Annotated in this window: 131 protein-coding genes and 2 tRNA genes (2 of these 133 running past the window's edge); 52 read left to right on the top strand and 81 right to left on the bottom strand. The window is 48.4% G+C overall.

From position 1 onward, the window contains the following. Positions 1 to 701, bottom strand: partial view of an alkaline ceramidase gene (locus CVV44_04245; protein PKL40917.1) — the start only. 1330 nt of this gene lie to the left of the window's left edge; only the first 701 of its 2031 coding nucleotides appear in the window; it begins with the start codon at positions 699 to 701; its stop codon lies off the left edge, out of view. Positions 702 to 1173: 472 nt separating this feature from the next. Between CVV44_04245 and CVV44_04240 the strand changes: the two genes are divergently transcribed. The 3 genes from CVV44_04240 to CVV44_04230 all read left to right on the top strand — a co-directional run bounded on the left by CVV44_04240 (position 1174) and on the right by CVV44_04230 (position 3700). Beyond that, entirely contained in the window at positions 1174 to 1950 is a 777-nt protein-coding gene (locus CVV44_04240; GenBank protein ID PKL40824.1) for a hypothetical protein, read from the top strand. A 25-nt stretch (positions 1951 to 1975) separates the two neighbouring features. Beyond that, entirely contained in the window at positions 1976 to 2503 is a 528-nt protein-coding gene (locus CVV44_04235; GenBank protein PKL40823.1) for a hypothetical protein, read from the top strand. 99 nt (positions 2504 to 2602) lie between these two features. Next, positions 2603 to 3700: a hypothetical protein gene (locus tag CVV44_04230; protein PKL40822.1), complete on the top strand. Its 1098-nt coding sequence runs from the start codon at positions 2603 to 2605 to the stop codon at positions 3698 to 3700. On the opposite strand, the gene CVV44_04225 is transcribed toward CVV44_04230, so the two are convergent. From CVV44_04225 to CVV44_04215, 3 genes are all read right to left on the bottom strand, one after another. Next, a complete protein-coding gene (locus CVV44_04225) occupies positions 3690 to 6467 on the bottom strand; it encodes a hypothetical protein (protein ID PKL40821.1) in 2778 nt (925 codons plus the stop codon). The genes CVV44_04230 and CVV44_04225 overlap by 11 nt on opposite strands. A gap of 16 nt (positions 6468 to 6483) precedes the next feature. Further along, entirely contained in the window at positions 6484 to 7563 is a 1080-nt protein-coding gene (locus tag CVV44_04220) for a hypothetical protein (GenBank protein ID PKL40820.1), read from the bottom strand. A 120-nt stretch (positions 7564 to 7683) separates the two neighbouring features. Continuing rightward, positions 7684 to 7992 (bottom strand): hypothetical protein, encoded by a 309-nt coding sequence (locus CVV44_04215; protein PKL40819.1) that lies wholly within the window; start codon positions 7990 to 7992, stop codon positions 7684 to 7686. A 224-nt stretch (positions 7993 to 8216) separates the two neighbouring features. Here CVV44_04215 and CVV44_04210 point away from each other — a divergent pair, with 224 nt between their 5' ends. Further along, positions 8217 to 9896: a chemotaxis protein gene (locus tag CVV44_04210; GenBank protein ID PKL40818.1), complete on the top strand. Its 1680-nt coding sequence runs from the start codon at positions 8217 to 8219 to the stop codon at positions 9894 to 9896. A gap of 15 nt (positions 9897 to 9911) precedes the next feature. Here CVV44_04210 and speB read toward each other — a convergent pair whose 3' ends face one another. The 5 genes from speB to CVV44_04185 form a co-directional block, all read right to left on the bottom strand. Then, the gene (gene speB, locus CVV44_04205; protein ID PKL40817.1) at positions 9912 to 10802 is read right to left on the bottom strand and encodes an agmatinase; all 891 of its coding nucleotides are present in this window, start codon (positions 10800 to 10802) and stop codon (positions 9912 to 9914) included. Beyond that, complete coding sequence (gene nspC, locus CVV44_04200; GenBank protein PKL40816.1) at positions 10799 to 11956, bottom strand: carboxynorspermidine decarboxylase; 1158 nt, start codon at positions 11954 to 11956, stop codon at positions 10799 to 10801. The genes speB and nspC overlap by 4 nt, the downstream gene beginning before the upstream one ends. Then, positions 11935 to 13113, bottom strand: a complete 1179-nt coding sequence (locus CVV44_04195) for a saccharopine dehydrogenase (GenBank protein PKL40815.1) — start codon at positions 13111 to 13113, stop codon at positions 11935 to 11937. Before CVV44_04195 ends, nspC begins: the two co-directional genes overlap by 22 nt. Before the next feature lie 30 nt (positions 13114 to 13143). Beyond that, the gene (locus CVV44_04190) at positions 13144 to 15066 is read right to left on the bottom strand and encodes an arginine decarboxylase (GenBank protein ID PKL40916.1); all 1923 of its coding nucleotides are present in this window, start codon (positions 15064 to 15066) and stop codon (positions 13144 to 13146) included. A 206-nt stretch (positions 15067 to 15272) separates the two neighbouring features. Next, a complete protein-coding gene (locus tag CVV44_04185) occupies positions 15273 to 15866 on the bottom strand; it encodes a hypothetical protein (GenBank protein ID PKL40814.1) in 594 nt (197 codons plus the stop codon). A gap of 277 nt (positions 15867 to 16143) precedes the next feature. Here CVV44_04185 and CVV44_04180 point away from each other — a divergent pair, with 277 nt between their 5' ends. Further along, entirely contained in the window at positions 16144 to 17145 is a 1002-nt protein-coding gene (locus CVV44_04180) for a fatty acid desaturase (protein ID PKL40813.1), read from the top strand. 407 nt (positions 17146 to 17552) lie between these two features. On the opposite strand, the gene CVV44_04175 is transcribed toward CVV44_04180, so the two are convergent. The 26 genes from CVV44_04175 to CVV44_04050 form a co-directional block, all read right to left on the bottom strand. After that, entirely contained in the window at positions 17553 to 18920 is a 1368-nt protein-coding gene (locus tag CVV44_04175; protein PKL40812.1) for a hypothetical protein, read from the bottom strand. After that, the gene (locus CVV44_04170; GenBank protein ID PKL40811.1) at positions 18917 to 19192 is read right to left on the bottom strand and encodes a hypothetical protein; all 276 of its coding nucleotides are present in this window, start codon (positions 19190 to 19192) and stop codon (positions 18917 to 18919) included. The genes CVV44_04175 and CVV44_04170 overlap by 4 nt, the downstream gene beginning before the upstream one ends. Continuing rightward, complete coding sequence (locus CVV44_04165; GenBank protein PKL40810.1) at positions 19189 to 19440, bottom strand: hypothetical protein; 252 nt, start codon at positions 19438 to 19440, stop codon at positions 19189 to 19191. Before CVV44_04165 ends, CVV44_04170 begins: the two co-directional genes overlap by 4 nt. A 158-nt stretch (positions 19441 to 19598) precedes the next feature. Continuing rightward, positions 19599 to 19856 (bottom strand): hypothetical protein, encoded by a 258-nt coding sequence (locus CVV44_04160; protein PKL40809.1) that lies wholly within the window; start codon positions 19854 to 19856, stop codon positions 19599 to 19601. Between the two features lie 16 nt (positions 19857 to 19872). Then, complete coding sequence (locus CVV44_04155) at positions 19873 to 20133, bottom strand: hypothetical protein (GenBank protein ID PKL40808.1); 261 nt, start codon at positions 20131 to 20133, stop codon at positions 19873 to 19875. A gap of 3 nt (positions 20134 to 20136) precedes the next feature. After that, positions 20137 to 20382 (bottom strand): hypothetical protein, encoded by a 246-nt coding sequence (locus CVV44_04150; GenBank protein ID PKL40915.1) that lies wholly within the window; start codon positions 20380 to 20382, stop codon positions 20137 to 20139. 84 nt (positions 20383 to 20466) lie between these two features. Next, entirely contained in the window at positions 20467 to 21747 is a 1281-nt protein-coding gene (locus CVV44_04145) for a hypothetical protein (protein PKL40807.1), read from the bottom strand. Continuing rightward, positions 21748 to 22299, bottom strand: a complete 552-nt coding sequence (locus tag CVV44_04140; protein ID PKL40806.1) for a hypothetical protein — start codon at positions 22297 to 22299, stop codon at positions 21748 to 21750. Between the two features lie 183 nt (positions 22300 to 22482). Continuing rightward, a complete protein-coding gene (locus CVV44_04135) occupies positions 22483 to 23310 on the bottom strand; it encodes a hypothetical protein (protein ID PKL40805.1) in 828 nt (275 codons plus the stop codon). Beyond that, entirely contained in the window at positions 23307 to 23525 is a 219-nt protein-coding gene (locus CVV44_04130) for a hypothetical protein (protein ID PKL40804.1), read from the bottom strand. Before CVV44_04130 ends, CVV44_04135 begins: the two co-directional genes overlap by 4 nt. A gap of 132 nt (positions 23526 to 23657) precedes the next feature. Further along, entirely contained in the window at positions 23658 to 23936 is a 279-nt protein-coding gene (locus CVV44_04125) for a hypothetical protein (protein PKL40803.1), read from the bottom strand. Positions 23937 to 23955: 19 nt separating this feature from the next. Then, a complete protein-coding gene (locus CVV44_04120; protein PKL40802.1) occupies positions 23956 to 24147 on the bottom strand; it encodes a hypothetical protein in 192 nt (63 codons plus the stop codon). Between the two features lie 12 nt (positions 24148 to 24159). Continuing rightward, positions 24160 to 25668, bottom strand: coding sequence for a hypothetical protein (locus CVV44_04115; GenBank protein PKL40801.1), 1509 nt, complete (start codon positions 25666 to 25668; stop codon positions 24160 to 24162). Further along, positions 25629 to 25970 carry a hypothetical protein gene (locus CVV44_04110; GenBank protein ID PKL40800.1) on the bottom strand — a complete coding sequence of 114 codons (342 nt, stop codon included), beginning with the start codon at positions 25968 to 25970 and terminating at the stop codon, positions 25629 to 25631. The genes CVV44_04115 and CVV44_04110 overlap by 40 nt, the downstream gene beginning before the upstream one ends. A 175-nt stretch (positions 25971 to 26145) precedes the next feature. Continuing rightward, positions 26146 to 26529, bottom strand: coding sequence for a hypothetical protein (locus CVV44_04105; GenBank protein ID PKL40799.1), 384 nt, complete (start codon positions 26527 to 26529; stop codon positions 26146 to 26148). 172 nt (positions 26530 to 26701) lie between these two features. Further along, positions 26702 to 27064: a single-stranded DNA-binding protein gene (locus CVV44_04100; GenBank protein PKL40798.1), complete on the bottom strand. Its 363-nt coding sequence runs from the start codon at positions 27062 to 27064 to the stop codon at positions 26702 to 26704. Positions 27065 to 27085: 21 nt separating this feature from the next. Then, entirely contained in the window at positions 27086 to 27283 is a 198-nt protein-coding gene (locus CVV44_04095) for a hypothetical protein (GenBank protein ID PKL40797.1), read from the bottom strand. Positions 27284 to 27384: 101 nt separating this feature from the next. Next, positions 27385 to 27591 (bottom strand): hypothetical protein, encoded by a 207-nt coding sequence (locus CVV44_04090; GenBank protein ID PKL40796.1) that lies wholly within the window; start codon positions 27589 to 27591, stop codon positions 27385 to 27387. Further along, complete coding sequence (locus CVV44_04085) at positions 27588 to 27812, bottom strand: hypothetical protein (GenBank protein ID PKL40795.1); 225 nt, start codon at positions 27810 to 27812, stop codon at positions 27588 to 27590. The genes CVV44_04090 and CVV44_04085 overlap by 4 nt, the downstream gene beginning before the upstream one ends. Before the next feature lie 223 nt (positions 27813 to 28035). After that, a tRNA-Tyr gene (locus tag CVV44_04080) sits at positions 28036 to 28117 on the bottom strand. A gap of 187 nt (positions 28118 to 28304) precedes the next feature. After that, a complete protein-coding gene (locus CVV44_04075) occupies positions 28305 to 29117 on the bottom strand; it encodes a hypothetical protein (GenBank protein PKL40794.1) in 813 nt (270 codons plus the stop codon). A gap of 276 nt (positions 29118 to 29393) precedes the next feature. Next, positions 29394 to 29807 (bottom strand): hypothetical protein, encoded by a 414-nt coding sequence (locus CVV44_04070; GenBank protein PKL40793.1) that lies wholly within the window; start codon positions 29805 to 29807, stop codon positions 29394 to 29396. Between the two features lie 411 nt (positions 29808 to 30218). Then, positions 30219 to 30419, bottom strand: coding sequence for a hypothetical protein (locus CVV44_04065; protein ID PKL40792.1), 201 nt, complete (start codon positions 30417 to 30419; stop codon positions 30219 to 30221). A gap of 23 nt (positions 30420 to 30442) precedes the next feature. Next, a complete protein-coding gene (locus tag CVV44_04060) occupies positions 30443 to 30775 on the bottom strand; it encodes a hypothetical protein (GenBank protein ID PKL40791.1) in 333 nt (110 codons plus the stop codon). 127 nt (positions 30776 to 30902) lie between these two features. After that, positions 30903 to 31640 (bottom strand): toxin-antitoxin system, toxin component, Bro family protein, encoded by a 738-nt coding sequence (locus CVV44_04055; protein ID PKL40790.1) that lies wholly within the window; start codon positions 31638 to 31640, stop codon positions 30903 to 30905. Positions 31641 to 31644: 4 nt separating this feature from the next. Continuing rightward, on the bottom strand, positions 31645 to 31959 hold the full coding sequence (locus CVV44_04050) for a hypothetical protein (protein ID PKL40789.1): 315 nt from the start codon (positions 31957 to 31959) through the stop codon (positions 31645 to 31647). Between the two features lie 355 nt (positions 31960 to 32314). Between CVV44_04050 and CVV44_04045 the strand changes: the two genes are divergently transcribed. Continuing rightward, on the top strand, positions 32315 to 32665 hold the full coding sequence (locus CVV44_04045; protein ID PKL40788.1) for a hypothetical protein: 351 nt from the start codon (positions 32315 to 32317) through the stop codon (positions 32663 to 32665). On the opposite strand, the gene CVV44_04040 is transcribed toward CVV44_04045, so the two are convergent. Together CVV44_04040 and CVV44_04035 are read right to left on the bottom strand one after the other, a co-directional pair. Further along, positions 32656 to 32859: a hypothetical protein gene (locus tag CVV44_04040; GenBank protein PKL40787.1), complete on the bottom strand. Its 204-nt coding sequence runs from the start codon at positions 32857 to 32859 to the stop codon at positions 32656 to 32658. The genes CVV44_04045 and CVV44_04040 overlap by 10 nt on opposite strands. 162 nt (positions 32860 to 33021) lie before the next feature. Continuing rightward, the gene (locus tag CVV44_04035; protein ID PKL40786.1) at positions 33022 to 33693 is read right to left on the bottom strand and encodes a hypothetical protein; all 672 of its coding nucleotides are present in this window, start codon (positions 33691 to 33693) and stop codon (positions 33022 to 33024) included. Between the two features lie 80 nt (positions 33694 to 33773). On the opposite strand from CVV44_04035, the gene CVV44_04030 reads away from it, so the two are divergent. Beyond that, positions 33774 to 34133 carry a hypothetical protein gene (locus tag CVV44_04030; GenBank protein PKL40785.1) on the top strand — a complete coding sequence of 120 codons (360 nt, stop codon included), beginning with the start codon at positions 33774 to 33776 and terminating at the stop codon, positions 34131 to 34133. A 20-nt stretch (positions 34134 to 34153) separates the two neighbouring features. On the opposite strand, the gene CVV44_04025 is transcribed toward CVV44_04030, so the two are convergent. From CVV44_04025 to CVV44_03960, 14 genes are all read right to left on the bottom strand, one after another. Next, positions 34154 to 34540, bottom strand: coding sequence for a hypothetical protein (locus CVV44_04025; protein ID PKL40784.1), 387 nt, complete (start codon positions 34538 to 34540; stop codon positions 34154 to 34156). 65 nt (positions 34541 to 34605) lie between these two features. Then, positions 34606 to 34722 carry a CopG family transcriptional regulator gene (locus tag CVV44_04020; GenBank protein ID PKL40914.1) on the bottom strand — a complete coding sequence of 39 codons (117 nt, stop codon included), beginning with the start codon at positions 34720 to 34722 and terminating at the stop codon, positions 34606 to 34608. A 58-nt stretch (positions 34723 to 34780) separates the two neighbouring features. Next, on the bottom strand, positions 34781 to 35092 hold the full coding sequence (locus tag CVV44_04015) for a hypothetical protein (protein ID PKL40783.1): 312 nt from the start codon (positions 35090 to 35092) through the stop codon (positions 34781 to 34783). A 51-nt stretch (positions 35093 to 35143) separates the two neighbouring features. Next, on the bottom strand, positions 35144 to 35584 hold the full coding sequence (locus CVV44_04010) for a DNA repair protein RadC (protein PKL40782.1): 441 nt from the start codon (positions 35582 to 35584) through the stop codon (positions 35144 to 35146). Between the two features lie 105 nt (positions 35585 to 35689). Then, the gene (locus tag CVV44_04005; protein ID PKL40781.1) at positions 35690 to 36562 is read right to left on the bottom strand and encodes a hypothetical protein; all 873 of its coding nucleotides are present in this window, start codon (positions 36560 to 36562) and stop codon (positions 35690 to 35692) included. Then, complete coding sequence (locus CVV44_04000; GenBank protein PKL40780.1) at positions 36535 to 36756, bottom strand: hypothetical protein; 222 nt, start codon at positions 36754 to 36756, stop codon at positions 36535 to 36537. Before CVV44_04000 ends, CVV44_04005 begins: the two co-directional genes overlap by 28 nt. A 59-nt stretch (positions 36757 to 36815) precedes the next feature. Further along, on the bottom strand, positions 36816 to 37076 hold the full coding sequence (locus tag CVV44_03995; GenBank protein PKL40779.1) for a hypothetical protein: 261 nt from the start codon (positions 37074 to 37076) through the stop codon (positions 36816 to 36818). A 107-nt stretch (positions 37077 to 37183) separates the two neighbouring features. Further along, positions 37184 to 37423: a hypothetical protein gene (locus tag CVV44_03990; protein ID PKL40778.1), complete on the bottom strand. Its 240-nt coding sequence runs from the start codon at positions 37421 to 37423 to the stop codon at positions 37184 to 37186. A 30-nt stretch (positions 37424 to 37453) separates the two neighbouring features. Next, entirely contained in the window at positions 37454 to 39970 is a 2517-nt protein-coding gene (locus CVV44_03985; protein ID PKL40777.1) for a hypothetical protein, read from the bottom strand. Further along, positions 39970 to 41403, bottom strand: a complete 1434-nt coding sequence (locus CVV44_03980; GenBank protein ID PKL40776.1) for a hypothetical protein — start codon at positions 41401 to 41403, stop codon at positions 39970 to 39972. The genes CVV44_03985 and CVV44_03980 overlap by 1 nt, the downstream gene beginning before the upstream one ends. 277 nt (positions 41404 to 41680) lie before the next feature. Continuing rightward, complete coding sequence (locus CVV44_03975) at positions 41681 to 41941, bottom strand: hypothetical protein (protein PKL40775.1); 261 nt, start codon at positions 41939 to 41941, stop codon at positions 41681 to 41683. Between the two features lie 476 nt (positions 41942 to 42417). Continuing rightward, positions 42418 to 42708: a hypothetical protein gene (locus tag CVV44_03970; GenBank protein ID PKL40774.1), complete on the bottom strand. Its 291-nt coding sequence runs from the start codon at positions 42706 to 42708 to the stop codon at positions 42418 to 42420. A gap of 57 nt (positions 42709 to 42765) precedes the next feature. Beyond that, positions 42766 to 43002 (bottom strand): hypothetical protein, encoded by a 237-nt coding sequence (locus tag CVV44_03965; GenBank protein ID PKL40773.1) that lies wholly within the window; start codon positions 43000 to 43002, stop codon positions 42766 to 42768. Positions 43003 to 43048: 46 nt separating this feature from the next. Beyond that, positions 43049 to 43336 carry a hypothetical protein gene (locus CVV44_03960; GenBank protein PKL40772.1) on the bottom strand — a complete coding sequence of 96 codons (288 nt, stop codon included), beginning with the start codon at positions 43334 to 43336 and terminating at the stop codon, positions 43049 to 43051. A 123-nt stretch (positions 43337 to 43459) separates the two neighbouring features. Here CVV44_03960 and CVV44_03955 point away from each other — a divergent pair, with 123 nt between their 5' ends. The 33 genes from CVV44_03955 to CVV44_03795 all read left to right on the top strand — a co-directional run bounded on the left by CVV44_03955 (position 43460) and on the right by CVV44_03795 (position 69509). Then, the gene (locus tag CVV44_03955; protein ID PKL40771.1) at positions 43460 to 43654 is read left to right on the top strand and encodes a hypothetical protein; all 195 of its coding nucleotides are present in this window, start codon (positions 43460 to 43462) and stop codon (positions 43652 to 43654) included. A gap of 910 nt (positions 43655 to 44564) precedes the next feature. Further along, positions 44565 to 44909, top strand: a complete 345-nt coding sequence (locus tag CVV44_03950; GenBank protein ID PKL40770.1) for a hypothetical protein — start codon at positions 44565 to 44567, stop codon at positions 44907 to 44909. Further along, positions 44906 to 45652, top strand: a complete 747-nt coding sequence (locus CVV44_03945) for a hypothetical protein (protein PKL40769.1) — start codon at positions 44906 to 44908, stop codon at positions 45650 to 45652. The genes CVV44_03950 and CVV44_03945 overlap by 4 nt, the downstream gene beginning before the upstream one ends. A 7-nt stretch (positions 45653 to 45659) precedes the next feature. After that, a complete protein-coding gene (locus CVV44_03940; protein PKL40768.1) occupies positions 45660 to 47672 on the top strand; it encodes a hypothetical protein in 2013 nt (670 codons plus the stop codon). 82 nt (positions 47673 to 47754) lie between these two features. Beyond that, a complete protein-coding gene (locus CVV44_03935) occupies positions 47755 to 48018 on the top strand; it encodes a hypothetical protein (protein ID PKL40767.1) in 264 nt (87 codons plus the stop codon). A gap of 3 nt (positions 48019 to 48021) precedes the next feature. Further along, a complete protein-coding gene (locus CVV44_03930; protein ID PKL40766.1) occupies positions 48022 to 49725 on the top strand; it encodes a hypothetical protein in 1704 nt (567 codons plus the stop codon). Beyond that, positions 49722 to 50147, top strand: a complete 426-nt coding sequence (locus CVV44_03925; protein ID PKL40765.1) for a hypothetical protein — start codon at positions 49722 to 49724, stop codon at positions 50145 to 50147. Before CVV44_03930 ends, CVV44_03925 begins: the two co-directional genes overlap by 4 nt. 3 nt (positions 50148 to 50150) lie before the next feature. After that, positions 50151 to 50381, top strand: a complete 231-nt coding sequence (locus tag CVV44_03920) for a hypothetical protein (GenBank protein PKL40764.1) — start codon at positions 50151 to 50153, stop codon at positions 50379 to 50381. A 9-nt stretch (positions 50382 to 50390) separates the two neighbouring features. Next, positions 50391 to 50705 carry a hypothetical protein gene (locus CVV44_03915; protein ID PKL40763.1) on the top strand — a complete coding sequence of 105 codons (315 nt, stop codon included), beginning with the start codon at positions 50391 to 50393 and terminating at the stop codon, positions 50703 to 50705. A 20-nt stretch (positions 50706 to 50725) separates the two neighbouring features. Continuing rightward, positions 50726 to 50962 carry a hypothetical protein gene (locus CVV44_03910; protein ID PKL40762.1) on the top strand — a complete coding sequence of 79 codons (237 nt, stop codon included), beginning with the start codon at positions 50726 to 50728 and terminating at the stop codon, positions 50960 to 50962. 23 nt (positions 50963 to 50985) lie between these two features. Further along, the gene (locus CVV44_03905; protein PKL40761.1) at positions 50986 to 51528 is read left to right on the top strand and encodes a hypothetical protein; all 543 of its coding nucleotides are present in this window, start codon (positions 50986 to 50988) and stop codon (positions 51526 to 51528) included. Between the two features lie 110 nt (positions 51529 to 51638). After that, positions 51639 to 53360, top strand: a complete 1722-nt coding sequence (locus CVV44_03900; protein PKL40760.1) for a hypothetical protein — start codon at positions 51639 to 51641, stop codon at positions 53358 to 53360. 21 nt (positions 53361 to 53381) lie between these two features. Further along, the gene (locus CVV44_03895; protein PKL40759.1) at positions 53382 to 53732 is read left to right on the top strand and encodes a hypothetical protein; all 351 of its coding nucleotides are present in this window, start codon (positions 53382 to 53384) and stop codon (positions 53730 to 53732) included. 1 nt (position 53733) lies between these two features. Continuing rightward, a complete protein-coding gene (locus CVV44_03890) occupies positions 53734 to 54102 on the top strand; it encodes a hypothetical protein (GenBank protein ID PKL40758.1) in 369 nt (122 codons plus the stop codon). A gap of 12 nt (positions 54103 to 54114) precedes the next feature. Continuing rightward, positions 54115 to 55227: a hypothetical protein gene (locus CVV44_03885; protein PKL40757.1), complete on the top strand. Its 1113-nt coding sequence runs from the start codon at positions 54115 to 54117 to the stop codon at positions 55225 to 55227. Then, positions 55227 to 55949, top strand: coding sequence for a hypothetical protein (locus tag CVV44_03880; protein PKL40756.1), 723 nt, complete (start codon positions 55227 to 55229; stop codon positions 55947 to 55949). Before CVV44_03885 ends, CVV44_03880 begins: the two co-directional genes overlap by 1 nt. 15 nt (positions 55950 to 55964) lie before the next feature. Further along, positions 55965 to 57227 (top strand): hypothetical protein, encoded by a 1263-nt coding sequence (locus CVV44_03875; GenBank protein ID PKL40755.1) that lies wholly within the window; start codon positions 55965 to 55967, stop codon positions 57225 to 57227. Between the two features lie 10 nt (positions 57228 to 57237). Next, a complete protein-coding gene (locus tag CVV44_03870; GenBank protein PKL40754.1) occupies positions 57238 to 57651 on the top strand; it encodes a hypothetical protein in 414 nt (137 codons plus the stop codon). A gap of 207 nt (positions 57652 to 57858) precedes the next feature. Beyond that, positions 57859 to 58233, top strand: coding sequence for a hypothetical protein (locus tag CVV44_03865; GenBank protein PKL40753.1), 375 nt, complete (start codon positions 57859 to 57861; stop codon positions 58231 to 58233). Then, the gene (locus tag CVV44_03860) at positions 58230 to 58811 is read left to right on the top strand and encodes a hypothetical protein (GenBank protein ID PKL40752.1); all 582 of its coding nucleotides are present in this window, start codon (positions 58230 to 58232) and stop codon (positions 58809 to 58811) included. Before CVV44_03865 ends, CVV44_03860 begins: the two co-directional genes overlap by 4 nt. 12 nt (positions 58812 to 58823) lie before the next feature. Further along, complete coding sequence (locus tag CVV44_03855) at positions 58824 to 60338, top strand: hypothetical protein (GenBank protein ID PKL40751.1); 1515 nt, start codon at positions 58824 to 58826, stop codon at positions 60336 to 60338. 25 nt (positions 60339 to 60363) lie between these two features. Then, entirely contained in the window at positions 60364 to 60717 is a 354-nt protein-coding gene (locus CVV44_03850; protein PKL40750.1) for a hypothetical protein, read from the top strand. Between the two features lie 39 nt (positions 60718 to 60756). Then, positions 60757 to 61173: a hypothetical protein gene (locus CVV44_03845; GenBank protein ID PKL40749.1), complete on the top strand. Its 417-nt coding sequence runs from the start codon at positions 60757 to 60759 to the stop codon at positions 61171 to 61173. 80 nt (positions 61174 to 61253) lie between these two features. Then, positions 61254 to 61433 (top strand): hypothetical protein, encoded by a 180-nt coding sequence (locus tag CVV44_03840; GenBank protein ID PKL40748.1) that lies wholly within the window; start codon positions 61254 to 61256, stop codon positions 61431 to 61433. Positions 61434 to 61456: 23 nt separating this feature from the next. Beyond that, the gene (locus CVV44_03835; protein PKL40747.1) at positions 61457 to 63301 is read left to right on the top strand and encodes a phage tail tape measure protein; all 1845 of its coding nucleotides are present in this window, start codon (positions 61457 to 61459) and stop codon (positions 63299 to 63301) included. Continuing rightward, entirely contained in the window at positions 63301 to 64566 is a 1266-nt protein-coding gene (locus CVV44_03830) for a hypothetical protein (protein PKL40746.1), read from the top strand. Before CVV44_03835 ends, CVV44_03830 begins: the two co-directional genes overlap by 1 nt. Then, positions 64559 to 65884 (top strand): hypothetical protein, encoded by a 1326-nt coding sequence (locus tag CVV44_03825; protein ID PKL40745.1) that lies wholly within the window; start codon positions 64559 to 64561, stop codon positions 65882 to 65884. Before CVV44_03830 ends, CVV44_03825 begins: the two co-directional genes overlap by 8 nt. Beyond that, positions 65872 to 66354, top strand: coding sequence for a hypothetical protein (locus tag CVV44_03820; protein ID PKL40744.1), 483 nt, complete (start codon positions 65872 to 65874; stop codon positions 66352 to 66354). The genes CVV44_03825 and CVV44_03820 overlap by 13 nt, the downstream gene beginning before the upstream one ends. A 12-nt stretch (positions 66355 to 66366) precedes the next feature. Then, entirely contained in the window at positions 66367 to 66555 is a 189-nt protein-coding gene (locus CVV44_03815) for a hypothetical protein (protein PKL40743.1), read from the top strand. Further along, positions 66552 to 67010, top strand: a complete 459-nt coding sequence (locus tag CVV44_03810) for a hypothetical protein (GenBank protein ID PKL40742.1) — start codon at positions 66552 to 66554, stop codon at positions 67008 to 67010. The genes CVV44_03815 and CVV44_03810 overlap by 4 nt, the downstream gene beginning before the upstream one ends. 12 nt (positions 67011 to 67022) lie before the next feature. Continuing rightward, the gene (locus CVV44_03805) at positions 67023 to 68165 is read left to right on the top strand and encodes a hypothetical protein (GenBank protein PKL40741.1); all 1143 of its coding nucleotides are present in this window, start codon (positions 67023 to 67025) and stop codon (positions 68163 to 68165) included. Between the two features lie 20 nt (positions 68166 to 68185). Then, entirely contained in the window at positions 68186 to 68860 is a 675-nt protein-coding gene (locus CVV44_03800; protein PKL40740.1) for a hypothetical protein, read from the top strand. Between the two features lie 10 nt (positions 68861 to 68870). Then, entirely contained in the window at positions 68871 to 69509 is a 639-nt protein-coding gene (locus CVV44_03795; protein ID PKL40739.1) for a hypothetical protein, read from the top strand. Here CVV44_03795 and CVV44_03790 read toward each other — a convergent pair. The 8 genes from CVV44_03790 to CVV44_03755 all read right to left on the bottom strand — a co-directional run bounded on the left by CVV44_03790 (position 69506) and on the right by CVV44_03755 (position 75265). Then, positions 69506 to 69964, bottom strand: coding sequence for a hypothetical protein (locus tag CVV44_03790; GenBank protein PKL40738.1), 459 nt, complete (start codon positions 69962 to 69964; stop codon positions 69506 to 69508). The genes CVV44_03795 and CVV44_03790 overlap by 4 nt on opposite strands. Positions 69965 to 70024: 60 nt before the next feature. Next, positions 70025 to 71191, bottom strand: coding sequence for a hypothetical protein (locus CVV44_03785; GenBank protein PKL40737.1), 1167 nt, complete (start codon positions 71189 to 71191; stop codon positions 70025 to 70027). Between the two features lie 156 nt (positions 71192 to 71347). After that, positions 71348 to 71421: transfer RNA gene (locus CVV44_03780), tRNA-Arg, on the bottom strand. Between the two features lie 117 nt (positions 71422 to 71538). Beyond that, positions 71539 to 72363, bottom strand: a complete 825-nt coding sequence (locus CVV44_03775) for a hypothetical protein (GenBank protein PKL40736.1) — start codon at positions 72361 to 72363, stop codon at positions 71539 to 71541. A gap of 29 nt (positions 72364 to 72392) precedes the next feature. After that, entirely contained in the window at positions 72393 to 72809 is a 417-nt protein-coding gene (locus CVV44_03770; protein ID PKL40735.1) for a hypothetical protein, read from the bottom strand. Between the two features lie 125 nt (positions 72810 to 72934). Beyond that, positions 72935 to 73846: a 4Fe-4S ferredoxin gene (locus CVV44_03765; GenBank protein ID PKL40734.1), complete on the bottom strand. Its 912-nt coding sequence runs from the start codon at positions 73844 to 73846 to the stop codon at positions 72935 to 72937. Between the two features lie 147 nt (positions 73847 to 73993). Next, positions 73994 to 74584 carry a class I SAM-dependent methyltransferase gene (locus tag CVV44_03760; GenBank protein ID PKL40733.1) on the bottom strand — a complete coding sequence of 197 codons (591 nt, stop codon included), beginning with the start codon at positions 74582 to 74584 and terminating at the stop codon, positions 73994 to 73996. Positions 74585 to 74590: 6 nt separating this feature from the next. Beyond that, complete coding sequence (locus CVV44_03755) at positions 74591 to 75265, bottom strand: hypothetical protein (protein PKL40732.1); 675 nt, start codon at positions 75263 to 75265, stop codon at positions 74591 to 74593. Positions 75266 to 75562: 297 nt separating this feature from the next. On the opposite strand from CVV44_03755, the gene CVV44_03750 reads away from it, so the two are divergent. Continuing rightward, on the top strand, positions 75563 to 76912 hold the full coding sequence (locus CVV44_03750; GenBank protein PKL40731.1) for a hypothetical protein: 1350 nt from the start codon (positions 75563 to 75565) through the stop codon (positions 76910 to 76912). Positions 76913 to 76993: 81 nt separating this feature from the next. Beyond that, positions 76994 to 78553, top strand: a complete 1560-nt coding sequence (locus CVV44_03745) for a hypothetical protein (protein ID PKL40730.1) — start codon at positions 76994 to 76996, stop codon at positions 78551 to 78553. Positions 78554 to 78610: 57 nt separating this feature from the next. On the opposite strand, the gene CVV44_03740 is transcribed toward CVV44_03745, so the two are convergent. The 6 genes from CVV44_03740 to CVV44_03715 all read right to left on the bottom strand — a co-directional run bounded on the left by CVV44_03740 (position 78611) and on the right by CVV44_03715 (position 85947). Continuing rightward, positions 78611 to 79480 carry a hypothetical protein gene (locus tag CVV44_03740; GenBank protein PKL40729.1) on the bottom strand — a complete coding sequence of 290 codons (870 nt, stop codon included), beginning with the start codon at positions 79478 to 79480 and terminating at the stop codon, positions 78611 to 78613. Between the two features lie 24 nt (positions 79481 to 79504). Then, a complete protein-coding gene (locus CVV44_03735) occupies positions 79505 to 80872 on the bottom strand; it encodes an aspartate aminotransferase family protein (protein ID PKL40728.1) in 1368 nt (455 codons plus the stop codon). A gap of 14 nt (positions 80873 to 80886) precedes the next feature. Further along, positions 80887 to 82407: a hypothetical protein gene (locus tag CVV44_03730; GenBank protein PKL40727.1), complete on the bottom strand. Its 1521-nt coding sequence runs from the start codon at positions 82405 to 82407 to the stop codon at positions 80887 to 80889. 102 nt (positions 82408 to 82509) lie between these two features. Further along, positions 82510 to 84342: an aldehyde ferredoxin oxidoreductase gene (locus CVV44_03725; GenBank protein PKL40726.1), complete on the bottom strand. Its 1833-nt coding sequence runs from the start codon at positions 84340 to 84342 to the stop codon at positions 82510 to 82512. A 38-nt stretch (positions 84343 to 84380) separates the two neighbouring features. Further along, positions 84381 to 85061 carry a GntR family transcriptional regulator gene (locus CVV44_03720; GenBank protein ID PKL40725.1) on the bottom strand — a complete coding sequence of 227 codons (681 nt, stop codon included), beginning with the start codon at positions 85059 to 85061 and terminating at the stop codon, positions 84381 to 84383. A 130-nt stretch (positions 85062 to 85191) separates the two neighbouring features. Beyond that, a complete protein-coding gene (locus tag CVV44_03715; protein ID PKL40724.1) occupies positions 85192 to 85947 on the bottom strand; it encodes a serine/threonine-protein phosphatase in 756 nt (251 codons plus the stop codon). On the opposite strand from CVV44_03715, the gene CVV44_03710 reads away from it, so the two are divergent. After that, a complete protein-coding gene (locus tag CVV44_03710; GenBank protein ID PKL40723.1) occupies positions 85925 to 88336 on the top strand; it encodes a hypothetical protein in 2412 nt (803 codons plus the stop codon). The two genes, CVV44_03715 and CVV44_03710, sit on opposite strands and share 23 nt — an antisense overlap. Positions 88337 to 88447: 111 nt before the next feature. Here CVV44_03710 and CVV44_03705 read toward each other — a convergent pair whose 3' ends face one another. From CVV44_03705 to CVV44_03695, 3 genes are all read right to left on the bottom strand, one after another. Further along, complete coding sequence (locus CVV44_03705; protein ID PKL40722.1) at positions 88448 to 88654, bottom strand: ferredoxin; 207 nt, start codon at positions 88652 to 88654, stop codon at positions 88448 to 88450. Between the two features lie 113 nt (positions 88655 to 88767). Then, entirely contained in the window at positions 88768 to 89055 is a 288-nt protein-coding gene (locus CVV44_03700) for a hypothetical protein (protein ID PKL40721.1), read from the bottom strand. Between the two features lie 57 nt (positions 89056 to 89112). After that, the gene (locus CVV44_03695) at positions 89113 to 89571 is read right to left on the bottom strand and encodes a ferric uptake regulation protein (protein ID PKL40720.1); all 459 of its coding nucleotides are present in this window, start codon (positions 89569 to 89571) and stop codon (positions 89113 to 89115) included. A 322-nt stretch (positions 89572 to 89893) separates the two neighbouring features. Here CVV44_03695 and CVV44_03690 point away from each other — a divergent pair, with 322 nt between their 5' ends. Continuing rightward, complete coding sequence (locus tag CVV44_03690; GenBank protein ID PKL40719.1) at positions 89894 to 91594, top strand: pyridine nucleotide-disulfide oxidoreductase; 1701 nt, start codon at positions 89894 to 89896, stop codon at positions 91592 to 91594. A gap of 478 nt (positions 91595 to 92072) precedes the next feature. On the opposite strand, the gene CVV44_03685 is transcribed toward CVV44_03690, so the two are convergent. Together CVV44_03685 and CVV44_03680 are read right to left on the bottom strand one after the other, a co-directional pair. After that, entirely contained in the window at positions 92073 to 92315 is a 243-nt protein-coding gene (locus CVV44_03685) for a GlsB/YeaQ/YmgE family stress response membrane protein (protein ID PKL40718.1), read from the bottom strand. A gap of 112 nt (positions 92316 to 92427) precedes the next feature. Then, a complete protein-coding gene (locus CVV44_03680) occupies positions 92428 to 93273 on the bottom strand; it encodes a hypothetical protein (GenBank protein PKL40717.1) in 846 nt (281 codons plus the stop codon). 57 nt (positions 93274 to 93330) lie between these two features. Between CVV44_03680 and CVV44_03675 the strand changes: the two genes are divergently transcribed. Then, entirely contained in the window at positions 93331 to 94080 is a 750-nt protein-coding gene (locus tag CVV44_03675; GenBank protein ID PKL40716.1) for a hypothetical protein, read from the top strand. Between the two features lie 60 nt (positions 94081 to 94140). On the opposite strand, the gene CVV44_03670 is transcribed toward CVV44_03675, so the two are convergent. After that, positions 94141 to 95862 carry a beta-N-acetylglucosaminidase gene (locus CVV44_03670; GenBank protein ID PKL40715.1) on the bottom strand — a complete coding sequence of 574 codons (1722 nt, stop codon included), beginning with the start codon at positions 95860 to 95862 and terminating at the stop codon, positions 94141 to 94143. Then, positions 95862 to 96524 (bottom strand): hypothetical protein, encoded by a 663-nt coding sequence (locus tag CVV44_03665; GenBank protein PKL40714.1) that lies wholly within the window; start codon positions 96522 to 96524, stop codon positions 95862 to 95864. The genes CVV44_03670 and CVV44_03665 overlap by 1 nt, the downstream gene beginning before the upstream one ends. 241 nt (positions 96525 to 96765) lie before the next feature. Between CVV44_03665 and hypC the strand changes: the two genes are divergently transcribed. Further along, complete coding sequence (hypC, locus tag CVV44_03660; protein PKL40713.1) at positions 96766 to 97017, top strand: HypC/HybG/HupF family hydrogenase formation chaperone; 252 nt, start codon at positions 96766 to 96768, stop codon at positions 97015 to 97017. Between the two features lie 6 nt (positions 97018 to 97023). After that, a complete protein-coding gene (locus CVV44_03655) occupies positions 97024 to 97872 on the top strand; it encodes a hypothetical protein (protein PKL40712.1) in 849 nt (282 codons plus the stop codon). Positions 97873 to 97883: 11 nt separating this feature from the next. On the opposite strand, the gene CVV44_03650 is transcribed toward CVV44_03655, so the two are convergent. After that, positions 97884 to 99431 (bottom strand): hypothetical protein, encoded by a 1548-nt coding sequence (locus CVV44_03650; protein ID PKL40711.1) that lies wholly within the window; start codon positions 99429 to 99431, stop codon positions 97884 to 97886. A 133-nt stretch (positions 99432 to 99564) separates the two neighbouring features. On the opposite strand from CVV44_03650, the gene CVV44_03645 reads away from it, so the two are divergent. From CVV44_03645 to CVV44_03635, 3 genes are read left to right on the top strand one after another with little or no spacing between them, the layout of a single operon-like run. After that, positions 99565 to 101784, top strand: coding sequence for a hypothetical protein (locus CVV44_03645; GenBank protein ID PKL40710.1), 2220 nt, complete (start codon positions 99565 to 99567; stop codon positions 101782 to 101784). Between the two features lie 55 nt (positions 101785 to 101839). After that, positions 101840 to 102424: a hydrolase gene (locus CVV44_03640; GenBank protein ID PKL40709.1), complete on the top strand. Its 585-nt coding sequence runs from the start codon at positions 101840 to 101842 to the stop codon at positions 102422 to 102424. A gap of 34 nt (positions 102425 to 102458) precedes the next feature. Further along, positions 102459 to 104357 carry an acetyl-CoA hydrolase gene (locus tag CVV44_03635; GenBank protein ID PKL40708.1) on the top strand — a complete coding sequence of 633 codons (1899 nt, stop codon included), beginning with the start codon at positions 102459 to 102461 and terminating at the stop codon, positions 104355 to 104357. A 60-nt stretch (positions 104358 to 104417) separates the two neighbouring features. Here the strand turns inward: CVV44_03635 and CVV44_03630 are convergent, their stop codons facing one another. The 7 genes from CVV44_03630 to hypF all read right to left on the bottom strand — a co-directional run bounded on the left by CVV44_03630 (position 104418) and on the right by hypF (position 112523). After that, the gene (locus CVV44_03630; GenBank protein ID PKL40707.1) at positions 104418 to 104789 is read right to left on the bottom strand and encodes a hypothetical protein; all 372 of its coding nucleotides are present in this window, start codon (positions 104787 to 104789) and stop codon (positions 104418 to 104420) included. A 38-nt stretch (positions 104790 to 104827) separates the two neighbouring features. Continuing rightward, the gene (locus CVV44_03625) at positions 104828 to 105295 is read right to left on the bottom strand and encodes a hypothetical protein (protein PKL40706.1); all 468 of its coding nucleotides are present in this window, start codon (positions 105293 to 105295) and stop codon (positions 104828 to 104830) included. Between the two features lie 6 nt (positions 105296 to 105301). Beyond that, positions 105302 to 106756 carry a Ni/Fe hydrogenase subunit alpha gene (locus CVV44_03620; protein PKL40705.1) on the bottom strand — a complete coding sequence of 485 codons (1455 nt, stop codon included), beginning with the start codon at positions 106754 to 106756 and terminating at the stop codon, positions 105302 to 105304. A gap of 12 nt (positions 106757 to 106768) precedes the next feature. Continuing rightward, positions 106769 to 107320: an NADP oxidoreductase gene (locus CVV44_03615; protein ID PKL40704.1), complete on the bottom strand. Its 552-nt coding sequence runs from the start codon at positions 107318 to 107320 to the stop codon at positions 106769 to 106771. Between the two features lie 21 nt (positions 107321 to 107341). Next, positions 107342 to 108037: an NADP oxidoreductase gene (locus CVV44_03610; GenBank protein PKL40703.1), complete on the bottom strand. Its 696-nt coding sequence runs from the start codon at positions 108035 to 108037 to the stop codon at positions 107342 to 107344. A gap of 1 nt (position 108038) precedes the next feature. Then, positions 108039 to 109847, bottom strand: coding sequence for a hypothetical protein (locus CVV44_03605; protein PKL40702.1), 1809 nt, complete (start codon positions 109845 to 109847; stop codon positions 108039 to 108041). 411 nt (positions 109848 to 110258) lie between these two features. Beyond that, positions 110259 to 112523, bottom strand: coding sequence for a carbamoyltransferase HypF (gene hypF / locus CVV44_03600; protein PKL40701.1), 2265 nt, complete (start codon positions 112521 to 112523; stop codon positions 110259 to 110261). Between the two features lie 240 nt (positions 112524 to 112763). Here hypF and CVV44_03595 point away from each other — a divergent pair, with 240 nt between their 5' ends. Both CVV44_03595 and CVV44_03590 read left to right on the top strand, forming a co-directional pair. Further along, complete coding sequence (locus CVV44_03595; protein PKL40700.1) at positions 112764 to 112931, top strand: 4Fe-4S ferredoxin; 168 nt, start codon at positions 112764 to 112766, stop codon at positions 112929 to 112931. 241 nt (positions 112932 to 113172) lie between these two features. After that, a complete protein-coding gene (locus CVV44_03590) occupies positions 113173 to 113562 on the top strand; it encodes a hypothetical protein (GenBank protein PKL40699.1) in 390 nt (129 codons plus the stop codon). Positions 113563 to 113580: 18 nt separating this feature from the next. Here the strand turns inward: CVV44_03590 and CVV44_03585 are convergent, their stop codons facing one another. Beyond that, positions 113581 to 114074, bottom strand: the 3' portion of a protein-coding gene (locus CVV44_03585; protein ID PKL40698.1) for a hypothetical protein. The gene runs 115 nt beyond the window's last position; the window shows 494 of its 609 coding nt (coding positions 116–609); its start codon lies beyond the right edge, outside the window — the gene reads right to left on this strand; the stop codon is at positions 113581 to 113583.

The raw sequence follows: 114074 nt of genomic DNA, 5'->3' as shown, positions 1-114074 counted from the left end.
TTGTTATCACCGCTGATAAGGGTATTTTCCGGTCCTATATTGGTGGGATGCACGGCAAACCAGTTAATCATCCCCACTTCCTCGCCTTCAAGCGTAACCAGTTTCAGGAGAGTGAAACTGGTGTCCGTGTTGCTTTTATACAGGTCTCTTTCATTTTGGGGATTATTTTGATAAGCGAAGTCAGACCGCTGCCATCCGCAGTTGTCCAGTGTGCCTGTGTTGATGAGAATTTTTCCCGGTTGGAGATTATTGTGGGCTCGTTTTATCGATTCATAAATCCCCTCGACTATGACATTGAAATTATCTTCTATGAAGCCAAGTATGGTGACATTATACATGAAGTAATGGGAATACCCTCCGGGGCCGCTGTGAGTATGGATGGCCGAGAGGCATACATTGGATTCATCATAATACTTCCCCAGTTCCGGATCGCTCTGCAATTTCTCCGCTACTTTCATTTTTACGGCCTGGAACATCATGCCCGTATCGGTGCTGACAAAAACCACGCGCTTATTTCCGTCGCCTATGATAAAGGCACGGGACCGCAGCCTCATATGTATGCCCGAGGTCTTCTGCTCCATGACGGCAAATCCCATCATCCCCACTTCCGCAGCCGGACCGGTTATATCATATATGCCGGATCCAACAAGGTAAATACCGTCTTCTCCCGAGACACCGCCATCGGAAGAATTCTGTGTCATCCGTGGTGTCACGTCTTCATTCTCATAACAGGTTGCTGACATTGCCGCGGTAAGAATAATAAGAGCAATGACTAATTTTCTTTTCTTATGCGAGAGGTTCCCCGATGATTTTTTCATTGACGGATATCCTGTAAGAAGGTGATTATCCGTCCTTCCGGACGGTTTGCATTTAAAGTACCATGCAGGTCTTAACAATACAAGTGCAATTCCTGATTAATCAGAGATTGATTTGTTCTTTACAATAAAATTAACTTTGTTCACTATATACATAAACATTGCGTGACATAAGACTCGATTAGAGAGCATAACCGACATTTTTTTATAAATTGTTCAAATAAACCTTGCCGGGCGGTTCAAAATTATTTATATTTTAATGAAAGACACAGAATATTCGTAATATGCAATTCTATTATAACAAACTTAGATTGAAATCAAGTTGCTGCATTATTTAATCGATTATAAAAAACAGGGTATGACTATAAAGAATTTACCTCAGCATTTTCCTGGATTGATAGTTCTTATCTGTCTGATCACTTTGACCACGACGGTATCGGCTTGCTTTGATGATGACATGATTGATACAATTAATGAAGAAAATAATTATGTCGATTATAATGGTTTAGAACAAATACACAAAATATACTTCCCCATTACTGATACCGGGCAAGTTGACAGTAATACCAATCACTTCGGTGAAGATAGTGATTACTTAAATCTTCCAGCCATGTCATATACATCCCAAACTCTAGGAGGGGATGATGTCGTAGTTGATAACATTACAAGTCTCATGTGGACCAAATGTTCAATGGATTCAGGTGGCGTAATTGATTCAAGTGCTGACTGCAGCGGTATTGATCATTCAGGGACTCCCCCGAATGAAGGAGCATATACATGGACTAATGCCAAGAGCTCCTGTGAAAATCTAATTTTCGCAGGTTATGATGATTGGCGGTTACCTACTTCCCATGAATTATTTTCAATTACATATTTTGGGAATACCGAATCAAACGAGGCGGCAATTAACGAAACATTCTTTCCAAACACTATTTACAAGGATATTGGAGGATTTGCAAATTCCTTAACAGAATTGTTTGTGCTTGCTTTCTCAACTGATATAAAAAAATATTGGACATCGTCTTTAATTTTCTCCAGTGATTATGCAAGAACCATTAATTTCTATAATGGCGTCGCAAACTCAAATACCTTTGACTACGAATATGGTTTCGTGCGCTGTGTCAGAAACCAATAAGATAAGATAGAACTAATACAAAAGCATGAAAATAAAAAAAGCAATCTCTGCAGCATTTATGATGCTAACAGTATTGACTCTTAGCTATTGCAATAATGATTATATAACATATACTGATCCAATTACCAATCTTGTATGGACACGGTGTTCATTGACTGCTGATGGTAAAGTTGATACAACATATGAATGTTCAGCATCATCGGGAAAATTTTTATGGGAAGATGCTTTGGACATATGTGAAAATCTTAACTATGATAATAACAAATATGAATGGCGCCTACCTAATATACGAGAGTTACATAGTATATTAGCTGTGTACAGATCAACATACCCTCTAATCGATGAGAATATATTTCCAGGTGTAGATATTAGCCCTGGCTCTCCAATATCAAGTGTGTACTGGTCATCTACGACATACAATGCACGTTCCATCGATGCTGATCCCGCAGATAAAGACAATTATGCTTTAACTGTTGATTTTGTCTATGGAACTGTTTATCCTACAAATAAGATAGAAAATATAAATTTTGTCCGCTGCGTCGCCGGTCCGTGACCCATCTCCAACCAACCTGGACATCTTCAATTAAATTAATTCCCTTGCATTCATACTTTTTGTCTTGAAGAAAGAACTTGTTTTATTTAAAATCTCCTCATGAAAATAAATAAAAACTACTTGCTTCTCTCCATTATATTGCCGCTGTTTTTCATTGCCTGCCAATACCGCGTGGAGAACCTGGGCGTTTTCGGAACGAGCCGGCTGGAGCATGTCCTGGGCCAGGACGGCGTGACGTCCATTCCCTTCTCCGACGAGATAACGCTCTGGACCTTCGGTGATACCATTACCGGCTCATGGAAAAAGGAAGTCTCACCCGACGCTCCCTTTGCAGAACGGGCCGCCATGACGGGCATGATCCATAACACACTTGCCTTCACTGAAAAAGTGACGGAAAATAATATAACTTCTCTCAAGTTTACCTATTACCGCGAAAAGGGGAAGCTGGTATCTTTTCTGAAACATAAACCAGGCGAAAACCCCACACTTGACCGTCTCTGGGCTTTTGACGGCATACGGATTGATAATCGAGTATATGTCTATTATGTGCATGTTTATATTGAAAACCCCGCTAAGGCCCTGTCCTTCAGGGTTAAATCCGTGGGACTGGCCCGGTGGGATATTCCCGCGGGGTGGAAGCCTGGCGATCCCGTATCTTTTGTACGTTTGAAGGATATTTTCACCGGCGCGCCGCCTGCCTTCGGAGCGGCAGTCTTCCGCAAAGACGGATACATCTATACTATTGGTCAGTATTCGACACGGGACTTCAGGGCTCCGGTGAAGATCGCCCGGGTACCAGTTGAGCACATCGAAGACTCCGGTTCATATGAATTTCTTACGGGGAATGGGTCCTGGACCCGCATCATGTTAAAAGGTGATTCCTTTCTCAATGATGTGGCCGGCGAATGTTCACTGAGTTATAATGAATATCTCCGGTCGTATATTATCGTGTACTGCCAGGTATTCTCGGGGAAAGTAATACTCGTAAATTTTGAGGATTTCGCCGGCCTGAATAGAGCGGAGAAGAAGGTCATCTACGAGGCACCGTCGGTGCGGGTTGAAGATAAAGTCCAGGCTCCCTGGTATTATTCAGGAAAAGAGGTCATATCCTTCGGAAAAACCATGTACGCCATTTATATACATCCGACAGAATATCAGCCCTATCTTTTACGTATACGTCTTGGAACTATTCGGTAATATCAACAAGGATCAGGGTTATATCGTCCTCGAATGTTTCGTCGGGCTTTGGCCCGGACCATTTTCCAAGAGCATCTATCAGTCCAGCCTGGAATTCCGGCAACGGCAGATCCCGGTTTTCCATGATGTACCGCTTGAACCTGTCCTCGCCGAACATTTCCCCTTGGGCATTCCGCTCCTCGATGATTCCATCGGTAAAGAAACATATCCTGTCCTCTTTCCGTATATCGAACTCTCTGTTTACATACTGAGAATTTTCCTGATAACCGATAAGCCTCCCTTTGGCCATTACTTCAAACATCTCCCGTGTCTCCTTGCGCCAGATGTACACGGGCCAGTGTGCGGCACCGGAGGTTATAAGTTTTCCCCGGCTGCTGTCGATAAAGGTATAACTGGCAGACACAAACCTTCCGGAAATGTGGTTGAACATGACATCATTGATATTTTTCAGAAGAGCCGCCGGATCCGAGGCCCTGTCCCTGGACATGGAAAAGGCCGCCTTCAGCATGGAACCGATAATGGCGGCCGGCACTCCGTGCCCTGTCACATCGGCGATAAATATACCCATGATACCTTCGTCAACGCGGCAGAAATCGTAAAAATCCCCGCCAACGGCCAGCATGGGTTCGTATAACGCCTCTATTGTCAACCCTTTCATCAAAGGAGTGTCGGCGGGAATGATGGCCTGCTGGATCTTTCGGGCAATGGAAAGCTCCTCCTTGAGGAGGGATAGTTCGTTATAGCTCTTGACACTCCATTTCAGGCTGATGAGGTTTTGCACCCTTGAGAGAAGTTCACTCCTGTCAAAAGGCTTGGTAATATAATCATTGGCTCCGGCCTGAAATCCCGTCATGATATCCTGCGTCCTGTTTTTTGCCGTCAGCATGAGTATGGGGAGCTGATATGAAGGATATTTTTCTCGCAGAATTCTGCACACCTCGTATCCCGACATAACGGGCATCATGACATCAAGCAGAAGCATATCGGGAAGTTCATTCGTTTCCATATAATTCAGGGCCTCAACTCCTCCCGTAGCTATCTCTATGCGGAAGCCCTCGAGGCTGAGATAATTGGTCAGGACCTGCAGGTTGACCTCCTCGTCATCGACGATCAGGATAGTCCCGGCCGATCCCGCCGATTCCATTTTCAGCACCTTAAGCGCATGCACTTCATCGGGCATAAAATGAAGATTGTCATTTTCAGATACCTCCGTGTATTCCTGAATCATTATATCGTTCTGACTTTTAAAAAACCTGTCCGTTAGAGGCAGTGTGAAAATGAATGTGGAACCGTGTCCGTGAACAGATTCGACACGGATAGTACCCCCATGCAATGTCACCAGGTCCCGGGTAATGGCAAGCCCCAGCCCCGTTCCCCCGTATTTTCTTGATATGGATCCGTCACCCTGCTGGAATGAATCAAAAATACCGTGTATTCTGTCGGGTGGGATGCCGATCCCCGTATCCTGGACATGAATTTCCAGCTCTTCGGTGTTGATTCCTCCCATAATGGTCCTGACCGTTATTTCCCCTTCGTCAGTGAACTTGATGGCGTTGCCCACAAGATTAAAAAGTATCTGCTGTATCCTGTTTTCATCACCGTATATATAGGCCTCACCGGGTTCTATCCGGTTTTTAAGGATCAGATATTTGTTCTGGGCCAGGGGTTTCAATATGGAAAATACGACTTCAGTGAGAGAATGCATGTCAACTCTCGATAGTTTCAGATTGATATCGGCGTGCTTCAGCTTCGAATAATCAAGAATATCGTTGACGAGACGGGAAAGCCTGTTGCCGCTTTTAACTATCATCTGGAGATTGTGGCGCACATCGGAGGGAAGATCGCCTGCAACACCCTGGATCAGTGAATCGGCAATGCCTATAATCCCGTGAATGGGCGTCCGCAGTTCATGGGAGGTATTGGCAAGAAATTCATCTTTCAGCTTGTCCATCCGGGACAGTGCCCTGTTGGTATCCTCCAGCTCCATTATCTTATTTTTTATTATGCCTCCCATGTTGTTGAAGGTCTCGGCAAGCCCTCCCAACTCATCCCTGGAATCAATTTTTATTTTATGATCGTAATCCCCCTCCTCTATAGAACGCACCGCTTCCGTAAGTTTCTCTACCGGTTTGGAAATAAACCTGCTGAAAAGGAAGCCTATAAAACTAACTATAAGCATGGCTACGGCCGATGTAAGAAGAACGAAATTGCGAAGTTCCTTCATGGGCGTCAGAACCATCTCACGGGAAATCACTATTCGTCCAATGCAAAGGGGTTCTTTGCCCGACAGCGCACCGAAGGCTGTAAACTCAAGCATTCGCCCTTTTACTCCGGGAAGTATAATGTCCTCATAGTCCTTCCTGATTTTCTTTATTTTATCCAGGGCTTCAGAGGAAAGGGTCTGATCACTATACATAAGCTTTGTATTAAAGCTTTCATCATGGATTGCAGCCAGGACCCTTCCATTGAATTGCTTTTTTGTTGAAAGAAGTATGGCATCGGCATAGACCAGTCCTTCTTTCTGAAACGGCCGCAGAACTGATATCATCTCCTTGGCATCCACACTGGTTGTTTCAATATCTCCTCCATTCATGAGAATGATATTCAGTGTCGACTGGGCAAGAATACGTGCAGTTATTTTATGCTGCTGGGTAATGTTGTTCAGGATTGTTTGCTCCTGCCTGTCAAAAAAAAACAGGGAGAGGGGAAGCACGGCAAAAAGGATTAAAATAATAGTCATTAATATCAGTTTAATTCTAACGCTCATTCGTATCACTTATCAATCAGAAGCTTTCCAGGGCTTTCTTGCGCTTCTGGGCCCGGGGGAGATATATTTTTGCCGTATTGTTCTCGGGATCCACGAGCATGATCTTTTTCATTATGACAATACAGCTGTCATAATCCTTGCTTTCATATGAAGCCACACCTTCCTTTTCCCAGGTCGGAACCATCCGGATCATTTCCGACCGTATGCGTGATAATTCAACCCTGGATTCGGGATAATACACTGCCGATTGTTCCAACAGGGGGATTGCTTCCAGATATCTTTTTTCAATGATGAGCCTGCGTGCTTCCCGTTCCGCTCCTTCCATGCGGTCTATGGTATCAGCCAATTCCCTGGCCTGCTTATTCTCACGGTCTTTTTTAAGGACGGCCGATACCAATTCCCGGGCTTCAGAAATCCGTCCATGTTCAAAAGCCTCCCGGGCCCGGACAACTCCTGATGAAACGGTCTCCGGCTCTTTAATTCCCTTTACAGCAAAGCCCTCCTGGTTATCGTAACAATAGGTAACTCCCATTTTCACTTTTATCTCACTGTAAAGCAGGTTCGATAATGGAAGGGCACAGTATTCCAGAGATATGCGGCTTCCCATACCCCTGTAAAACGACGCAAGGACGCCCACTTCTGCGAACAGACCCGGTTTCAATGTTTTACTGGTAATATCGGTATCATTCGTATTGAGGTAAAAATAACTCGCCTGCATTCCCATGGCGGCGAAGGGGTTGACATATTTGTTGAGGGGGTATTGATACAAGAATCCGCCTTTAAGGGAAAACACATGCATGAAAGAAGAGGAGTTTCCGCTCAGTTCAATAATGGACCAGGCAGTTTCCAGTGTGATGTTGCCGTTTTTTACTAATCCTGTCAGGGGCAGTATGGGATTGAAAGCAAGCTGGAAACCGGGATTAAATTCAGGCTGAAATGGGCCCACAACAAATACCGGGGATGCAATTATCCCCCATGTCACGGACGAAAGATAACTTTTCCCTTTCCCTTCGGAAATGGACGCCACGGACATAATAAAGAACAATGAAATACTGCAAATAAAGAGTTTTTTCACGTTGCCAGCAACCATTTCCATTTAATCTGGCGACATAGTCTCTTATTTTAGTAAAAAAATCAAGTAAAAGAATGGGTTTATTCGATTGTCTTCTTTTATTTATCTGTGCCTATTTCTTCCGTAGTGTGCGCGGCATAATTATCATTTATCAAATATTTTAAATTTTGCGAGCACTCCCGTTACCTTTAGGAGCGTCTTTACATTGGGATTTACATTCATAAGAAAAAAGGCACACCCTCTCTTTTCAACTTCCTGCATAGTCTTTATGAGGACACCCAGGGCAAAACTGTTTACATACACGACATTTTTAATGTTCAGCACGATATTGGTAAATGCCTTATCCAGATTATTGATTATAAAGGAATCCAGTTCCTTTGCATTATCATAGGTAATATCTTCCAGCAGATCAAAAACAAGGTAATCCTCAATTTCTCTTTTTTTTATATTCATAGTCTAGTTGCGCCTTTCCTGCTATTTTTTAATTATTTATTTATAGCTGCATTTACTATAAAAATCAAGAAAAAAAAAATACTGCTCTCAGAACATTATAGGGCAATATATTGATCAGATGAAATTTGTCAATATGCCGGAAAAAAATATTTGTATTTTTCCAACATTAGCATATAATAAAACAACCTGCACTTTATATAAACATATATTTCGAGGAGGCACCAATGTCCATTTCATGGAAAAACTTTTCTCTTACACAGAAGATACTTGTGCCGGGAATCCTGATTATTATTATCTTTATTACACTCATGACAGGCTATTTTATTCCCATGATGAAAAAACAGCTGATAGAAGAAAAACGTACCTCCATCAGGCAGATTGTTGATGTCAGTATAAGCATCATTCAAAAACTCGATAATGATTATAAAATGAACCGGATTTCCCGCTATGCCGCCCAGACGCTGGCAAAAAACCTGGTCAGGGATGTACGTTACGGGACTGAAATGAAAGATTATCTATGGATAAACGATTTCGAACCAAAAATAATCATGCATCCTTTCCGGAAGGACCTGGAAAGAAAAAATGTATCCAACTATAAGGACCCCAACGGTAAAGCCCTCTTTGTTGAAATGGCAAAGGTATGCAAGAATAGCGGACAAGGGTTCGTTGATTACATGTGGCAATGGAAAGACAACAAGGATAAAATTGTACCTAAAATTTCCTATGTCAAATCTTATGAGGCCTGGGGCTGGATAGTTGGAACGGGGATCTATATTAAGGATGTAGAAGATCAGATAGCCTCCCTTTATTTCAAAATTTTCATTATCATGGGTCTTATTGTCGCTCTTTTCTTCTCCTTGATTATTGTCACGACGCGTAAAATTGTCAATCCCATCAAGGAAGGGCTTGAGTTCGCCCAGGGCATTGCCGCCGGAGACCTGACTGCCAGACTGACTGTTCTCAGCAATGACGAGACAGGCAGGCTCACAGGAGCACTGCGCGACATGCAGGTCAAACTTTCCGATGTTATAAAAAAAATTATTGTAAGCTCGCAAAGCCTGGCTCTTTCCTCGGGAGAAATCAACTCCACGTCCATTTCCCTCAGTGAAAGTGCCAATGAACAGGCAGCCAACGTTGAAGAAGTCTCGTCTTCAATGGAGGAAATGGGGGCGACCATAACCCAGAACGCTGAAAATGCCCGCATAACCGACGATATAGCACGGAAAACATCGAAGCAGGCAGAAGAAGGCGGCAAGGCCGTCTATGAAACCGTTGCTGCCATGAATATGATCGCTGACAAGATCACTGTCATAGAGGAGATCGCATACCAGACGAACCTTCTGGCGCTGAATGCTGCCATCGAAGCGGCCCGTGCCGGTGAACACGGCAAGGGCTTCGCCGTTGTGGCCGGAGAAGTGCGCAAGCTTGCGGAACGAAGCCAGGCAGCGGCCAAGGAAATCGGAGATCTTGCAGGAAAAAGCGTGGCCATTGCTGAACGGGCCGGTAAATTTCTCGACGAGATCATCCCCGATATCATCAGGACTTCAGACCTGGTGCAGGATATAACCGAGGCCTCGAAGCAGCAGGATGACGGTGTCTCCCAGATCAACAAGGCCATGGAGCAGCTCAACGAAATAACCCAGAGCACCGCTTCTGCTTCAGAAGAACTCGCCTCCACTTCGGAACTCCTGAAAAGTCATGCATTACAGCTCCAGACCGTAACAGGTTTTTTTAAAATTCAAACAATCGAAGAAACAGAAGAAGGGGACGATACAACAACAAAATTAATCGGTCACGGAACCGATACGGCAGTCGAAATTGAAAAGCTGCATGAGCTGATGATGAAGGGAATTATCACGAAAAAAGAATTCAGGAAGAAGAAGGAGCAGTATCTCACCACCTAGGGGAGAATACTTTATTCAATAATCCCGGCGAGCTATCATGCCCATTATATTATAGATGAGCCTGGCAGCGGTAAAATCCGGGGCGTGGAGTCCCCTGTGCGGCGCCAGTTCAACTACATCGAAGGCCATGACGCGGCGGTCACTTATAATACGGGCAAGAATATCCATGGTCTGGTACCACTCCAGCCCTCCCGGTTCCGGTGTTCCCGTTGAAGGCATTATGGCGGGAGTAAGAGCGTCAATGTCAAAGGTGAGATATAACTTTTCCGGCAAGTCGGGAGGAAGGACGATTGCCCCGTTCCCTGAAGCTGTCAGTTCAGCGGCGTCACAATGAGATATTCCCTTTTCTTTCCTCAGGACCACCTCGCCGGGTGAAAGACTGCGCACGCCGATCTGATAAAAGGGGACTCCCAAATCCAGCACTCTTTTCATGACACAGGCATGACTGAAAGGATCTCCTTCATAGCTCTCCCGCAGATCGGCATGGGCATCAAACTGAACAACTCCCACGGACCCGGCGTGTTCCTTCAAAGCCTCCACCCCTCCCAGTGTCACGGTATGTTCCCCGCCCAGCAAAACGGGGATACTGCCCATGGATAGAGACGCTGAAACGGCATTTTTAATTCGGTCCAGTACCACTCTCACTTTGCCATGGCATGATATTTGCGGAGTCGTATATATTCCTTTTTCCCCGGGCACGCTGAAACCGTCATAGAGCTCCAACTGCTGTGACGCACGCAATATAGCTGCAGGTCCGGCCGCTGTTCCCCCTCCATAGGAAACAGTCCTCTCCAGGGGAGCCGGTATTACATGAAAAAGCGATTTTTCGGCTTTCTGAAAGCCCAGTTCCGATTGAAGGAATCCCTGATGACTTTTTTTACTGTTAATATATTCTAAAATTTTCATGAAAGTCTGCTCCTGAAATCCCCGTAGCCGAATCGTTTAACAATAGTCAGTTCATTGTCGGCTTCACTGAAAATGGCAATGGAAGGCAGTTGTATCCCGTTAAAGGTATTGGTCTTTACCATGGTATAATGGGCCATGTCAAGAAATACAATTTTATCGCCGGGCTTCAGCGGCTCCGGGAATGAGTAATCACCGATGATATCGCCGGCCAGGCAGGATATTCCTCCCAATCGATAGGTATAAGGAAAATCACCGGGCTTTCCCGCTCCTGAAATAGAGGGCCTGTAGGGCATTTCCAGCACGTCGGGCATATGGGCCGCCGCCGATGTATCCAGAATGGCTATGTCCATGTCATTATTGATTATATCCAGTACAGATGCCACCAGGACGCCCGTGTTGAGCGCTACGGCCTCGCCCGGCTCCAGGTATACATCCACATTATATTTCTGCTTGAAATCATGTATTATACGGCAGAGAAGATCTATGTCATAATCCTCCCTGGTAATGTGGTGCCCCCCGCCGAAATTGACCCATTTCATGGATAGTATCAGGTCGCCAAATTTATCCTCGAAGGCCTTCACGGTCCGTTCAAGTGCATCGGCATTCTGCTCACACAGGGTATGAAAATGGAGCCCTGAAATTCCTTCCAGGTCTTCGCTCTTAAAAGCGGAGCGGCGGACACCCAGGCGTGATCGCGGAGCGCAGGGATCATAGAGAGGTACCGGGGCTTCGGAGTGCTCAGGGTTTACCCGGAGACCGAAAGAAACTCTGTCCAGGTTGTCCATCATGAGCGGTTTAAAGTGATGGTACTGGGAAAATGAATTGAAAACGATGTGATCCGAAAGTTCCAGAAATTCATGGAAGTCACTTTCACTGTAGGCCGCGGCAAAGGAATGAACCTCTCGGCGGAATTCCTCCCGGCCCAGGCGGGCCTCATGAGGTGAGCTGGCGCATACGCCGTGAAGATACGCTGCAACCAGGGGAAAAACGCTGAACATGGAAAAACCCTTCAGTGCCAGAAGAATTTTACAGCCCGTCGCCTTCTGCACTCCGTTAATGATTTTCAGATTCTCCTCCAGCGCCTCCCTGGACACTATGAAGCAGGGCGTGGGGACCAGCCCCATTTCGAGCTTTACAGAAAAATCTCTTTCCATGGCAGTCCATGTACATTCAGTTTTTCCATGAATGGGTCAGGATCGAACTGCTCCATGTTAAAAACCCCCTTGCCACGCCATTTTCCCGTGAGCATCATCATGGCACCTATCATGGCCGGTACACCCGTGGTGTAAGAGATGGCCTGGGATTTAACCTCGCGGTAGCACTCTTCATGATCGGATATATTATAAATATAATACTCCCTTTGCTTCCCACCCTTTGTTCCCGTTATGTGATTGCCTATACAGGTTTTCCCCTTTGTCAAAGGTCCCAGCGATGCCGGATCAGGCAGAAGGGCTTTCAGGAACTGCAGCGGCACAATATCAACTCCCTGGTACTTCACCGGTTCGATACCTGTCATACCCACGTTCTGAAGAACCTCCAGGTGTTTCAGGTAATTGTCGGAGAAGGTCATCCAGAACCGTGCTTTCTGTATCTCGGGAAAATGTTTCACCAGGGATTCCAGTTCTTCATGATACAGAAGATATATCTTTTTGTCACCAATTCCCTCGGGAAAATCGTACATTCTGGAAACTGACAGGGGATCGGTTTCAACCCATTTACCTTTTTCATAGAATCTTCCCCTGGCGGTCACCTCGCGGATATTGATTTCAGGATTGAAATTAGTGGCGAAGGGCTGGCCGTGGTCTCCGGCATTGCAGTCGATAATATCGAGTTCGCGCATTTCATCGAAATGATGCTTCTTCGCCCAGGCAGTAAAGACATTGGTGACGCCGGGATCAAAACCGCTTCCCAGGAGAGCCATTATCCCCCTCTCTTTAAACCTCTCCTGGTAGTCCCACTGCCACTGGTAGCAGAATCGGGCCTCATCGACAGGTTCATAATTGGCCGTATCGAGATAATCTACACCGGTTTCCAGGCACGCGTCCATGATGTGAAGATCCTGGTATGGAAGCGCCACATTTATGATCATATCGGGTTTGAACTTTTTAATGAGTTTCACCAGCTCAGGCACGTTGTCGGCATCAACCCCGGCCGTTTCAATTGGTCTCGGCAGCTGCTGCGCGATGCGGTCGCATTTCGACTTTGTCCTGCTGGCCAGCATAATATCCGTGAATACTTCTGGAACCTGGGCACATTTGTACGCCACGACCTGTCCCACTCCACCGGCACCTATGATCATAACTCTGGACATATCTTGCCTCCTTGTTTTTAAAGTCCCTGATTATCTTTCAAAGTAGGTATATCCGCTCAGACCTGACTCATAGGCCTTCATTATTTTTCTTCGCTCCGATACGTCAATTTTCCCTTCACGTACCGCTTTCTCAGCCTTCTCCCTGAACTGTTCAATAAGTATTTTAGGATTGTACTCCACGTAGGAAAGAACATCGGCCACGGAGTCTCCCTCCATCTCGCTGACAAAATCATACTCACCGTTCTCATTTATACGGATACTCACCACGTTGGTGTCGCCGAGAAGGTTGTGCAGGTCGCCAAGGGTCTCCTGGTAAGCACCCACGAGAAAAACTCCCAGGTAGTATTCCTCGTTGTTTTTCAGCTCATGGAGAGGCAGCGTGTCATTCATTTCGTTCATGCTGATGAAGCGGTCTATTTTCCCGTCGCAATCGCAGGTAATGTCGGCCAATATTGTATTTCGTCCCGGGGCTTCGCTGAGGCGGTGCACCGGCATGATGGGAAAAATGTGTCCGATGGCCCAGGAATCGGGGAGAGACTGGAAGACGCTGAAATTGCAGTAGTATATATCGGCAATGGCGCCGTCGATCCCTTCCAGGGCCACGGGCACCTGTTTTACTTTTTCTTTTTCCTTTGCAATGGCATTAATGATGTTCCAAAAAATATTTTCGGCAAAGGACCGTTCACGAAGGCTGATACCGCCGTGCTTGAAAACCTGCCGTATTTCATCACGGTAGTAGAGCGCGTCATTGAAACACTCCTGGATATTTTTAGTCGATACGGTTTTGAGCGAATATAACAGGTTGCTGATAAGTTCGTGGGAGTCTTCTTTTATATCCGCGGGAAGAGGCAGCGCCTCAAACCGGGTCTCATCAAGAACATTGAAAAGCAGCACCGAGTAGTATGCCACGGTTGCCCGGCCCGACTCGGTTATGATGGTGGGATGAGGAACAACCCTATCATCCTCGTCCAGGGTTGTCATGATAACTTCGATAACGTCGGCGCAGTATTCATCGAGAGAGTAATTCATACTGTTCTTGTAATTGGTCTTCGACCCGTCATAATCCACGGCAAGGCCGCCACCCAGGTCCAGGTATCCCATGGGCGCCCCTTCATCGACAAGGCCCACATATATCCTGCAGGCCTCAACAACGGCGGAACGGATATCGCGGATATTGGGGATCTGTGACCCCAGGTGATAATGAAGAAGCTGGAGACATCCCAGCATGTTCTTTTCTTTGAGCTTGTCCACCACATCGATAAGCTGGGTCGTATTAAGACCGAAAATACTCCTGTCTCCTCCCGAATCACTCCAGTGCCCGCCGGCCTTCGATGACAGTTTCAGCCGCACGCCCACGAGCGGACTGACCCCCAGGGCCTCGGATCGCTCCAAAATCAGGGGAAGCTCACTGGGCATCTCCAGCACGAAAAATGTCCTTATCCCCATTTTTGTCGCCCAGAGTCCCAGATCGATGAACTCCTCATCTTTGTAGCCATTACAGATGATAACCGATTCGGAATCCTGTATCATGGAGATAGCGGCAATGAGTTCAGCCTTACTGCCCGCCTCAAGACCGTGATGGTACTTGGAACCGAAACGCGTAATGGCCTCCAGGACCTGGGCCTGCTGGTTAACCTTGATTGGATACACGCCGCGATATTTCCCCTTGTATCCAAAAGTCGCTATGGCCTGATTGAAGCTTGCATGGAGATTGCATATCTGGGCATCGAGAAGATTTTCAATTCGCAGCAGGACAGGCATATCAAGCCCACGATCCAGAATCCCCTGGATTACATTCTTCAGGCTCACTGAGATATGCTTATCTTTGAAGGGAGTGACGACCACATTCCCGGTGTCGGATATATCAAAGTATCCCGCTCCCCAGTTTTTAATACCGTACAGGTCAGCGGAATCCTGGATGGTCCAGCGGTCGAGAAATTCCTTTTTAATCATAATTGCACCTCCCGGGATATTGCCGTGTGACAGGAACATCTCTGCCTTCCTCACGGAAAACCGCCATTACCTGTGCGGCTCTACAGATTTTGACTGGGCCCATGCAACTGGATGGACTGGACATGTATAAAAAAATGAGGAATTAAATCAAGAATAAATATAATACAACGGTCATTCTGGAAAAAAATATCACCGGATACACATGACTATTTCCAGGTAACGATAAAAACGGTCGAATTCGATCCTTTTGTCCTGGTGGGTTTAGATTCGTCATAATCCACCTTAACGAAACCGCCCGGTGCGAACCTTTTTGCCATGGCGAAAATAATGCCCCGGTCAAATTCATCGGGATAGGGATTTTCGCATATCATAATCCCCTTCCCCGGTTCGCTGCCGGGCTGAAAACGGTAATGGCCAATGCCTTCTATAAGTTTCCCCGTCTGGGGATCGAACATGACCTGGCCCGCGGCATTTTTATGATTCATGTGATAGGCAATGTCAATTGAATCAAGGGCTTTTTCAACGGAATCTATCTGGGGAGGAAATTGCGCCGATTCGGGAATTTTAAGACCAATCGCATATAACGTTTTCTGCCCTGTCTTCTCTGAAAGGACCTTGAACGCATCGAGCCAGCTTTGCTGGGGATACCAGGAATCGGGATCATCTTTTACAACCGATAATCCCGCATCCTTGAGAATATCCTGAGCGGATTTCGCAAAGGCTCCCATGCCTTTGATTACAGACATGATCGAAGCACCATTTACATTGATTCCCGGTTGAAAAACCTTGAAAACCGCCATTGCAACCTCCTTTTAATACTCAAGATCACGATGAAATTCTGTATATACGGAATTTCTTTTTTATATATCAATTATAATACACAATATAGATTTTGTCAATTTTTTGAATTTAAATTATCCATTCTCAATTTTCATTCTTTTCGTCTTTAAATTTCTTTTAAAATTGGACAATTGGTGTGATTATTTTTATTACTTTTTTTATAAAATTTCATGGAAAAACGATAGTAGGAATGTTTTCGACTTTATCATGTGATATCTTTATTTATATATAAAAACAATGAGGATGGCATGCATGGAAGAGCGCGAATGGCTCTCTTTGATAAAACATTATGAAGGGGCCGATAACAAAAAATCCAATCTCCAGTTATTAGTTACTTTCACCTTATATTTTGCCATCATTGCTGCAATGTTTGCCCTGGTCATAATGGACTATCCCTATTGGACACTACTGCTGCTTTCACTGCCGGCCGCAGGATTTCAAGTACGGATATTCATATTCCTCCACGACTGCAGCCATAACTCTTATTATAAGAGTTCACGCGCCTGCTCCATTACAGGGACAATCTGCGGTATAATCACCTTCACTCCGTTCTACGACTGGCAGAGGTCCCACGGCATCCATCACGCCTCCGTTTCCAATCTTGACAAAAGGGGAACCGGGGACATATGGACAATGACTGTAGATGAATACCGTAAAGCTTCAACGTGGGTCAAGATTCAATACAGGATTTTCAGGAATCCGATTTTCCTCTTCGGGATAGCACCGGTGTTTCTCTTCCTGATCATATACAGACTTCCTCATAAAGGAATGAGGAAAAAAGATCTCATGAGTATAATCTTCACGAATGCAATGATAGCCCTGATTATAACGGCAGCCTATTTTACCGTGGGTGTTACCGCGTACATAAAGGTATTCCTGCCCGTTATTACCCTGGCAAGCATTTTCGGAATGTGGCTCTTCTTTATTCAGCATCAATTTAAAAAAGTATACTGGTCTCACTCCGGTGACTGGGATCCTGTTAAAGCGGCCATGAAAGGAAGTTCATTTTACAGGCTGCCGGCTGTTCTTCGGTGGTTCTCCGGCAGCATCGGATATCACCACATACATCACCTGAAACCGAGAATACCTAATTACAGGCTGAGACAGTGTTATAATGACATACCGGAGCTGCAGAAAATCATTCCAGTCACTCTGTTCGCAGGCTTCAGATCTCTTTTTCTTTATTTATGGGATGAAAAAACCGGAGAAATGGTTAATTATTCTGTTTTGAAACAATAAAAAAGGGGGTACAACACAGTTGGATACCCCCGTTTCACCACGTCTATGACGTTTTAGAATATAAGGACCTGCCTTTTGTTCCTACCCCTGAGGGGTCTCCACTTCGGACATGTCCCGACTTTCGCGCCCGGAGGGATTCGAACCCCCGACCTGCGGATTCGAAGTTGGACTTTTTTTTGATTTTCTCTCATTAAGCCGTTTTTATGCGTCATGGTTGTTTAATAATAAAGAAGAAAGATTTTATTATTGTCAATATTCAAAACCATTGTCTTTCATTGTTTTGTATTTGTTCTCACAGTTCTTCTTACAGTCTTGAATCGCTATTTTCTCACAATTTGAGTGACCTGCGGACGCGAAATCCGCAGGCTGGCAATAAAGAAGCCCCGACTTCTCAGGGCTTGCATGTATCACCTCCCGTCAAATTTTCCGGGCGATGGCGGCTGTGGAGCCTCTGGTTCCTCGACCTCGAATTCCGCGTCCTTGATACCTTCCTGTTGTTTTAGGGCCGGTTCCCGCGCACTATCGGGCCGCACCTGCTCCTTTGCGCGTCCTATTGCCTGGTCGATCACCGTGTCGGTGGAGTCGTCTGCGAGTTCTTCCTCGGTCCACTCGCCGGCCATTTCCATACTGTTCCGCTGTTTCATCCAGGGGCGAAAGAAGGTTTTTCCAGCAGCTTTCCTCAACATCTCTACCTGGTCGCCTCCCTCGTAAGGATTGTGCATTTCATCGAGATAAAGCCGTTTGATTTCAACACCTGGATTATCAACTTCTTTCCGATAGACTTTTTTGGGCCACGTGCCTCCACCTTTTTTAGGCACCTCTCTGACGCAATATTCCCCTTGTGAGTCGCTTTTCAGTGTTCCGGCTTTTTCGGATTCCCTGAACGCGTCGACATCCTGTTGAAAATATTTATTGTCCTCTTTTTGAGTTGTCTTCTCGGCATACTCCCGCCCGTTTTCAGCCTTAATGGTTCCCTCGCTTCTGGCGTAGTTAACCAACGCCATATCTTGCAGATAATACCGATACGATGAGCTGTGAGCCTCTGCCTTTTCCAAGAGGCGGGCCTTCTCGTACAGTTCCCCTACAATACGTTTGCGTTTTTGCTCGTACCCATAAACGACAATTGCCTCAACCGGGCCCCTGTCGTTCGGTATATATTCGAAGTCAGCGTGGAAATTACCATCTTTTCTAAAAACTTGTCGCTTGTCGTTTTTGTGTACCGGTTCAATGGCGATCCATTCAAATGGTGCATTTTTTCCGGTGGTGAGAGCAAAATCGAAAGCCTCGATTGCCGGAACGAATTCCACGTCGGCGGCCCCGAAGGTAATAAGACTTCCCATGTCCGGCATCGTGGCCCCATAGTAGAATGATTCTTTCAGGGCTTCAATGGCAGAGTTCCGGCCCTCTTCAGATTCCCACACTTTGGCCGGGAGCGTCCGGGCGGCATAGTTTATATTTTTTGCAATCATCCGCTCCGTTGCGGGTTTTTCGATGAAGGCTGCCGATGCTTTGACGAGCTCGCCCATATGGGCAGATGCCCATGCCTGTAGTTGCTGCGGCCCCTGGGGGATCGCTGGGACGATTACGTCGGGTGTTTGTGCCGCCTGCGGCTGTCTGCCGCCCTGTGTACTCTCCCACGCTGCCGCCGCCTCTGCCGGGGTCTTGCCCTGGGCGGATTTGCCGCATTTTTGGCAACGGAACACAAATACGTCGCTCTTCTTTTCACCCTTCGCAGCCTGTCCGCAGCACATCGGGGTCTTGGTTGCTGTTGTCATTGTTCCCTCCTGATTTCTTCTATCCATGGTTCGCCGAGTACAACCTCGACAAAATCCTTCATTTTATGGATTGACTCTCTTGCGCTGTAGAATTTTTCGACTATCTCCGGCAGGGAGTCGTGACTGTATTCATGTCCGCACTTGCAGACAATCCACGATTTTCCCGCGTTCGGGTTCCCGTAGTCATCTTTAATCCATCGCACTTGATTCCATTTTACAGGGACTCCGCAGCGGGGACAGGCGATTGAATAAAGAGTGTATGTTTTCGTCATTGTTCGCCTCTCAATTTTTTAATGATTGATTTTTTGATCTTTATTTCCGGGTTGCTATTGATAAATTCGAGCGTTTGCCGCTTCTCAAAATTTATCCGCCTGTCGATCAATTGTATTTCATCGAGATGCAGTTTTATAATGCCCTCCGCGTGGATTCTTCTTGTCTTTTCGACCTCAATGTTTTTTATCTGTTGTTCGATCCACATCCGGCAGGACTCGTGATAGTGCTGTTTGTCATTCCCGCTCATCGCCCCCTCCTTTCTTTCTTCCATTTCCGCCAATAGTATTTATACATGCTCGTATCTCTCTGCGTCGGCAAAAATCCGTGTATACGCTCGAATGCCGCCCTGACTGCTTTAACTCTTTCTTTTCTCACCTTACTCCCTCCCTTCGTCCTGTTTTATGTCTACACCGGGTCTGTCATATAACTCGGTGGATTCTGCATAATAAATCTTTCTCTCTCAATCACGAACCTTCCTTGTTCGATAAGATGATCGATGCACTTCTCAAACGCCGGGATTACTCCGGGTTCATCGCCGAAGACGGCGAACGCCTGACAAATGTCCTCTACGCACATGCAAAATGCGTCTTTCGGTTCTGGAGGCTCTGGCCACTCCATTTCGCGCAGTAGGGCCGCAGTCCCTTGTTTCTTTTCACCAAACATCTTTTTCCCTCCCTTATTATTTTTTTGCCGTATATCCTTGCTTCCGATTTGCCAGCCACTTATCAATTTCGGACATCCGGAATCGGACCGGCTTTCCGATCTTATAATGTGGTATTTGATTTTTTGACACCAAAGTCCGCAAACATCCCTCCGAAAGTCCGGTATATTTGGCGACATCGGAATATCTGACCAACGGTTCCCCGTTGTATGGTATGCCGTGAATTAAGATTTCTGGCGGATTTGGAGTCGGTTCAGGTCGTTTCTGGTTTTCGTCCATGATTTATTCCCCCCTCGCAGCGAGCATGGCGTCGGCCCATGCTACCGGCCATTGAAGGTGTCTCTGTTTGTCGTATTCATTATCCCAACTATCGAGAGCCATCCTGTTAAGACAGTTACCGGAGCGACTGGAATCAAAGTGAGGTTGTGGCCTTTTAATATCCATGATCGGCGTAAACCACGGTTGCGGTTCTGCCGGTGCATGAGCAATGAAGTAGTCACGCAGTGACATGCCATCATCACCACTCATAGAAAACGTTCCTTCGTTATTTATCTCAGCCTTGTTTATTCCCGGAAACGCCGGTCCGCCGTCGTTCTTTTGGTAACTCATCTCTCAATCCTCCATCTTCAATTTTATATCCGGCTTGTCATTGCTCTCCGCTTTTTTGATCAGCTTTTTCCGCCGCAGATACTTCACCGCTGCCGGGTCCGCCTCCACCATGTCTTTCAGCCCCATAATCCGCTCACCGCCGCCGGTAGATTTCCAGCGTGCAATTGTTTTCAATTCCTGCACACCGTCAGGGCCCGTGATAAGTCCCTTGATTTCCCGTTGATCTTTCATCAGGATGGAAACTGCATCGAGAGCGTCATCTTTTTTCCGCTTCCAGGCTTTCTCCTGGTCATCGGCCTTGCGGTACGCCTTTGACAAGTCCACAGCGCGGGTCAGTTCATCCCCCGTCAACTCGGTGAAATCCTCCTGGATTTCCGGGTATAACTTGCGGATATCTGCCGCGTTCATTGCCAGCTCACGCGGCGGCTGTTTGAGCTTGATAGCCCGGTGCATGAGTGAGGCCAGCTCCAGGAGTTCAGCCTGGTGCTTTTTATTCGCCTTGATTTTCCAATACCGCTTTTCCGATGTGTCGAAAATCAGTGAGAGATAGGCAACGTCTACGTCGTACAGAGCCATTTGATATTGCAGTTGAAAATAGTGTTTCAACGGGATGCCCTGCCACTCTTTGAGATCGAGGTCATACCCGGCGAACCGGTCACGAGAGCGGGCCTTGACGGTCCAGTACCGGGCAGATTTTGCCTCGATGAGGAAGGGCTTTGAGAAATCGACGGTTAAACCGTGGGCCTTATACTGCCACAAACCCTCTTTTTTTTCCATTTCGACTACATGTTGCAAAAAGGGAGAGGCGTCATACACACAGTCCGCGTGGGCCACGCCGAACTCGGTCAAGGCCTCAGTGTGATGTCTGAAAGGCGTCGTGTTAAAAGGCCGGCAGTCGAGAGTCTTTTTCCCCACGCGGTCCAGTTCGCAGAGCATGAAGCCCCGGAAAAATTGGTCAGCAATAGACGAAGAAAATTGAACGCCGTCTTTCTGCACATCCGCACCCACTATACCAAAACCGTCAAACACAGGCCCCCCGAAATCTCTTATGAACTCGCTCAGCGCCTTCGGCTCCAAAAAGTGACCCATCTCAGCCGCGAACCCGGCAGGCTCCCTCTGTCTGAGGCCTACCTTCTCCTCATACAGAGTGATGGCGGTCTGCCCGTATCCAGCGAGAGACTCGTTCGGTCGGTCCGGGTGAGGGATCAGGGCTGGCACGTCCGACGCGCCGATCCTGCCACCGCGTGATTTATAAAAGTCGGTTATGTATTGGAGGTTGATCATTTAATCGTCCTCTCTCAGTTTTAAAGGCATGATAAAAGCCTTGAATAACACTCTGTCGTTGATGACCGAGGTGCTCTCGAATGGAATGGGAGCATACTGGCTCTCTTCAGGCGGTATGAAAACTTTCCAAAAGATGCCGCATACGCATAATTCATGGAGCATTCGATAGCTCAGCCCTATTTGATCGGGGAGTTTTCTTGACAGACGGGCATAACTGGATTCTCTTATACTGGGCATGTATCTATGCGATGTCCATGTCTCATACTTTTCAGGAATAACCGCTTGCCAGTTGGGAAAATTTACTTCCGTCTCCGTCTTGTGTAGGATGATTTCACTTTTTGTTCGTTTTATTAGTTCATAATATCCTTCAGGCATTTCACACGCTGCGATAAAAAGACGCTTCGCATCTGTAGCGACAATATCTTTACCGGTACTGCAAATAAATCTAAAGACCGGTTTTATTTCGGCAAGCGACAGATCAATAACGCTGGCAACAAAACAAACCTGGTCAAAATTAAATTGCTTCTTTTTCAGTCTGATTAGGTCGCTCATGCCCGGCCCTCCTTGCTGACTATTTCTAAATCACAGTTTGCACATTCAGGATTTTTACATTTATAGATTTTATGATCTTCGGTCATTAAGATGTCCCTGCAGTTTGAACAAACGTAACTATTTAAAATTTCCTTCGGTTGCTTTAACCAGTATCAATGACGTCCTGTCGTGTCAGTAGTTTGCTCATGCTCCCACCTCCTCAATATTCCTGCCCCGCATAAGCCTGCCGATCTTTGCCGCCAAACGGAGCACCTTCTCTTTGCCGCGCTCGACTGCATTGCCGACCTTTTCTTTCAGGTCTTTGAGATATTCGAGTTCGGTCTCATATTTCTGCCCTGCGTGCATGTGCTTGAATATCTCATATGATATAGACTCTGCGGGATCAGCGGGTTGTCCGGGCTTCTCAAATCTGAGCTTGTCGAGGGCTGGGCCGCTGATGTCCTTCATCCCGGCGAGCTTCATCATTACATTGTATTGAAATCCCGTCTCTCCGAGTCGTGCCAGTGCGGATATCTTTTTCGCCTCGCCCCTGGGGAGCTTTAAGCAACGTTCACATGCATCGGTGAATTGATTGATATTCTCCGGCCCCATGACTTCCTTGAGATTTTCCATTGACAGAAAAAATTCCATCATAGCGGCATTGAATTTCTCATTCACTTCGAGCAGCAGATCGAATGTGTTTTTAAACTCACCGCGCACAGCGTTTTTATAGACGCCGATCTTTTCCGCCTCGAAGAGCAGCTCGTGAAATATCCGCCAGAATTCCGTGTCGTGGGGATTGCTTTTCATGAAGTACACCGTGTTTTGAACATGGTGGGCGTACTCATGAAGGGCGGTGTAGATCAATTCCGTGTCGTTGCTGAAATTCCGGTTATTGATCACTATTTCCCGCAACTCTGGGCGGTACAGGCCATCGATCTTTTTGTGCTTCTTGCCCGTATAGGTAAGTGAGAAAGGCTCGGTCCGCCATACCTTTTGAAGTAGTTCGGTTAATTCGAGTTCGGTTATCATGATTTCCTCCTCTGAATTTTCCTTGCTTGACGCTGTGCCTTCGTTTTCTTTCTGCGTGATGTCGCTCCGAGAGTTCTGTCTTTGACACGTTTTTTCGGCTCAGTCCACGCAGATAGGTCGATGCCGAGTTCTTTTGCATGTCCTTGTATTTCGTTAATCACCGATTTTCCCTCCTCTAAATATTGATGTGGCGCGGGCAGGATTCGGACCTGCATCCGATAAACCGTGCACTGCATATCGGAACGAAATCCATTTGACCGTCAAACCGGAGTGAACTGTCTTTCGTGCGTCTACCAATTCCGCCACCGCGCCGTTGCCCCCTCGTGGGGGCTGTAAATAGCTACTGACTACACCACCTGAATCGTGCTGACCTTCGGCCAGTACAGAAATCCACCGCAGGACACGAGAAAAGATTTGTGATCCCGTCCGCCCGTCTGCATCATTTTGTTGAAACCGAGCATTTTCAGATCACGCACGCCTTTCGCACGAAGATCGGGCAAATCGTAAGGCTGTACTATCCCGACCACTTCACCCATAAATGGCCCGCCGTTCCTGGTGCGAAACCATACCGCCGATCCCTTCTTGATGCCCTTCGTGTTTGCTGCCTTTACTGCTTTTGTTGCCATAGAACCCTCCTGTTGATAGTTATTCCGGATAGATATCATGTTCCATCGACAATGCTTCCATGGCGTTTACAAGTACTGTCGTTGCAATAGAATCTTCCGGTAAATTATCCATGCACTGAGTATGCAGGATATCGAGCGCGTTAATTAAGTCCTGATGCGATTCGATGTTGATTGTCGGACCTTCTGTCCCATGATAATATTCAATACTCACTTTTTCCCTCCGTTATACGAATTCTTTTAACGTCTCCCGGAACAGGCTCTTTGTGTCCCGCCCGGTCAATCCCTTGCTGAGAATGTTCACTTTCTCGGCCTTGGACAACTCCACCGGCTCCGCTCCACCGGTCCCCGCGACCGTTCCCTGCGCTTCTCCACTTGCCGCCCGTTGTGCTGCCAGTTTCTCTCGGATGTCCTCGGCCCGTCGCTCCTGTGCTTCCTCGTTCAGTACTACAAGTCGGCCGTCTACCATCGCCGGAAAGCCCCGTTTCTTTTTCGCCCGTATAGCGTCGGCAGCATCCCCGTCAAGTTCGATCCCGCACAGATGGCATATTATATTTCCCACACTATTCATCACCCCGCAGGCAGGACACAGACGCATTGTCGGTGCCGTCTCGCTCTCATCCTGTGGCTCGTAACCAGTGGAGAGGGACCACTTCCGATCCATATCAGGCCGTCCGTGGATAAAGGTATTCCCTACGCCGTCGAGAATAATGCCGTATTTTTTACCCGGTAAGGGGCGAAGAATACGACCGATAAATTGCAGATATATCGTCAGACTCATGGTCCGCCGCATCCAGATCAGCCCGTACAGGCCGGGTATATCCATGCCCTCGATGCCGATCCCCACAGTGCATAGGCCGTTTAATTTCCCCGTGCGGATCGCCGAGAGCATCCGGGCGCGATCAACCTCTGAGAGTCCGCTGTGAATGTGCTCGAATTTCCAGCCCGCTGCGTTGAATGCCGCCGTGATCTGTTTCGCGTGCTCATGTGTCGCGCACGCCACAAGGACCGGTAGTCCTCCGAAAATATCACCATATCGGCCTATCATATCGCCGATTACACGCGGTTCCCCCAGGGCGTCGGCCTGCACCTCTGGCGGAATATCCCCGCGATTGATCGGCACGGTAAGACGGTACTCCTCCGGCACGATCACGAGAGGCTCTGCGAGATACCCTGCGTCGATTGCCTGCCGTGGCGTGATCGTCTGCACAATATCTGTGTACCAGTCGCCAAGAGGACGGTTGTCCATCCGGTACGGCGTCGCGGTGAGGCCTACGCGCTGCGCTCGGTCGAAGTGGGTGTATATCGACTCCCAGGAGGATGCCAGCGAGTGATGTGCCTCATCTGTCCATATCTCCGTCGGTCCGGTTTTCTCCGGGGTGTATGGCAGCAGGTTCGCCAGGGACAGCGGCATGCACACATACACATCGCGGTTCCTGCCTCTGATTCCCTTGTCGTTTATATAGCCGGGGTTTAGGCCAGCGCGTGAGAGTTCGACGACCCACTGGCTGAAAATCTCAATCTGAGGAGCGAGTACAAATACCCGCCCGCCGAGCTTGATGCGGTCGGCGATAGTGACCGTGGAGGTCTTCGTCTTCCCGGTACCGGTCCCGGATACGAACAGCGGATTCCGTCCGGCGTTCGCCAGGGTGTTGATCTGGTACCGGGCCTCGGTCTGATATGGGCGGAGGGTGATCAAGAGAGCACCTCCTCGATGGAGAGGCCAGTGGCGCATTCGATGACATCGTCAATATAATCAACGAGAGTTTCGGTGTCTGTTCTCCATATTGTGTCAATAATGGCATTATTTTCTGACAGTAATATTCGTCTTGTTTCGATTAGTGCTTCCAGCATATCCGGCGCGGCAAGAATCAGGCGAATATTAGCTTGCCAATCTCCCATAGACGGAACATTGCCAATTCTTCCAAATACCTCTCCGATAAGTGAATCCGATTCATCGCTATAAGAACCGGAAATAAATTGATTATATGCTCCAGCAATTTCCCACGGCCCCGGCGTATGTTTTAATTTGCTCACGTTCACTCGCTCCTCAATTCACTCTCAAAATAACACGGGTCGAAATTGAATCCTTCCTCCCAGTCCTCGGCACCGTCCAGTCTTACCACATACCGCCGTGCCCTCCTGCTATCCGGTAGATCAATTCCGATGATCGTCCCCGGTCCGGCAGGCGTGACTACTCGGTCGTCGCGCTTCATCCTACAATCCCCCACTCTCTGAGCTGCATTTCCATGTCGTCTAACGTTCGGACCACACACACAGGGCAACCGACCTCCCGTAAACGCTCATGGACAACCGGCTGCGATCCCGTGAGGCGTCCATCCTCGTTTTTTACCTCCAGAAAATACGCCTCTCCCTGGTACACGATACACAGGTCCGGCACTCCAGGAGTCAGTCCCATTTTTTTCAGTACTGCGAGAAGCGCGTAGACAAATTTTCGATGTACGTCAAACCTCCCCACGGTACGGGACTTCATAAACCCCTCATTCGGTATTGAAAAGAAAAAGAATCCATACCGTCGGGCATTGGCGGACAGCCAATTGACAAGTTCGATCTGGATAAGCGCCTCGGTTTTCATGACTTCCCTACCGGCCTGGTAAATCCTTTCGGCAGTGTTAAATTGCACCGGACACAATACAGTCCAGTCGGCGTTGTAGCAGGGTAATTCCCGCACATCTTGCAGACGATAGAATCGTCTACATTGCACATGTCTTTATCGAGTTTCGTGTTCATCGGGTTGCCTCCTCTCCTTAAACCGGAATATTGTTTTCGAAGTCGTCTTTTTTTGGTGTTAAAAATTGCACCGTTTCGGCCGTGATCACAATCCTCGACCAGGTTTTTCCGTCACTATTCTGCCAGCGTTCCTGTTTGAGCTTCGCCTCGATGCTGACCTTTGAGCCCTTTTTGCAGTATTTCGCCACTACCTCACCGACCTTGCCCCATGCAACGATATCAAAATATGAAACGTGCTCCTGTTTTTGATCGCCGGTCCCCCACTCGTCATTGCTGGCAATCGTGAAATTGGTCAGCGGGGAGCCGTTCGGCGTGAAACCGGCCTCCGGGTCTTTCACGAGATTGCCGATGAGAATTGTTCTGTTAAGGTCTCTTGCCATTCTACACTCCTGTTATATTCACTATATTTCAATGATCCGCATGCTGCACTCGAAACACTTTTGCAACCTCCGGGGCTTGCCCTCCCGGATCAGCACCACTCCCCGGCCGCACTCGCAAGGATATGAGGCCGCGAACCCTTCGAAGCCGTCCCCCGGCGGTGTGAGTGACAGCCGGTCCGGGGCCGCTTCGAGTTCAGGGTGTCGGGTGATGGTGGGCATGTGGGTTGCTCCTATTTTTATTTGCGCGTTTTAAGCGCCGCGCTCCGCTCCTTGTTCCTCGCCCGGCCTTGCCACGCCCAGCCTGCCTTGTTTTCTCTCCTCTACACCCTCACAATCGCACCGCTCGCACCTCTCACCGCGTTGCCGCTCCCGGCCTCCTCTCTCCTCGCTGCCGTCACGGCCTCCAATACCGTGTCGATCTCCCGGTGTGCCAGAGATCCCGCCAGAATGGGGTGTCCACTGCCGAGCCGTAAAGATGCCATCCTCAACAGCTCGAACATTGACTTTTCTCGCTCCTCGATGTTCATTGCATCATTACCGGCCTTTGTTCGTCGAAAAAGAGGATACTGAACACCCGCGCCTTTCCGAACGTCTTTCCGATCTCTGCGAGTTCTTGCCGGATATGGTCGGCAATATCATCGTGGCTCAGTTCTCCCTCATGCGTGGTCTCCTTGGAGTATATCGCCACTTTTTCGCTGTCCCCGGCCATGGGTACGGCGAAAGAAATTTTCATCCTTTTGGTTATCATGTAAGCCCTCCCGTTTTGATCTGGTACTGCGTGATCGTGTCCGTTTTATGTTGCCGGGGGATTCGTCGGGTCATCTAAGCCCCTGGACTCCTCCCCCGGACTACCGGTTTAAACAGCGGCGTCCACTCAGCGTTACCCCTCTCCGAGGATTCGAGCCGTGGCGACTCTCTTACGCTGCTTTCCGCGACCCTTTCCGCGTATCCGGCTGCGGTGGGATTTTATGTGGGAAGTGAAGGACTCGAACCTCCAAACTTTACGTTCCTGCCGGGTTACAGCCGGGGGCACTACCATTATGCGAACTTCCCATGGTGCCGGGGAGCGTCCGGACTATCTCAACTCCCCGGCTAATCGCTTTTGCCTCTTTCTCGGGCGTTGCGTTGTGGCCCCGGCAGGATTCGAACCATGCATTCTCAGCCCTATTTCCCGCGCGCTGTATTTCGGGCCTCCCACGTTGTGGGCACGTCTACCAATTCCGCCACGGGGCCATGTTCTCTATTTCTTAATCCTCTTCCTCGCTGCGACTTGAAAATACGCTTCCAACTGCTGCGGCTTCACATCTCTGAGCGACTCCTCAAAATAATGCCGCGCTTTTACCTTAACTGCTCTAGCTTCGAGCGTGCGGATCATATTGATTCTGCCGCCCTTCAGCGCAAATATTCCGAGTCCCTTTTTCATCCCCTGGAAAATGAACGGCTTTTTCATGTCCCAACCGTACCGGCCTACCGCGTGAGTCTGGCCTTTTTTCTGATTACCTTTTCCGCTCCCGCTGCGCCCGGTGTACTTGTACAGTATCGCCCACCGTTGCGCCCCGCCTCGTGCGTTGAATCCGTCGCCCGATGTTCCGAACGGCCGCCCGCCGATCTGCAATGTCTGCGCTCCTGCAACGTTCAGCCTGTACGGCCTCGCTACCGGCCTGCGACTGCTGCCGCCCATCCTCGCAGTGTCCAGGGGGACCGGCACCCGACCTTTCGTTTTCGGGTTGCCGATCTTTGTTTTTCCCTCTTCCTGGGCCTTCAAATAGTGGTCCTTTCCACCTTTCTGCTTGCGGACCACCACGCAGGCATTGATATTATCTATTGATCGAAAATCACCACCGGACCGCTGTGCGTTCGCCTTGTAGACCTTCGTAGCGCCCATCGTGTATTTATTCCGCAGGATGAACCGTTGCAGTCGCCCTTTGTAGTTCCGCTCCATCCTCACGGCTCCCATGTTGAGCGACTCTGCTCCGGCCTCCGCGAGTGCGCCGTGCACCTTGCGCAGCTCTTTGATTAACTGCTTTGAGTTGTCGGTGTATTTCAAATTCATTTGATCACCTTACGATAATATACACGACGGCAAAAATCAGAATCCATAATGCTGCCGATACGATGAGCGAGTTCTTTAATCCGTTGAAAAAATTCATTCGACCCCTCCGCACCTTATTTCTCGTTCTGACACATACCCGGCGAAGTCTCCGCATTCCTGGCATGTCTTCGAATTCACTTTGCAATCCTTCCCTGCCGGGCATGGAGTGAGACACAGGCCGGATGCTTGCCTCTCCACAAAACTGATGACGACCGTATCGCTCATTGTGCCGCCCTATTATCCGGCCTTGCGTCTGCTGCCTCTCGCCGCTACCGGTGCGGCTATAGCGGCCCCGCTTGAGTCACCTTCGTCATCAAGGTCGATAACAGTTTCAGCCATTTCTTTCTCGTCCAAATCTGCTACGGTTCCGGCGGTCTCAACTTCCCCTGTCTCTTCCTCTTCTTCATATTCTTCTTCGGTCTCACCGTTAATCCCGTCGAAATATTCATGAAAATCATCTACCATGTCGTGCTTTTCCAGATACTCGTATGCTGCTGACAGCACCGCCTGGTCACGTTCCCATTCCTCGCTTGAGTCTTTCCAGTTTGCATATTTCGCCAGGTACGACTTTGCGCCCTCAATGGCGCACAACACCATCGCTACGACCAAAGGAATTAAAATTCCCCCGAGAATAAATGATAATACGTTCATAGCCCCCTCCCTTAATAGTTGATTTAATTTTATGCCTTATGGCATTTTGAACAAAATTTGTGCTCTGCCAGTTTGCGGAAATATTGCCGCGTCTCTGACTGCATCCCTGGCAAATATACCAGCTCGACCAGTGTTCCGCAGGATCGGCAGACATACCGGCGCGTCCCGGTGCGATACTGCGTGATCGTCGGCGTGATCGCCTGGCGTTCGGTGTGTGAGTTAATCCTCTGCATATTCAGCGTGTTCATCGATCGCCCTCCAATACTCTTTTAAATCCGCAAGCCTGGCAGACGAACATTGCCAGAAAGCGTTTCTCTTCGCCCTTTGCTTCCATTGTTCCGCCGCATTTCGGACATACTTGTGTCGTGGTGCGTTGCGGTCTTTTCGCTGTCTGTGTTGTTGCTGTCTGTGTCATGATTCAGTCCTCAGTACTAAAATTCTTCCTTCCCGGTCTCTCGTTATCACATAGTCCCTGCCGCCTCTGGAAAAGCAGGACAGCAGAGCGATAATCAGGATCACATAACAGAGAGCGAGAATTATCATTGCTGTCGTTAAGTCGTCACAAAGGGATTCAATTTTTAAAAGCGTCTGAATAAAGTTTTCGCTATTCATCCGGCACCCTCCTGTATGATTATTTATATTTCAGACGGTGGAGTCGCTGCCCATGACACCCCGCTTGATGGCAAATCGCAATACTTCGCTTCTGCTGCCGCCGGCTCTTTCCAATATTCAACCATGGCGTCGAACATTTTCTTTTCGTTCTCAAAAACGAATGTCTGACATCCGACCTCAACGATAAAACCTCGGTTAACTTTTTTTATTTTGATTTCGTGTATGTGCATTGATTTACCTCCCGTAGTCTCTTGCATAATTTGGTTGTAAAGTTTTTCCGCAAAGGAAATCCCAAATCTAGACCTCTCTGCTGCGCGTCGAGCCGCCTGTTCTTTAGCTGACATTTTCTTACTCACCCGCCCCACCTTGCATTTCGTACATCATGACTCGCCGCCTTCCTGACTCTCCGCTGTCCGGCAAGAAGGAGTCCGAGAAGCACACCGGCAATAATGCCGAGAATAAGACCGAGATAGAACATGGACATCATTGACAGGCCTCCTGTTGATTGGATTTTTCTTTCTTGTCGAAGGACAAAAGCGGCTGTTTGACTAATTGCAGGTTGAAACGCCTCATTACATACTCCACGCCGGACGGCCTGAACAGAGTCACAGGCACGTTTTCGATAATGTCGCCCTTGGTGATAGACTTTAACACTGGCTTGAAATGGTGCAGATAATCAACATATGGAGTGTTGTCTTTTTTGAGTATATGAGCGACCCGCAGCATTTTCATGAAGTTATTACGACCGAGACCAAACAACCCGGCAACGGTAGCCATATCCAGGGCATTATCGGCATCCATAAATGTGTCGAACGCCTCGACCTTTGGAGCCTGCTCTTTGATGATTTTGTCAGCCTCGATGAGTGCCAGGGCCATGAGTTTTCGAGTGTCACCGGTAATTGAATAGGAGCCGGTTTTGCGGATGGACGGGAGAACCTCCGATGTGACCCATTTTTTGAACCGGCGGGCTTCGGGCTTATTGGATCGCAGAATGAGAGAATACAACCCGGATTCATTGATGATCCACATCTCACGATTCTGACCTGAGTGGTATATTTTACCAGTCAGCTTATCATCACAATCAATACGCTCAACCGCCTGCCTCACATCATCTATTCCCAGCACGTCGCATACATCCTTCGCCACAAAAAACAACTCGTCGTCGACCATCACCGTACGGACTTCTTTATTCTCGTAGTTAAATATTTGTAGTGCGTTCATTACTTTACCCTCTGATTGAATCCATAATGTCGTTGAATATCTGGATCAGTTTTTTTTGCTTATCCTCGGGGAAAGATTCGAGTTTTTGGGTAAGGGATGCAGGGGACATTTCCGCTTTGCCAGATCGACTTTCGTTGTCCCAAAATTCTCCCAGCGGCTTGTTCAAGTGGGCACACAGTTTACCTACATACTCGGAATCGGGCCATGTTGATTTTTCAGTGGTTGATATTGTTGACTGGCTTACCCCGGTAATTCTCGCACAGTCTTTCTGACTCAAACCTGCATCTTTGCGCAGGTTTTTTATTTTGCCGCCGAACATATTAACTTTCCCTTGTTTCTTTAAATATTTTCAGCATGTTGCGAAAGATGCTCCCGTGATCCTGATTTTTGTCCTTGGCCTTTTCTTCGCGGACGATTTGCTGAAAATCATCCTTGTCGACCGATTCCACATAAAGTCCCAAATGTGTCTTGCTCACCTTGGCCCCTCCCGGTTTATTGTGTTTATTTCGTTACTGATTACGTCACATTGTTGCTATTTTATTGCTTTTGTCAACATTATTTTTAAAAAAAGTTAAAAATATAGTTGTTTCTTTCCGATATATATTACAATATTGATATATTGATATTATTTGTATTTAAATATTACATAATGAATATTTTATTGAGGGGTGATAATGAACTACGGAGATCGAATTGCAGAGGTCATGTCGGAATATGGGGTATCTCGTGGAGAAATGGCCAAACGAATGAAGAGGTCCGAGAGTAATATTTCTCAAATAACAGGACGGCATCATTTAAATACTGAAACTATCGAAATGGCTGCGGAGGCTTTAGGCGTAGAACCGATCCGTCTTTTATTTACAGATGAACAAATTGCAAAATACTTGAAAATGTCTGAAGAGGCTGTAAGGCTGGCTCGTGCATTTGACAAACTCCCCGAAAAACACAATGGCCTGTTTGAATTGCTCATACAGACCATTGAGACGTTTTACGACAAGAATCGAACTCTTGGTATTCAGTTATGATTTAATTTTTCTAATGATTGAGCCAGTTGCAGCATTAGCCCCCGTTTCTTTTTTGAAAGACGCCTCTCTCTCTCGGCGTCTTTTTTTACGGCCTTAACAGCCTTCACGATCTTTGCCGCCTTCTCTGTTCTACTGGCTGCCCCCCTCCCTGGGCGCTGCCTGATTGAATTCTTTTTCTGTTCTGCTCTCAACATGATCCTCCTTTATCCCTTTATTGGATTTTATCGCCCTCCCGACTCATTACACGCTACTGTAACGCATGCACCAATATTGTATAATTGTATTACGTTGTCAAAAAATTAATCCGATCGGGCGGAAAAAAAAGGTCACACGGATTCATGTGAACACACAAATGTTTAGCATGGTTGTTCTGGCGGAATCTCCGCGCGCGTATAGAATAGATGCAGTCTGACGAACTCGATTGTCTGCTCATATCCCTCGGCATCGGTCTTTAATTTCCCCTTGATAATTCCCTTGTAATTCTTCACGGCCAACCGGTCGACGCCCCACTCCTGGGAGATATCCCCGTAGCTCCATTTTCGCGCACGCAGGATCATGAATTCCATCTCGCGCGGCGATAGTTTCACTGCCAGCAACTCAAAGATAAATGCTGCCATCGCTTGAATGTCCGATTTGTCGGTTCCGATTGATAGTATTGCAGGCTCCCCTTGCCAGATTACCGGGTACGACGCCATGTGGATGTATAGCGATTCCCCGGATAATGATATATAGCGAATCGTCGATTCTGGGCCGGATCGTCCAGTCGCCAGGATACGCCCGAGGACCAGGTCCATGAGGCTGTGAAATTCCTCTCCGACATGATCCCGCACGTGCCGCCCAGTTACAGGCCCGCCGAGAATGAGTTCTGCCTGCCTGGACGCCCACAGAAAAACGCCATCTCGATGAATAACAATTGTCGCCATCTCAAAAAACTGGTGATCCTGTGTGAGATTGAATACATCATCGCCCCGTCTGCGCCCTTTATTTTTCCCGCCCGTGCTCATGCCGTCATTCTCTTGCAGCCCCATCGGGCTGTCATATAAATTTTCTTTATATTTTCCCATGTTTATTAAATATGTTTATTTAATTGGTATATTTTTATTTTTATATGGTTGACTGTCCGACGTTATATGCAATTGGTTTTTGCATGGGAGCGAGAAAGAACGGGAAAGATGTTCATTACGGAAAGGCCCTCCAGGAGTTGAGAAAACAGGCCGGATTGAACCAGAAAGATGTCGCTGGTAAAACAGGCGTCACCCAGGCGACAGTGTCGATATGGGAAAGCTCACCTCAACCGCCCTTTGACGGGATAATTCAATACCTTGATGCTCTCGGTCTCGATCTCACCGATCTGTTCGGGCAGGCGCATCTCTCCCAGGAAGAACAGGAGCTACTGCGATTATATAGCAAGGCCCCGGAGGGGGTCCGCCGGGGCGTCATGGAGATTTTGAGAGGGTGGAGGAAATAGGGCTTGATTATTTGACAAATTTAATTCATTAGCTCATCTACTAAAATTTCATCAAAAACATCTTCGTTGACTTCATGTGCCCCCCTTTCCGGGTGTATCCATATACCATCTTTATAAAAAATTGATGTTTGACCGATTCTTATTTCGAAAACTTCTGGAGATGTAATCTGTCTTATCCAGATAGTTTTTCCCAATGCCTTAACGCCAAAATCAATTAAATCGAGATCGTGTTTGCATTTTTCATTCTTGACTGATATACTTATAAGCCCTTGCTGTTCTAATGGTTTCAACCATTCGAGGGCCTTGTTAATAAATCTATTCGCAATGGCTCGTTTTTCACTTTCAATATTTTTGAGCTTTTCGTAGTCTTCTTTATTGTCTTTTATAAATCTGATTAAATTGAGCATTTTAGTTTTCTCCTCTTGATTTATTTATTAAATAAAGAGCATGCACTTTTAAAATGTCAAGATCATTATTTCTTTTTCTTCTCAGCCTCATACCTGACAATCTTGTCTTTCAGCACCGTCTCGATATAGTTCGTCAGGCTCCGGTTTTCGCTGTCGGCGATCTCCTGGAGCCTGGCCTTCATCTCCTCGGAGCACCGCAGATATAATCGGCCTTCTTTTCTGCTGTCGCTTTTATTGGTTTCATTCTTCGTCTTCGCCATGGTCTCCTCCTGGTAATAGTTTCACCTGGTGGATCACCCTGGAAAAATCGAGTGCCGTCTCCCTGGTCATATCGCGCCCGATCGGTTTCCCGTGGGGATCGATCAGCGTGTCCCCGTAGATTGTGAAGCCTGGCAACCGATCCAGCAGCCTATTTGCCACCACGTACCGCGCAACGTTCAGAGCTGCGTCTTTAATTTTCTGTATCGCCTTGCTGTCCTCTGCTCCGATCCGGTCAAGGCGTTTTATGCTGTTGATTATCTCATTGTCTTTGGTATCTCGTATTTTATTCATGGCCTCCTCCTTTTTTGGGTTTAAGCCCCCGCCGGAGCGGGGGCCGGTGTTCTACAGAAAGGCTTCTTGTCTCATCGAGTAAAAGCCCTCGCTGCTGATGATTATATGATCGAGAAGCGGAATTCCAAGAAGCATCCCGGCTTCGTTGATCCTCTTTGTAGCGTTAATATCTTCCATGCTGGGTTTCAGGTGCCCTGATGGGTGATTGTGGACCATGATCACGGCGCTGGCATTAGAGAGAAGGGCACATTTAAAGACTTCTCTCGGATGAACGATTGTTTCAGATATCGTTCCGCGAGATACAAGCGCCCAGCTTTGAAGCTCATTTTTGTTGTTAATATAAAGGGCAACCATGTTTTCTTGAGCTTCGTCGCCAATTTTATCTTTCAGAAAATTGAAGACCGCTTCAGGAGAGCCCATTTTGTATTCACGGACTCTTTCTCCTGTCTTGTATTTGAGAGTAACTTCGCGGATGATTTTGAACTGTTTCATGCTTTTCTCCTGCGTTTTAGAACCGCCGTTCGTTATCTTATGTTTATAATGTACGTACAAATGGCGCACTTGTCAACAACTTTTTTTCTGAAATTTAAAAAAATATCAATTCTGGAAAACTTTTATTTTCATCCCCTCGCCTATACTGGAAGGGTCCGCGCCATAAAGATTTAATTTTTTCCTGGTTGACTCTTTGATCCAGTAGTGAGTGTTTCCATTTTTGCAAATCTTAATTTTAAAATACTTATTCTCGGCCGTCGTGTCCGGCTCGAATCGGTTAAACTGCTGCATGATTGTTTCTTTTGGCAGCGTCTCCCCGTTAAGAATGTAACATAGTTTTTCAAGATCGTCTGTAATGGACGGCCCCCTTCTCCAGTACTCAAATACACGGGAATAATCGTAAGTCGTTATAATGAAATGCTTGTCGATCCCGTTATTATTCCGCTTCTTTTCAGCCCGGCCCCTGAACCCGTTGCCAGTATAATAATGACTGTCGGTGATCCGCTCGAATACTGACCGCATCATTTCGCGGACATTATTGTAAATGATGTCTTTCAGGCTGCCCAGATATCCCTCGGCGTTTTCAACCGTGAACACTGGGAAGTTAAACCGGTCGATATCCTCCATCATTTTCTCGTAGTCCGTACAAAGCATGTATTTTTGCAGCTCGAAAAGTTTGATCAGATACAGCCAGCAGGTCCGGTCAACGTGCTTTTCCTCTCGATTCTTATCATAGTTGTCGAAGCGATTTTCGAGCCTCAACGGGGAATATCCATCCAGCTTTTTATACCCCTCGTCTATGGCGTTATTGAGTTTTTGCAGGTCTCCGATCTGTCGCAGCAGCTCGACTTTGATTTGGAATATATCGCTTACAGTGTGTCGTTTTACAAGTTCCATTATGTTCTCCCGAGATAAGCCCGCCGGATATTCCGGCGGGCGGCTGATGGTGATCAATAATTCATCGCTTCCTCGGCCCATATTGAAATTGACCGCTCGAAACCATTACATATAGTTTTAAATTCAATGTCTCCCTCGCTGGGGTCTTGTAAAAGCTCTTTCGCTTCTTCTTTTTTCATCCCAAAACGCTTTGCAATATTGAGTGCTTGCGAAAGAGTAATTTTTGCTTCCGGAAAACCGTCTGTTTGCGTGTAGTAATCATATTTCATTTTCATAACCCGATCCCCCTTATTATATTTTTTCTGAGTGGGGGGCCTTGCGGCCCCCCTTTTTCTCAGGCAAAGTCCCACCCGATCGGAGGAGCTATTTGATTCAGCTCCCTGGGATCAGTGATTAACTTGATCCCGTTCTCTCTCAGCTCGTCGGCTGAAAAGTAACCGAACTCATCCTCAAAACCATGGACGAACCCGAAATAGATGTTTCCATCTTCTTTCTCGAATCCGTACCATTCCCAGTTGGTACGACCGAAGTCGATGGCCCATGCTACGCATGTGTAAACTTGGCCTTTGGGTGATTTGTATTGAGGGTGTTTCATGTAAGCCTCCTGCGTTTTAAACCCGCCGGTTGTTAATTTGTTATATTATGAATGTACGTCATTTGTACGTACATGTCAAGCATTTTTTTTCAAAAAATTAAATTTTTTTACTCTTTCGCATCTACCCGCACCACGAGCCCCCGATGATCTCTGTCAAAACGTATACATAGCGCCTTATACCCGTAAGCCGCGCCATCAATATATATCCAGTCAATTGATTGAGTGGCTCCTGTGTGCCGCGAAGATATCGACGAGCCTTTTACTGGATACCACTGTCCTGTCTTGCGATCGAATAGTTCATCACCTTCACCGAGTCGCCACGGTCTTTTTCGTACAATCTGTTTCATGTCTTCCTCCTGTTACATTTCCGCTCATTATTAAAACGGTATTTCTTCCTGCAATTTTTCGTCGCTCGGAGTATCGTCAATGTCTGACAATATCTCCACGTACCGGTCCATATTCCCCTTAATCTCCTTGATTCGTCGTGTCCGCCTGGCTTCCTCAAAAAACTTGATTTTCCCCATGGCCTTGCGGCCTTCTTCGTCACACCATGATTTATATTGATCATAAAATTCCTTTCTGCTGATCCGGTCGCTTTTGTAGCTATCGAGGAATTCCTCATAAAACCACTGCGACACGCTCGACGACTCCATGAGCCACTTGTCACGCTCTCGCTTGATCCAGTCCGGCATTACAAATCGATAATTATTTTTCCTGAAAAGTTCCCATCCTCTCAGGGCCATGCCGATAATAGCCGGGCGCTCATCGAAGGTTTGCCCCACCGCGTCGCCGCTCTCAAAGTCTTTCGGCTCTTTCCCGCAAATTTTGTCCAGCAGATACACGTCCGGGTTTTTGATTTCCCGATCAAATGGCACATATACAAATCGCCGGGCAAGTCCTTCAGCACCGCCAGATATTTTAAAATTGTGATTGGATAGAAAAAACATCGCCACGGATATTTTTACTCCATGCACCGGCGTCATGTGCTTGCGCTCGACCGTGATCCCTTTATTCCCTGAGTTGTTTTTTATAAACGCGTCTGGCAGCTTCAGGTTGCTCTCCACGTCATCGTCCACGAACACTTTTGCACCCCACAAATCAGACGTTGCAAAGCGATTGCCGATCATATCCGAGGTCGGTCGCTTCACGAAAAACTGCTGCCCTATGAGCTGTTCGAGGATATCAATAAAAAACGATTTCCCGGCCCTCTGTGCTCCATACAATGCGAAAAAGTACGGCTCTTTTTTTATCGGGTTGATAGCGTAAGCAATTATCTGGCTGAAAAAATCAATGGTGAGTTGCAATTGCTCCTCGTAGTCCGACCGCCTCCGGTCCTCGGGCGGGATGAGTTCCCGCAGATAAAAATGGAATGCCGGTGCCGTTTCCGACAGTGGGGCACCTTCGTAGGCCTCGGGATGAAAATCAAAATCAAGACAATGCACCGGGTATAATCGCCGGAAAAAATCTTCATTGTCCTGGGCACGTTCATGGAATTTCACACCGGTTTTTTTGATCTCAACAGCCCCGTTCATAAAATGGATATATGGCATGATGGCCGATTCCTTGAACGGATTTCTCCCCGAATAACCGGTGGAATAAAATTCGAGGTGAGACGCGGTATTTTTCAGGAATGTATGCACCGCCTTGGCGTTGTTCTGGAGGAATTTCACAATCTTTTTCTGTTCCATCCACCACAGAATATCTGTCTTAATATTAGTCTGCATCACCTCGCGCCAGCAATGCGCGTCCGCCTTGTACTCCCAAAACAGACCGTCTATGTGTTCGAGGTTTCGGTCCTCGTAGCGATCCGCGACGAACTGCCGGAATGCGTCGTATGGCTCCCAGGGCATTTCCTCGAATAGTCGCGGGCAGGTCTCTACATACGCGGCCAACTCCTCCGGCGACATGCTCTCGGCAGCGTCGGCGATGTCCCAGCCGTCCCCCGGGCGGTCCCGCACATCCATAATCTGAGCGTGTGGCAGAGCTTCCCGGATTGAGAGTGCGGCCTTTATTCCTGGCTGCTCTACGTCAGGGAGAGGCAGGCCCGTCTCTTTGTCTATTTGTGTGTCATGATCCGGCCATATCGCTACCGGGTAATCAGCCAGGGGTGAAAAGTCGGATAGATGAACCTTATTCGTGCCGCCGACCCACGAGACGACGATCCAGCCGGGGACCATCACCTGTGCGCATTTCTCGCCCTCGACGATGAGGAAGCGCGCCCCGGTTTTTTTCTTCATCGCCCCGAACTCGTCTATCTTGTACAACGGCAATTTCCCAGGTAGCGGAGGCAGAGCGTTTTTCCATTTTCCCGTTGTTGTGAAATAGAACGGCACCACGTTTTTTTCGATGTATTCCCGGCCTTCTGCATCAACCTGTTTCCGCTCGAAACGCGCCCCCACAAATGCCCAGTCGCCCGCCATAGTCTTGTATGTATATCCGGCGGTGAATTCCCCGTACTTCTCCCTGAAAAAGTCGTTTTCCAGGGTACGGACAAGGCTCTCGCGTTCGGCCTCCGGGATCGGTATTTGTGCCGGTGGCTTTTCTTTTTTGACGCCCTTACGGTCCGCCTGCTGTTCCCGCTCGATCTTTTGCCGCTTCTCCTGGGAGGGTGTAGTGCCGCCGGTATCGCTGATGATCTTTTCAGCCGCCTCTTTTTTTGTGACTCCGTGGATGGCAACCAATAGGTCAATTATGTCTCCTCCGTCTTTAGTAGCGTGGTCGAAATACTGCCCTTCGGCGGATATATGAAACGACCCGACTTTCTTGTCGCGGCGTGTGGGATTTAGCGTCCAATACTCGGACCCGTCCCAGTGCGCACCAGGCGCGGCGAAATACTGCTCAATGAGTGAGCGGGATACGCGGCGGCGCGCTTCGTTAAAAATGTCGGGTGTCATTAAATGTTTGCTACCATGGGAAACTTTATATTTTCGAGAATAATTGCCATTGGTTCAATTACTGCCGCAGCAAGATTTACTGGTACCGCATTGCCTATCATTTTGACCTGGTATTTTTTGGATATATTCAGACCAGCATGATCAAAATATCCCTCCGGAAACCCGGTAATCTTTGCCAATTCATCAGGCGTGAGAAATCTCATTTTTATATCAAAATCAAAGCCGGATACCAGTGCGTATTTATTCGCTGTCATGATTGTATTGAGTGGTTTATCCAGACTCTGATTCTGTGTCTCAGGCCGCCCCGAGCTGTTAAAATATGCAGAGATAAACTGGAATTTCTCACATGTAATGAGCTGTTTAGTTTGTCTGGTCATCTGCGTTTTGAGTGGTTCACAGGTTCCCTGAGTCCTTCCACCCCAGATATGATCTGTTATAAATTGTTTCTTCTCCACAGAGATTAAAGCATGATGATCTATAGTGGTTATAGTATGCAATGGTCCATTAACTTCAAAAACATGATCCCCTCCGCTATAATACTTCATCATAAAATGTTTCTTCTCAATATTCACCAAGGCAAACCGGTCTTTTGTTGTCACCGAATGGCAGGGCTCATTGACGCTTTGATTCTGAGATTCAGGGTTGCATGATGAATTATAGTATTTCATCAAAAAGCACATATCGGGATAAAACCTTTTTATTCCCCCGGCTATCCGTCGCAGTGTATTTTCTGACAAGGGCTTCTTTCTCCCGAATATAGATCGGCCATGGTTATCCAGATCGATGCACTCTTTCACCGGCCGCCATTTCTGAAGACCGAAAAGATTATTCCCCTCTGGATGATGAGTCGCCTCTTTCCAGTTGATCGGTACATCCCGCGTGAATATAATAAATAACCGTTCCCGCCTGGTATGACACCCGAAGTCTGCAGCATTCAATATTCTCCAGTCCACATTTATATATCCCAACTCCTTGACAGCCTTTATCCATCGGGAAAAATCCTCGCCCTTTTGTCTGCTCACCGGTTTTCCTTTTTCATTGAGTGGGCCCCAGGCGAGGAACTCCCGCACATTTTCAATGATGATGACCGACGGGCGGCAATGCTTGATATAGCGGGGCAATTCCCAGGCCAGCGTGCGACTGTCGGCATCTCTGGGTTGTCCACCCTTGGCATTGGAATAATTTGTGCATTCCAGACTCGCCCATAAAATATCTACCGGGTCCAGTTCTTTCTCATTCTGCTGTCTGATATCAGCCTGATAATGTATTGTCTCTGGATGATTCTTTTCGTGTGTCTTGATTGATATCTCATCATGGTTCAACGCCCATAATACGCGGATACCTGGAACAGATAATGCTCCTGTGGTGACGCCTCCACCTCCAGCGAACAGATCGCCGAATGTCACATAGTTATTATTAAATTGATGATTCACTTCTTGCTTCTCCTCTTCTCAGCTACCGGGCAGGCTGTAGAGGCACATAAATCTGTGCACTCCTGACAATATTCTTTTGTGTATTCCCCTTCCCTGAAAACCAACCCGCCGGCACACTCATATCTCCTGGAATACGACTTGCATGTATCCGGACCGCGATCATCTCTATCGTATCCAGCGTTACACAAATATACTTTCTCGCCACGGATATTCCGCTCAATCACCCAACTACAGAAGCACTCTGACATGATGCAATCAAGATTCAAGGCCCCCTCCCTCACTTCTCTATCTTCCTCAAACTCTCGTCACTCACCGGCCCCGCCTCTCCATAGAGAAAATCAATGTATTTATTCAACGCGATATCCGTAAAAGTCTGCTCATCCATATCGAAATCAATACATGCCTTTTTCAGTAGCTTTTTCGTTGTCTGGCTGATTCGCGTATTGTGTTGCACCTTGCCGGTGTTCTCCGTGTTATTCGATTCGTCTAACGTTGTCGGCACGGACGATTCCGTCTGTTTGTTCTTCTCGTTCGGCATGATCTACTCCGTTTTTTCCGCCCCTATGCTCCAGCCACATTCCTCGTTTCCCGGTCCAAGATATCCAGGCAGGCAATCACCACAGAACCCCTGACACGGCATGAGATCGCCCACGCGGCACGCACATTCCCCAGGGACATATAGGCCGTCGAATTTGTTATCAGTGAGATATTTTTCGATGACGGAAAGGACATTAAGGTCGCTCATATTATCCTGCCCTCCTGGTTATTTTATGAGTTAATACGCAATGCGGATGCGTACTGTTGGGCGAAATGCCCTATCTTTATAGTGTGCAATCACTACATCCATAATTTATATATTTACAATCGTGATTCGGTAGTGATCTCGCGCAGTAACCATCCTCGGCATCAAATAGTTTGCATGCAGTTTCTTTTGATTTACACATCCATCTGTTTTTACAAAGATTGCATGTTTTTTTAATGGTTATGATTTTATTTGTCTTTGGTGTTCTAAATTTAAAAGTTTCCACAATTTCCCCCTGCTAATATTGAGCAAATCGCCCAACACATTTTAACCGGCGCTGCGCTCAATCGGAAATACCGACTGCGGTTAAAATTGACTGTTAAGCGGTCATTGGCCCCACTTGATTCCCATTCTCTTTGCACAATCGGGACAATACCACTTATCACCACCGGTACGCACCCATCCTTTTCTTTTGAAATATTGAGTTGGGCTTTTAATATCTGCAAAATCTTCAAACCCTTGAGGACATATTCCTGGTCCCCAATTCTCACAAAATATAGCATATTGTATGCTTTTATTCATTCCCATAACGTCCCCCAATAAGGCCAACGCCGCTTAACCTAACCTCTAGGGCCACCTTTAATAATGTCTTTTCCCCACTGTATCCAAAGGTCGCAAAATGGCATTCCTATACACAAAGAATGCCACTCTCGTGTAAACCCTATTAACATCTGTGGTTTTATATCGACTTCAATCCTCAATCCATTTATGTCAATAATATCAATCAATTTGTGTTCCCATGGATTTACGAAAGAGCAAATTGTAAATAAAACTATTAGCCCCAGTAAAATTTTCATAAACTCCTCCTCAATACCAGTATCTGTTAAGGAAACACCGGGCAGACTATATTCTATCAATTGCCTTTCGCACATAATCGACAATATCACTTCCGTCACTTTTTCCTGTTGTAAAATTATACGTCATTTCTTCCAGATTAGCCGCCATGTTCAACCTTTCGGCAATCCACTTGGCATCTTCTGGATTGCTACAGAAACATATTGCATTACCTGTCGGTGAAGGACGAACTTTCAGTCGCTCATCTCTGTCGGCTTTTTCTTTCTCCTCTTTTGTCCACCCTGAATATCGGCGTTGATCTACAAAATATCCTTGCTGCCATGTGTTTATGTTCATAAATCCCCCCCCTCGTTCATGTCTCCGATAAATATTTTTACTTGACAAAAACCGGTTTTTTATTTACAATCTCCTTAATTAGCCGTCAGAAGGCACGAAACTCTACCCAAAAGGAGAATTGCCATGCCTAAAAATTATTCTGACGATGATCTTAAAACCCTCATCAACAACCTCGAACTTACTCTTAATTCACTATCAAATCCTTTGCTCGATGAGCGTGCCTCTTTAAACATTGCTGAAATTGAGAGAGGTCAACATATACAAGAAAAGCTCGAAGCTGCAAAGTCTGAATTACAAAAACGTGAAACAAAGAAATAATTACGGGAGGGCTTGTCCCTCCCCTGTTTCATCTAACGTGCGCAACCATATAACGCCCCGTTTGTAAGATTCAATCATTTTTTTTTCCCGGCCAAAAAAAGTTGACGAGTTGCTATTAATCTGGCCCATCGTGCCACGATCCGCACGCCCGACCTCACCGCATAACCGCCCGCATCCGCCGCATAACCGCCTCGCCCGGGCCCCGTTTTCCCGCCTCTCAAAACTACAGGTCTGCGACAGGTCTATTACAGGTCTCCTCCAGGTTTCCAAAAAACCGAGTGGCATTCTTGTTTTCAAACTATGCCGGTACTTTGCCACTTTTTGCCGTTTCTCAACATTCCCTATCTTTTGTATATTTCAGTGTTTCCTTAAGCACCAACCACGAGCACCCGCTCAGTGGCATAGTTTACCCCCAAATCGGCAAAGTACCGGCATAGTTTAAACCCCTACTTTGCCACTCGAAAATCCGATTACAGGCGTTTATTGCAACATATGGTATCAACTTCTCAAAAAGTGGCAGAGTGGCAGAGTTTTTTTCAACTTATGGCAGGATTTCAAGATTGTTGCTAGCATGATAGCCGATTTCCATGTTTTGAAAAACTGGAACAAAAGTAGCTTAAACTTTGCCACTTTGCCATTCTTCTTTATTATGTCGAAAAGTCCTGTAATCAGTTTTTTCTCAGTTTTTTAATTTTTCGCACAACTTTTGTTATATTTCTGTCCCTCCCTGCCGCTGTCGCGCCTCAATTCAAAAGGTACTGTCCAACTTCCGACCGCCCGGTGGGGTGCTACTCGAGCCCGCGCCCCTTCGACTCACATTTTTCGACATGGTCAACCGGCCCTCTCCCATCCTTGATGATTTTTACATCATCGCATAACAGTTGACATTTTTTTGTTGACAAAGGACGTTATGCGAAAGTATATTTCCGAGCGAGAAGAAGAGACGAGAAGACGAAAAATGATTAAGCGAATTGATTATCAATTTTTATGCGTGCCCCCGGATGATATTGACGATGACGGGCGGTTCGTGTACGATTTTGGACAGCGGACAACGGCGGAGCTGGTGCAGATCATCATGTTCTATGATACACAGTTGAGGCTGAAAGACAGGCGGGTGAAATCGCTGGAGGCAAGACTGAGGAGTGACAGCGGGGACGTTATTGCAAGAGAGGAGAGGCGGGAACAGACTGGAGAAATGACAGAGGCGACCGGGCCCGGAGGAATACCGTTGGAGAAAGCGGGGTTCGGGACATGAAGCTCATCTCACAACTCGAAGCTGCAGAACTGAAAGGAGTATCGCGGCAGAATATCCATAAACTATCCCGCCGCGTGTGGGAATTTTTCGCCGTGGATCAGGACGGCGACAACATGATAGACATCGAACATCCTCACTGGCTGCTATATATGGAGGGCAAAAAGCCGGAGAAACCGCCGAAGCCGAAAAAGGAGCGACCGCCACAGGCTGAGAAAGCACCGAAAAAAGCGGTGAACGCGACACAGCCAGGGATCGAAAAGGTGCCGGTGAGCGAGGATAAACGGCACACAGGGCAGAGCCAGGGGAAGAAAACGACGGGTCCGGCGGAGAAAAAAGGGGGGCCGGGCAAGGCGGCGGGAGCACGGAAACCCGCCGGAAAACGAGTAAAGAAGATCGTTGAGATCAGCCCAGATGAGGGAGTGGATGTCGGCGAGGAATTGTCCTACTATAAACCGACCTCGCTCAAAGAATTGAAGACGTATACCGAGGTGCAGCTCAAAGCAATTGAGATGCAGGAGAAACTCGGGAATCTTGTCCGTCGAGATATCATCGAATCACGCCTCCGTGAAATGGGGCAATCAATACAGATGTTCGTTGATCTTGGCCGTCGGACGAGTACACGAATTTGCCAGAAGGTCGAGCGAGTGGGCATGGAAAAAGAAATAGAGAAAATAATCAACGAAGAAGTGAAAAAGCTCGTTCAGGATTTTAAAAATCAAACCTCAAAAAAAATAGGGGGCTGATTGTATCATGACACGCCCCCTTCTCTCCCCTGCTTTATTTCTCACCATTGACACGTTAGACGATATGGAAATGTACCTTGACGGTCTGATTTCGGCATTCCCGGAGGAGAACGTCAGCGAGTCGGTTAGCGAGTGGGCGGAACGCAAAAGGACGCTTTCCGGGGGGCTTGCGGCTATTCCGGGGCGATACGATTATGACAATGCGCCATATTTGCGAGAGATTGCCGACTGTCTTTCGGTCCTCTCACCGGTCCAGGAAGTATATGTCATGAAAGCAACGCAGGTCGGCTTTACGGTCGGCGTGTATGAGAATCATATCGGGTATTGTATTGAATACAGTATCGGTCCCCTCCTCTATATTTCCGGTGACCAGGCCATGGCCGAGGAACAAATGGAAAAGAGAGTAGACGAGATGATCTACTCGGCAGGATTGCAGGAGAAAATCAGGGCGAACATCACAAAGAAAAAAGGGAAGAGTACCGGGGACCGGATGGACTCGAAGTCCTACGGCGGCACGTTTATGAGAGCCGTCGGACCGAACTCGGAGAGCAAACTCAGATCGTTTCCGAACCGCTGTCTCCATGAGGACGAAATCGATATTTATCCGCAGAACATAGTCAAGGGTGGGACGAGTACTGGAAACCCGCTCGAAAAAGCGGAACGCCGGACGGATTCATACGGGAATCTGAGAAAGATTTGTGGCGGGTCAACGCCAAAGCAAAAAAGCACCTCTCAAATTGAACCGAAATGCGAGGAAGGGGATAAGCGGTATTATAATTTCACCTGCCCCGATTGCGGGATACAACAGCCGTTAGTATGGGCTCAATTAAAATGGGATAAGAATCAGGAAGGCAAGCCGGATATACAGTACCGGATAATTAACGGCGTGGAGACCATCGAGAAGAATCCGGTTTATTATGAGTGCGTGAATTGCGGGCGGAAAATTCTCGAGCATGAGAAACGGGAATTACTCCTCGAAAAAGGGCGTGGAGGGACTGCAGAATGGATACCAACGAAGAAGCCCTCCCGGCCATTCGTGCGGTCGTATCATATTAACGCCCTGTATGGGTTTCGGTCGTGGATTGACATCGTGCTGCAATGGGAAAAAGTGAAAGACGATCCCCTACTCCTCCCGGATTTCATCAATGATGTTCTCGGCGAGACATGGCAGGAGCGTATCGACGCGCCGGACATTCACGAGCTGCGGAAAAATGCAGAGGGATGGGAGCGTGGCTATATCAGCGACCGCGTGATCTTTCTTACGCTGGCCGCAGACGTTCAGGGGGACCGGATTGAAGCGGGCCTCGTTGGATGGGGACGCAATAAAGAGTCGTGGTTCATTGATTACTGGAATATACCGGGATCACCTCATCTCGTTGAGGATCAATGCTGGAAAAAACTTGAAGAGATTGTCACGGCAACATACCGCCGGGCGGATAACGTTGAAATGAACGTACAGATCGCCTTTGTTGATTCTCAATATCATAAAGACCAGGTATATAATTTTTGCGATCAATTTGATTACCACCAGGAATCAATTGCCGGCGTGTATCCGGTATTGGCGCGGGAGGCAATTGACGCCGGGAAGACTACAAAGATCATGAAGAGCGACATTAAAACGCCGGTCGTGGGCCTGTCGGACCAGAAATTGAAATTCGCGTTATACGGAACGCTGCGAAAAACACCATACGCGGAGGGATACCCTTACGGCTATATGCACTTTCCTAGAAAAGGCGATCAGGCATTTGGAGAGGAATTTTATAAACAGCTCACCTCTGAGGAAATTTTCATTGAGACGAAAAAGAACGGCAAACAGCGTATTACAATTGAGAACCGAAAACAGCGAAGGAACGAGGTTTTCGACGTTGCAAAATACAATATTGCGGCCTATCAATTCGCGTTTGACCGCTATTTTGAGATTGAAAACGAGAAGCGAAAAGCGCAGAAACTTGTCGAGATTCAACCGGACAACGACGTTTTTATCAACGAGCAGGAGGCCGCTCTCTTATATGCCGCATAACCGCATAACATTTTTTTTATTTCTCATAATCTTTCTGTTGACATATATCGTCTAACGTGTATTATACGCCCAAAGGTGCGACATGTCAAAACTAAATCCTTCAGCGTTGGCAAAAGCTCATACTCTCGAAGAGATAGACGAGAAGATTGCGAAATATACCGCGATGGTCGAGAATGCCACAGAGATAAAACTCTATGATCTTTCCGACTCGCAGACCCGACAGAGAGTTGAGAGTCAAGACGCAGACAAGGCGGCCGATATTCTCAATTCGTGGTATGAAGCCAGAACAATTAAAACCGGGCAGACGACGGCGAAGTTATACGGTGGAAAATTTTACAGGGGATAATATATGCAAATGCCTAAAATCCAAAACCCTTTAAAAAGCGTGTCCGGGTTCCGCCAGCGGCGCACCGAGGCGAAAGCCATGCGCCTCGAACTCCAGCGGCAAGAGCTGACCTTGAAAAAGGAAGCCCTCCGAATGCAATCTCGCCTTGCCGAATCCCTCCTCTCGCTGGCGGAACCTCCTCGCGCGCTGTCTCCTGAATTATATAGCAGCGTAGAAAAATCTATCTATTCCAATTCCGGCGCATCGAATAATACCGGATGGTGGGGTACCGATAATACGATCCTCCGCAAGGCCTCCCGAATAGCATACTGGGAGAGCCCTACGGGACGGGCAATTATAGACCGGCTTGTGGATACAGTGGTAGGAGCAAAGCTCGATCTTCAATCAATGCCCTCCTGGGATTTGCTCGACAGTCCAAAATTTGCAGACGATGAGGCAAAAAAGAAGTGGCAGACGCTCACTGAGGCGCGTTTCCGCAACTGGGCGAAACAGCCCTATGTCGATTACCGCAACGAACGCAATTTTTACAAACTCACTCGGACGCTGTTTTTCTATCTCTTGAAAGATGGTGAATATTTTGCGGTCCTCCGTTATGCCGGGACGTTGAATAAAAATCCGCTCCGAATACAAATAATCCCGCCCGAAAACGTGCGCAGCGGGAGCATCCCAGCTGCCGCAGGGAATCGCCTGATTAACGGAATTGAATATGACGCGAGAGATGAGGCGGTCGCGTATCATATATATAACGATATCACAAACTCGACCGAACGCATCCTCAAAACCGGGCCGAAATCAGGCCGCACTTTTGTGATCCACAAATATCTCGGCGATAACGAACGGCACCGCCGGGGAATTCCAATACTCTCTCGCTCAATGCCGGAAATGACGAAGCTTGCAGATTACCAGGTGCTCGAACTCCAGGCTGCGATTATTAACGCCATATTTGCTGTGTGGGTTAAGCCCCCGAAAGACACCGACGGCAAACCGACAATCCCGCGCGGAGTGCAAAAAAAGAGCACATCTGAGGTCGTGCGGACACAAACGACCGACTGGAAATCAAAGATTGAGACCGTCGATATGGAGCACGGAGGCTTGATTGTTGACGAGATTCCCGCCGGGCACGAGATCGAGTCGTTTGACACGAAACGGCCAACTGCCGGGTTCGGCGCGTTTTGCTCTGAAGTGAAAAAGAGCATCGCCTCGTCTCTCAATACACCATTGTCGGCTGTTGAATACAATTTTAACCAGTCGTATACGGGGGCCAGGGGCGAGCTGCTCCTTTTCTGGAATGCGGTTGAGCGTTTTCGTATGGATCACGGGTGGGATTTTTGCGATGTGGTGTATAAAATGTGGCTATGGGGCGAAATCGATCGGGAAAAGATTACCGCGCCGGGCTGGGAATACGAGGAAGAGCGCAACGCGTGGGCGAATGCTTCCTGGATCGGCAACCAGAGGCCGGACATCGACCCGCTGCGCAGTGTAAAAGCGCACGTCGAGGAGCAGCTCCACGCATATAAAACCGGCCAGCAGATCGCAGCAGAACGCGGCGGTGGCGACTATGACGAGAACTTGCGCAGGACTGCGCTTGAACTGAAAGAGCTTGCCGCAGCGGTCGAGGTGTACATGGCCGCGTCAAAGGGCGGCGGCATGGCGAACGGACAGAAAACCGGCGCAACAACAGTGACGGACGGAGGACAGGCGGCATGATTAAGACCGATTCGGGACCGATGAAAATCACTTCTCCGTTCGGAGTTCGTGGCGGTGTGCCACATAAGGGGGTTGACATCCGTTCATGGGACGATGCCTTCAGATACCGTCTTGACGCAGTTCTCCCAGAGGATGCTATATATTTGCGCTCAGTGCATCAAGAGAAATGGGGGTGGACTCATGTTTTCACACCGGTGAAATCGGGTGGTGAAATTAAGTTTACCCACATAACGCCCGTTGAGTTCGTCCAGGGTGATATATACGACGAGGGGACTGTGGTCGGACAATCGACGCGAACGGAATACATGATCGAAAAGGGATATGGAGAACACCTACATTTTGAGAGATGGAAATATCATACTCCATATAATCCGTTAAAGTACTTTGATGAACTCGGGAAAAAATATGAAGTTGTGGGGTAAAACATGGCAAAGAAAAAGAAAACAAAAAAAGAACTGATCGCAGAGAACGAATGGCTCATGAGCTTGCCATGGCTGCCACGTACTGTCATAGGAACAGTCAAATATAAAGGCAAAGAACTTCTGATCGGGATAATTGTAATAATTCTGGGTCTGTGGTTTTTGACCTCTTTCGGGTATATTGGCAAGCATGTGACGATCAAGCCCGGCGTCAATATTCAATATAATAAACAGTGAGGCGGCAATGTGGATCAATCAGTTTTTCAAACACTACTGGCTGCGCTTAATGGATTTGCTGTTGATAATGCTCGGTATGTATACCTTGTTGCTGTTCTTGTAGTCGCCATCGTGCGTCAGGTAATGAAGATGTTCTCCGGGTGGCTCGAACGACTTAGCCGAGAACAGGAGTCGGTCAAGCGCGAGTTTGACGAACTCAGGGACTACACCCTCGGCGAGCTCAGAGCAATGAACGAACTGCGAGCCGATATCGAGGAGCGCCGATTTGAAAAGATGCAGGAATTGCGTGATAGACTCACGAAAATTGAGAGCAAAATAAACTAACGGGGCCGGAGAGATATGAGATGGGAATCCTTAATTCGAATCAGATTTTTGCTTTTTTTAAAAATTGCTTTCTTTGGCTTTTTGGTAACCGTCGGTCGTTTGTGGACAATAAAACACTTGAATACTACGGAGAGAAGACCGGCGAGGCTCTTGTCGGCGGGTATCGAGAGAGCGGGCGTACCGACGTTGAGCGGCTCTCCAGCTTCGAGGTGGGACTTGGCCGGGCATTGAAACGACTGACAAAAAAGCAAAAATAATGAGACATAAACAGGAGGACAACATGAAGCGAAAGAGCGACAAATTGAGCGACAAATTGAGAATTAAAGGCAAATATACATTTGAGTGCTTTGATAAAGACGGCCGCCTGAAATGGCGGGAGGATACCGACAATCTTGTCGTGACCGTGGGCCGAAACGCCCTGCTGGACGCGGCTCTTGCTGGATCATCATACACCGCAGCGGCATACATGGGCCTGATAAGCTCAGTCGATTGGTCGGCAATTGCGGCTGGCGATGCCATGGGGAGTCATTCTGGCTGGAAAGAGGCAGGCCCGACGAACGCGCCGAACTATACTGGAGACCGAAAGACCTGTGCATGGGCTGCAGCTGCATCGGGCGCGAAAGCGTTGTCGGCCTCTCTGTCTTTTGCTCCGAATGAATCGGGAACGCTGAAAGGCGGCTTTATCGTTTTCGGGACCGGGGCCAGCGCGACGAAAGACAGTACCGGCGGCGTACTGTTATCGGCGGTTGCGTTCACAGAAGGGGATCGTTCGGTTGTGTCAGGCGACACGATAAATGTGAGTTATACGTTAACGCTATCGTAGGATGGAACCATGGTTCCAGGATGGGGAATTATCGATTACTCTTTGGCCGGTGAGTTGAGGAACATGCGATACACGCAGATAATACAGTGGATTTTTAAGAGGTTTATTTAATGGCATTGCCCGCAACCGGATATGACCTTGGCACGATAAGCAATCCGTCTAGCGCGCTGACTGATTTTACGTTTATCGTCGATCTGTCACGCATGTCGTCGTCATGGTGGGCTGATGTCGATTCATCTGATGGCACACGGGGCCGTGCGGCAATGGGAGACGGTACAGAGCTTGCATGTGACTGGATCGATTTTGACAACTCAGGAGAGACTGGACTGCTTCGGGTTAAGTGGTCCGGAACTCTTGCCTCATCTGGCACACAGCAAGTAAGGATATATCCGCCGAACACTCGTAATGCGGCAGTGTCTGATAGCGATACTTACGGCTCTGACAACGCATATGATAGTTATCACGGTTGGTATTTTCCAACCCCTCTAGATGCCGATCGTATCGCGGGAGTTACAGCTACAGGATATAATACCCCGTCAGAGGTTTCGGGACTTATCGGTTCCGCTGTAGATTTTGACGACGCAAGCTCTGAGTATATTGACACCGATTCCGATTTTTCCGTATCGGGAGACTGGACGGCATCAGTATTGGTGCATATTGATGATGCAGACGCTGCACACGGCATCATGGGTTCTGGCTGGCGTTGGTTTATGGGAAACGACGGTTATAATTATCTTCGCATCGATGGATCATTTGAATATATAAATACTGGTGCAATATATGGAGACTGGCATACACTATCATTCAGTTATACCTATTTGTCGGGTAATTTGGCGTTTTATCTCGATGGGGGATTGGTTGATGATTATGCCAGGACATCAGAAATGTCTTTATCGGGTGAGCCTCTCAATATGGGTCGCGAACGCAATGGCGGAACGTCTTACATGGATGGCCGATTGCAACATGTATCGATAGATACCGCCGTCAGGTCGGCCGCATGGCATGCCCACGAATCCGATCAACTGCTTGACAACGCCACATTTTGGGGAACGTGGGCATGGCAGTCCGGCGGCTCGTCCTACAACTGCACCCTCTCCGAATCTCTCTCAACCTCCGATGCTCTTGCCTCCCAGGCTGTGTTCGGCGCATCGATGTCCGATGAGATCACGATCTCAGATTCCGACGGAGCGCGACTCGAAGCCAACGGAACGCTGGCCGATTCTCTTAATATCTCCGATAATTTCATTTCTGCTGCGATACTCAATGCGGTTCTCGCTGATTCGCTTTCCGTCGGTGATTTTTTGGGATCATTAGCCATACTCAAAGCCACACTCTCCGAGATGGTTCCTGTTGTGGATGCCCTTGTGTCTACCGCTCTTTTCACCGGGACTCTTTCTGAAAGTCTCACAATTACCGATTTCATCAGCTATGCAAATGCGATTTTTCTCACCCTGTCTGATTCCATAGGAATCTCCGACTCCTGTTCGGCATCGGCGACGTTTATGTCCACCCTGGCCGAAACTCTCAATGTGTCGGACGAGCTAAGAGGAGCGGCTGAATTTAAGGGGACGCTCTCTGAAGCGGTCACCATTACCGACATTATGCAGTCAGTCGCTCAGTTTACTGCCTCCCTCTCCGAGTCGATGAGCATAACGGACGCTATCCGTATTGCTACTCCAGTTATAGAAGTCATATTAAAAGCGCTAATTTTACAAAAAGTATCGCATAACGCTAAGATTATGCTTGACAAAGTTTCGCATAACGGTAGTATAACGCTCAATAAAGTAGACTTAAATAGAAGAGTGTTGCTGGACAAGGTGAAATTGCAGTGAACAGGAGGAGACAGTGAGGGAATGAGTGGCACAGATAAAATACTGATTTTCGGTGAATACTCAAAGCCGCTCGTCATCCCGATTGACACTGATCTCGATCTATCGGACAAGGTTTTGACCATTGTCTATGAGAGCAAAAGGGCAGATAGTACCGCCGATGTGCTTGGCTCCTGGGATGCTGGATATGAATATGATAGCGAACTCGGCCGTACTGCAAAACACATTATCACCGAAGCGGATACGTCTTTACTGACTGTCGGGAGTTATAAAGCATGGGTCGAGATTTCCGACGCGTCGGGGACTTTTCTCGAAAAAACATTCCCGGCGAAATTTGAAGTGCAATACGCGCCGACTATGCCAGCGGGGGAATAACATGTTCGGAATAAATGGTTTAAAAATTGGATGGAGTGATTTAAAAACAGGAATAATTTTTTTTCTGCTTTTGACGTTATGCGCAACCATTGCCTTCAGTTGCCTTTCGTGCAAATCCTTCGATCCGATATGGATCGAGGAACTCCCGGCAGAATGCAACATGTCATTGAATGCCTATAAACTGTATTACCAGGCGAAAGATAAATCGGCCACGGTCCCGCCCTCGGAGGCCTGTTATAAGAAGTTGCACCGAATATATTGCCAGGGCGAGGCGTTCGGAATCAGCGAAGACGGAAAAGCGAACCCGGTTGATTATCAGGATGCGGTGAAATATCGCAATTATGAGCAATGCAGGAGCGAATTGAAATAGAGGGGTAATCGAATGCCAACAAGAATGGAAATAATCGGAGAAATTGGATGGGAGGTCGACCCTGAAAGGATAGGAAACGATCTCAAAAAAGCCAACGGTGACGACCTCGACGTATATATGTCAACTCCTGGCGGCTATGTGTCTTATGGGATAACTATTTTTAATTTATTCCAGGGTTATAAAAAGAAATTCCCCGACGCCCAGTTGTCGCTAACGGTGATCGGTGAAGCGTGTTCAATGGGATCGTACAACCTCGTCAATCCCGTATTTGACCTTGTTTCCGCATACAGCAACACCTATGCAATGATTCACAATGTATGGGGCGGAGCCGTTGGAGACTATCGGGAAATGGAAAAAACGGCGCAGGTTTTCAAGGGCATGTCGGGTCTCATGGCTGCCGCCTATGCCGCAAAAATGAAAATAAGCGTCGAGGAAGCAAAGGCGATCATGGACGCCGAAACGTGGTATTTCGGCGAAGAACTTAAAACCGCCGGACTTGTTGACGAGATTATCCCGGCGACCGAAGGCGAGAAAAACAAGGAGATTGCTCTCGCTCTTGGCGCAATGAAAGTAAAGACTGTAATGGAAAAAATGCGAGTAGACCCGAGAGGCAAAGACGACATTCTCAAAGTCGCCGCGATGATAAAGGATATTCCTTCTTTATCACGAAACGCGTTAGACGCTACCGCACAACACGGATCGAGCGCACAGCCTCAACCACAGCAACCGAAAAAGGAAATTACCGCCACAGGCGGACAAAATAATCCACAGGAGGCTCAAATCATGAATTTAGAGCAGCTTATGAAAGAGCACCCCGCCATCTATGCCGCAGCCGTGGCGGTGGGAGTAAAACAGGAGAAAGACCGGGTAGCCGCCCTGCTCTCCATGAAAGAAAAAGCGGAGTTTAAAAAGATACCCGCTGTGTGCTCGAAAATTGACGAGTGCATTAAAAACGGCGAAACGAAAGAAGAGGCCACGCTGTCAATCATGGCCGTGCTGTCGAACGGCAATATCCAGGCCGCTCTCGAATCCCCAGGCGACATCGGTGTCGGTGGCGAAGGCGCAACGCCGAGCGGCGAAGAGCCTACCGGGCAGTACGAAAGCAAGTTTGAAGGAGGCGAATAATGACTACCTACGATTTCCCCGGACTCGTTGAGAAAACTCTCAGCGACAAGCAGGTCACCGTTGCGAACAATCTTGGTCGCGCGGTTGAGAACCTCGAACTCGTCCACCTTGACGGATATTTCGGAGAGGTGAAGGAATATGACGGTATCGCTGATGGAGCGAGCGGCAAGATCAATATTGATCACGAGCGCACCATCGAGACTGATCAGATTGCAGCCGCCGACACTTTTGTCGTCGGACAGATCGTCTTTTTTGCTCCCGGTGGATCGAGCGCAGCCGGAGCAATAAGGGCCGCCAACGCTGCGGGACGTATCCCCGTTGGGATATGTACCGAGTTCGGTGGATCAGCCGGCGCTCACACGTTCGTTGTTTTCAGGCCGTTCGCCCAGGGCAACGAAGCTCTCATAGGCGGTGCGCTGAAAGCGAAAAGGATAGCAGTTCCCACCGGATCGCATGCGGCAGGTGCCCCGGTTGTGAATGCGGATATACCCGTCGGATCGCAAATCGTGGGTATTATTGGACAAGCCCTCGCAACGGTGTCGAGTGAGGACGTAACAGTGACCGATGGGACTAACACTATCGGCGTGGTTCCGATAGCAACCGTGAACGCCCTGTCTTTTGGAACGCTAATCAACGCGTACAGCGTTGTAGTTGCAGCCGGTCTGACCTTGACCGCTGATACAACCAATGGGACCGGTATAATTACCGTTCTGTACATCTAAGGAGGTAAAAACCAGATGGATATAATTACCAGAGAATCCAATCGAGTCCAGGCGGAGAGCAAGCTCCGCGCTGGCGAGGTGTTTTTTAAGCACGCCGACCTGTGCGGCGTGTCGGCCCCTGTTGGTGCGTCCAAGCTCGGGCAGCCGGGGACCGAAGAAGTGGCAATTTTTGCCAAAATGGAACGCGCCGCAAAAATGAAAGGAGCGATGCCGAACTTTGAAGACCTGAAAAGATACGGGTCCGCGTTCGACATTCCCGTCATGTGCCATAGCTTGAAAAAGAAAATGAGCATCCGGGAAATGGTCGCAAAGGGCGTATTCAGTCCACAGGGCTCTACGAATACCCTTCTGCCTGACTGGGAATCCCTGTGGGATGCTGTACGGATCGACCTGTCGATCAAAAAGGCTGTAAATCCCACCATCAGGGAAAATATTTACCGGATCATCGACATGCCGAACAGCGACAAGGTGTTTAAGGTTGAGGAATTCTTCCCCTACGCCGTTGAGTTTAAAGAGCACAACGGATCAGGTGAGGCTGTTAATCAGGGCGAGACCAGGGGCGGACAGGTTGATACGGTTGAGCATTTCATCTATGCCGCCGGATTCACTCACGATCTCCTCGCCGCACTGTTTGACAAGTCACTCGATTTCGACAAAGTCAACGACGCGGTCATGGAGGGCTACAACAGTCTGCGTGACGACCTGGCAATCAGCAAGATACTTGCCGGCTCTTATACCGGGACAAAGACGACCGCAGCCGCGACGACATCCGGTGCAACCCGCGAGGAGTTGCTGTATTACACCCTCGAAAATGCGATCGATGTGTTCGCAAAGAAAACCGATCCCGTCACAGGTCAGAAAATCGGGTCCAGTGGTCTTGTGTGTCTCGCCAGCGAGTACACCGCAAATCATATCGCCCGTGTTGCAAACGGTATAATCAAAAAGGCTGCCGTCTCTACCGACACCGGATTCCCGTCACTGTCGGCAATCCGAAAGATCATCGGTTACGATGGCAACACCATCACCGGCCGCACGAGACAAAAAGTCTACAGCGGTGTCGGTGACACATATGCCTACCTGGTTATGCCCTGCACCGGGGCCACGAAAAACAGGTATATGAATATCGGGATCAAGCGCAATCTCACAGCTGAGATCGACCTGAAACCCGATGTTAAGACACTCTCTCAGGCTGAACGTGCATGGTATTTCGCTGAGGGTATAATGTACAGCGAAGGGATCAACTCCTTTATCCAGCGCGTGACGCTGCCTGCATGGTAGGAGGTAGTCCATGGAACAAAATTATAAACTCTTAAAAGATCGCCTATCGCTCCGCAAGCGCATTGCGGAGCCTGGCTCTCGCTTTGCCGCCGAAGAAATTATCGGTGGCGAGGACGAACTGAAAGCCTTGATCGATGAGGGGCGCGTCAAGAAACTCTCTGACGGTGAAAAGGCAGCCGCTCCTGTCTCCGACGGTGTACTCGCTACACTTGCCGCTGATAGCGAACGGATAAAAGCCGAAAACGATGAGCTGAGAGCAGAGATTGAGAAATTGAATCTGCTGCTCGAAAAGAGGGGCGTGAAAGAGCTGAAGGCAGAGAACGACGAACTCAAAGCCGAAAACGAGAAGTTGAAGGCAGAGAACGACGAACTGCAAAAGCTGCTCGAAGAGGTCACAAAACAGCCTGAAGGTGACGGCAAATGATGGTCAAGAAACCAATCGGACCCATACGGATAGACGGCACACTCAGCCGTCTTGCCGTAGGGCGACCGGTACCGGAAACCGTGTTGAGACACTGGAAAGACACGGGACAATTGTCTGATCTACAGTCGTCCGGGGCAATCAGTGAGGAAAATGCCTCTACCGGTGCCACGGCGAAGAAAAATAAAATCGAGAGAGTGAGCGCAGAACGTGAATCTGTACGAGAGAGCGAAAGCGGACAACAAGAAGATTCTGAATAGAGGATTTTCTGCCGACTTCGAGATCAACAACGGAAAGACCGGCGACGATTACGCCGCTGAACCGGATAAAATCAAGGGCTTTTACACGCATACAGCCATTGATTTTAACGCTAACGGTCAGATGTTCATCGGCAACCGGATTTCCGTATCTTTCCACCTGGGAGACTTCACCATCGCTGACGATGGCGAAACTTTCGAGGGATGGAAACTTTCTTTTACAAACAACGCAGGGAATAAACTCGTCGGCTCATTCAAAGAGCCGCTGGTGGATCGCACTTTAAACATGCTCACCACCACGGTGACGCTTGACAGGGTGAGATCGTGAGCATATCGCGTCCGTTATATGATAGAGTCATGGATGGCATAGAGGCGGCATTGAAAGCCGTCTCAGCCGCCGAAAAACTCGATGGCGCGGAAGATTTTGAGGTTTCGAAAAATCGTTCCCGTCCGTATATCGAAGGAGCGCACAACAGAGCACTCGTGAACATCATGCTCGACAAAGTGGAGACAGATGTGAGCCGATCAGACATCCACGAGAAGACGCACCGGGCAACGTTCAATTTCGACATGTATGTCATCGGAGAGAATGATGGACTCGAACCAGCGGACGAAAAGGCAATGTCCCGGCTCATGCTCCTTACGGCGCAGGTTGAATATGCGATCACAGCCCTGGCGAATATTTGTTTCGGACTTCAAGTGAGCGAGATTGATTATCGCAATGAAACGGCGTTACAATTTTATCCGCACGAGGACGACGACTCGACGGCGGTGTATGCCCCGGCGCGGATGACGCTTGTACTCTATTTCCCGTATAAGGTGGCCGATCTTTCAAATCTGCCATCGCTCACGCGAATTTCAATGCAGGCACTTAACGACTTGGCCCTGCAATATGACTACAAATAAGGAGGCGCAATCATGACTATAAATTTTAATGAAGTCGCACAAAGCGTCCGGGCCTCAAATCTCTTTATCGAGATGGCGGGCCAGCGCAGGAGCTTTGCGGGGCTGTTTATCTCCCCGAAAGTGGGCTTGATCGGATGCTATGATCCGGCCAAGACCGCAGTGGTGGACTATGAGCCGGTCAAAGTTTCCAGCAAGGAAAAAGTCGGCGAGCTGTTCGGATTCGGCAGCCACATCCATAGGCAGGCGCTCGCCATGCCTGACGCGGTGTTCGACTCTTGCGAGGTGTATGCCTTTCCCGTGCCTGATAACGCCAGCGCGGTAGATGCGACAGAGACGATCACCTTCACCGGTGCTTCCACATCCGCAGGAACCCTGTATTTTTCCATCGGCGGCGTACTGGTGTCTGTCGCAGTTGCCAGCGGTGCAGATGTGGCAACTATAGCGGCGGCCCTCGTTTCAGCAATTACCGCTAAGCGCGATATCGCAGTCACGGCGGCAAATACATCTGGAGTCGTTACTCTTACCGCGAAAACGTCAGGGACTCCCGGTAACGAAATACTTGTAGTGCAGAATCCGTCCGGTGATGTCCAGGAGGCCGACGCTCCTTCGGGTGTAACCGTGGCGATTGAGAACTCCGACGGGTATCTCGACGGCGGCACCGGTGCGCCGGATATTGAAGATGTATTTTTCAATGCCGACGGAACCGATAAACTCGGGGATCGCTGGTACACGATATTTACCTGCCCTTTTACCGACTCAACTAACCTCGGCTATATTGAAGCCGCAGGAGACATGCGAGCGGCGGCAGGAGTCCACAGGCATTTTGGAGCCTATGCTGCGTATGTGCAAAAAACCTATGACGAGGCACTGGCAATCCCGGCAACGATAAACAAGAAATGGATCGGGGACGTGTGGGATTCTCGATGTTATGCCCCCGCCTTTGAGTTTGGCGCGGCTCTCGTTGGCCGGATTGCATACGAGCAACTTCTCGCACCGAACAGACCGTACAAACAGACGTCGGTCGGCCTTGCGTGTGACGGCTCCCAGGGAGACCTCGGCTCAGCGAAACTGGATGCACTTTTCCGTGCCGGGATGGGCTACTGTACGGTATCGTCCGACGGAACGATGTATTTCGGTGACATCCCTCTCACCTATCGGACAACTCCCCTTGGAGCAGCGACAGAGGAATGGTTCGACGCGGTATCCCTGCATCTCAAACAGGCGAAGGCATACAGTATCGAACAGCTTTTCATTTCCGAACCGTATACGCGCGGCGTTGTTGTCGATGATGAAGCGGTGACGGCTTACGAATGGGCGATCTCGCCTAAAACCATTATAGCCGACATGGCGAAACTGATTGATGAACTATGGGCTCGTTTCGCCTGGACAAAGAACGCCGAAAAAGTGATCGAGGGTCTGACCGCTGAGATCAACGAAGCGAACAACAGCAGAATCGATGCACAGGTAACGGACGATCCGGCACAGGCGTTGCGGATCATCGCCATGAAATATGCATTCTTGTACTAATAAGGACAGCAGGAGGTAACAGATCATGAGAGGCGGACCATTTTTTGATGCAAAATTCGGCGGACTTCCCCTTCACCCGAAGGGAGACTCCGAGCCGGAAATAAATCTTGATGGCCGGGAATGGGACGTTTCCGTCACAGGCGATGGCGAAACCTTCGCAAGCGGAAAAGCTGTTCCTGGTAAAATAAAATCCGACTTCAATGCGAGTTTTGAGGAGTACAAGAAACTCGTTGCGATGCGTGACGGAAAATCAAGGGCCGGGACGTTCACCACGGCAAACGGTGATGTGCTGATGGTTAACGGAGTTATCAGCGGTGAGGTGACGTACAACAACGGCACTGTATCCTTGGAAATTACGGGGAAAGTCAGGCTGCAATAATTTTTTGCAGCCATGACGTTCTACGATACGGAGGGACACATGGAGAGAGGCGACGCAATAAAGAAGATTTACGAATGGGCGGAATGTCTGGAAGTGGACACGGAGCGAGAACATTTCAAGGACGTTGTAGAGGAGCTTACATTGCCGGTCATGAAAGACCGGCTCGATTTTGATCTCGAAGAGGAAGTGTTTCGATACAAACTTCTTTCTCCCATCGTAAAGCAGGATGGAAGCGGCTCGATTGAGATTTTGACGATCAAAGAGACCGACATGAACGAGAACAAAGAGATTCAGCGGTTCAAAGACAATCAGTCCATCGACCAGGCTACGGCTCTGCTGTCGAAAGCGTGCGGCATTCCCGTCGGATTTGTTTCCAGGATAAAACAGCGCGACATCGGCAAGATCAACGCGGTGGTACTGGGTTTTTTCGCACAAACCGGCAGTTCGAGAGGGTAATCGTTGAGTACTCAGCCCTATTCGAGCTTGTCGGAATGCTCGGTCGTTATTACCGGGGGTCACTCCCGATCCCCGTACTGATGACATACAAGCGACGCGATCTGTTTTTCTGGTATGAGATATGCGAGCGGCAGGTCACAGAAGAGGATATCATTACAAAATTTCGAAAAGAAAACAAAGAAATCCCGGACCCGGAAAAACTCCGGGGACTCGTGGATGAAGAGATTCAAAAGAGACGCGAAAGGCTCAACTCAGGTTAAACGCAAGGGACAACGGATAGGCAATGGCAAGCAAGTTCTCACTCGAAGCAATACTCGCAATGACCGACAAAATGACCGGTCCGATGCGTCGTGCAGCTGGCAATGTTGCGACATTTTCCCGCCAGATGCAAAGCAAATTTCGGTCCCTCGATCAACATATTCAGCGGGTAAATAATCGTATAAACCGTATGGCGAAATCGACTATTGCTACAGGCCTGGCAGCTTCTCTTGCCCTGGGTGTCGGTCTCGCAGCACGAGAGTATGTTCAATTTGACGATGCGATCTATGGAGCCACGGCCCGATTCAAGGCGGCAGAAAAACCGGGAACCGACATGGCGAAAGTCATGGAGAATTTACGGGAGGCCGCCAGAAAAACAGGAGCCGAGACTCAGTTCACGGCCACACTTGCAGCACAGGGGCTTGATAAATTTGCTCTTGCCGGTTTCACCTCCTCAGAGGCCATCGCGGTACTGAAATCTCAGGTTGACCTCGCCACGGTAACAGGTGAGGACTTTATGCGCGTGGCGGACATCTCGTCTGACCTTCTCGGCGGTTTCGGTGGTTCCGCCTTGGAGTCATCGAAGAAAATTGCCATGCTTAAAGAGATGAACGCGCTTCTCGCCGTCGGTACGCTGTCGGCGAACGTGACCATGGAAGACCTCTTCGAGACGTTGAAAATGGTCGCCCCGATTGCCACACAGGCCGGAAAGGGTATGGCGGATACCATTGCCACCGTCTCTGTCCTCGGGTCCGCTGGTATTAAGGGAAGCGTGGCAGCCACGGCACTTAAAAACGTTTTTCTGAATCTTTCAGCCCCTACTGATGCAGTTCATTCGGCCCTTGCGAAGCTGGGCCTTACACAGAAAGACCTGATAGACTCCACCGGGAAACTGAAATCGACCGTTGATATCTTCGGCCTGATAGGTAACGGCATGGAGAAGCTCACGAAAGTTGAGCAGTCGGCAGTATTTAAAGACCTGTTTGGTCTCCGAGGGATCGCTGGCGGTGCTGTTATAGCACAGAACATAAACCAGATCAGAGAGCAGCTCATTCGTATGGGGAAAGACCCACAGCAGGTCATGGAGCAGACGGCGGCCATGATGCGGCAGTCTCTCGGTAATAGGATAAAGATTCTCGCCTCCGCTGCCACGGAAATGGGTTTCCGCTTTTTTGAGGCATTCGATGGAGATGCACGGGACGGACTCGACAGCTTGACCGAATCGATAAATAAATTTGATATGAAGCCGATCGTCCAGACGGTGAAGTTAATTCTTGTAGTAGTGCGCGAATTATTCCGCATTCTCGGCCCCTCGCTTCCGATCTTACTGGGAGTCGTCGCGGCTGTTAAGGCATGGGTAATTGCCCAGGCAGCGCTTAATTTTCTACTCGCAGCCAATCCGGTCGGTCTCACGATAGCTGCTGTAGTGGCTCTCGGCATTGCGATAAAAGACCTGGTCGATAACTGGGACTTGTATTCACTCAATTTTAAGCTCAAACTGCATGAGATTCTCCTTGGCTGGCAGGCTATCAAGTACCAGGTTCTCGATGTTATGGCTACTCTCGGCATGATGGATAAAGCCGTTGCGCAGGGGGCGTTTAAGGAGTTCGGGATGTCACTGATTGAGAGCGATATCATGACCGCACAGCGCGCCCTCCTGATGAAGAAAAAAGGGCTTGACCCCGGAGAGGTTACACTCAGGAGCACTGGAAGGAAGTTCTTTTCTTCCCCTGAGTCCATGAAGAGCGAGACTACCACGAACAACAACACGACGTTGGATGTCAATATCAACGGTGCACCGAAAGGCTCAACGGCGAAGGCCTCCGGTCGACCGGCTCCGGGCCTGACTCTCAACTATGGGGTGAACTGATGAGCTATCTCGACGACCTACGGCCCGGTTGCTTCATTGCTCCTGAGTCCGGCAGCGAACACTCTTTCAAATTCAACGACCTCGAACGCCAGGCAGGGAAGATAATCGCCGGGAAAGAAGTCCTCGACAGCGACGAGTCAACGGCGCAGGATCAGGGCAATATCGCGTTGGTTTTCCCTATGGAAATATATTTCACCGGTGAGAACTATCACGAGGCGGCGGACGCCTTTTTTGACGCTCTCGGTGAGCACTACACCCAGGACCAATCGGGACTCTTGCAGCATCCTCGTTGGGGGGATATTGATGTATTCCCAGTTAAGTGGACACAATCGGAGAAGTTCGTTGACGGCTCACAGGTAGCTCATTTTTCAGTTGAGTTTAGAAAAGTATTCCCTACCGGATACCCGGTCACCGATGCGCTTACCGAGAGTGCAGCAGTTGCGCAGGTTAACGAGATGCAGAGCGCGTCGTCCGGCATGACCGACGGCCTAAAAACAACGAATCCGTCTACCCTGGCGAACCTGAAAGGTAAATTAAAAAACTCGATCAGTGCCGTTGTCGGGTCTTTGAAAGCCATTGCGGAACTCTCCGAGTCAATTATCGCAGATTTCGAGGCAGTACAGAGCGCGATCAACGATACGATAGATGAGGTGGGCGGCAGCATCGTGGATGTTATCGCCTCGATTCAATATCTCATACGATTACCAGGCCGAATTATTACCGACACCATGGATAAAATTAACGGCTACCGGGACATGATCGACGGTCTGATTAACGGCATCGACGACCCGAACGAGACCGTGACAGAGAACCAGATCAATAATGCGATCCTGCTTGAAATCCTCGGCGGGATGGCGACTGCCGCGCTGGCAGAGGCCGCAGTATATACAGAATATGAGACACGGCCGGACGGATCGGCGGCCATTGGCATTATTCTCGATGGTTATGAGGCATTTATAGACGCCATGGAATCGGCGGCGGTAACAGGAGCCATCGGCCAGACTTACACCGGGGACCATAATTATCTGTCACTATTGCAGGATATTATCGCACGAATAACGGGGATGCTGCTCAATAAGTCGTTTGATCTGAAGGCCGAACGGCGGAAAGTTTTGACTGCTCCGAGTGACCCGATAACACTGTGCGCGGAACTGTACGGCGCGGTCGATAACGACACGTTGGATTTTTTCTGCCGGACGAATGGCTTGACCGGTGATCAGTTCGTGGAGATACCGGCCGGGGTTGAGGTGGTGAGCTATGGCTGATCGTTCCGCATTCCAGCAGACTCTTTATGAGGACCGGCTCAAATTCTATGAAACCAGCCCTAAACCGGTCTCCGGAACATGGTACAAGGTTCCGAAAGGTGCGTGGCTTGATTCAATTTCCATGTCCACATACGGGAAAGACCGCATTGCCGACATTATCCAGGCAAACCCGTTTTTGCAGACGCGGCCAGTCCACCCTCGCAACTTCCAGCCATATATCCACCCGGGTGACATGATATGGCTTCCACCGTCAGACAATAAGCCGAAACAACCGGACACAATTCCGGCAGACGATCCAGAAGAGATCGCAATCCGCATTGAAGGCAAGATATACCGAGGATTTGAGGCACTCACTATATCCCGTAACATGGAGACGTGCGCAGACGGGTTCTTATTTACGGCAAACTATGATCCAGATAGGGAAGAATCGAAAATTCTTGATCCATACACCTATTATAAGGCCGATCTTTTTATCGGTGGAGAAAAATTTATATCCGGCGAGATGCTTAAATGGACCCCTGAAATTGAGAGCGGAAGCATGATTGTCGAGGTGCGTTCTCTCCCCGGAGTGACAGTGGATTGCCAATCGCTCGATATGGCTCTTGATTATAACGGCATGACTCTACGGCAGATAGCCGAGAAAGTACTTGCACCGTTCGGGCTGATAACAAATTTTCCTGATGGCGACACCGACACGTTTGTAAAGGCAAACCGGCAGATCACGGACACAGTTTTCGGGTTCCTCTCGCGGCTCGCTACACAGAAAGGCTTTATTATCACGTCCGGTCCTGATAGCGAAATGGTGTTCGCCAGGGCCGCTGTTGATTCTGTCCCGGCCGTTGCGCTCGTAGCCGGACATTATCCGCTTATCGCCGTTACAGGGGCATCGTTTAACGGGTCCACGCGATTTTCGCATTATATCGCTGTCGGACAATCCCATGGGAAACCCGCTGGACGGTCTGAAATCATGGACGAATCAGTTCCCGTGTATCGGCCAACTATATTCCAGGCCGATGACACTACACCGGGGAATATTTCTGATGTCGCAAAGTGGCAGAAAAACCGTGCACTCGCCTCCTCTATTCCCTTGACCGCGCACGTGTGGGGATGGAGGACTCCTGCCGGCGATCTGTGGCGTGAAAACACAAAGGTTACGTTGCATTTCCCTCGGGCTTGTATCTTTACCGAGACCGAATTTTTAATCACGTCGGTGAATTTCACGAAAGACGATTCTGGCGGCAACACGGCAGACCTTACTCTTTCCCTCCCTGCGGCGTTTACTCTTAATGACCCGGAGGTGATCCCGTGGCGTCGTTAGTCGAGATTGTCAAGACCACGTTGAAGAAAATCCAGGGGGCACCGGGGAAATCTCTTGTGGCCACAGTAAACGGCATCGGCGGGACCGCTGCGGATATGGAAGTCTATTCTTCTCCGGGAGTCTTTGGCCGTCCAATTGCCGGGACGCAGAACGTTGAGCTTACCGTTGGCGGCATGAAAATAATTGTCGCATCACATAACTATAGTTTGCAAAAAGATATTGACACGGGAGAGACCGTCCTTTATTCTATGGATTCATCGGGTGCGTTATGTGCAACCGTGCATTGCAAGGTGGACGGGACAATCGTAGTCGAAAACCAAACCGAGAGTCTCAGGGCGATAGTGTCGGATTTGATAGATGAGATCGTCGCAATACAGACAATTGGCAGTCCGGCGAATCATACGGTGAGCCCGGCAAGTCAGACGAATTTGAACGCGATAAAAACAAGAGCGGAATCTCTTCTCGGATAGGGAGGCAAACTGATGGCAGTAGTAAAGGCAGATATTAAAGAGGCATTACAGGCTCTCTATACGTCCGCGCAATCAGGCATGAGTGACGAAGCTTTTGCCGACGCCATGGCTACGATAATACAGAATGCGATTCTCTCCGCTACTGTAACGGTCACAGGGGTGACTCTTGGCACCGGATCAGCGACAGGGGCTCTCTCATGACAGACCGATTCGACGGCGACATAAAAATTCAGCGTATTGCCTCCGGCGACAACGAAGGCGATTACGACGTTATATTCACCAACGGACAGCCGGAAATGACCCAGGGGTTCGACTCTGCCGTGCTGCTCGCCGTATTCGGTGATAAAAATACATGGCAGAATCTAATCGCCAAAACTGAGGCGGAAAAATTCATATCTGACTTCCCGGCGGTGATTGAGCGCGGCGTAGTGACCGAGAAGACGAAGAACGACGGCGTCCAGGCGTTACGCAGGGCGTTACAATTCCTCACCGATGTAAAGGCCGCGAAGAGCGTCACTGTCACAGGACAGATTCTCAGCGTGTACGGGATCATGTGGGAGATCAAGATTGAGAGGCCTGACGGCGGCACATCCAGGTATCGGGCCACATATGACACCCGAAATAAATGGGATGCCGTGTGGCAGTCTTACGAATAGGAGCGTGACAGCATGTCGATACCTACAATTCCAACCATAGGGACAATAAAAGCCCGGATCATATCAGACATAGAGGGAAAGATCGGGCAAAATGTCCCATGGCTCCCGAAAACCTTTAATTCCGTGCTGGCCGGTTCACTTGCCGGGGTTATCGTGCTGCTGTACATGGCGATTATGTGGGTGTATAAACAGATTTTCCCGCAGACGGCAGACTATACCGCACTGATTCTGTTGGGTGCCATTTTCGGAGTTACGCCGAAAGCCGAGACCGCCGCTGTGATTCTCTGCACCGTCCCAGGTTCCGGGGCGAGCGTTGCGAGTGGCACGCTATTTACCGGGCCGAACGGAGTCATATACAAGGTTACGACTACAACTGCAATCGTATCGGGAGAAGCAACCGGCGTGCCGATGCTTGCGCTTACCGCCGGAGAGATCGGGAATCTCGCTGTTGACGATGAGCTGAACATTTGCCAGACTGACCTGTCTCTCGATGGTATTGCGACAGTTACGAGTGTACAGACTGAGGGTGCGGATATTGAGGACAAAGAGGATTTCAGGAAGCGGGTCGTTTCCCGATTCAGGCATCGCGCCACGGGCGGCAGCCCCTATGATTATTACATGTGGGGTATGGAGTGTCCGAACTTCATATGGGTGGGGCCGTACAACGACGTGACTGTGACGAATAAGATTCTTGTTTACGGGAAAGTGAATAACACCGCCACGGGGATTCCGACAACGGCGCAACTGGCTGAACTGCTGTCATATCTGAAATACGATCCTGATACCGGGAAGGCTGACCGCGCGCCGATTGCCGATCTTGTAGAGACTCACCCGATAACCATACACCAATTTGACGTCGAGGTCACTATAGTAGACTCGACATCGGACATCGAGGACGAGATCACCGACGCGCTGAAAGATTATCTCGAATCGCTCGAACCGTATATCGAGGGCGTGACCACGACGAAAAAAGACACGATTACCACGTCTAACGTATCGAATGTGGCTGATGATATCGCGTCGAACGACGGGGCCACAGTAGTGGCCGTTGTAATTACCGACGTGGAGACCGGCGTGGAGATCGTGGCCGATAAGTACACGCTGGAAAGCTCGGAGTTCGCAACCACGCGAAACGTGACATTTGTGACATCATAGGGGATGGCATAGAGGACAGCATGGAAAACTCAATCACACGGACATTAAACAGGCTTCTTGTCAAAATCCATCTCCCCGGATTCGAGACCGTGCGCCTATTCCTTGAAGGGTTGGCCGTTGAATTCGGGCGCGTGATTGAGATGAAAAATCGAGTACTGTCTGTCGTGGTGCCGAACGTGAACATGGACACGGACGCGATTGAAGACTATAACGAAAAATACGGCATACCGCAATATTTGACCGGGACCGATGCACAAAAGATCAACAGGATTATTGAGAGGGCGTCGTTGGTTGGACACGGTGGCCCTGAGTGGCTGGAAGAGCAAATCCAGAAAGCCGGGTTCGCCCTGTATGTTCATCTCAACTTGCCGACGGATGAGGACGAGCTGCAACTCGGAGACTTCCAGATGAGCAGCACAATACAATTTGGTAGCCCCTTGACCTATATTGATCCCGAACTCGTTCCAGGGGAACTGATTGTCGGCACACACCCTACGGGCGGATCATGGATAATCACTGACGATGCGTTTTACTGGGGATATTATTTTTTTCTGTCTCCGTTTTCTGACAGGCTGGCGGCTGCCGGTGAACTGCTGGAATTGTCTCAACAGCAATACAATTATCTGTATAAAGTAATCACGAGCCTGAAATATATGCGGAACCGGTGCATTGCACAGGTTGAAATAGTAAGTTAAGGGGGAAGCCATGAAGGATATACGGAGTTATCTGATCAATTATAATGCCGCAACGAGTGAATACCCGTCCGGGAGCCTGAAAGATAATCCGGGAGACAACACAGGGAGTCAGGCGACAGTAGACCTGTTCAACGACATACTGTACGCGATAATTGCGTTCATCCTGAAATATGGCACACTCTCCGACACGGACGAGACGGTGCTGGCGAGTGATTTTGTTGACGCGGTGGAGGCGGCATTTTCTGATCTCGCTGTATTGCTGACAGGTGCGCAGACCGTGGCGGGCGTGAAGACGTTTTCGTCCACTATCGTAGGCAGCATTGACAGCATAAAGGAGACTGGCAGCGCAGGCGCGACTCTCAGAAAAAAAGATATCGAGATTGGCGACTGGGATATGGATGCTACCGAGATTGTTAATGTTACGCACGGACTGACTCGATCAAAAATAAGGAATGTTCACGTTCACATCAGGTCTGACAGCGATTCAAGTTCTGGTTATGACGATACCTGTCTTGAACGTGGAGGGTATTACATGGTTTCCGATACTTATGTAACACTTAGGAGAACAGCATCCGGTGCTTTTGATAGAGCCGATTATAACGCAACATCCTACAATCGCGGTTGGGTAACTATTGAATATATAGACTAATCCTTGAATTCAAATTCATATCCTATTGTCACGGTAGAGATTCCATATGTCCATGATCGGTCATCCATATAATATTTTTCATGAGAAACGGGATGCGCGCAAATATGTTTATATTCGAGGTAAGCCCCGCGATATTTGATATTGCTGCCAATTGTGTATATATCTTCAAACGGCTTAAAGTCCGTTGGCGACCATCCGTTATAGTAACACCAGGTCTGTATTCCTGTAAATATTGCGAGTTGCATGTTGTCGTTAAAAAAATGAAACCTATATCCCAGTTGGATATCAGTATACATGCAATCATCAAAATTTATAGTGTTTTCTTTGTATTTATACAGATAATATTCAGATTCGCCAACAACAAAAGAGCCTTCTATTTTGCCATATATTCCCCCCGTAGCTTGAATTGAGGTCAAGAGAATTGCTACGATGACAATACCTGCAATCTTTTTCATATTTCTTCACACTCCATATTAGATTAATTACTCATAAATTAATGTAAAGTAGTGTCAAAGTCAATTAATTTTTATATCCCCTTCGCTTTTTTTGTCTATCGAAAATATCCCTTCTTGTATCTGTCGCACGTCCTCCATTTCTCCGATTGAGAGCGCGTAATAATGCTGGCTCATTTCGTCGGTTAAGTGGCCGGTGATCGACTGCACTTTTTGCAGGGGTATCTTACTGTTGATGAGCAGAGAATTGAGGAAATACCGCCAACTGTGAAACGTGATGTTCCGGGCCTGTCTCGCCTCCTCGCTGATCCCGACTTGTTCCATGGCCCGGTAAAAACATCGTACCAGGTAATCACCGTGCGCCGGTCGCCAAGCATGATCCGGGGAGAAGAAAATGAACGCCTCCTCGCCACGGGCTGCGATCCATGGATTGACGTCGACAAGCTCTTGCAGTCCCTCCCGAACCGCTCCTGGGATCACTACGTTCCGCGCCCTGCCCGTCTTCGTGCTGTCGTTCAGGCGATTGAGATGTTCATTCCACGACTGAGCAATTTCGATGTATGCCCCGTGAAAGTTCTTAATCCGCAGCCCGAGCAGTTCGCCGAGCCTCATACCGGTGGATGCCGCTGCCAGGCTGAGAATGTGCGCCCGGCGATCTTCCCATTGAGCCGTCAGGACTTTGCGCGCCTCTTCAATCGTGAGGATACCCTTCTCTTTTTCCGCCCGCTGTGCCACTCTTTCAATTTTTGGCACAAACTGAATCAACCGCCTATCCTCTGCGGCCTCCAGAATTGACCGGATCATGCCGAGAGCCTTGTTTACTGTTGAGCCGGAAAAGCCGAGATCGTAAAACAGCTTATTCCGAAAATCCATGATCGTTTTTTTGTCGAGTTGCTGCAATCGCATAGAGCCAAGGTGCGGCACGATGTGAGCTTCGAGAAAACTGTTCTTTTCCAGACAGTCGCGTTCTGACGTACGCTTCCCCGCAAGCCTCTTATTTTTGGCCCATTCTTCATCCCAGGAGAAGAAGTTCTTTGTAAACGATTCAAACGTAGTGCTGCCTTTCTGTGCTACGTGTCCAGCCTGCAGGTATTCAACGGCCCATTTTTCGGCCCTGCCGATGGTAGTTTGCCGGGAACTCTTGGCGGTGCCGAAAGTCCCGTCAGGCATCTTGAACTGGACGTAATAGTATTTGCCTCGTTTGAATATAGAGAATGGTTTATCTGCCATGCCCGAAAGCCTCCATATAAGAACTGAAGACAATATAGGATGACAGGAACAAAGATTCAAGTGTTTTTTCTTACAGTCTCTCTGACACTTGCTTTTCGCGGGTAATTTCGGTGGGTCTTAAAACACGTAACCCCTGAACTAGCCAGGGGTTATCTTCGCGCCCGGAGGGATTCGAACCCCCGACCTGCGGATTCGAAGTCCGACGCTCTATCCAGCTGAGCTACAGGCGCACACATTTGTGTTCTATAAATAATTCTCCCCGAGGAGAAGTACTTAACCGGTTTGTTTGATAGATGAGACAATACTTTCATGATTCAAATCTTGTCAAGAAAATTGTTTAAATCCCTTTAATCAGCAGGATCGGGAAATTCGGGCTCTTTTTTAGACAGAAAGGCCGAGATCCCGTGCATGCATTCCCCGGAAGCGATAAGTTCCGAGGCAAGACTTGTTTCCAGTTCCAAAGCCTCATCCAGTTTCAGAGCCGGGCTCTCCCTGATGCATCGCAGGGCAAAGCGCACGGCCCTGGGACCGTTCTTGGCTATTGCCAGCCCCAGGGATACAGCTTCATCCAGCGCTCGCCCCTTCCCGCTCACGGCATTTATCATTCCCCTTTCAAATGCCTCCTGTGCTGATATCTTCTTTCCCGAAAGAATAAGCTCCGCTGCCACGGCAGTTCCGGCCAGGCGTGCCAAGGCAACGCCTCCTCCCCAGTCAGGCATGAGACCAAGACTCACTTCGGAGAAACATATGACGGCATCGGGGTCCATGATGCGCATATCACAGCGCACGGCAAGTTCAGCACCGCCTCCATAGGCAAGACCGTTTACCGCTGCAATAACCGGCACAGGAAGGCTTACCAGCCTGTCTACGGTCGTCCGTATCTTTCTTATCATGACCTCAACGGGTTTGCTGTCATTCTTTTTCACGCTTTCAATAAGTCCCGAAACCAGTGTATTGTCGGGGTTTACATCGAATCCTGCGCTGAAAACACGGTCTCCCGCTCCTGTTATGATGACGGCCCTGGGCATGGATGCCCTTACTTTTTCCACGGCGCTGTCCAGGGCGTTCCACATGTCATGATTGAAGCTGTTTTTTCGGTCCTGCCGGTCCAGGGTGATGATGGCAAGCCTTTCCCTGAACTCAACGTGTATACCTTTATTGTCCATAATCATATCCTTATAGCTGCTTTTCCGTATCAGTTTTAATCTATGAGTATGTTTTCAAGCCTGACTGAGACAAGCTCCCCGGTGAGAAGAATTTCATTTATCTTTTTTTCAATCTCATTGATCAGTTTATGCACGTCTTCATCTGAGTCAAGGTCATTGTACTGTTTTCCCTTCAGCAGTCCGTCTATTGCATCATTGATTTCATCTATCTTCAGTTTAATCTTCCAGGTAATATCATCATTATTTATATACATCAATGTCAGTGACAGGGAGCCCATCCTGGCATTCCGGTCGCAGGTGGTGATATAAAAGGTCGGCAGAGTATAATGCAGCAAAGCGGCCGCTGCCTTTTCAGAGGGTACTTCGACGATGCCGGTACTATTTTTTTGCGGTGACGAGCAAAGAAGCAGGCTCATCACCGCAGGAACGAGAAACAGGGTCTTTTTTTTCATCTGTCACTCCAGCGGTGCATGGAGGACCTGTCTTAAAGCAGGAACTCCATGTCAGTCATCGAGTGTACAGCCTCACGCAGAATTTGTCAATACATTGGGGTGTATTCCCCGGTAAAACCGGGAATTTACATCACATGCGGCCCCGAGGAAGGAACCAGATCATGGATGTTCAGGGGAACTCCCTTGCCGGCAGCAGCTTCAAGGTAAATAGCCTGCGCCGGGCAATTTGCCACACATATTCCACATCCCATACACAGTCCTTCATCTATAACAGGTTTTCGGTCATCCATAGAAATGGCGCCAAAGGGGCACATTTTCGCCACGGTACCGTTCCCACGACATTTTGCATGGTCAACGACCGCCACATAGCCTCCATGGGCGACGGGACTATGGCTGACTCCAATCTTTTGAAAGAAGTTATGACCGCTGATAGCGACACAGCAATCAGGGCAGCAGTTGCATATGGCGTACATCTGCTGTCCAACGCCGTCCTTGCAATAGGCGTTTGTAACATATCCTTTTTCCTTGCATGTTCTCATCAATGCCAGGGCTTCATCCCTTGTCAGTCTAGTCGGATTTCCTTTCTTATTGTGCTCAAGCATAAAAGAGGAATAGGGTTCACCAATCATAAGACATTTGTTGGCAGGTTGGCATTCATGGCCCTTGGCATTGCGGCATGCGCAGTCAACGGCCACAATCGAATGGGGATTCCTCAATATGATCTGATTTGCCCGTTCAAAGGGAATGACGGTTTTAGCCAGTTCATAGGGAACTGTTACATCACAATCAAGATTGATGATTTTTTCCGCATCACCCAGAGACATCACTTTGCCATGATACCGCTGTGTCACATATTTTATCACGGGTATAAACAGGATTTTATTGTATCTATTGATCACAAGCCCCAGAAGCTTAAAAGCCCTTTCAATAATTTTAACATAGATACTGATGTATTTGAGATAGAGATATCCGTCGGCGAACATAATGAGATGTTTCCAGCCATGGAGCCTGTAGAGAGATTTTGTCGTTTCTTTCATATCTATAACTCCCGTTTTAGTTTAATTAACTGCTTCAGGTATTAATGGACCTGACGCGTCAGGTCCATTAATACCTTATTAGAGCAGGAGTCAAGAAAATTTCTGCACGGGAGGTACACCTATGGCATCATTATAACAGTGATTATTTCAGGGTATGCACAGGTACCAGCTGTTTACAGGCCCTGTTTTGATAACAGCGACAGAGGAAAAAACAGATTCCATCTCTTGGGGAACGGACTGGATGAAATTAACATAATCGCTTCCCTCAAGCTTTTCAATAAGGGTGATAGAAAGCCTTCTTACCTGATTAAAATCGTGGAAGAGTACCATATTCCGGGCAATTCGGGCACATTCCCGGTAAAGAAGAATGCGCTGTTCTGAAGGAAAACCATGAGCCACATACGCGGCCGATACAGCACTAAAGGTCTTGTCTTTGAAAGGCAGACCGGTAAAAATATCACCGATTATGCAGGGCAAATCATTTTTGTGTCCCCGTCTGACCATGGAGGCAGCCCTGTCAACTCCGGTAACATCAAAGCCCTTTTCCCGCAGGGCATAGGCAAAGGCCCCGGTACCGCAGCCCACATCAAGAAATGACGTATTGCCTTTCAGGAATTCCATGTTCCGCTCAATTATAGTTCTGTACCATCGCACCTGATATGGGAAAAACCAGTTATAAAAAAATGAAATGCGGTCAAAAAGCCGGTAATGATCATCTCCGGGCATAGGTGATTTCATGACCCGTCATTCTCCTTTCTTCTTAATGATACCGCGGAAAGCCATCTCAATGGATTCTTTCACAATGTCATCCAATGATTCATTAATAATATTCATGACATTCCGCTTTTCCAGCAGCAGTATTCCGTCCATGGTGGCCCACAGAACCGTGGTGGTTTTACGCGCATCTACTGGTTTGAAATCACCGCTTTTTATTCCCTCTTCAATTACAGCCTGCAAAAGTGATAGAAGATGCACGGTCTTTTCCTCAACAGCCTGGAGCATGCTGGTGTCCCGGAAAAATTCCTCCTGCCCCAGGTGAAGAATGGCTATGATATCGTAGTACTCGCGATATTCACGATAAAAATTAAAATAGGCCCCGGCGATGGCGGACAACCTGCCGGCAGCATCGCTTCCCGCCTGTGAGATGGACTCCTTGATGTACCCGTGGAGTATATCGATTCCCTCTATGTTGAGAATGCGATATATTTCAGGCTTGCTTTTAAAGTAGAGATAAAATGTTCCGGTGCTCACGCCTGCATTTTCCGTGATCATTCCCACCGATGTTCCCTGGTACCCGTGAAGGGAAAAAAGTTTCTTTGCCGAGTCCAGAAGGCGTCTTTTTTTTATCAGCTTATCCTCTTCTGTCCTGGCCCGAGTTTTCATGTTTTTCCTGCTTATTATCACCGGATCAGTCCCCATATCTGTTTCATGTCATTTATTTCATTTAAAAATCTTTGTAATATGCGCCTTTAACAACCGGCATCTACCATAATTTATAAATTGTCTATACCGGTTTTATCAGATATTGCCGCACAGAAAACTATTTTATAAATAGTTGCAAAAGACCACTTATGTCAATACAATATTTTAAGGGGAAGTGCTCGTATTTAAATCTGGTTTTTCAATTCTTTTCAAAAAGCGCTTTACAATCGGGAGAAATTATTGTCATTCAGATCAGGCTGATAGAATGGGATTTGGTTTCCTGCCTTAAAATCAATGAATAAAGAAACATTATCTATACGCATCAAACTTGGATATGGTTCAGGCGATCTGGCCATACAGATTCTTATCAACAGTGTTATACTGTATCTGCTCTATTATTATACCGATGTATATCACCTCGGTTCCGCGTCGGCGGGATTCATCATCCTTGTTTCCCGCCTTCTGCAGGCACTCTTTAATCCTGTCATCGGTGCTGTTTCGGACCGGACCTCCACCCGCTGGGGAAAGAAACGCCCCTACATCCTCTTCGGTGCAATCCCCCTGGGATTATCCTTTTTCCTGGTCTTTGCGTCACCGGATCTGCCGGCCGATCTTCGGCCCTGGTATGCCTTTGCCACATCACTCTTTTTTTTCATCGCTTTCAGTATCACGGCCATCCCCTACAGCTCCCTCTCGGCCGTGCTCTCCCAGGACACGCATGAAAGATCGGTGATATCGGGATACCGGATGATCTTCGCCATTACCGGGACCCTTATCGCAGCCGGTCTTATGAAACCCCTGATTTCACTGTTTGCCCTCGAACTGGAAGGTTTCAGGACTACGGCTCTACTTTTTGGCACAGCAGCCGCCATGATACTGTTCATCACATTTTTTTGTACAAAAGAAAAGCACATTCCCGAATATCCCGATAGAAAAGGCGGTTTATTTAAGGACTTGACCCTCCTCGTGCATAATCGCCCCTTTCTCATCCTGGCTTCCTCCAGTATGTTTTTTATGCTGGGCACGAACATCCTGGCCACCACTATGAACTACTATTTCAAATATAACCTGCGCCGCGAAGACCTGATTCCCGTAGCTTTCAGTTCTGTTTTCATCAGCGCAGCGGCAGCTATGCCTATCATGCTAATTCTTTCAAAAAAATACGGCAAAAAGCGCTCATTCATGATGGGCATGGCTCTGGTCGCAATGACCCTCTTATTATCATTTTTTACCGGAGAACAGTCGATGCCTGTTTCCATGATTTTCTTCATTCTTGCCGGTGCCGGCCTTTCGTCGGCCTTCCTCCTTCCCTGGTCCATGGTACCCGACACGGTGGAATATCAGCAGTGGAAAACGGGACAGCGTAATGAAGGTATGCTCTACGGTTATTTTGTACTTTTTTTTAATGTATCAGCAGCACTGACCGGCCTCATCTGCGGCCTTGGACTGGACCTGGCAGGATATATTCCCCATACTGTCCAAACCGCCGTCACGAGAAACGGAATAATTTTTCTTATGACGATAATCCCCTGTTCATTCATCTGTACCGGTCTCATTATCCTGAAATTCTATCCTATTGATGAACAGATGCATGGACATATCCTCGACAGGATAGAGGAAAATAATTTAAATAAATTGACTTGATTTGTATATTCATTTTATTATATATTGCGCTAAATTTGACATCATGTAATAGCAGCATATACATGTACGAGGAGTTAAAAAGTGGCAAACCAAATTCAAAACTACTTTCTTTCAAAATATGCCGATTCATCTTTCCAGAAGCAGAAACTTACCCAGGCCCTTCTTTACTTCTGCCTGGTTCTCGGCACAATAGTGGTTCTGCTTTTTTTTGCCATACTTTTTCTCAGTCCCAAAACAATGCTTTTTGCCGGGCCCGTTCTCCTCGTTCTGTGTATTTGCATTACAGTGACACTTGTTTTCCTCAGGATGGGCAAATATTCCCTGGCAGCAAATATCCTCGTATCTGTTATATTCTTATCGCTCTCGCTCTCTCTCTATGGTAAAGCCATAAAACAGCCACACATGGTATTTTCTTCAAATTTCTATTTTCTCCTTGCTACAATTGTCCTTGCCACTCTTTTCGCAAAACGGGGAGTTATTCTGTTCTGGACAACCGTAACAGGAATAAATAATATCGCCCTGTTCATGATGCTCAAAGCCAGGCTTACGGGAAATGAACTCGAAGCGGCAAAAACCGGATTTATATACATTCTTTTTTCCATTGTGCTGGTGACAATATTATCACTTCTCATTCACGGCATTTTTCAAAAAGCGCTGCAAAAACTAAGTGAAGAGCTGGAGCGAAACAGCGAACAATACGATATAATCAACAGGCTCTTTAAATCGGCTCAGAGCACATCAAAAGATCTCTCGGGACTCTCCCACAGCCTGACCGGTACGTCGACTAAATTTCTCGATACATCGCAGAACCAGGCCGCTTCCGTGGAGGAAATTACCTCGGCCATAGAAGAGATCACTGCCGGCATGGAGAATATGTCCCGGTCTTCCCAGGACCAGGTGAGCACCATGACTGACCTGGTCAGGGATATACAGGACATGTCCAGTATTACCAATGATGTCGGCGTCATCACGCGGGAGACCCTGGATGTTACGACCAGCATAGCGACCGAGGCCTCGGCCGGGGAAGTGTCCCTTAAAAAAATGAACACGAGTTTGAGCAATATTATTGAAAGTTCCAAGGATATAGCCAACATCATCGGCATCATAAACGATATCTCGGACCAAATCAATCTCCTGTCCCTGAACGCCTCGATCGAAGCTGCCAGGGCCGGTGATGCGGGAAGAGGTTTTGCCGTGGTTGCCGACGAAGTATCGAAGCTGGCCGACCAGACTGCTTCGAGCATCAAAGAAATTGACAAATACATCAAGTCCAATAATGACGAGATAAACCGCGGCATGGCCGATGTCATGGAGGTCATCGATAAAATCAGCAGCGTCATAGAAAGCATCGATTCCATTGCCGGCATGATGAACAGGACCACGGAATACGTGGGAAAACAGATATCGGTGAGCTCAAACATCAATGTTCAGGTAGACCTTGTCATGGACAAGTCGGGGTCCATAAAAAGCGCCATTGATGAGCAGCGCGACGCCTTCAGTGAGATACTGAAATCAATCGCTGAAATAAACGAGGCCAACCAGTCAACGGTCATGGAATCGGAAAAAATTTCCGAGGATTCAAAAAAAATATCGGAGCTATCCGACAACCTGGAAACAACGATTCATTTTATCCAGGAATAAAACAGTCCATATCTGCGGCCCTTCACACCGAAATTCAATTCAGTCTCACGGACGCTTTCAGAAGCGCTGATATCCCTTTCCCACGATCTCATGGGCGTTGAATACCACGAAGAAAATATCCTCATCGAGCGATTTAAGATACTCCTTTAAAAAGGCCAGTTCTCTCCTTGTGAGCGCCGAGATGATGATTCTCCGTTCCCGGTCATCAAAAAGCCCCTTCCCGTCCAGAAGGAGAAATCCCCTCTGCATATCGGTCCGGATTTTATCCTTTATATCATCGTAACGCTCTGAAAGGATGAGTATCCCCTTGTAATACGACATGCCCTCGAGAGATACGTCCATGACTTTCGAAATGGCGTAGACAGAAACGGCCGAATAGATAGCCATGTTGAGATCACGGAACAGAACCACGCCGGCAAGAATTACGGCCGAGTTCATAAACAGTATGGATTTCCCCACGGAAATCTTGTACCAGGAATTAAATATCTGCGCGGCAATTTCAACACCGCCCGTTGTTGCCATGGTTTTGAAAATGAGTGCCACACCGTATCCCACCAGAATACCGCCGATAATGGACTGTACCAGGAGATCGCCGCTCAGTTCGGGAACACCGATGGCATAGATGATCAGGTCCGTGGAAAGAGAAGTGAGAACAATTCCGACTATGGTCTTGGCGCCAAAGCGGGGGCCCAGGACACGGATTCCCCATATGATGAGAGGAATATTCATGACAAAGACCATGGTTCCCACGGGCAGATGATACCGATGATAAAGTATGGTGGCGACCCCGTAGAGCCCACCGGGCACTATCTTGTTTGGCACGAGAAACAGGGTATACCCGATGGACTGTATGACGGAGCCCTGAAGTATGAGAAAATAGTTTTTAAACCATACCCTGGTAAAGGGTTTCTCGAAATTATAATTCATGCATCACTCCGTGCCCGGTGCTGATTATTCGGCGTGAGCGTCGGCCACTTCCAGCGCCTTGTCCATTATAGAAACGCCTTCATCGATTTCATCTTTTGTAATGATGAGTGGAGGCGCCATGGCTATGACATTTCCCGGGTTGGCAGCCATAGCCATCATTCCCAGTTCACCCAGCCGTTTCGCCACTTCCATTTTCGGATTCATGCCGGATCGGATCTTGGCGTCAAGGGGCATTATGGGCTCACGGGTCTTCCTGTTTTTCACCAGTTCAAGTCCGACAAAAAGACCGAGACCCCTCACATCGCCTATACTGCGATGCCGTTCCTTTAATTCAAGCGCTTTTTCCAGAAGATAGGCTCCCATCTTCGCCGAATTTTCAATAAGAGCGTCCTCTTCGTATATCGAAATAACGCGCAGGGCCGCGGCGCAGGCAAGGGCATGACCTGCATAAGTGGCACCGTGACTGAAGAAGTGTGTTTTGAAATGATCTCCGATATGCTTCCGTACAACGGTAGCCCCTATGGGAAGGTACCCGCTCGTCATTCCCTTGGCCAAGGTCATGATATCGGGAACGGTATTCCAGTGATCCATGGCGAACCAGCGTCCCGTTCGCCCGAATCCCGTCATCACCTCGTCGGCTATAAGAAGCACTCCGTGTTTGTCGCACACGGTACGAAGTTCGGGAAAATACTCTTTCGGCGGAACGATAATGCCGTTGGCTCCCGTTACGGGTTCCACAATGACGGCAGCCACTTTTTCATTGCCGCCTTCAAGTTCCATGACTTCGTCTATATACCTGACACATCGCATATCACAGGCTGGATACGAAAGCCCGAACATGCAGCGATAACAGTAAGGCTGTGGAACACGGACATATTCCGTTCCGCCCTGGTGCTGGGCCCAGTTCCGGGCATCCCCGGGAGATAGTGTCATGGATGCCGCCGTAGCCCCGTGATAACTCCGGTACCGGGATAAAATTTTAAATTTTCCGGTAAACTGGTGTGCGATTTTTATGGCCGCTTCATTGGCCTCAGTCCCTCCCAGGGATATGAAGGACCGCGACAGATCACCGGGCGTCACCATTTCCAGGAGCTTCGCCAGCATGGCCCTGGGTTTTGTCGACATGCTTGGCGCAAAGGATGTGATCATATCGGCCTGCTTTTTTATTGCATCGATAACCCGCGGGTCCTGATGGCCTATATTATGACTGACAAAACAGGAACTGAAATCGAGACGTTCCCGTCCGTCTTCCGTTAGAAACCGTACGCCTTTAGCTGAAACTACCCGCATTGGTGATGCCACCGGCTGAAATGACCAGGAGTGAAATAAATTATTCACTTCATAGTTGTCGAGATCCTCTTTAGATGACGGAATAATACGCATATCCTCCATATGCCCTCCAGGTGTTAAAATTTAATTATACCGATGAACATACTCATAAAGTATACTGATATCGTCACGCTCACCGATGAGAAAATTGTCATAAAAACACCGGCCTTTGCCATATCGCCGATGGTAAAATATCCCGACGAATGGGGAATGACATTCGTGGGTGTTGATGTGACCAGTATAAATGCCAGCGATGATGTAATCCCGGCCGGAATGGCCAGAAGCACCGGGTCAAGACCGAGATTTTTCGCCAGTGCTATGAGGAGGGGCACCACTATTATCCCGGTAACCGTATTGCTGGAAAAAATTACTTTCATCAGGGAAACTCCCAGGACTATTATGAATATGATGAGGGCTGGATGAAGTCCCCCGATAGAATGAAAGGAAATCCAGGCGATCCATTCAGCCGCACCGGTCTTGTAAATGGCCATGCCCATGGAAAGCCCGCTCACAATGAGGATAATGCCGCCCCAGCTGATGCTGCTCTCGGCCTTTTTCCAGGTAATGGTTTCAATACCGGGAATAAAAAATAACAACCCGCAGGTGACAGCTACAAATGATATATCAAGATAATCGATGACACCACCGGTCCAGTCATTTATGAAAGGTTCCATTATCCAGAGAAAAATTGTTATGGCCAGAATTATCAGCACGGCTCCCTCTTTTTTTGTCAGTCCACCCATTTCCAGCTTCTGTTTCGCATAATCATCTCTGGAGATAGTCAGGTTAATTTTTTCCAGGGGAAAAACCTTTACCAGGGTAACCCATGCCGCCGGGATCATGAGAATCATAGCCGGAAAACCCAGGGCCATCCACTGCAGAAAGGTGAAATTCACGCCGGCCAGGTCCTTGAGAAAACCCATGGTCAGGGGATTGGGGCCGCAGCCTGCCGGTGTTGATATTCCGCCGATCAGGGGGCCCCAGGCACAGGAAATCATGAGAGAACGTCCGAAATTACTTTTCAGGGGCTCCAGACGCGCGTCCCTGAGGATGGAAACACCTATTGGCATGAGCATGGCAGCCACTGCCATGTCGGTAACCCAGCCGGATATGAATGAACCGACAATGAGAAAGGACAGGATTATGAGAGATGGACTGTGCCCCAGCTTGTACAGTACGAAGGCGGCAATACGCCTCATGATGGTAGTATCTGCAATTGCCGCTGAAAGTATCAGGACACCCAAAAAAAAGAGAATTATGGGATTGCCGAATCCGTCATTAACCAGCTGTTTGAAGGGGGCCGCCTTGGTCACAACGAGCAGGGACATGGCAAGGAGCCCCGTTATGGCAAAGGGCAGCGCCTCGGTTATCCACAGAATTACCGCCAGGGACAGAACGGCAAGTGTGGCCTTGCCTTTGCCGCCGAGACCGACCAATTTTGTTCCCGTATCAATGGCAGTCGGTTCAGGCAGAAGAAGTATCACCGCCATGACTATGACAGAAAGAATAAAAAAACCAAGTCTGAAATATAATCCGTTTCCTTTTTTCCACCATGATTCACCGGTTTCGCAGCTGACATTATTTTCCCGATCACTCATTAATATCTCCTCGCAATTTAATTATGGGCACTAAAAGAATCCGGTATACGCATTAAATCATATACGGGAACATCCGGAATTATATTATCCGGGACTCACTTGTCATAAATATTCCTCAAGTCCCAGTTCCCTCGCCTTTTCCGGGGTCACTGTCCCGTCATTGGACCACCCGCGCAGTCCATAATAGGCGTCAAGCAGGGCGTCGAGTTTCTCCACGGGACAAAACCATCCCCGGGACGGCCCTGCCGGAATGGGTTCATTGGTCACACGATAGGGAAGGACATCCTTTGATCGGCAAACACCCCTTTTCATATTGATCAATCTCTCCAGGTTATAGATACGTTCACCGCATCTTTTCAGTTCATCAAGTTCCATGTCCCAGCCCGTTATGCTGCTTATAAAAGGCAGATATGCGTCATTTATCTGTGTTCCCAGGGCGCGCTCCTGGACAAAACGGCATATTACCAGGGAATCACCCAGGGCCGTATTGTGCTGACTGTTAACGCAGTATTCGGGCTGATGGTCAAAGCCCGGGTCTTCGGCAGGATCATTGGGATAATACGATGGACGGGCATCGTGATGACTTCCTCCCCTGGTAGACGTGGCATAGGCAAGGCCCATGTTCCTGAGCCCCCGCGCACTGTGCCCTGCGATTTCCATACCCTTGACGCTGTAGAGCAGCTTCCACGCGTCTCCACCCAGAAGATCAGCGGCCTTTTCCGAACCCATGGCCAGGAGCGCTCCGAGATGACCTTCTTTAAATGCCGCCGCCTTCGCCAGCGCAGCCAGGGGCTGCCCGTCACCGAATAACAGATCCATGACAGGTTCTTTTGTATTTCCAATAATATTTTTCTCCACACATTCCGTGAGAAAAGCCAGTGTAACACCGAAACTGATGGTGTCGATACCCATTTCATCACACATGGCATTGCCATTGAAGATTGACGCCAGGTCGCCATTATCAAGCATGGAGCCCAGGGAATAAATGGTTTCGTATTCCGGCATTTTCACCGTCTCCCCGGAGAACTCACCGTCGGGGACACGCACGGTCTTTCCGCATGCCACGGGGCATCCATGACAAGCAACGTTCTTTACTTTATAGCCAGTTATAATTGTCTTTCCATTGATCTGACCGGCTCTCTCAAAAACCTCACCGCTGTTGTTTCTCGTTCCCAGCTTCCCTTTGCCATTGATCGTATCCACCAGGACCGGTGTGCCCGTCTCAGTCAGGGGCCTGGTCTTTTCCTTAAGATCGGCCATACCGGCCTTCAACAGCCCTTTAAGTTTTTCCCCATCGGCAATGGTTATTTCCCGGGAACCCCGCACGGCCAGTCCTTTACAATTCTTCGCTCCCATGACCGCTCCCAGTCCGCCCCTGCCGGCGGCACTGAGCCTGGCGCCGCTGCACATGATCGCGGCATAGAGCACGCCGTTCTCGCCGCCGGGACCGATGAGGGCCGTTTCACACGAGCCTCCTTCGTGTTCCACAATCACGGCATGAGCCTGGGAAACAGTTTTACCCCAGAGCGAACCGGCGTTTTTCAGTTCAACCCTGTCGTTATCTATAAAAATATAGACCGGTTCCTTAGCTTTTCCCGTAAGAACAACGGCATCATAGCCAGATCTCTTGAAGGCCATGGCGAAGGCGCCGCCGAAGTTTGAATCGGCGAAATAGCCCGTAAGGGGTGAAATGGCAGCGCAGTGTCCCCTTGACGAGGACCAGAATCCAGACCCGGTGAAGGGACCCGTGGCGAAAACCAGGACATTCTCCGGTGAAAATGGATCTGCCTGGGCCGGGACCTTGCTGCCGATTATGGCCGCGGCAAAACCGTTCCCTCCAAGAAATTTTCTTGCAAATACCTCACTGAATCTTTCCACGACAATATCACCGGAGGTTAGGTTTATATTTAAAATTTTTCCATGGTAACCGTGCATGTTTTCCGCCTCATTCCGTATTCGTAAAAATAATATCTTTATAAAAAATTATCCCCTCGCTCGTCAATAAATTCAGCCAGGCCCTCAATATGCTCCCGCATGAGCCGCTCTGCCGCGGCCTCTTCACCATTTTCTATAGCGTTGATGATCGCGCCGTGTTCACGATGAATGGATGGAAGCCTCTCATCGAACATGGCAGACCTGAACCGAATCCACCGCATGTGTTCATGGAGATTATTGGCCATATCGATAAGTAAACGGCAACCGCTCAGCTTCAGTACCAGTTCATGAAAATCCACATTGGCCGTTGAATATTCAAGAAACTGTTCCTTGACAACCGGGGAATCAAAAGGCGCAAATATGGCTTTTAGTTCTGCGATATCCGCGGCCGTTGCATTTACCGCAGCGAGACGGGCGGCCATGCCTTCCAGGGCGGAACGCACGATAAGAATCTCGATTATCTCTTCCTTGGATTTCCTCACCACGTAAATTCCCCTGCGGGGAGCGACAGAGAGAAATCCTTCCATAACCAGGCGGCTGATGGCTTCACGAAGGGGCGTGCGGCTTACGCCGAGTTTTTCAGCCAGGTCGCGTTCATCGAGTTTACCGTCATCGGGAAGACGGTAGATATCCATTTTAAGCAGACTGGCCTTCAAAGTTTCATAGGCCATGTCGCTCAAACTTTTCGGCTGCTTGATTTTTTTTATATTCAGATCCATGGAGAGGCTCCCGTACTTTTATTGTATCTGGTATACCAGATACAATAAAAGTATTTTTGTCAAGCATTATCTGCTTATCGCTGCGATACAAAATGTACAACGGTAATATATGGATAAAAACGGCAGGATATTATTCCAGCGGAGATTCCCCTTTCACGGCAATGACCAGGGCCGTGGCATTATCATCGCCCCCCTTTTCAATGGCCCGTTCTACCAGGGTGCGGGATTTCTCCGTAAAATCCCCCGTAACTTTAAGAATATTCTCCATGAGGCGATCATCAAGCATCCCATGAACTCCATCACTGCAAAGAATGATCAAATCGCCCTCCCTGAGGGAAATGGAGACCAGGTCCACGGCAACATCGCTCTCCACGCCCACGGCGCGGGTGATGACATGACGCTCGGGATGCTCCCGGGCCTCTTCTTCGGTAATGAGTCCTGAATCCAGCAGGGACTGGACATATGAATGATCTTTGGTGAGACGCTTTATTTTTCCGCCCCGCAGAAAGTAAGCGCGGCTGTCTCCAACCCAGCCCGCATAAAGGGTGTCGCCTCGCACGAGGCACACCACGGCGGTAGTCCCCATGCCGGCATGGGCTTCGCCCCGCAGGGCAATTTCATTGATATGGCCATTGGCATACCGGATCGCTTCCGCCACAAGACCGTTTCCGGTTTCTGTACTTTCATCATCAAAGCGGGAAGATACATATTCCATTACCTCGGCGGCCAGGAGCCGGCTGGCCATATCACCGCCGCGGGCCCCGCCCATGCCGTCGGCCACGATATAAATGCCGTGCCTGTCATCGGCTGCAAAGCTGTCTTCATTGTTCGGCCGTTTTCCCCGGTGGGTGTAACCTGCCGATGTGGTATTCAGTTTCAGAGCCACTCTATTTCACTACCTGCAACTCGGTCTTTCCTATAAGAATAACATCTCCGCTCCTGACCTCCACTCTTTTCCCCGGCTGAAGAGGATTTTTATTCAGGTAGGTTCCATTGGTGCTTCCTTTATCCTCGAGAAAAAGTTTTCCCGCCTCCAGCTCAACAACGGCATGATTTCTCGAAACCATGGGATCATTATCAATGACGATGTCGCAGCTCTTATCACGGCCTATCCTGATTATTTTTTTTACGTCTATATCCCGATCCTTAAACCTGATCCTGGTCCCGGACCCGGCACCTCCCGCCGAAATGTCTTTGGCTCCCTTTGCCCTTTTGTATACGGTTTCATCGGCCATGACAGATATCCTCGCAAAATTATTTTTTTAATATTCATAATTAAAAGTCGCTGTATCTCTGAGGATTCAACTTACACAAAAAATATTATCGCGGTCAAACAGATTTTACCGGCTGTTTCCTTAATTTTAGAAAACCGGATAAAAAATATTTCTTTTCTTGACCGGGCATATCCCTTTAAACTATATTTGAGTTCACTTTGCATCTTAAATCATATTTCGCCGGTGAGGCCTATGAAGATCAAGGAATATAAAATCCTGAAGGAAATCGGCGCCGGGGGCATGGGACGAATACTGGTGGCCTCCCATCCGGACCTGAAAACTACGGTTATCCTGAAGGAACTGAGGGAAAATACCCGTGATTTCTCCCAGCGATTCCGCCGCGAGGCGCAAATCATGATGTCACTTCGTCATGACAATATAGCCTTTTTCAACGACTTCTTTACCCATGAGGGGAAAAAATACATCGTCATGGAGCACATCAACGGCGTTCCCCTCTCTGATATCATCCTGAAGAAAAAGCGTATAAAACCCGAGGCTGTCCTGCTCATCATGTCTGAAGTGGTCAGGGGCCTGGCATATGCACACTCCAAAAATGTGCTCCACCGTGACCTGAAACCGCAGAACATTCTCATCTCCAAAAAAGGCGATGTGAAAATCATCGATTTCGGCATCGCCTCCTCGGCACAGTTCAGTGAATCCGCCGGAGATGAGACGCAGACCGACCTCACCGTGGCCGGCTCCGTTATGGGAACCCCGGCCTACATGTCGCCCGAACAGCTGGGCAACCTGAAAGATGTGACTGTACGTTCAGAAATTTACACCCTGGGTATAATCCTCTTCGAAATGCTTACGGGAGAAAAACTCTTCACCAATGAAATATCAGCCCAGGCCATGACGGAACGCCTGAAGGACAGCCGCATCGCTCAGAAAATAAGGGGGGCAGGTCTGCCTGTATTTTTTAAAAGAATACTCCTGTCATGCCTGCGCACGAATCCATCCCGACGATATAAACAGGTATCGGTTCTTCAGAAAAAACTTGACGGGTACCGGAAAAAGATGACGCAGGGAGACGTGCAGAGCAGCATTGCCTCCTATGTATTCCAGGGCAAAATTGCCGACGAGCTCGTGCGCATGAAGCCCGTGTATTCATCGTTCCTGAAAAGCTTCAGGGAATCACGCCTCAGGAAAAATCTGCTCATAACGCTCGTCACCGCGGTCCTGGCGGCTCTCATTTCAGCGGGATTCATTTACACGGACCTCCGATACAGGGTATTCGCCCGAAGCAGCATGGGCGGAATGGAGATCCAGTACAGCCTCCCCCTTCCCCGCCTGGCACCGCTTCCCGACCCGAAACTTGACCCGGCCCTGCACGCAAAACGTTCGGCAGAGGCTCGGGAAAGGCTCCATGATTTTATCAGTCAATGGTACCGCGACATGCTCCTGGATTTCAGGCTCAGGGCCTGGCTCATCGGCCTTGACGGCGTTGCGAGCAATCAGGTCAGCGCCGAAGAAATCATTCTCACGCCGAAAAACTACGTACGCCGGACGAATGATGATTTCACCATTGACCTGGGCGATAAGTCCGTCCTGGAAAACCGGCTTATCCTCTCGAGCCCGGTCCTTTACCGCCCCATTGGATCATACGCGGTAAAAATTCAGTTTAACAGCAAGGCCTACTGGACGCACTTTATTCTCGATCCGGTAAAAAAACAAAAGGGCATAAAGCTCGTTGAGACGCCCTATTCCGACACTCCCCGCAGCAACGTGTCGTTCAGCTTCAGGTTCAATGACGGGAATACCGGCAGACCCGTGAGCGATGTCAGGATATTCATACTTCAGAAAACAGCGGGAGGACCGCGATGGCTCGACTGGGAAAAACTCTCCTCAAAGAAGATTTTCCTGAGAAGTCTCTATAACGGCCAGTCATATTATTTTCGATTCACCCATCCCGATTACGACACGGGCAAAAGCATCAAGGTATATACCAGCAAAGATGACCGGGTCGTGGACGTGGTGATGAACTTTCGGCCGCTCCATTAATTTTTTCTGAAAGAACCGGTTGCTCTTCCATGTTCAAAAGGACGATGATATTTATTCCCCGGTGTTTATTTTGATGGGAGTGACATTATTATATTACAAAATTTTAAAGCTTTACTCCAGTGCCATTGCTCTGAGAGGACAGGATTCGACGCAAATGCCGCAGCCTGTACACAGATCATAATCGATTTCCGGGAATTCACGGATAATGATGGCTTTGCAGGGGCACTCACTGGCGCAAAGACCGCATCCGCCGCAAATATTTGTATCCACTAATACCTTCAAATTTTGTACTCCTTCTTGTTTTATATGAATTTTAATTCAGCCGTGACATCATTCCTCATCTTTCTGATTCCGTGAAGCAATCTCTTCCAACTCTGATATTCTGACATTCAGTACATCAATCTGCCTTGTGAAAAACTCCGCCTGATTTTTCAGCACCTCAATTTCTTTCTCCGGAGTAATATTACCATTGGGTGTGAGTCCATCATTCCAGGACCAGGTCTGAGAGGTATTGTATCCCCTCGCCCATCGACGATTTCCCGTTGCATAATATTTATAGCGCCATCCGCGCCCACCTCCACTGAATCCCCGTCCGCGACCACAGCGATAAGCCGAATTGTCATACACCGGGACACTGTTTCCGGTACAAAATCCTGCGCCCCGCCCTGTTGCAGGCCCGTATCCAAGCGGCCCTTTTCTATCTCCTGCAGGCATATCATACCTCCTTTATTTTATTAGTAATGGTAATCATTTTCATTATAAGTCTAAAAAAAAACCTATTTGCATCGTTCGCAAAAACCGTAAAAGCTGATAGCATGGTCCGTGATATTGAAATTATATTTTTTTGACAGCCTGGTTTGTGTTTTATTAATGAATTCCAATTCGTCATCAAGAAACTCCGTATAATCTATGATAGATTTACACCGAAGGCATATGAGGTGATGATGATGCTTTTTGCCGCCGGGATTATTTACCAGTTCATAACGGGCCTTTCCGTCACCAAAATCGAATTTCTGTACAATCCCCATCTGGGTCAGCATGTCCAGTGTCCGGTAAACTGTGGTGAGTCCCATGGATGGATTTATAGCGTGTGCCCGCACATACACATCGGCGGCACTCACATGATCATCAGTCTCATGGAGTATATCGAGGACTATTTCTCTCGGGGCTGTTATTCTCGCACCCATATCATGAAATCGATTTTGCCACCAGGCTCCTTTTCCCCGCACTGACATCTCCTTCCCTTATTGACAATGATTATCATTATCAATATATCGAAAATTATTAATCTCGTCAATAATTTTTTATATTTTACGGTATGTACAGCACAATTTACGCAATATTTAATTGTCTGGAAATATACTTGACACAACTTTATGATAATGATAACAGTTTTCATTATCATAAAGGCTTTAAATCACAATTACTTTTCCTTACAATACAATAAAAAATGATGATAATATAGAAAGCCGGTCTAACGGGCACCATCCTGATTGATACAAGAGTCCGTGTTTCTCTATATCTACACGATTTGAAAAAACTAAACAGGGGTTCCTTATGAATGATAAAAAAAGAATAATTGTCATCGGCGGATCGGCCGCCGGTCCCAAGGCTGCGGCAAAAGCCCGCCGTCTCGATGAAAATGCCGATATCATCATTATCCAGAAATCACCGGACCTCTCCATGGCATCATGCGGGTATCCCTACTATGTGGGCGGATTTTTTGATGACCGCAACATGCTCCTGTGTACACCCACGGGAGTTGTCCGAGACCCGAAATTTTATCTTAACGCCAAGGGAATCGTCGCAAAAACTGAAACTGAAGCCACAAAGATAGACAGAAAGAAAAAAACCATCACAATAAAGGACATGAAAACCGGCAAAGAAGAATTAATTCCCTATGACCGGCTTATAATCGCCACAGGCTCTGTACCAAAGAAGCCGCCTATTCCCGGTGCCGACCTCAAGGGAATCACCACACTTCAATCCATGGAGGACGCTGATTACCTGAGAAAAGTGCGCGACGAAAAAAAAATAACCAAGGCCGTCATTATCGGCGGCGGGCTCATCGGTATCGAGACCTGCGAGTCTCTACAGCTCGCGGGAATTGAAATTACAGTCATAGAAATGCTCCCCCAACTCCTTACTTTCCTTGATTGGGAGCTGGCAAAACTAGTTGAAAACCACGTCCGCAGCAAAAACGCCAATGTAATAACTGAAAACGGCATTGCCGAGTTTCTCGGCGAGAATGGCAAACTCACGGGAGTGAAGCTCCAAAACGGCATAGAGCTTCCCTGCGAACTGGCTATTGTAGCCATTGGAGTAAACCCCAACTCAAAAATCGCAAAAGATGCAGGGCTTGAAATCGGAGTGACCGGAGGCATAATCGTAGACAAATACATGCAAACATCAGATCCGCACATCTATGCGGCCGGTGACTGTGTTGAATCCGTGAACCTCATAACCGGCAAGAAGGTCCATGCGCCCTACGGCGACCTCGCTAACCTGGAAGGACGAGTTGCAGGTGAAAATGCCGCTGCCGGAAATAAAGCGACGTTCCCGGGGACCATTCAGACAGGAATATGCAAGGTTTTCGACTTCGGTGCAGGAGCCACGGGCCTTTCTGAAAAAAATGCCCAAGCCTCCGGTTTTTCAGATATTGAGACTGTCATAAACGCCAGTCCGGATAAGCCCGGGTTCATGACAGGCCTTCTCCTTGTAACCAAGCTGGTCGTTGACAAAAAAAGCGGGAAAATACTTGGCGCCCAGTGCGTGGGCCCCGGCGATGTAAGCAAACAACTTGCCACATGGGCCATGGCCATAAAAGGAGGCCTTTCCGTTGAAGATATGGTAAATGCCGACCTTCCCTATGCACCGCCCTTCTCCCTTGCTATAGACCACTCCATAGCTACGGCGCATATCATTCAGAACAAACTGAAGGGCCGCATGAAGGGAATTTCATGTTCAGAGGTTAAAAAGAAGCTCGATTCCGGTGAGAAGCCCTTCATTCTCGACACAAGAGGACCCGACGAATATGAAATGATGCGTCTCGGCATAGGTGAACGCTTGATTCCGCTTGGTGCGCTGCGCACCCGGTTAAAAGAAGTCCCTGCTAATAAAAACGCAGAGATTATATGCTACTGCAAAATTTCCCTACGAGGTTATGAGGCGGCCAGGATTCTTGAAGGCAGGGGCTGGACCAACGTAAAAGTGATGGAAGGCGGTATCATGGCATGGCCTTTCCCCAGGGAAAAATAGGCCTATGCAAAAACATGGAGTTAATTCATGAAACAAGTTCATTTCGACACAACATCTGTTTCCGCGCCAGATACCGGCTCGGAAACAGATGTTTCTTCGGTACAGTCAACCGGTAAAAAGATCATCACTTCAGGCATACTCCGTTTAGCAGGATGGTGGTCAATCTTCGCAGGAGCTCTGGCGCTGAACAGCGTCTGCCCGGTGTGCGGCAGCACAGCCTGTCCCGTAGGCATCGGGGCTACGGGTGTGATTGCCGGGTTGTTGGCCGGCATAAAACTCTATGGCGTCCGAATAATAAGACATTCTGCAAGTCTCTTCAAGTGTCTGGTATTACCGACTTCTGATCATTCAACATGTTCTTGTGAGACCTGCCTGGTACATGTATACCCTGCCATGACGGATACTACGATACTAACCGCAGACCAGAACCGCCCACCGTGGAAAGCTCATGTCCATCATGGTCTGTTGATTGAAATAATTATTTCTTTATCTGATTGATGACGGCCAGGAGCACTAAAGCCCCTGCCAGGGCTGCAACGATGGAGCCGATGAGTCCATAGGCATGCAAGCCGATCAGCCTCAGGAGAAAACTACCGATAAATGATCCTGCAACGCCAATGATGATATTCCAGAGCAGTCCAAAACCTTTCCCTTTCCAAATGAGTCCGGCAAGCCATCCTGCCACGGCACCTACTATCAATGTCACGATAATTCCAGTCATAATATCCCTCCGGTAATATAGATTCATATTTACTGACAAAATGCTACGACAATTCCGGTCATATTGCAATAGAAAAATGGAGAGATGGGAAATATTCCGTAAAGGTTTGGCCTCACCCCCCGAACCTGACAGCAGCCGTCATGTTCCGCAGCAGCCTCACAACGCACAGGGCCGCATCACGTTCTGCTTCGGGACCTGAGCCTCTGTTCCTGGCTGAAAGTTCCACGCACATCTTCCCGGCGCTTCCGTCAAATTCGACGACCGTCTTAGCATATTCCCCCACGGGATCGGCAATGAGTTTCACCGCCACACCGGCCGTTCCCAGTGTCGCCAGGCCCAGCAGTATAACTTCATTGTGTAAACCGGGAAAGGCGACCCCGGCTTCTTTCGCCGTCCCCTCAAAAAACACGAAGGGTTCACTGGATAATTTGAGTGATATACGCTCCTGTTCTGCAACGCCGGTCCATGCCGCGGAAGGCTTTGATACCGTGATGGAAAGACGGCCTGTCTCGGCCAGTGTCGCGGCAGCGAGCCAGTCCAGACCCGGCAGCGCTCCCGGCGCCAGATATACGTTCCGGTTCACGGCCTCGGCCTTTTTTCTCAGGGCCCGGTGAAATCCCTCATCGGCCAGGGCCCCGGTGCTCATAACAATTAGATCCGAATCATTAGCCAGGGCCTGCATCGCATACTTTGTCAGCTCCCGTATGCCTGCAGCCTCTATGATAATATCATGCCGCCTCTTAAAAAAAACTCCGGCATCATCTGTGACGAACACACCCTGGCGATCCAGACTTTCGCCCATTCCTTCCGCTTCGGATCGGTCCCCCGTCAGTACAGAATCCAGGACACAGCGACCGGCTCTTCCCATGAGAATAGCCTCACAGATAAGCTTTCCTGCCGCGCCGAAACCGATCAGTCCCGTGTGCAGGTATGTTTCATCTGATTTTTTTATTTCCATTGAATTTTCCTTTTTTTTAGTTGATTAAAATATCTAATTATTTTTATACCAGTGACCATGATATTTAACTTCAATATAACTAAAAACTTTTTCATCGAAGATGACAGCAATTATGTCTTCAACAAGCTCCAGGAAGAGATTGCCGCTTCACAGTGGTATATTGACTACAAAGGATTTTCTGTCAATGACGATATTTTCATTCTGCCCGTAGCCTCGCCCTGGCAGCCCGGATCACAGTATTCATATATCCTTTATCTTGACGCGCTGAAGGCCTTCGGCGACGGGAAACATCCCACGACCGCCCTGTGTCTCAACGCACTGCACGTCCTTCTCAAAGAGGAACGATTCCTCCGCAGCGACCGCGTGAGCATGCTCGATATCGGCACCGGTACAGGCATCCTATCAATCCTGGCTTCGAAAATGGGCTGCGCGGAAATTTCAGCTCTGGATATTTTCCCCGAATCGATAGAGAATGCCCGGGCCAACGCGGAAATAAACGGCTGTCACAACATCGTCTTCCATGTAACGGACATTGCACTTTTCAATCCGGGCATGAGCAAAGACGCGATTGATGGCAACTCCGGAACCTATAACCTTGTAACGGCAAACCTGCTGCCGCCGGTAATCCTGGAAAACATGGACCGCATTTCGCGGCTTCTCATGGAAGGAGGCATTATGATCCTGAGCGGTGTGTCGGACCTGCGTGCAACCGAAATAGAAGCCTTGTTTGCCCCGAAGGGCCTTTTGGTCATGGAACATAAAACACGGGAAAACTGGCATTGTTACGTTCTGCGACGACAATTGTAGAAACGTTTCATGCAACGCCTCTACAATTCACGCGTTTCAATAAACACGACGACAATCGCCCTATTCTTCATCCATTCCAAAATACATTTTCAGGTTCGCCATGGCCAGCGAAGGGTCTTCTTTCAGAATACCGAAAAATGCCGTGACATCGCGGAAAAAGTATTTTATTGAAAATATCCAGGATTCCGTTTCAGCTCCGTACTGGACCTGCAGCGCGTCGAGCTTCCGGTAATGAAGCTTCACCCTGGCCTGGAATTCCACGAAATCCCTTTTAGCGGGATATGTCCACGCCACTTCGCTCAGAGCCAGAAGCCGGGGAAACACCTTGCTGTCGATGGTTTCCTGCGGCGCGTATTCTGTCCACATGTTGGCCTCTGTACCCAGGACCATTGATTTCTCCTCTTTTTTCAGTGAAGGAGGCATAGGGTCAAAGCTGTATACTTTCTTCAAATCAGTTTTTGCCAGTCCATAATCAAAATATGTGTAGTCGAAGGGAGATACGATGGCCTGGTGTCCCTGCCGCACCGCCTCTACAGCGCCGCTGATCCCGCGCCATGACTGAACCACTGCATTGGGCGCCAATCCGCCTTCCAGTATCTCATCCCAGCCGATGATCTTCCTGTCTTCATCTTCCACGTATCGTGCCACGCGCCTGATGAAATAACCCTGCAGCGCTACTTCGTCCTCCAGGTTCTCTTCCTTCATACGTTCCTGACACCGTTTGCATTTCTTCCATCGGTGTTTCAAGACCTCGTCGCCGCCTATATGAATGTATTCCGACGGAAAGAGGTCCATCACCTCGTCGAGAATATCCTCAATGAATTTAAAGGTCTCCTCCTTGCCTGCGCAATAGACCTCCTGTTTAATTCCCCAGCTGGGCACCACTTCGAGTTGTTTTTCCGTGCAGGATAGACGAGGATATGCAGCCAGGGCCGCGATGCAGTGGCCCGGCATATCAATTTCCGGAATAACCGTAATAAAACGTTCACGGGCATATTCAACGATTTCCCTGATATCTTCGCGTGTGTAATAGCCGCCGTGCACGATGCCTCCAGGCTCCTTACGCCAGGCGCCAATTTCCGTGAGCTTGGGATATTTCTTAATCTCCAGGCGCCAACCCTGATCATCGGTAAGGTGGAGGTGCAGGATATTCATCTTATAGTAGGCCAGGAGGTCCAGGTAGCGAAGGATAAAGTCCTTTGTCATGAAATGTCTGCTGCAGTCCAGATTCATTCCACGCCATGAGAAGCGGGGCCTGTCCTTGATCATAACGGCGGGAACCCTCCATGCCACGTTTGTTATAATCTTTTTCTCCCCCGTTGCCTCGGGCGGCAGCAGTTGCCGGATAGTCTGCATGCCTCTGAATATTCCTTCATGGTTTCCCGCCCGGAGCAGTACCGAATCGAGCGATACGGTCAGTTCATAGGATTCAACGGGATCCGCAGCAAGGCTCGAATCGAGAAAGAAGTAAATAACATTTCTTCTTCCCTTCTCGACAGGATTGAACATCCTGGTACTCACGGGGATGGGGAAGCCCGTGGAATTACGCAGTATTTCGGCCAGCATGTAGGCCGTTCTTTTTTCATCGCGTCCCCAGCTGGTGATAATCTGTGTTTTTTCATTAATGACAAAGGCGCCGCTATTAATAACCAGCGATGCCGGCGCCGGAATAATATGCGGTCTGGTCATGTCTTTCTCCATTACAGTTTTATCATTGCCATAAAGCGGAAGCATCACGCAGAGAACAACGCCCGTCCATATTCTTTTCATTATACTGTTCATTATAGCAGTTTCCCCATTATGATAAAATGATAATCATCAACGCCTCTCCAGAATACCCCTTCGCTGTCTGAGAGCACCTGGTATCCGTGCTTCCGGTAAAATGAAATGGCCCCGGTGTTATGATTTGAAGTTCCCAGGTGAATCCCCGGCACCTGCAGGGAGTTCATCCGGCTTTCAAAGGCTGAGATGAGACGGGTCCCCAGGCCGTGACCCTGGTATTCTTCAAGGACATTGACATGCAGGTGTCCCGGATATACCCGTACCAGATCAGTATCCGGTTCAGGTATGCCGCGCTTCACCCATGCCATGACCTCACGGAATGATTCAGGATAGCGCCACCAGGTATACATAAAAAGCCGGGGTATTATTCTCCACATCATTTTATGGCTAAAATTACCATTCTGTCTGTTCGTATCATCGGTACCGATGATATATCCCACAGTCTTATCCCCCTTATTCCGGTCACAGGCGATGAAACACTTTTCCGGTTCATGGCGAAGATAGTATAGACAGAAGAGCATGGCAAAAAGAGTTGCATCTTTGAACCTGCCGTCTCTTTTGAGACTGGAGCCCATGAATCCGGTTTTATAACAAATATCCATGACTTCCTTTTCCGCCGTAACGCGGTAGCTCTTTATTTCAATCATCAGCTCTTCCATCATAAATATACTGCATTCTGCTTAATTCAACATTAACATTTTGAACAAATCTTCACAGCATTTCCCCAGGGATAAAAAAAAATATCAGTCTTCTTATTGACATATTTTCAGTACCGTTTATTTTTGTAATAAGTGAATTATCATATATTCAAATTGTCAATATCAATATGGATACTTTAAGAAATCACTTATAAATGACGTCTTATTTGTCATTATGTAAACTAATCAATGTGGAGATATAATCATGTGCCTTGCAGTTCCCATGGAAATTATAGAAATAAGCGGCAATAAAGCCATTGCCGAATCCAGGGGAGTCCGGACTCCCGTTGATACAACCCTGGCACCCGACATAAAAATCGGCGATAAGGTTCTTATACACGCCGGTTTTATCATTGAGAAACTTGATCCTAAGGCAGCACAGGAAATTGATGAGGCATGGGATGAATATCTCCGTCTTCAGGCTGAAAGTGAAGGAGCGGCGCCTCGAGGACATTGATGCCATATGAACGAAGTGCCTTGCCCCATCATCGATTTTCACGCACATCTTTTCCCCGATCGGCTTTTCAATGCCATCTGGAAAGCCTTCGTATCGCAGTACAAATGGGAAGTCATATACAAATACTATTCACGGGAATGTATTGATTACCTGCGCAGCCATGGCGTGGGCACCATCGTCTATTCCAATTATGCCCACCGCACCGGAGTTGCCGGAGAACTAAACCGCTGGAACCGTGAACTCGTTGAAAACAACGATAACATTTTTTGCTTTGCCGCCTATCATCCCGGTGATGATGATGCCATTGATATGGCCCGGGAGATTGCAGATCATCCCCGCTTTGCCGGTTTCAAGCTGCATCTCCTGGTGCAGAATTTTCATCCCCAGGACGAACGTCTTTTCCCCCTCTATGAACTCGTGATTGAAAAACAGAAACGCATCCTCTTTCACACGGGCACCGGACCCGTGGGAAATGATTTTGTCGGATACAAACACTTCGCAAAGCTCATGGAGCGATATCCGGAACTACCCTGCAACGTGGCCCACATGGGGGGGCTGGAATACGGCGATTTCATGCAACTCCTGGATAACTGCCCCCGGATGTATCTCGACACATCCTTCAGTTTTTTCCCCGATGATTCGGCTGGTCATAAAGTCGGATTCAATCTGCCGCGGGAAACTCTTGAAAAATATCGTGACCGTATCGTCTACGGATCCGACTTCCCCAACCTTGTGTTCCCCCGTGAGGTTGAAATAGATACCCTGCGGTCCCTGAGCCTTTCCGATGAATTCTATGAAAATATTTTCCATGCCAATGGAGAGAAATTGCTCAGGCAGTGCGGCTGCCTTGTATAGCACCAGGTATTTTATTTATCCTTTTCCATCTGCCGTACCGCTTTCCAGACACCATGCATTACATTGTTCACCCCGGCACCGCTTTCGCTCTGAGACCCGATGAACCACAAATTCCTGAAGGGTGTCCGGTGAGGGATGGACTTCGACCCCATGACGGGTGCAGCTCCACCGAAGGAATGGTGCTGAACATACGCTTTTTTACGGAATTCTTCCGGTGTGATGATGACCTTAGTTGCAATATGTTTTTCGAGACCGGGGATATGTTTCTCCGCAAGGCCGATGAGTTTATCGGCAAATGCTTCCCGGTTTTCCTTCCAGCTCCCCGATGTCGGTTTATTCGGCGCTACCGTGTATATTGTCACGGCATGACAACCGGGCGGTGCTGCGCCCTCGTAGGCCATGGAGGGAATATAAATGACAAACCCGTCATCACCCTCATGATATCGTCCCTCACGCAGACCCGTAACAGCTCTTTCAATGTCACGGGTTTTATAATAATAACAGACGGCATTTGACTGATGAGGTGTTGGATCAAATGTTATTCCGAGATGTACCATAAAAACCGATTCCATCAGCGGGAGGCTTTCAACCCGTTCGATGAATTGCCACTGGAGGAACTCCCGGCCGATAAGGTCAAAAAAGAGTTCTCGGGCCCCGCCGCAGGCGAAAATTACATTGGCGGTGAGCACATCGCCGTCACCGGTTACAATGCCATTTACCTTTTCTCCGTTGATAAGGATGCGCTCCACGGTCGTACCTGTAATGATAATACCGCCTCTCTTTTCAATTTCCTGCGCCATTACTTTACACAACATGGCACATCCGCCCTTGATATGATAATATCCGGGATGCCGGCCCGTTTTCGATATAGCCAGTGGCATATTCTTATTAAAGGCCGGTTCAGGATTTACCGCCGTAATTCCCAGGCCAGGGAACTCACGGGGACGCACGGAAAAATCCGCCAGCATGTAAAGAAAAAGTAAACGCAGTTTTTGAGACCTGAATAGAAAATCCATCATTCTTGCGGCATTCCATCGGATTTTTGGAAGCAGTGGTATAATTTTAATGAACATGCGAATCTTGTGAAAAATTACGGCAGCCCCGTCAGCCCTTTCGGCCCGGCGTGCCAGCGTCACTATCTCCATGAACCGCACATAGAGCCGATAATAGAGATCGATCCCTTCTTTCTCATCGGAAAATAATTCTTTAAGTTTTTCCCGCCGCCAGAAAATATCCGGTGATTTTTCAAGGTTCTCCAGCATAAAATCAGGATAGGAGCATGTCCTCTCTCCGCGTGTTATGATGAGATTATCTCGCAAATCCAGTTCATCAATAATGAGGCCAGCCTGCTCACCCTCGCCAAAGCCCTCCAGTATCATCTGTCCCAGGTCCCAGCAATACCCATCCTGAATAATTCCTGCGGTTACTCCCCCGGGAGATTCGTTCTGTTCAAATATAGTGACATCTTTCCCGCTTTTCAGGAGGTAGAGCGCAGCGGTCAGCCCGCCTATTCCGGAACCGATTACAATGGCCTTTATGTTTTCCCGTAATCCCGTCATGTGACACAAATCCTAAATGACCCGACGACAAATGTAAACTGATAATTTTAAAAAATTTTTACTATAAGAGCTAACTACTTGACATGCAGTCCGAGTCCGTGTCAATATAAGGCAACCGTGGTGCAATGAAGACATGAAGCAATTGATCGCAGGTATAACCGTCCTTTTAATTTTTTTAACCGCGTGCGATACCCGGGATCGTCAAAAAGCCACAGTGCCGCAATTGAAAAAAGGCTTTATTGACCTCTCAAACCATGACTTCCTGAATCACGGGCCGGTAAACCTGTCCGGTACCTGGGAATTTTACTGGAACACATACCTGGTTTCCCGGTCTAGCGGTCAAAACATGCCTCTATCGCCGGACTATATCTTCATACCACACGCATGGCATGGGTTCACGAAAAAAGACGGCGGCATAATCCCATACCAGGGATTCGCCTCATACCGCGCCATTATTGATCTCCCTGACAATATAAACAGTGTCGGCATATATATACCGTTCATCTATTCTTCATACCGCGCCTATGCCTCTGATAATCAGGGGAACATGGTGTTGATCGGCAGCGGCGGCGATCCCGGAATGACCGCCGAAACGACCAGGCATCTATTCGTACCGCTCACTGCCTCTTTCCAGTCCCCGGGTGCCACAACCATCGTTCTGGAAGTAGCCGACTTTTCCACCACCTACGGCGGGATGCGTTACTCTCCGATCATAGGCCTCCCTGAACAGGTATTCAGGGAACGTGAGATTATAACGGCCCGTGACCTTTTTGTCATCGGCTGCCTGATAATCATCGGTCTGTACAATCTCATTCTGTTTCTTCTCCGACGCAATGAAAAGGCTCCTCTCTGGCTCGGGATCAGCTGTATCGACATGGCCTTCAGAACCTACCTGAAAGGAAGGTATTTTGAGCAGTTCAACACTTCCAGTGAATCATTTGAGCTGATGTTGAAACTGAGTTTTCTGACCATGTATGCGGCTCTGCCCTTCTTCATGTCCTTTCTCCAGGCCGCCTTCAGCCGGTACATCTCCATCAGGGTATCCCGTGCACTCTGGATTACGATATCGCCGCTGATACTTTTTGTTCTTTTCTCACCCGTTCATGCCGGGTATCAATCACTGATTGTTTTCCATATCATGCTTATTCTCTTCTGCGTATACGGGTTATACCTGCTCATCGGAGGAGCCTGGCGCGACGGCAATTACCTCGTACTGATTTCCCTCTCGGGCCTGTTAGCATATTTCATTTTTGCAGCCATAGATATCCTCGAAGCCAACAACATCATCAGGGCCCCGCATATCACCCACCTGGGCCTCCTCCTCTTCATCTTTGCCCAGGCCTTCATCGTGGCCAGCCAGAATGCCATGGCGCGGGGCAAAATGGAAAGGCTTTCCGTGGAACTCACCCGAAAATCATCCGATCTTGAAATAGTAAACACTCAGCTCCAGAATCTGAACATCAATCTTGAGAACAAGGTTGAAGAAAGAACCGGGCAGTTGGAAACCGCCAATAAAGATTCGATAGCCGCAATGGAGGAGATGGAATTAATCAACGAGAGCCTCATAAAGTTAAATCTGGACCTGGAAAACGCACAGAGGATCATGAAACACGATATGGATATGGCTGAACAGGTACAGAGCAGGTTCCTCCCGAAAACACCACCCTTGATTGAAGGCTGGGACATCGCCTTTGTCTATAAGGCCATGTCCGGTGTTTCCGGTGACTTCTATGACTTCTACTCTGCCAATGGAAATCTCACGGGCATTTCGCTTTTCGATGTTTCCGGCCATGGCATAGCATCGGCACTTATCACCATGATTTCCAAGTCTGTCATTTTCCGTGTTTTCAGGTCAAACTTCGACCTCCCCCTGAACAAGGTTATGGACATTATCGATGAGGAACTGATTTCCGAGATCGGCTCCGTGGGAAACTATCTTACGGGAATTATTCTCCGCATCAAAGGCAATGCCGTTGAATATGTCAACGGTGCGCATACCAATCTTCTGCTGAAAAAAAAAGGATCACCGCCTGTTTCCTGCGTGCATCCTCCATCGGGAGACATCCGGGGGAAACTCATAGGTATGTCTACGATCGATGAAAATTATACCAGTATGACTTTCAGCGTTGATGATGGGGATTATCTGCTCCTCTACAGTGACTGTCTCATTGAAAGCGCCAGGGATCACGAACGATACGGGATGGAACGCCTGAAACAATCTTTCCAGGCTGCCCCGCAGGGCTTAAGCGCCCATGAAATGATAGAATCCATACTCGGGAAGTTTTATGCCTTTACGGGAAACACTCCTCTTCAGGATGACCTGACGGTTATCGTTGTTAAAAAAACCGTCTGACTAGATACGGATCGGATTTGTTTCCCGGTCCGGGTCCATTATACGGGAGGCATACATGCATAAAATAACACCTACAAGAGATGAAGCCCTTGCTCTTCTCCGGGAATATACCACTGACCCGGGCCTCATCCGTCATGCGCTGGCCGTGGAATCGGTTATGAGATACCGGGCCAGGATGACGGACAATGATGAAAACACATGGGGAATCGTCGGTCTTGTCCATGATCTCGACTATGAAAAATATCCCCGTGAGCACTGCACCAAAACGGCTTCAATTCTGGAAGAACGGGGCTGGCCCGATGAAATTATCAGGGCCGTTGTTTCCCATGGCTGGGGAATGTTCAGCGATGTCGAACCGCTAAGCGATATGGAAAAGTTTCTTTACGCCTGCGATGAACTGACCGGACTGGTTGCCGCTTCAGCGCTGGTCAGACCGTCTCGCAGCGTTCTGGACATGGAGGTCAAATCCGTTAAAAAGAAATGGAAGGATAAATCCTTCGCTGCAGGTGTGGACAGGGATGTAATAGAAAAAGGAGCCGTCATGCTGGGACTTGACATCAATGAATTGATCAATATCACCATATTGGGCATGAGGGAATCAGCAGAGTTACTGGGCCTCAAGGGAGAAATGATACCATAGTAAAAATGTTGTATATTCAGGGCAGGTGGATTATATGAATGAAGACTCTGTCAATCTGGACAGGTTGAAAACCAGGTACCCGGAGAAATTCACATCCGTCCGAGAGGCCTTTGGCAGGATACAGCGGGGTAATTCAATCTTTATCGGTTCCTCATGCGGCGAACCCCAGTATCTCGTTAATTCACTTTCGGCCTTCGTCGAAGAAAATACCCAGGCCATTTTCGGTGCCGATGTTTTTCATGTCTGGACCATGGGAGTGGCTCCTTACACAGAAGAAAAATTCCGTGAAAATTTCCGACACAGCTCATTTTTCATCAGCGACAGTTCCCGTGACATTATCAACCGCGGTATGGGAGAATATACTCCCATTGCACTGTCGCGAATCCCGTCCCTTTTCCAGCGCGGGATTATACGCATTGACGTGGCACTCATTCAGGTTTCCATGCCGGATCGCCATGGAAACCTGAGCCTTGGCATCAGCGTTGATATTGTAAAATCAGCCGTTGAGAGCAGCCGCCTCGTAATCGCACAGATTAATTCTGCAATGCCCCGGGTACACGGAGACAGCTATCTTCACGCCGAAGATATCGATATTCTCATACCTTATGACGAAGCCATACTCGAGTACAGACAGGAGGTTCCCGACGACATCTCCAGCGAAATCGGTCTTTTCGCGGCCCGGATAATCCAGGACGGCGATACCATCCAGGTCGGATACGGCAGCATCCCCAACGCCATAATGAAAAGCCTTAACAACAAGAAAGACCTTGGCGTGCACAGCGAGATGCTCACGGACGGTATCGTTGAACTCATGCGCAGCGGCATAGTAAACAATTCGCGAAAAAATGTAGACCGCGGCAAAACCACCGTGTCCTTCTGCATGGGATCCCGGGATACCTATGACTACATTCACGAAAATCCATCGGTCGAATTCCGCCCCATCGACTACACGAACAATATCTTCACTATCGCTTCCCAGAACAATATGACTGCCATAAACTCTGCCCTGCAGATTGATCTTACCGGTCAGGCAACGGCGGAATCTCTTGGCGGATCGTTCTATAGCGGAATCGGCGGACAGACGGACTTTATGAGGGGAGCCGCCCTTTCTTCAGGAGGAAAAGCAATCCTTACCATGCGCTCTACGTCCAATGACGGGAAAATATCACGCATCGTTCCAGCCCTTGATGAAGGCGCCAGCTGTACCCTGGGCAGGGGAGATATTCATTATGTGGTTACGGAATACGGTATCGCCTACCTGTATGCGAAAAACATTCGCGAACGTGTTTTATCCCTTATCTCCATTGCCCATCCTGAATTCAGATCATGGCTTATCCAGGAGGCCCGGTCAAGAGGGCTGATTCCTTCCGATCAGAGATACATCTCCGGAGATCAGGGCATTCCACCACGCCACCTCGAGGCATATCGTACAACAGAGGACGGCTTGAAGATATTCATCCGACCCGTGAATATCAACGATGAAGACCGCCTGAAACACTTTTTTTATTCCCTCTCGGACAAAAGCCTGTACCGAAGGTTTCTCGCCAACATCCAGTTCATCCCCAGGGACACGCTGCAGAAATATTCCGTCATAGATTTTTCCCGAGAAATGACCATTCTCGCCATAGTCCGTGATAATTGGGAAGAAACCGTTGTAGGCATCGCGCAGTATGTCACGGACCGGACCTCGCTCATGGCAGCGGCATCTTTCGCGGTAAGTGACGCATTTCATAGCAGGGGGATCGGCAGAATACTTCTTGAATACCTGGCCCTCCTGGCAAAAAAAGAAGGTCTGCTGGGTTTTACAGCCATGGTACTGAGGGAAAATGATATTATGCTGCATCTTTTTGAGAGTATGGGCTGGGAAGTGGAAAAATCAAGAAATGGAGGGCTCTACGATCTGACCATGCCCTTCAGCAGGAAAATGGAATAAAAAGGGCCGCAAGCCTCAGGCATACGGCCCCTGTTGAATTCTAAACAATACTTTGAATTATTACATTCCCAGGGCTTTCTTGACCGTGGAAACAAGGCTGTCAGGATTTACCGGTTTCTGAAAAACACCGTTAAACCCAAGAGATGCCGGATCTATGTTCATAGATGTTGCGGCACCAATACTGCTGAGCAGGAAGATCGGAACTTTTTTATCCGTTTCCCTTATTTTATTGGCAACCTTTGAACCTTCGTCCACACTTTCCATCATCATGTCGGCGAGAACGAGATCGGGTTTTTCATCGGAAAATGCCTTAATACCGTCTTTCCCGCTCTGGGCAGTGACGGTATTAAATCCGTTTGCGTCAAGAATAGCTTTCACGGAATCAAGTATATCTGGATCATCATCTATAACAAGAATTTTTTTAACTGCCATTGTGGTCCTCCTGTAATTTAGCTCGATTAAATCAACTATTAAATTTCATGCCTCAACCCGTTTTTCATCTCATTCAGCTTCTTTTTAATAAAAATGAAAGCCTCATCAAGATTCTTTTCCGCTTTCCGGGTCATTGGTTCGCTAAATTCCCATTCATATCCCCGAATTGCCAGAATATATGCCGGGACATCCCTGTCATACAGATCCTGACACAGGGCCAGAACCGACTGCGGTGATATGGCATGAGTAGTGAACCGTATCTCCTGCGCCGCCGTCAATTTTTCGAAGGAAAAAGGCTCCTTGCAGTCTATTGAAGCGTCGACAAAGATAACCGCCTCTCCCTGAGAAATATCATAAGCATCTTCTATATTAAGCTGGTAATTGCTGTCAACAACAATACCGGAAATGCTTTCCGCCTCCAGCTTTTCTATCAGAATCGGTCCCAGGCCGTCATCCTGACGGCCCGGGTTGCCGAATCCATATACTATGATATCCTTCTCTGACACAGCGGTCTATTTTAATTTCCTGTCCAGAATATCACCCTCGGAACCAACCATGGTGATTTCAAGAGGCATTTGTCCAAGAGCGTGAGTCGCGCAGCTCAGGCAGGGGTCATAGGCCCGGATTGCCATTTCTACACGATTCATCATTCCTTCGGTAATGTTTGACTGCCCGTTAAAAACTTTTTTGGCGACGTATTCCACGGCATTATTCATGGGCTGATTATTGTGTGTTGTTGAAACAATAAGATTTGCCATGACTATCTGGTCATTCTCATCGACCTTGTAATGATGGAACAGCGTTCCGCGCGGAGCCTCAATAAGGCCCGTGCCCTCTTCCTGCCGTTTCCCCTTGCTGACAACAAGGTCATTGCCCTGCAGATCAGGATCATTGAGAAGATCCTTGATAACCTCTGCTGAGTGAAGGAGCTCAATAAGCCTGGCCCAATGCATATGCATGGACATATGGTTGGGTTTGCCGTTGGTATAGGCTTTGTATACCTCGAATTCTTTCTGAGCTAAAGGAGTCGGGATAAATTCTACCGTGTTAAGCCGGGCCAGAGGTCCAACAGTATACCATCCATCCTTTTTACCGAGAGAGGTAAGGAAGGGAAACTTCATATAACTCCAGTTACGCACTTCCTCATTGATGTATTTATAATAATCCTGATAATCAACGTCATTCAGTATTTTCTTTCCATCCTTGTCTACGGCCCGGAGAACACCATGGTACAGATCCATAGCACCATCCTTTCTCACGAGGCTGAGGTGATTGGACGGAAAAACGGCGAAATTATCGATTAGGTCCTTGTTCTTGGCATGGTAATCCTTGAAAAGGTCAAGGGCTCCCTGTGCCCACTGGACCATCTTTTCGATATTGAGCGGATCAGGTCCTTTAAGGAACTCATCCCTCTCGGCGATACTCAGGTTCTTGTTGATACCGCCGGGGATAGCGCCGGTGCCGTGAATCTTTTTACCGGCCGTGGCGCGGATGATTTCCTGACCGTATTTCCGCATCATTACACCCTGAACCGCCAGGTCCTTGTGCTCCAGTGCGACACCAATAACATTACGGATTGCCGGATCGGCATCGGCTCCGAAAAGAAGGTCCGGAGAAACCAGGTGGAAAAAATGCAGCGCATGAGACTGGAACATCTGCCCATGGTGCATGAGTCTTCTCATCTTCTCGCCGGTTTTTGTCAAACCCTCGCCGGTTCCCGCGCCCACGATAACGTCCATGGCCTTGGCTGCCGCAAGATGGTGACTGACCGGACATATCCCGCAGAGACGCTGCACCAGAACAGGGGCTTCCCAAAAGGGTCTTCCCTGAACAAAACGCTCGAAACCGCGAAACTCGACGATGTGCAGACGGGACTGGGCCACGTTTCCTGCATCATCCATTTGTATGGTAACCTTACCATGTCCTTCGACACGGGTTACCGGTTCTATTGTTATTTTTTTTCCCATTTCATTACCCCTTTAATCAAACTTGAGTACTTCATACGGAAGGTCGATATCCCCGCCTTTGACCAGAGCCACCAACGCGTTCCATATCAGGTCGGCACGGGGCGGACATCCCGGCAGATAGTAATCGATTTTCACGATTTCATGCAGGGGATATACCCTGTCAAGAATCATGGGAAGTTCATCATCGTTGGGGATGATTTTTTCCGGGTTGACTCCAGAAACGGTTGGGCCTGAAATATATGCCTCCTGGAGACATTCCTTTACAGGGATACCGTTCCTCATTGCGGGAAGTCCGCCCATGATGGCGCACTCGCCCAGGGCAACAAGCACTTTGCAATGTTTTCTGAACTCCTTCAGATTCTCTACGTTTTCACTATTACAGCATCCGCCTTCGATGATTCCCACGTCACACTGTTTAGTAAAAGTCTTTATGTCATCGATCGGTGATTTATTGAATTCCACCAGGCTGATAAGATCGAGTATTCTTTCATCTATATCGAGAAGTGACATATGGCATCCAAAGCAGCCGGCCAGAGACGCAGTTGCTACTACGGGTTTACTCATTGTGATCCTCCATTCAGTTCCTTATGATTTTTGAACATCGCTGCCGATCGGATTGCTGTCGAACTTGCGCTTACCGATAGGAGTACTGAAGCCCACTTCCTTTCTAAGGATGGCTCCTACGGGACACAGTGACATGGCCTTGGCGGCCTGCTCGTCGGACATCTGCGCTGCAAGTTCCGGATCGGCCTTAATGGCTGTCCGGTCTCCCCTGCTGACAAGACCGAAAATATGTCGGCCGTCCGCCGTAGTGATACCCCTGACACACCGCAGGCACTGGATGCACCTGTTGGTGTCGAGAATTATCTTCGGCGCGGAAGCGTCCACATCGCGGACCGGCCACAGGTACGGAAACCTGGGGGCCAGCATCTGATAACGATAACCCAGAGCCTGAAGTTCGCAATTCCCGCTCTTCTCACAGGTAGGACACATGTGGTTTCCTTCGACGAAAAGCATTTCCACAATGGCTTTCCTCATGTTTTCCAATTCGGGAACGGCATTTTCCACAACCATTCCGGCCGTGGCCGGTGTCGTGCAGGCTGCCATGTTTCTGCCGCCTACCTTTACCGTACAGATACGGCAGGTTCCGGCAGGCTTCAGGCCTTCAAAATGGCATAAAACAGGGATGAATATGCCATTATCTTTGGCCGCTTCTACAATAGTCTGTCCCTGTTTTGCTGAACATTCTTTTCCATCTATGGTGAATTTAATTTCGCTCATATCAATGACCCTCTAAATTTGGTTTTCTGCCTGCCGCTTCGCAGGAATCCTTCACAGCGGCTGCTAAATCGAATTCAGTCGCGTAGTCAACTCCCTTCTGAAGTTTCGCTTCATAAAGGTGCCTGAAATTCTGGATAGTGGTAAGAATGGGATTGGGTGATGTCTGACCGAGACCGCAGCGGCTCATGCTTTTTACAATCTTACACCATTCTTCCAGCTCATTCAGGTCGGTTTCAGTACCATGACCATGCAGGATTTTCTCCAGTTTGCTCTTGAGGATTGCGTTTCCTGCACGGCAGGGAACACACCAACCGCATGATTCTTCAACAAAGAAATCCATGAAATTGTGAACAACACCGAGAAGATCCGTCTGGGGACCTATGATTATTATGGAACCGCCCGTGGCCAGATCATCAAAACAAATCCTTCTTCCGAAGTCTTTTTTTCCTATACATGTACCTGAAGGACCGCCAACCTGGACCGCAACGGCGTTCCGTCCGCCCGTTTCCTCCAGCAGGGTCTGTACAGTCATACCGAACTCAACCTCATAAACTCCCGGCTTTTCGCAGTCACCGGAAACGCTGAGCAGCTTTGTGCCCTTTGACTGGGCCGTGCCCATTTTGGCATACCAGTCACCACCCTCAAGGACGATGCGGGCTGCCGCACAGAAGGATTCCACATTGTTTACCGTGGTAGGTTTCCCCATATAACCGTATTGCGCCGGGAAGGGAGGCCTGTTGCGTGGCTGACCGCGCTTGCCTTCCGCCGATTCGATGAGGGCCGATTCTTCGCCGCAGACATAAGCGCCGGCACCGAGTTGAATCTTTATATCAAAATTAAAACCGCTTTTCCCGCCGATATTTTTTCCGATTACATTGCTTTTCCGCAGGTCTTCCAGAATGGTTTCGAGATATTTTTTCAAATACATGTATTCCGCCCTGAGATACAGAACGCCTTCATCGGCACCGATGGCATATCCGGCAATAGCCATTCCCTCAAAAAGCATCTTGGGAATTTCCGTCAGGATAACCCTGTCCTTGAATGTACCGGGCTCGCCTTCATCGGCGTTGCATACAACATACTTTTTATCTCCCGCAGACTTGCCGGTGAATTCCCATTTCATTCCTGTAGGGAATCCTGCTCCGCCGCGTCCGCGCAGATTTGATTTTTTCATTTCCTCGATAACGCCGGTCTGACTCATGGAAGCCGCCTTTTTAACCGCCGCTCCTGATTCAAAAGGCGCCAGAAGAACCTGTCCTTTTTTCATGATATTATTGTTGACCATGGATTTGATCAACGCCGACTGATTCTGGCCGTCTCCCTGCTCCTTGACAAGTGTTCCGGCATCCTTCCCGGCTTTCATGCCGGCAACGATATCCTTTACCTTCGCCTCGGTCAGGTTAGTAAACACGACTCCATTAATAATGGCTGCCGGCTCCTGGTCGTTCATCCCGATACAGGATGTATCAAAAAGACCAATCAATCCGTCTGCCGTTGTTTTCCCGAACTTGACTCCAGTTTCCTTTTCAAAAGCTCTGGCGATTGCCGCTCTGCCTTTCATGCCGGCGACTGCGCTGTTGTTAAGATACACAGCATATTTGCCCACGGGATCTTTTGAAAAAAAGTGATAGAAAGTAACGACACCGTCTACATCCACACGGGATAGTTTTAACTCTCCGGCTATTGCTTTAATAGCCTCATCGGATACGCAACCCATTTCAGTCTGGACATCGCGTATGATATCCAGCAGTTTGGAGGCGTCTCCGTACCTTTTGACTGCCTGTTTTACAACATCTGCTAAGTTTGCCATAACCCCTCTTTATTTTATAGGATTAATAATGCTTAAAATACGGAACAATACCCACGCTTCACCCAATGAAATAATTAAAATAAGCACGTCAATGTGACATTTTACGTTTTAAATGGGGAAAGAACAATGTCCTGCAACATTTTTTCTGGATTCCAGACAAATGCAGGCATGTGGTATTTAATCCAAAAACAAGTTTTAATGACGACCCATATTCTTCAATCGAAAAAAAAGCTAAAGAGATATTTTTTTTAATTTATGCTATTTTTTTATAATTATTATGCTTTTAATGTGTTGTAAATCATAATTTTGCCAGCATATCGATAATATATATATTTGATATTTAATATACTTATTAATATAATCTGATATTGTTCATTAAAATCTATATGTTATAAATAACACAATTGTATTTCACCGCATCAATTCCTTTGCAACAGCCACCTGTCCAAGGGCAATACAGCCGTCATTTGGCGGAATTTTTACCGGCAGGAGGACATTGAAATCTGCCGCTATCAGACCTTCCCATACATGACGGAGAATGATCCTGTTATGAAAGACTCCGCCGCTCAGAGCGACACTATTGATTCCATACCTCCCGCGGAGCCGCATCGCCGCCTCAATAGTCGTATGCACGACGGATCTATGGAAGGCCAGGGCTATATCCTGCACCGCCTCTCCACTATTAATAAGACCCATAACATAATCTGTCAGATCCATGGTGCTGATGACAATTTTCTCATCATCGCTCATGGGAATGAGAAAGGGCTTTCCCGGCCAGGTCCCCCTGCGCGCCGCCTCCTCGAGAAGTATGGCTGCCTCGGCCTCGGTGCTGATGCTGCGCGATATTCCCAGGATGGCTGACATACCGTCGAAAATTCTTCCCAGACTGCATGTCTCCGGCGAGTTGATTCCCTTCTCCATAATTTCCATGACATTAAGGACATCCATCTCTTCAGTGAACAGCGGCACATCCATGCCGTATCTTTTATGCAGTAGTGATAGCCCGATTTTCCACACGTCGCGGATGGCCGTTTCCCCTCCCGGCAGGGGAAACCCGGAAAAATGTCCGGCCCTGATGAATTCCTTCCGGTCCGCGATGAGAAATTCGCTTCCCCACAGTGTCCCGTCGGTTCCATAGCCGGTCCCGTCATAGGCGATACCGATGACTTTATCATGGATTCCATGGTCCTCCAGTACTGAAGCGATATGAGCATGATGGTGCTGCACCTGGAAATGCTTTTCATGTCCCCTGGCCATTTCATCACGGTACATGGTCGTCATGTATCCCGGGTGCATGTCCGATACGAGCACATCGGGCTCAGCGTCAAAAACACGGATATAATGATCCACGGTCTGACGGAATGCCTCCTGGGTAAGGGGGTCGCCCATGTCTCCCAGGTACTGGCTTAGAATGATAAAATCCCTGCGGGCGATGGCGAAACTGTTTTTCAGATCCCCCCCCAGGGCAAGGATACGAGAATCGGTCCGCGTTGAAAGAAAGGGACGGGGCACATAGCCGCGGGATCTCCTGATAAACAAGGGTGTCTCCTTTTCGACGAAAAGCACGCTGTCGTCGTTCTGGGCCACGATCTGCCTGTTATAGGTTATGATATAATCGGCTATGCGTTTGAAACGCCGGAAAGCCGTTTCATCACTGTACACGATAGGCTCGTCGGACAGGTTTCCGCTGGTCATTATAAGAACCATGTCCGGGGCGAGGGAAAAAAGATGAAACTGGAAGGGAAGATAGGGAAGCATGATGCCTATATGGGCAATGCCCGGTGCCACGAATTTCGAAAAGGCCCCTTCCTTTTTTTCCAGAAGGACAATGGGTCTCTCCCGCGAAACGAGCAGCGACCGTTCTGCCGGACCGACATGGGCGATCCGTTCCACATGCTCCATCCCCGATGCCATGATAGCGAAGGGCTTGAAGGGACGGCGCTTGCGGTTACGGAGTTCTTGTACGGCTCCATCGTTCGTGGCATCAGCCGCCAGGAGATACCCACCCACTCCCTTTATGGCGATGATATTTCCCTCTCTTAAAAGTTTTACCGTCCGTTCAGCAATATCTTCAGTTTTACCTTCAAGAAGTTCCCCATTGGCTCCATGAAGGGAAAGGGCCGGCCCGCAGACAGGACACGCCACGGGCTGTGCGTGAAAACGCCGGTCTGCCGGATCATTATATTCGCGCAGGCATGATTCACAGAGGGGGAACACGCTCATGGATGTATTGACGCGGTCATAAGGGATGTCGTTAATGATACTGAAGCGCGGTCCGCAGTTAATGCAGGTGATGAAGGGATAATGATAGCGCCTGTCCCGGGGATCATTGAATTCCCTGAGGCAGTCATCACAGAGAGCTATATCAGGCGCGTAGAACGCAATCCTTTCCCCGGTATGCACGCTTTTATCAATGATGAAACTTTTATAATCTTTCATGGCTCCGTCCGTGGCGGACACATCCATGATATGTGACAGGGGGGGCGCTTTGGACACGATTTCTTTCGTGAAACGAAGCAGTGCATCCTCTTCACCCTCGGCCTCGATGAAAACACCCTCGGTATCGTTGCGCACATATCCTGCCATACTATTGAGAACAGCGATCTGGTATATGAAGGGACGGAATCCCACTCCCTGCACTATTCCCTTGACCCGTATGTCATTGTGTTTTTTCATATACTCGTTTATAACGCCATATACTCCAAAAATTTAATTCATTCCAGTCGTGCCCCCGTTGTCGGTCAACTGCTTTTTAATTCATAAAATGTTCCAACCTGCAGTTTTATGAAAAACTCAACCATGGAGTTTTTAATGAAACTGCCGATAAAAAATTACAATTATTCTTGACTTAAATAATATCCTCCTCCTTTTAGTTTAACACTGTGAAGAAAACTATTCCCAAGAGGAGGTGAGATAATGGCTTACAAAATTTCAACAGATTGTACCGGATGCGGATCTTGCGCGGCGGAATGTCCTGTAGAGGCCATTTCCGAAGGCGATCCCTATGTAATCGATGCCGATGCCTGTACGGATTGCGGCGCTTGCGCCGATGTATGTCCCGTTGAGGCAATTTCCCCGGCTTAATTGCATAAAATTGTTGTTGGGGTGTAACATGTTACGCCCCAACAACATTATGTCCCTGCTACAGTTACATTTCCACATCAACGATTTCACACAAAAATTATCGTCATTTCCGATTTAATATTATTGCTGCCTCTGTTCCATTGTGATATACTTATATCATATCTTCAGAACTGTTCCGGGACAAACACGCCTTTCCCTTACTGCTCACCGGCAAAAAAGGCTGAATCCGGATATCCTATCAATGGGCAGGTTAACCATGTCAGACGAACAGGAAGAACGGCGAAAAGAGCCAAGACATAAAACCGAATCGGGGACCTGCGCGGTCATTGATGACAGTTATATACACCTGGGTCACATCATCGACATCAGCGAGGGAGGCATGTCCTTCATCTATGCCGGCAGTGAATTTCCCACCCATGACACGCTGGAGCTGAGCATCTATCTCTACAACAAAAACTTCTTCATCGATAAAATTCCGGCGCGGGTCGTATCCAATTTCAAGATTCCCCACGAAAATCTCTTTGACTTTGTTGTGCTCATGCGCTGCTGCCTCCAGTTCGATGACCTATCGGACAACCAGCGCATAGACCTGATCAATCTCATCCAGTCCTATACCCAGGGCTACGCGTGATACACACGGTGAAAAAACTCAGCGCGTAAGATCGAGATAGAATTTTTTTACCCAGGCACTCACCACGGCATGATTGATATAATCACCTTCCCGCACCGAGGTCTGGAATAAAGACAGAAATTTCATAAATATCCAACTAAGACTGTCAAGTCGGCGATAATCAAGAGCACCTTTAAAAACTGCAAAGGCCCGCGGTGTGGTCCCGGCCAGCTGTTTCATGATGGGATTGCAGTAATGCATGAGAGTATGGCTTTTTTCCATAAAACTCATTTCCTGCAGGAGCTTTGTTTTTTCCTGCAGGGCTGTGTCAATATATACGGGAAATCCCGGATCACTGCCGTCCGTATCCACTGTAAGGCGCAGGCAGGTGAGAAACATGGCCAGGGGCATCTGCCTCAATTGATCCTGGTAACGCCGCATGAAGTCCGCCAGATCACCCCTGACCTTCCCCATTATTATGGGACTTCCCAGTATGACGGCACTGTATCCTTTCAGGGAGCCTACCTTCCCGG

The sequence above is a fragment of the Spirochaetae bacterium HGW-Spirochaetae-1 genome (assembly GCA_002839375.1).
GTDB lineage: Bacteria > Spirochaetota > UBA4802 > UBA4802 > UBA5550 > PGXY01.
Note: the sequence above shows the minus strand (reverse complement) of the source record. Positions and strands in the feature narration are given on the sequence as shown.

Excerpts from the sequence above, each read along its gene's own strand:
- CVV44_04240 (PKL40824.1), top strand. The coding sequence starts at position 1,174 with ATGACTATAAAGAATTTACCTCAGCATTTTCCTGGATTGATAGTTCTT.
- CVV44_04235 (PKL40823.1), top strand. The coding sequence starts at position 1,976 with ATGAAAATAAAAAAAGCAATCTCTGCAGCATTTATGATGCTAACAGTA.
- CVV44_04230 (PKL40822.1), top strand. The coding sequence starts at position 2,603 with ATGAAAATAAATAAAAACTACTTGCTTCTCTCCATTATATTGCCGCTG.
- CVV44_04225 (PKL40821.1), bottom strand. The coding sequence starts at position 6,467 with ATGAGCGTTAGAATTAAACTGATATTAATGACTATTATTTTAATCCTT.
- CVV44_04220 (PKL40820.1), bottom strand. The coding sequence starts at position 7,563 with ATGGAAATGGTTGCTGGCAACGTGAAAAAACTCTTTATTTGCAGTATT.
- CVV44_04215 (PKL40819.1), bottom strand. The coding sequence starts at position 7,992 with ATGAATATAAAAAAAAGAGAAATTGAGGATTACCTTGTTTTTGATCTG.
- CVV44_04210 (PKL40818.1), top strand. The coding sequence starts at position 8,217 with ATGTCCATTTCATGGAAAAACTTTTCTCTTACACAGAAGATACTTGTG.
- speB (PKL40817.1), bottom strand. The coding sequence starts at position 10,802 with ATGAAAATTTTAGAATATATTAACAGTAAAAAAAGTCATCAGGGATTC.
- nspC (PKL40816.1), bottom strand. The coding sequence starts at position 11,956 with ATGGAAAGAGATTTTTCTGTAAAGCTCGAAATGGGGCTGGTCCCCACG.
- CVV44_04195 (PKL40815.1), bottom strand. The coding sequence starts at position 13,113 with ATGTCCAGAGTTATGATCATAGGTGCCGGTGGAGTGGGACAGGTCGTG.
- CVV44_04190 (PKL40916.1), bottom strand. The coding sequence starts at position 15,066 with ATGATTAAAAAGGAATTTCTCGACCGCTGGACCATCCAGGATTCCGCT.
- CVV44_04185 (PKL40814.1), bottom strand. The coding sequence starts at position 15,866 with ATGGCGGTTTTCAAGGTTTTTCAACCGGGAATCAATGTAAATGGTGCT.
- CVV44_04180 (PKL40813.1), top strand. The coding sequence starts at position 16,144 with ATGAGGATGGCATGCATGGAAGAGCGCGAATGGCTCTCTTTGATAAAA.
- CVV44_04175 (PKL40812.1), bottom strand. The coding sequence starts at position 18,920 with ATGACAACAGCAACCAAGACCCCGATGTGCTGCGGACAGGCTGCGAAG.
- CVV44_04170 (PKL40811.1), bottom strand. The coding sequence starts at position 19,192 with ATGACGAAAACATACACTCTTTATTCAATCGCCTGTCCCCGCTGCGGA.
- CVV44_04165 (PKL40810.1), bottom strand. The coding sequence starts at position 19,440 with ATGAGCGGGAATGACAAACAGCACTATCACGAGTCCTGCCGGATGTGG.
- CVV44_04160 (PKL40809.1), bottom strand. The coding sequence starts at position 19,856 with ATGTTTGGTGAAAAGAAACAAGGGACTGCGGCCCTACTGCGCGAAATG.
- CVV44_04155 (PKL40808.1), bottom strand. The coding sequence starts at position 20,133 with ATGGACGAAAACCAGAAACGACCTGAACCGACTCCAAATCCGCCAGAA.
- CVV44_04150 (PKL40915.1), bottom strand. The coding sequence starts at position 20,382 with ATGAGTGGTGATGATGGCATGTCACTGCGTGACTACTTCATTGCTCAT.
- CVV44_04145 (PKL40807.1), bottom strand. The coding sequence starts at position 21,747 with ATGATCAACCTCCAATACATAACCGACTTTTATAAATCACGCGGTGGC.
- CVV44_04140 (PKL40806.1), bottom strand. The coding sequence starts at position 22,299 with ATGAGCGACCTAATCAGACTGAAAAAGAAGCAATTTAATTTTGACCAG.
- CVV44_04135 (PKL40805.1), bottom strand. The coding sequence starts at position 23,310 with ATGATAACCGAACTCGAATTAACCGAACTACTTCAAAAGGTATGGCGG.
- CVV44_04130 (PKL40804.1), bottom strand. The coding sequence starts at position 23,525 with ATGCAGGTCCGAATCCTGCCCGCGCCACATCAATATTTAGAGGAGGGA.
- CVV44_04125 (PKL40803.1), bottom strand. The coding sequence starts at position 23,936 with ATGGCAACAAAAGCAGTAAAGGCAGCAAACACGAAGGGCATCAAGAAG.
- CVV44_04115 (PKL40801.1), bottom strand. The coding sequence starts at position 25,668 with ATGCGCCACTGGCCTCTCCATCGAGGAGGTGCTCTCTTGATCACCCTC.
- CVV44_04105 (PKL40799.1), bottom strand. The coding sequence starts at position 26,529 with ATGAAAACCGAGGCGCTTATCCAGATCGAACTTGTCAATTGGCTGTCC.
- CVV44_04100 (PKL40798.1), bottom strand. The coding sequence starts at position 27,064 with ATGGCAAGAGACCTTAACAGAACAATTCTCATCGGCAATCTCGTGAAA.
- CVV44_04095 (PKL40797.1), bottom strand. The coding sequence starts at position 27,283 with ATGCCCACCATCACCCGACACCCTGAACTCGAAGCGGCCCCGGACCGG.
- CVV44_04090 (PKL40796.1), bottom strand. The coding sequence starts at position 27,591 with ATGAACATCGAGGAGCGAGAAAAGTCAATGTTCGAGCTGTTGAGGATG.
- CVV44_04085 (PKL40795.1), bottom strand. The coding sequence starts at position 27,812 with ATGATAACCAAAAGGATGAAAATTTCTTTCGCCGTACCCATGGCCGGG.
- CVV44_04075 (PKL40794.1), bottom strand. The coding sequence starts at position 29,117 with ATGAATTTGAAATACACCGACAACTCAAAGCAGTTAATCAAAGAGCTG.
- CVV44_04070 (PKL40793.1), bottom strand. The coding sequence starts at position 29,807 with ATGAACGTATTATCATTTATTCTCGGGGGAATTTTAATTCCTTTGGTC.
- CVV44_04065 (PKL40792.1), bottom strand. The coding sequence starts at position 30,419 with ATGAATAGCGAAAACTTTATTCAGACGCTTTTAAAAATTGAATCCCTT.
- CVV44_04055 (PKL40790.1), bottom strand. The coding sequence starts at position 31,640 with ATGAACGCACTACAAATATTTAACTACGAGAATAAAGAAGTCCGTACG.
- CVV44_04050 (PKL40789.1), bottom strand. The coding sequence starts at position 31,959 with ATGTTCGGCGGCAAAATAAAAAACCTGCGCAAAGATGCAGGTTTGAGT.
- CVV44_04045 (PKL40788.1), top strand. The coding sequence starts at position 32,315 with ATGAACTACGGAGATCGAATTGCAGAGGTCATGTCGGAATATGGGGTA.
- CVV44_04040 (PKL40787.1), bottom strand. The coding sequence starts at position 32,859 with ATGTTGAGAGCAGAACAGAAAAAGAATTCAATCAGGCAGCGCCCAGGG.
- CVV44_04035 (PKL40786.1), bottom strand. The coding sequence starts at position 33,693 with ATGGGGCTGCAAGAGAATGACGGCATGAGCACGGGCGGGAAAAATAAA.
- CVV44_04030 (PKL40785.1), top strand. The coding sequence starts at position 33,774 with ATGGTTGACTGTCCGACGTTATATGCAATTGGTTTTTGCATGGGAGCG.
- CVV44_04025 (PKL40784.1), bottom strand. The coding sequence starts at position 34,540 with ATGCTCAATTTAATCAGATTTATAAAAGACAATAAAGAAGACTACGAA.
- CVV44_04020 (PKL40914.1), bottom strand. The coding sequence starts at position 34,722 with ATGAAGGCCAGGCTCCAGGAGATCGCCGACAGCGAAAACCGGAGCCTG.
- CVV44_04015 (PKL40783.1), bottom strand. The coding sequence starts at position 35,092 with ATGAATAAAATACGAGATACCAAAGACAATGAGATAATCAACAGCATA.
- CVV44_04010 (PKL40782.1), bottom strand. The coding sequence starts at position 35,584 with ATGAAACAGTTCAAAATCATCCGCGAAGTTACTCTCAAATACAAGACA.
- CVV44_04005 (PKL40781.1), bottom strand. The coding sequence starts at position 36,562 with ATGGGCCGAGGAAGCGATGAATTATTGATCACCATCAGCCGCCCGCCG.
- CVV44_04000 (PKL40780.1), bottom strand. The coding sequence starts at position 36,756 with ATGAAAATGAAATATGATTACTACACGCAAACAGACGGTTTTCCGGAA.
- CVV44_03995 (PKL40779.1), bottom strand. The coding sequence starts at position 37,076 with ATGAAACACCCTCAATACAAATCACCCAAAGGCCAAGTTTACACATGC.
- CVV44_03990 (PKL40778.1), bottom strand. The coding sequence starts at position 37,423 with ATGAAACAGATTGTACGAAAAAGACCGTGGCGACTCGGTGAAGGTGAT.
- CVV44_03985 (PKL40777.1), bottom strand. The coding sequence starts at position 39,970 with ATGACACCCGACATTTTTAACGAAGCGCGCCGCCGCGTATCCCGCTCA.
- CVV44_03975 (PKL40775.1), bottom strand. The coding sequence starts at position 41,941 with ATGCCGAACGAGAAGAACAAACAGACGGAATCGTCCGTGCCGACAACG.
- CVV44_03970 (PKL40774.1), bottom strand. The coding sequence starts at position 42,708 with ATGCTATATTTTGTGAGAATTGGGGACCAGGAATATGTCCTCAAGGGT.
- CVV44_03965 (PKL40773.1), bottom strand. The coding sequence starts at position 43,002 with ATGAAAATTTTACTGGGGCTAATAGTTTTATTTACAATTTGCTCTTTC.
- CVV44_03960 (PKL40772.1), bottom strand. The coding sequence starts at position 43,336 with ATGAACATAAACACATGGCAGCAAGGATATTTTGTAGATCAACGCCGA.
- CVV44_03955 (PKL40771.1), top strand. The coding sequence starts at position 43,460 with ATGCCTAAAAATTATTCTGACGATGATCTTAAAACCCTCATCAACAAC.
- CVV44_03950 (PKL40770.1), top strand. The coding sequence starts at position 44,565 with ATGCGAAAGTATATTTCCGAGCGAGAAGAAGAGACGAGAAGACGAAAA.
- CVV44_03945 (PKL40769.1), top strand. The coding sequence starts at position 44,906 with ATGAAGCTCATCTCACAACTCGAAGCTGCAGAACTGAAAGGAGTATCG.
- CVV44_03940 (PKL40768.1), top strand. The coding sequence starts at position 45,660 with ATGACACGCCCCCTTCTCTCCCCTGCTTTATTTCTCACCATTGACACG.
- CVV44_03935 (PKL40767.1), top strand. The coding sequence starts at position 47,755 with ATGTCAAAACTAAATCCTTCAGCGTTGGCAAAAGCTCATACTCTCGAA.
- CVV44_03930 (PKL40766.1), top strand. The coding sequence starts at position 48,022 with ATGCAAATGCCTAAAATCCAAAACCCTTTAAAAAGCGTGTCCGGGTTC.
- CVV44_03925 (PKL40765.1), top strand. The coding sequence starts at position 49,722 with ATGATTAAGACCGATTCGGGACCGATGAAAATCACTTCTCCGTTCGGA.
- CVV44_03920 (PKL40764.1), top strand. The coding sequence starts at position 50,151 with ATGGCAAAGAAAAAGAAAACAAAAAAAGAACTGATCGCAGAGAACGAA.
- CVV44_03910 (PKL40762.1), top strand. The coding sequence starts at position 50,726 with ATGGGAATCCTTAATTCGAATCAGATTTTTGCTTTTTTTAAAAATTGC.
- CVV44_03905 (PKL40761.1), top strand. The coding sequence starts at position 50,986 with ATGAAGCGAAAGAGCGACAAATTGAGCGACAAATTGAGAATTAAAGGC.
- CVV44_03900 (PKL40760.1), top strand. The coding sequence starts at position 51,639 with ATGGCATTGCCCGCAACCGGATATGACCTTGGCACGATAAGCAATCCG.
- CVV44_03895 (PKL40759.1), top strand. The coding sequence starts at position 53,382 with ATGAGTGGCACAGATAAAATACTGATTTTCGGTGAATACTCAAAGCCG.
- CVV44_03890 (PKL40758.1), top strand. The coding sequence starts at position 53,734 with ATGTTCGGAATAAATGGTTTAAAAATTGGATGGAGTGATTTAAAAACA.
- CVV44_03885 (PKL40757.1), top strand. The coding sequence starts at position 54,115 with ATGCCAACAAGAATGGAAATAATCGGAGAAATTGGATGGGAGGTCGAC.
- CVV44_03880 (PKL40756.1), top strand. The coding sequence starts at position 55,227 with ATGACTACCTACGATTTCCCCGGACTCGTTGAGAAAACTCTCAGCGAC.
- CVV44_03875 (PKL40755.1), top strand. The coding sequence starts at position 55,965 with ATGGATATAATTACCAGAGAATCCAATCGAGTCCAGGCGGAGAGCAAG.
- CVV44_03870 (PKL40754.1), top strand. The coding sequence starts at position 57,238 with ATGGAACAAAATTATAAACTCTTAAAAGATCGCCTATCGCTCCGCAAG.
- CVV44_03855 (PKL40751.1), top strand. The coding sequence starts at position 58,824 with ATGACTATAAATTTTAATGAAGTCGCACAAAGCGTCCGGGCCTCAAAT.
- CVV44_03850 (PKL40750.1), top strand. The coding sequence starts at position 60,364 with ATGAGAGGCGGACCATTTTTTGATGCAAAATTCGGCGGACTTCCCCTT.
- CVV44_03845 (PKL40749.1), top strand. The coding sequence starts at position 60,757 with ATGGAGAGAGGCGACGCAATAAAGAAGATTTACGAATGGGCGGAATGT.
- CVV44_03840 (PKL40748.1), top strand. The coding sequence starts at position 61,254 with ATGACATACAAGCGACGCGATCTGTTTTTCTGGTATGAGATATGCGAG.
- CVV44_03835 (PKL40747.1), top strand. The coding sequence starts at position 61,457 with ATGGCAAGCAAGTTCTCACTCGAAGCAATACTCGCAATGACCGACAAA.
- CVV44_03830 (PKL40746.1), top strand. The coding sequence starts at position 63,301 with ATGAGCTATCTCGACGACCTACGGCCCGGTTGCTTCATTGCTCCTGAG.
- CVV44_03825 (PKL40745.1), top strand. The coding sequence starts at position 64,559 with ATGGCTGATCGTTCCGCATTCCAGCAGACTCTTTATGAGGACCGGCTC.
- CVV44_03815 (PKL40743.1), top strand. The coding sequence starts at position 66,367 with ATGGCAGTAGTAAAGGCAGATATTAAAGAGGCATTACAGGCTCTCTAT.
- CVV44_03810 (PKL40742.1), top strand. The coding sequence starts at position 66,552 with ATGACAGACCGATTCGACGGCGACATAAAAATTCAGCGTATTGCCTCC.
- CVV44_03805 (PKL40741.1), top strand. The coding sequence starts at position 67,023 with ATGTCGATACCTACAATTCCAACCATAGGGACAATAAAAGCCCGGATC.
- CVV44_03800 (PKL40740.1), top strand. The coding sequence starts at position 68,186 with ATGGAAAACTCAATCACACGGACATTAAACAGGCTTCTTGTCAAAATC.
- CVV44_03795 (PKL40739.1), top strand. The coding sequence starts at position 68,871 with ATGAAGGATATACGGAGTTATCTGATCAATTATAATGCCGCAACGAGT.
- CVV44_03790 (PKL40738.1), bottom strand. The coding sequence starts at position 69,964 with ATGAAAAAGATTGCAGGTATTGTCATCGTAGCAATTCTCTTGACCTCA.
- CVV44_03785 (PKL40737.1), bottom strand. The coding sequence starts at position 71,191 with ATGGCAGATAAACCATTCTCTATATTCAAACGAGGCAAATACTATTAC.
- CVV44_03775 (PKL40736.1), bottom strand. The coding sequence starts at position 72,363 with ATGATTATGGACAATAAAGGTATACACGTTGAGTTCAGGGAAAGGCTT.
- CVV44_03770 (PKL40735.1), bottom strand. The coding sequence starts at position 72,809 with ATGAAAAAAAAGACCCTGTTTCTCGTTCCTGCGGTGATGAGCCTGCTT.
- CVV44_03765 (PKL40734.1), bottom strand. The coding sequence starts at position 73,846 with ATGAAAGAAACGACAAAATCTCTCTACAGGCTCCATGGCTGGAAACAT.
- CVV44_03760 (PKL40733.1), bottom strand. The coding sequence starts at position 74,584 with ATGAAATCACCTATGCCCGGAGATGATCATTACCGGCTTTTTGACCGC.
- CVV44_03755 (PKL40732.1), bottom strand. The coding sequence starts at position 75,265 with ATGGGGACTGATCCGGTGATAATAAGCAGGAAAAACATGAAAACTCGG.
- CVV44_03750 (PKL40731.1), top strand. The coding sequence starts at position 75,563 with ATGAATAAAGAAACATTATCTATACGCATCAAACTTGGATATGGTTCA.
- CVV44_03740 (PKL40729.1), bottom strand. The coding sequence starts at position 79,480 with ATGAATTATAATTTCGAGAAACCCTTTACCAGGGTATGGTTTAAAAAC.
- CVV44_03735 (PKL40728.1), bottom strand. The coding sequence starts at position 80,872 with ATGGAGGATATGCGTATTATTCCGTCATCTAAAGAGGATCTCGACAAC.
- CVV44_03730 (PKL40727.1), bottom strand. The coding sequence starts at position 82,407 with ATGAGTGATCGGGAAAATAATGTCAGCTGCGAAACCGGTGAATCATGG.
- CVV44_03725 (PKL40726.1), bottom strand. The coding sequence starts at position 84,342 with ATGCACGGTTACCATGGAAAAATTTTAAATATAAACCTAACCTCCGGT.
- CVV44_03720 (PKL40725.1), bottom strand. The coding sequence starts at position 85,061 with ATGGATCTGAATATAAAAAAAATCAAGCAGCCGAAAAGTTTGAGCGAC.
- CVV44_03700 (PKL40721.1), bottom strand. The coding sequence starts at position 89,055 with ATGATATGCCTGCAGGAGATAGAAAAGGGCCGCTTGGATACGGGCCTG.
- CVV44_03695 (PKL40720.1), bottom strand. The coding sequence starts at position 89,571 with ATGTCAGTGCGGGGAAAAGGAGCCTGGTGGCAAAATCGATTTCATGAT.
- CVV44_03690 (PKL40719.1), top strand. The coding sequence starts at position 89,894 with ATGAATGATAAAAAAAGAATAATTGTCATCGGCGGATCGGCCGCCGGT.
- CVV44_03685 (PKL40718.1), bottom strand. The coding sequence starts at position 92,315 with ATGACTGGAATTATCGTGACATTGATAGTAGGTGCCGTGGCAGGATGG.
- CVV44_03680 (PKL40717.1), bottom strand. The coding sequence starts at position 93,273 with ATGGAAATAAAAAAATCAGATGAAACATACCTGCACACGGGACTGATC.
- CVV44_03675 (PKL40716.1), top strand. The coding sequence starts at position 93,331 with ATGATATTTAACTTCAATATAACTAAAAACTTTTTCATCGAAGATGAC.
- CVV44_03670 (PKL40715.1), bottom strand. The coding sequence starts at position 95,862 with ATGAACAGTATAATGAAAAGAATATGGACGGGCGTTGTTCTCTGCGTG.
- CVV44_03665 (PKL40714.1), bottom strand. The coding sequence starts at position 96,524 with ATGATGGAAGAGCTGATGATTGAAATAAAGAGCTACCGCGTTACGGCG.
- hypC (PKL40713.1), top strand. The coding sequence starts at position 96,766 with ATGTGCCTTGCAGTTCCCATGGAAATTATAGAAATAAGCGGCAATAAA.
- CVV44_03655 (PKL40712.1), top strand. The coding sequence starts at position 97,024 with ATGAACGAAGTGCCTTGCCCCATCATCGATTTTCACGCACATCTTTTC.
- CVV44_03650 (PKL40711.1), bottom strand. The coding sequence starts at position 99,431 with ATGACGGGATTACGGGAAAACATAAAGGCCATTGTAATCGGTTCCGGA.
- CVV44_03645 (PKL40710.1), top strand. The coding sequence starts at position 99,565 with ATGAAGCAATTGATCGCAGGTATAACCGTCCTTTTAATTTTTTTAACC.
- CVV44_03640 (PKL40709.1), top strand. The coding sequence starts at position 101,840 with ATGCATAAAATAACACCTACAAGAGATGAAGCCCTTGCTCTTCTCCGG.
- CVV44_03635 (PKL40708.1), top strand. The coding sequence starts at position 102,459 with ATGAATGAAGACTCTGTCAATCTGGACAGGTTGAAAACCAGGTACCCG.
- CVV44_03630 (PKL40707.1), bottom strand. The coding sequence starts at position 104,789 with ATGGCAGTTAAAAAAATTCTTGTTATAGATGATGATCCAGATATACTT.
- CVV44_03620 (PKL40705.1), bottom strand. The coding sequence starts at position 106,756 with ATGGGAAAAAAAATAACAATAGAACCGGTAACCCGTGTCGAAGGACAT.
- CVV44_03615 (PKL40704.1), bottom strand. The coding sequence starts at position 107,320 with ATGAGTAAACCCGTAGTAGCAACTGCGTCTCTGGCCGGCTGCTTTGGA.
- CVV44_03610 (PKL40703.1), bottom strand. The coding sequence starts at position 108,037 with ATGAGCGAAATTAAATTCACCATAGATGGAAAAGAATGTTCAGCAAAA.
- CVV44_03605 (PKL40702.1), bottom strand. The coding sequence starts at position 109,847 with ATGGCAAACTTAGCAGATGTTGTAAAACAGGCAGTCAAAAGGTACGGA.
- hypF (PKL40701.1), bottom strand. The coding sequence starts at position 112,523 with ATGAAAAAACACAATGACATACGGGTCAAGGGAATAGTGCAGGGAGTG.
- CVV44_03595 (PKL40700.1), top strand. The coding sequence starts at position 112,764 with ATGGCTTACAAAATTTCAACAGATTGTACCGGATGCGGATCTTGCGCG.
- CVV44_03590 (PKL40699.1), top strand. The coding sequence starts at position 113,173 with ATGGGCAGGTTAACCATGTCAGACGAACAGGAAGAACGGCGAAAAGAG.